Origin of the sequence: Brevibacillus sp. 1238, from assembly GCF_029892995.1 — a bacterium.
Classification (GTDB): Bacteria; Bacillota; Bacilli; order Brevibacillales; family Brevibacillaceae; genus Brevibacillus; species Brevibacillus parabrevis.
This window is the reverse complement of sequence record NZ_JARXWC010000014.1, coordinates 1-115,343: the sequence shown is the minus strand read 5'-3', so window position 1 is coordinate 115,343 and position 115,343 is coordinate 1. Positions and strand designations below refer to the sequence as shown.

The following is a 115,343-nucleotide window of genomic DNA, read 5'->3' as shown; positions in this document are numbered from 1 at the left end:
TCTTGTAATGTTTGAACCGGATCGTGCAGACCTCCCTTGGGTACCTGCTAATCAACGTGAGCCTAGAGATCCTGATGTGAGAGATAATTTTGTTGATTGGTATGAGAATGAGTATGGCAGACCAAGTTTTAGTTGGAGTAACGTAGATATCCATCATATTATCCCTCTTGCATATGGAGGAGACAATGGTTATGATAATTTAATACCATTGCCTAAGAACTTTCACCGCAAAGAGGTTACTCCTTGGTGGGCTAGTTACGGCAAATATGTACCTTCTGGTGATGACTATTAATTTTAAGGGTGATTTTCCTTGGCAACCAATTTAGCTCAATTGGTATTGGATGGATTAAAAAAGAGACTAGATAACAATAATCAAATAACCGTTCAAAAAAAGGGCGGGAAAATTTATACTGCTCAATTTACATTTAATCCACCTGCCACAGAGGAACTTGTTATAAAATTCTCAAGAGAAACTCACTGGCACTTACCACCCGACTTTAAAAATTTTCTGCTTCTCCATAATGGTGCTAGATTATTCGAAAATACAAAAACTGGTGGCGGGTATGAGTTACTCAGTCTGTATGAAATTCCAGACAACCATCTAGATTATATGCCGAAAAATTGGTATCCTATTTCAATCAACAATGGTGATTACATTTTTATTGACTCTGATAAAGCTAAAAATGGTCAAACCAACTATTTGGTGTGTTTTAATCATGATGATGTCTCAACTACTGAAGGTCATTATTTAAAAATGACCTTTGAAACGTGGCTAGATAAATTAATTATTACACAAGGTGCAGAGTTTTGGACCTGGTAAAAGATTGTTTCTCTGAATATCGAGAAACCCTGCAAATTGGTCATAACCCTGTCAAGTAGACTGCCTAAAAACATATAGTTACGCGGCGATCGCTTCCCGATACTCAATCGGGGAACGGTCGCCTAGTTTTTTCTGAAAACGATTCTGATTGTAGAAGACAGTGTATTTTTCAAAAGAGTGATTTAATTCCTCAAGTGATTTTGCCGAGCATCGATACATCATTTCTGCCTTCAGATGAGAAAAGAATGACTCGATACAGGCATTATCTGGGTCTGTACAATAAAATGTGTAACCTCTTAAACCAGTGAAAGATGGAAATACTAACATCATAGAATCGATCTGGTTGGAGGACAAATATATGAAGAATAATTTCTGGACCAAACAAGTGCTGCGTCAGTTTGTAAAGGAGCACAATTTTACATCCCCGGAGCAGAGCTCCAAGCGACATTAAAGGAACTCTTTAAAGATGTGTTGCAAGAAGCGTTGGAAGCCGAACTGGATACCCAATTGGGCTATGACCGACACGATGTGAAAAACAAGCAAACAAAGAACAGCCGTAACGGCTACACGAAGAAAACCGTAAGCTCCGAATATGGCGATGTGGGGATTCAGGTGCCGCGCGATCGACTTGGCGAATTCACCCCTGTTGTCGTCAAAAAGCACCAGACGAATGTGACAGGAATCGAGGAGCAGATCATCGCCATGTATGCCAAAGGAGTAAGCACACGGGATATCCAGGATCACCTACGCTAATTTCCAATGTCACGAATAAAATTGTTCCCCTCATTAAGGACTGGCAAAACAGACCCTTGCAAAGTGTCTATGCAGTCGTTTTTCTTGACGCGATTCACTTCAAGGTCAAACAAGAAGGACATATTGTCAACAAGGCTGCCTATATGGTCATGGGTATTGATCTGGATGGGAACAAAGATGTTTTGGGCATATGGATTGGTGAAAATGAGTCGGCCAAATTCTGGCTTACTGTATTCAATGAGCTGAAAAATCGCGGTGTACAGGATATTCTTACAAGGCAGCAACCGAACAAGCTGCACAGCTAGAGCTTGACCGTTTTGAAGAATGATGGGGCGACAAATATCCGCTTATCGTACGTTCATGGCAGCAAAATTGGGAAGAATTAGCGACGTTATTCAAGTACCCGCCCGAACTGCGAAAATTGATTTATACGACGAACATGATCGAAAGCTACCACAGGCAACTACGCAAGGTGACAAAGGGCAAAAGCATCTTTCCGAAAGACGAGTCCCTGCTCAAGATGCTCTATCTTGCTACGATGGATGTACTTCGAAAGTGGACAGGACGTGTACAGAACTGGGGACAAATTTTGTTGCAGTTGACCGTGTATGATCCAGAGCGTGTCCAGATACGCTAAGAGCGGCTTTACTTGGAGGGTGGGCATGGTGGGGGCTGTCTGCCAATGCGAGAAGGAATTCACCAACTCGCCGTATCGCAAGGACAGTCATGCCCACAGAGGCTCCAAGTCAAGCTGCGGTGCGACGAGTTGCTAGTTTTGGTTTTACTAGGTTACATAAATTTCTTGACAGACTCTGAATGATAAAAAGACATCCAAAAAAGCCGTCAGCCAAATGACGGCTTTCTCGCGCCTGCGCAGGACTATCAATCGCGCGGGCGTGACTTTTTATTTGTGCCGCTCGCTACTGCTTGCACTGCTCAGGCAACGACCTCGTACTATCAGGCTTGTCATCAATCTATCCCTGCCCACCGAACGCTTTTTTCTTCAAAAACATGCCCTACCATGCAAATAAAAACACGTAGCCAGCGAGTACGAAAACAGCCCAGAGGGAGCCTTGCAGCAGTTCCATGACAAAATGCTCGAACTCGTCCATTTCTTCTGCCCTGCCGATGCTTTTCCACAGACTGACGACCGGAAGCAACAACGCCAAGAGCATCGCGGCAACGGACATCCGCTTGTTTTTCTTGCGCGCGAGGCAAAAGACGGCTGTCCCTGCTGGTATGAGGAAAAATAGGTAATAGATCGCCCAAAACCATCCGGGCAGGCTCTCCCAGTCATGTTGTCCCTCCTGTCTCCGTGTTTGTACACGCTTATTCTGAAAAAGCTACTCTACACTTTCCAATGATATTATATATTTTCCATTTGTATCCTTGTTGGTATGATATTGCACTCGCCATTTTCCCTTTATAGGCGTTACCTCGAGTTTTTCAGCATAAATCTGGTCTTTGGTCACCTCTCCAGACTGAACCAATCTGTTGTTTGGATCGAACAGTTCAAAAGTAAGGCTTCCACCATCCAAATTAATCTCATGTTTGACAAGCAGTGTATCGTATTTAGTTTTGTTAACGGTAATTTCCCTAATCACCTGTTTATATTTTTCCTCATATTCATTGGACAAAAAGACACCTTCTGCTGACCGCATAAAATGTTCTTGATAAAAAAAGGAATAGTAGCTGATTCCCACCGCCAAAGCGATAAAGACGGCAATTAAAACGATCCTCCATTTCCTTTTCATACCGTTATCTCTCCTTCTTTCGATCTTCTGTAATGACTCCATCTACAATGTTGATGATTCGTTTTGTATATCCGGCGATTTTTTCATCATGGGTAATGACAACAATACTTTTGCCTTCTTCATTCATTTGACAAAGAAGCTCCATTAACTGCGCTCCATTTTTTTGGTCCAACGCACCTGTTGGTTCATCAGCCAGGATCAGCTCTGCTTCAGCAGTCATAGCACGTGCAATGGCAACTCTTTGTTTTTGGCCACCCGACAGCTTGGATACATTTTTATCGCTCAAGTCAGCAATCCCGAGTTTGTGCAAATAATAGTCTACTTTTTCCTTCTTTTCCTTGAGGCTCATTTTTCGTTTAAACAAGGGCAGTGCCACATTTTCATATACGCTAAAATTGTGCATTAAGGCGAAGTTTTGAAAGACAAAGCTGACCGTTTTGTTTCTGATCTGGCTTAATTCTCTATCGTTTAATTTTTGGATCAAAGTGCCATTTAGCCTGTATTCTCCTTCACTCGGTATATCCATGCAACCCATAATGTTCAAAAGGGTCGATTTACCTGAGCCAGATGGACCCATGATAGAGACAAATTCGCCTTTATCCATGCGAATAGTCACTTGTTTTAAGGCTACAGTTGCATACTCTGCTTGCCCGAATACTTTCGAAACATTATCAAGTTCGATGAATGCCATTCAGTCTCTCCCCCCTACTAACTCTCGAAGTTGGAGTTTTTTTATCCGAAGCAACGGGATGAACACGGAAGAAAGAATAACCAGGATGGATACAAGCATGACTTTACCGTATAAAGGGAAAGCAAACATCTCCAGCTTTATATTCGCTACCGATGAATCTTCGAAAGCTTCCATCACGTAATTCAGCATAACCCCGGAAACTGCTGAAACCGTTACTATCCATACAAGTTCCATGAGAATAATCATGGAAATATCCCTTTTGGTTGCACCTGCCACCATCCTGACTCCCAGTTCATGCTTTCGGGCGTGAATCGACGAAAGCGTCACCGAAACGATTCCAATGATGGAGATCACTAAAAAGAACATCCCCATGAACAGGGAGAAATTGCTGACTTGCTTCCTGTTTTCCCTGTAAGCCTGCAACTCGTCACCAACTGTTGCCAGCGTTGGATTTATGCCTAATTCTCTCCCCTTTTCTAAAATGGCCGCCGAGACTTGATTGAACATTTCTACGGAATCCAGTTGGATGAAGGTGTTATGCATTCTCACCGCTACATCCATCGGCTCGCTTTCCCTGACAATCGGAAAAAACGGAGCAAGAAAAAAGTTGTCCAGGTTATCGTCCGGATCAGCAATGTAATCATTTCCAGATAACCATTCACTCCTCTGCTCAAGAACTCCAACAACTTCGTACACGATTTTCTTTTCATGGATGATGGTCTCAAACCGATCACCAAGATTGATGACATCCCGGTAGTTATATCCGATCAAAACCGGGATAACGTCACCGTCCTTTTTGGTGAAATCCGCTTCACCCAGTGGCCTTCCGTTAATGATCTTGAATTTTGCATATGAATAGATGCCTTTATCTAAAAAAACGATCTTGCTATTTTCAATCGCATTCTCCAACCTTGTTCCGGCATACTGTTTTTTGTTTTGTTCAAGAAAAGCACGTTGGTTCGGCAAATTTTCCGGTGTGATGGAGGTCGTATCAAAGGAGCCGTACCTCTGCACTCCAGGCGTTTGTTTGATAAAATTCTCCAAGTGACTAAATCGTTCTGCAAACCATTCTGTGTCATCCACATCCGCAAAAGACAACCGCAACGTTGTATCTTTATCCATCTGCATTACCGCAAATAGCTTTTTCTCTTGATAGTGCACGACGTCCATGGAAATAAACGCATGGTTCATCACCCAAAAGGAAAGCACAAGCTGTGTCATCATCAGAAAAACAGACAGCTTTCTTTTCCACATGGATGAAATAGCAATGGAAAGGTGCTCCATTTCTCTTCTCCTTATCCCCTGATAGCCTCAACTGGCTGTATTTTTACCGCCTTGCCGGAAGGGATGGCAGTAGTGAAAAATGCTGTTGCAAAAACAAACAAAATCGCGGCAAAGATAGTGGTGGAGGTAATCTCAACCGGATAATCGAGCCATTTGGAGAGCAAGCTTCTTATCATCCATTGAATAGAAAAACCTATGACAACCGCTATCAGGTTGATGACGCACATCTCCCAAAAAAGCATGGAGACGATATCCGCATTGCTGTAGCCAAAAGCTTTCCTGATACCAATTTCGTACTTTCTTTCATGAATCCAAAAGGCTGTAAGGTTAATCGCGTTGATGATCGCCAGAGCGTAGACCATTATGGATATGTAGATTTCGCCTCCCCTGTTGGGTGCAATAATCCCCTCTGTTTCTCCGTACGGGGAGGCTGTACATGTCACTTCCGGAAATAGACGCTTGGCATTTTGTTTAATCTGTTTTTCGTCTGCGTATGTATTTGTATAAATATTGTGGATCAAGAAAGGAATCGTTTTCGTGCTTTGCAATTTGCTCAAAAGCGTTGAGGAAAGCGACGTGGCCGGAATAACAATTTTGTAATCAATCGCTTTTGTTGTTTTTCCTTTCACGCCGATTATTCCGATCACTTCGTATTCTTCGTTATCCAGCAAAATGTACGGTTTTCCGTTTTTGCTGCGTACGTCTTTCTCTCTCGCTTTGCCAATCAGGGCTACTTTTTCTCCATGGATGATATCCGTTACATTCAGATATCTTCCTGTTTCTAACGGAAATCTTTGAACAACCTGTTTTGTCCAATATTCAGGCGTTACTGGAGCCATGAGACCATTGTGAAACATTTTTGCTCGGTCCAGAATAACTCCAGTTTGATCTGATATCCCGTCAAAAACCTTGAACAAAGCGTGTACATCTTGTTTGTCCGGAAGCTCCAATTCTATTTTAGTAGCATTCTGGGGTGCGTAATGAACCTGTTGCTGGATGAGTAAATGCGTATTCCTCACACTCGATATACCTATTGAAATGAGTACAATGGATATGGTCAGACCCAAGATAATCAAAGCGGTTGTGACAGGATGGGCTTTAAACTGTTTTTTTATCGAGCTTATCGTCATGTATAACCGTCTCCTGAGTTTTTCAGCATTGAATATGGTTTGCGGCAAGCTACCGTCGTAGCCAAACAGAAAATAAACCGGCTATTCAACCGGTTTATTTTCTGTTTGAATGTTACGGAATCCTAGTCATCGGAGAAAGTATCAACGACAAGTTCTTTTTTCCGATCAGAGCTGTCAATCGAGTGTCTACTTTTGAAATACTCAGCTCCCGCATAAGTATAGCGGCATTCAGCAAGGCTTTTATCTCGATCATATTTGCTGCCAGAAACTCCAGAGTCGTCTTTCCACATTTCAAGTCTGACTGCAACATAGTTACTATTGTTTGGATTAATGAAGTCTGTTTCGGCTTCTGCCTTATCTTCATCTAAAAGATTCCAATCGACATCCAGTTTGATATCAGCCCGCAAATCTTTATATTGAAGAGTGTCGGTTTGTGTCTCCGCATAAGCAGAATTAGCTGCCGTCAACAAAGCGAGTGTTGCAGCAATACCAAGAAATTTTTTTCCCAAGTTCCTTTCCTCCCAAACTTACTTTGTCTATATACCTTGGCCAAGGGTAATAAGGAGAAAACAACAACAAATTTAGTGGTTTTTCCTTATCGACTTTTATTATACTTATCATTTTTGTCATTTTTTGTAGAAATATGTAAAATATATAAATTTATATTTTATTAATTTTTTGTATTTTTTTGTAAATCGCATGCATGAGGCACGCTTCCATCTTCTTGCCTTGTTCCATGAAAAAAACCGACGACAGCCGCATTCAAGCGGTCTATCGTCGGTCTTGTCACGTAAAACCTTTACTTTTTCACCGAAGGCATAACCCCGTCAGGAATCGGGCACACATACTCTTTGCCTCCCAGACGCTCCTTCAGCTCCGCTTTTGCCTTCGCGATCAGCTCAGGGTTTTGCAGCATGTCCACCGCAGTAGCAGCCATGACCTTTCCGGCGTGCAGCATGCCTTTGTGCGCCATCGAAGTAGCTCCCAGCGCCACCCATGTTTACCACCGGCTACATCATCCAGGCAGCGATCAATGCCGGAAACAAGCTTCTGTCCTTCGTCAATCGCGGGAAAGAAGGGCAAGTGCAGCAAGGAATGAGTGAGCGAGCCAGCTAGAGAACGACAAAATGCCATCAAAAAAGCCGCCAGTCAGCTGACGGCTTTCTAGCGCCTGCGCAGGGCTGTTCATGTGCAGGTTTGTTTTGCTTTTTAACGCAACCTACTGTCCCATCATGCGAATAAAAATAAGTAGCCAAAACATTAGTTCCTGTATTGCTTGTAGTTATCTTAATCATTTCAATCAATACTTCTTCGAAAGAAAAGTATGTGAAAAATTTCGAGTCAAACGATCCAGCTGACATTGTCATTTTTTATTGTAACAGGATCAAAGCCATACTTTTGGCCAATGAAACTGAGAAAACAAGCCAGAGAGGTATTGCGACTCGTACTGAGACTGAGTCAGCCATTCCTAGAAGCCCATGTACCAGCCACATTTTCATCTGTTTCCGTCCTGCGTTGTAGCACCAATCAATCCCCCTACCATTCAAACTTGAATACTGGCTATTTTCATTCGGTTTCATATTATATTGGAAATGCTTATTTCATGCCATTTCATAATTTCTTAACTTGAATCGGCATGAAATCGGCACGTTAATTTACGCAGATTTTCCGAAATCCCTCGCAGTGTTTACGAGGAATTTTTCACATCAGTCAGACGTCTTCCTGCTCCCTTATGGCAGACAACCGAGAATTTCGAAATCCAATTTTCATGGAAGAGCAAAGCGCAATGGATCGCTTGGCAACGCACAGGCGTTCGTTGTCGAGCTGTTGAAAGCGTAGATGTCGATTACATGGACAGATAAAAACCCCGCTTTTACTGTGCGAGGCTTATAACTATGTTACTTTTGGTTTCCAACAAATTTCTCGATGTACTTCCTTCTTTCATCTTTGGTGAAAAACTTGTTCACGATTTCATTCCGCCACTTCTCTTTATACGTTCCAATTTCTTCTATATTAATTTTCAAATAGTCCTCAACCGTAGCCCGCAACCGAAATAGAGTTAGGTGTGAGACAAACGCATTACTCAATCAATTTATCTAGCTGCCTTGTAAGTTCTTCATAACAAGATCTCATATTTGTAATAGATATATGGCTATATCCATAATTGCACATAGTAGTGAAATAGTGTAATCCTTCATCCACTAAAGCATGAAGGAAGGAGTATTTTGGTAACTCAATTTCTAATTGAATTTTGTTCATCTTAACTACAGTAAATAATACCTTATCTTGATCGGTGTTTTCTAACGAAATAATTGCTTGGTAGTGCACAGTTTCTTCTGTTGCTTTTGAGTCTGTCGCCAAAAAATCTTCAATTAAAGAAGCAAAAGAGCTCCAAAGTGATAAGTCATAATAGGTAAAATCAAAAATAACTTCGTCATTGAACTTTATCAGGATTGCTTCCCGGAAAAATTTCTTATTTGGTTTAAAGTATTGCTTCACTGCGAGTTCGTTCCGAATATCTATAAAGGAGTGTTCAATATTTTCTAGGATAACACCTTTATGTACATGGTCAAGATTTAACTCTGAAGCTATTACACTGTTTCCTTTTAATAAATATGTATGAACGCTAAACATTATTTCTCCTCCAATATTATATATAGAATGAAATAGCCCTAGGAGGAAAACTAGGGCTATTTTAATTACTCAAATATTATTCTTCGACTTCATTCCAACCATATGGATAAAGAGTGGTGATACTTCCTCCACTTACTACTAACTTATATAAGTTACCATCGTGGTAACCAACATATCCTTTTGGCTTATAGTTGCCCTGATCAAGTCGCTCCTTCATCCATTGAGAGTTCTCTCTGTAATCAATTACACTTTGAATAATCTTTTCAATATCCCTCATGGAAGTACTGGGATTAAACATTGATAGAGGATCACGATCATAACCATTATAGTCACCCGTCCAATATTCTGGATGGTGTCTTGCAAGTATATGTGTCATTCCATAGTCATCTGGATCGCCGAATTCGAGGTGAATACCATCTGGATACCCTTTTAGTTTGAATACCTTTAGAGTTGTGTCACTTTTTACGTCGCCATCCCATTCTCTATCTCTATCTTCGATCTTATTGGAATAAAGTTCCTCGACTTCTTTTTTTACATAGGATTCTCTTACTTTTTCATAAGCTTCTTCCAATTTGTTTTTATACTTAATGTACATAACACCTGCTCTTACTATGATTAAAACAATTGGAATCAAAGGAGCAGCTCGTAATTCTGCTTCTTGTATTTCGTCTTCCTCTGTTACAGTTTCTTCTGTTAACTCGCCTTGTTGACTCTTCTTTGCTACCTTTGAAACTTCGACTCGTTCCTCTGCATAAGCGGCTGCAGTTGGCGACAGAATTGTTACGATAGCTAAGGATAAAGCTAATACTAAACTATTTGTCTTTTTAAAAAAACTCACAATTTCACCCCTAATATAACTAATGAAAGATATAGGTGAACACCATTTGCATGCATGCTTTTGTAATTATATTAAATAAAGGTATAATTGGAAATATAAGGATATAATTACATAATGATTTTATGATACCATCTGACAATCTGGCCAAGTCCCATAGCTTTACAAGCTCATTCCACTATCTGCTATTATTGAAGCCCATAGACAGGGCATACGTAATCGCCATGAACTTGCTATATATCTTGGCGTAACTGAAGATTTTCTCGATTCGGCCATTAATTGATACAAGGAAAAATACGGTGTTGGTGCTTCACTTGCCCCATACACCATTTGCTTTGAGCCTTTATGAGTTCTGGAATTTTTCGAGTAGCGCTTTCCAGCCATAAGACTGTTTATTGTACGCTCAAAAAGAACGTACGTTCTCAATGAGAAGGATTATTATGGCGACGTTTAGAAAACTACCTAGTGGTAGGTGGCAAGCAAGGGTGTCTCGCGACGGTGATGAATTTAGCATTGGTACATTCAAAACAAAAAAGGAAGGGGAGATCGAGGCAGCAAAAGTGGAGGAGAGGATTTATTGAATATCGCAATATGCTGTTTGATGAGGTGGTAGATAGCTGGAAAGCCCATAAAGTAATGAACTCAAAGACTCAACTTTTAGGCAAATTGAAATAATCATTCGCTTGCACATTAAGCCCGAATTTGAGAACAAACGAATCATGAAGATAAGGCGATCCGATATTAAGAAATGGATTCAAGCGTGCGTAGACAAAATTGATGAAAAGGGCAACCCAAAATACTCATTCGGATCATGCCTGAAATACTTATCAGTAATGAAAAGCATATTCCACTATACTGCTCGACTGACTACCTTTTCCTTACTTCGCATGCATCATACAAAACGTTGGTGCAACAACGTTTTGTAACCCCTATCCGATGGAGCCTTCCATCTCAAACTTGATTAGCCACCCCAACAAAAAAGGCACAGCCTCCTCACAATAAAATGAGAAGCTGCACCTTTCTTGCACCTATGAAACTTACCTATTGCCTCCCACAAGCCAACCATGAGGAGCGATAACAATCCTTTACTTTTTCACCGAAGGCATAACCCCGTCAGGAATCGGGCACACATACTCTTTGCCGCCCAGACGCTCCTTCAGCTCCGCTTTTGCCTTCGCGATCAGCTCAGGGTTTTGCAGCATGTCCACCGCCGTAGCAGCCATGACCTTTCCGGCGTGCAGCATGCCTTTGTGTGCCATCGAAGTAGCTCCCAGCGCCACCCATTGCCACGAGTGCAAAGTCGAACCATTGATAAAGCAAGCAGTCGTACACTGGGCGGTCGGAGTGATCCAGCTTACATCGCCAACGTCTGTCGAGCCGTTCAGCGGAATCGTCCCGCCGTTGTACGGGTTCAGCCATGTCACCATGTCCGGGTCAGGCGTACCCGGCGACTGTCTCTCCGCTGTTGCCTTTTCCTGTTCAGACAGCGTGGCACGCATCGCTTTGGCCAGTTGCAACTCCGCCTCGTCATGCACGGGAACACCCAGCTCCTGGTAGTTTTTGTACATGACCTCTTCCAGCGTCCGGTTTTGCACCAGATTGGAGCAAGCCTTGTCAAACACGATCTCGACTTCCGTTTCGGTCATCATCGCCGCGCCTTTGGCGATTTTGCACACGCGCTCGTAAATTTCTTGCACCTGATCGACTTTTGGCGCACGAACGAGGTAGAGCACCTCTGCGTATGGCTGCACGACGTTTGGCGACAACCCGCCAGAATTGGTGATCGCATAGTGCACACGCGCATCCGTGATGATGTGTTCGCGCAAGTAGTTTACGCCGACGTTCATCAGCTCGACTGCGTCCAGCGCGCTGCGGCCCAGATGCGGACTCGCTGCCGCGTGAGCGCTTTTGCCTTTGAACTTGAAATACACCTGGTAGTTCGCCAGCGACTCGACTGCCATGATGCTGTTGTAGCCCATCGGATGCCAGCAAAGGGCGAAGTCCACGTCGTCAAACAGCCCGGCTCTCGCCATGAACGACTTCCCTGAGCCGCCCTCTTCCCCTGGGCACCCGTAGTAACGAACCGTACCTGGCAAATTGTTTTCTTCCATATACTGCTTCACGGCTACTGCGGCCGCAAGCGAAGCGGTTCCCAGCAGATTGTGTCCGCAGCCGTGTCCGTTTGCCCCCGGCACCTCCGGCTCTTCCTTGGCCTGGCCTTTTTTCTGGCTCATTCCCGACAGCGCGTCAAACTCGCCCAGGATCGCCACAACCGGAGTTCCGCTGCCGAAGCTGCCGATGAAGGCCGTCTGAATCCCGCCCACTCCGCGCTCCACCTGGAAGCCTTCTGACTCAAGCGTCTGCGCCAACAGCTCAGCCGATTGGTACTCCTGAAAGCGCGTCTCCGCGAACTCCCAGATGCGGTCGCTCACTTTGATAAAAGAATCCCGTTTACTTTCGATCATTTCTGCAATTCGTTTGGTATCCATCAAGAAACATCCTCTCCAGGTCGTAGTTGATCAAAGCATGAGAGCGATAGAGGGTTTCTTTTACGTAAGAAGCCGTCTTGCAATCCGATTCAGCAGCTCGACGCTGCGCGGCAAAATTTCTTCCTGAATATCGAATTTCGGATGATGGTGTGGAGCCGGAATGTCGGTTCCGATCGCCATGTACGTTCCTTTTCCGCCGCGATCCTGAACGCGCTTGATCATGAAGCTCGCGTCCTCGCTGCCCATCGAGTTGTACTCGCCCATTTTAAAAGAAGTAAAGCCCTCGACTTGCTTGGCTTCCTCCAAAGCCAACACAGCCATTTCCTCGTCGTAGTTGATCGGGATCGCTCCCCCCACTACTTCGATTTTGTGCTCCAGCTCATGCATGGCTGCACTGTGCGCGATAATCGTGCGAACGCGCTGTTCCACCTCGGCGTTGACCTCCTCAGACACCGAACGGGTTTCGACAATCATCTTCGCATAAGCCGGAATGATATTTGCCGCTGTTCCCCCTTCCAGCACGCCCACATTCACGCGAGTCGCCCCTGTGCTAAAACGCGGAATCGCATGAATGTTGAGCAAAGCTGTAGCCGCGCCGAGCAGCGCATTTTTCCCCTGCTCCGGCGATGCGCCCGCATGGGAAGAAACGCCGTAAAAATGAGCGAGCATTTTGGTCGTAGCCAAAAACCCGTAAGAGCCGCCGTGCACTTCGCCAAGCGGGACGTTAACCCCCAGATGGTGGCAGAAAATGTAGTCCACGTCGTCCAGCATCCCTTTTTGCACGATGGAGTACGCGCCACGGACGCCTTCCTCCGCAGGTTGGAAAATCAGCTTCAACGTCCCGGCGAAATCCCCTGCTGCCAGCGCGGATGCTACGCCAAGCCCAATCGTCGTATGCCCGTCATGGGCACATGCGTGCATGTTGCCTTCATAGCGGGAGCGGAAATCGTGCGCTTGCGGAAAATGGTCTGCATCGGTGCTCTCCAAAACTGGCAAAGCATCCATGTCGAAGCGAAAAGCCACCGTCGGCCCGGGCTTGCTGCCCTTTTTGACGCCGATCACCGCCGTGTAGCCGCCGCGCATTTTCGCAACGATCTCCGGGTTGGCGCCGTCCCGCAACGCTCTTTCGTATGCGGCTTCCAGCACTTCCTCGGACGGCAATCCCCTGCGGGAATCGCCATCCATCGCGTCTTGTCCGTAAATGACGTCATAACCCATGGAAGTCAACAACTCTACCACTTTGGAAGCGGTGCGAAACTCTGTGAAGCCCACTTCCGGATGCATATGAAAATCTCTTCGAAGGGAAACCAGATCCAACATATCAATTCCTCCTGTTCATTCTGGAGTCATCTCTACTTCATGATCGGATAAACTCCAGGGCCGATTGGCAGACCCAAGAAATACCAAACAACTAAGAGCAATGTCCACAAAATAAAGATCGCGATCGGATACGGCATGATCAAGGCGTAATAGGTGCCCAGCTTCGCATCCTTTTTATATTCCTGCAAAAAGCCGAGGAACAGCGGGATAAACGGTGAGACGATCGCAAACGGAATGACCGAAGAGTCGGCAACCCGGAACGCCACCTGCGCGAATGCCGGATGGAAGCCAAGCGCCATGAACATCGGTACAAACACCGGGGCAAGCAACGACCAGATGGCGGAACCGCTGGCGATAAACATGCAGAGAAACGCGGACAAAAACATCAAGCCGATAAACACAGGTGCTCCGCTCATGTTCATTTGCTCCAGCAAATCGGTAATCGAGAGCGCCAGGAAGCTGCCCATGTTGCTCCAGTTGAACATCGCCACGAATTGGGACAGCGGGAAAATCATGATGATGAATCCTGCCATGCCTTTGATCGGGTCAGTCAAGAGAGCCGGGATGTCATTTTGCTTTTTGATCACTCCGACTTTGATTCCGTACGTAATCGCTACGGTGAAGAAAAAGAGCAAGATGATCGGAACAATCCCTGAAATGAATGGAGAAGGTACGACTGTTCCCAGCTTCGGATCACGCAAGAGCGCATTTTCCGGCACGACCAGCACAGCCATGACGGCAATGAACGCCAGCGCTGCGATACCAGCGGCACGCAAGCCTTTCTTTTGGATATCGGACAAATCTTCCAGTTTTCTTTCGTTTTTGCCTTCGCTTTTGTAAACACCCAGGCGCGGTTCCACAAATTTGTCCGTGATAAAACCAATCGCAGCGGAAAGCAGCAGGACGGACGCGGACATGAAGAACCAGTTGTCGAGCACACTCACAGTGATGTTCGGATCGACCGACTTGGAAATTTCCGAGCTGATCCCGGACAACAATACGTCTGTCGTCACGATCAGGATATTGGCGGAAAAGCCTGATCCAACACCTGCAATCGCGGCGAGCAACCCTGCCACCGGATGACGTCCGACAGCCAAAAAGATCAACGCGCCAAGCGGCGGCATAATCACGAACGCAGCGTCAGAAGACACGTGGCTGAAAAACGCGATGAAAGCAACGAGATAGCTGGCATAGCGCGCACTGACGCGCAGCGACATTTTGCGAATGACTGCTTCCAGCAGACCGACCTTCTCTGCCAGCCCTACGCCAAGCATCAGCGTCAAGATCGAACCGAGCGGCAAGAACCCGGAGAAGTTTTTAATGATGTTGGGCAAAAGCCACTGCAAGCCTTCCTGGCTGAGCAGATTTTTTACCTGGACTTGCTCATTCTTGATCGGGTCGATTGCTGTGACGTGGAAAATAGACAAAACAGCAGTGATGATCATCAAAGCAGCAATCAAATAAAGGAACAGCATGAACGGGTTCGGCAGCTTGTTTCCCACTCGCTCTACCCATTTCACCAGGCCGATTCCTTGCGAATATTGCTCATTCCGATCGATTTGTACGTTGTTTGCACTCATTGAGCATTCCCCCTAGGCCGTTTCTTTCTGTTGGTAACCATCATTCTCGTTTATTTCGTTGGCGAAACAACGACGTTCTGAATGAGTGATCAGTCTGGATGCTGGCATTAAAGTGAAAGCCCTTTCATTTTAATCTCAACGCAATCCATTCATTCAAAAACGCAGTAAAGCTTGTCGTCGTGCCGATACTCCTTTCCTGGTCTTTGTTTCAGTCACCATTCACAATATGCGAATACAAAAAGACAATTTCGTTTAATTGAATTATATAACCTGAGTAACTTTTTTTCAATAGAGTTGTTTGACTTCTTGAAAAATAGAAAAGCTTCCATGATTTATCCAGGACTCCAGACCTGACCACATCAGCACTTTAGACCTAAGTTGTTTTTCCTTCCAACGGCACTTCCCACTGGTTTTTTGCCATAAGAAAATGATTTCGTCTGCTTTTTTACATACAAAAAAGCAACCACCCGTTGAGTGGTTGCCTCTTTGCCATGCTATATTGTTTAGTTCACGCCTACCGCGCTATACGCTGCATTCACAGCAGCTACTTGCGGAGAATTTGCACCGAACAAGTCAGTGGCCGAATGAACAGCAGCTTGGCGCATCGCAGAGAAGTTGGAGTACGGCGTCAGGTAATGAGTCAGCGCGTGGTAGTAGATTTTCGCTGTGTCTTGGCGACCGATCCCGTTCACGGTTACCCCGTGATGCGTGCCCCCTTCTGCCAGCAAATACGCAGCTTTGTTGTTGATTCCGCTGTTGATATGAACACCGCCGTTATCCTGGGAGCCGGTATAGCGGTTGCTGTAGTGATCCGGGTCGCCATACTCTGTTGGGTCTTCCAGGGAACGCAGCGCATCTCCATTTGTTCCTGGGGTGTAGATGTCTTCTCCCATCAGCCAATCGTCGTCGTCGATCATCGCACCGAAAATATCGGAGAGGGACTCGTTCAAAGCTCCCGATTCGTATTGGTACACCAGCCCCGCTGTCTTTTCGGTTACAGCGTGGGTCAATTCGTGAGCGACTACATCCAGACCTCCGGACAACGATATGAATGTGCTGCCGTCGCCATCTCCATACACCATTTGCGAGCCGTTCCAGAATGCATTGTTGTAATTGTTGCCGTAGTGGACAGTAGAGCGGATCAAGGCGCCTTTGTTGTCATAGCTGTTGCGATTGTGGACGTCTTTGTAGTAGTCGTACACTTGCTGCGCATAGGCGTGCGCATCGACTGCCGCTCCGTCCGTCCAATTGTTGTCGCTGTCTGACATAAGCGTGCCAGGAAGCGTGGAGCGGTTTTTGGCAGTATACGTCTCGATACCTTTTCCGCGCGTCGTGTCTTTCATCACATATTTGCCGCTTTGCAGCGAAGTCTCGAACTGCTTGCTGTCGCCGAGCACGCCTGTTCCGATTCCTGTTGCGTGGTCGATCGTATTGTACTTGTTGATCACGTCTCCGCTATGCGCATCGATGAAATACATCCAACGACCTGGTTCCGGGTCCAGGAAGCTCAGCTCAACCGCATACGCCAGGTAAGCTTCGTTTTCATGTACGTAAATATACAGCTCTGCCTCCGGATCATTTACGAAGTCCGGCTTTTCGCCCACTTCGTCTTCCACATCACTGATCGCTTTCTTCAACGCTTTTTGTGCGTTAAGCTTCGGTTTCTTTGTCAGATCATCATTGTTATCGAGATTGGGAATGAACTGCCCCAGGTAAGACGTGACAGAGCCATCAGCGTCTATGTGAACGGTTTGCTGGAAACCGTAAATCGGAATCCCGTTATAGACCTCCTGCAAACGGTAGTGCTTTGTGTCCGTTTCCTTGTTGCGAACCTCATTCACAATTTGAAAATGATCGGCGACATCTCCTTGAATCTGGAATTGATCTTTGTAATTTTCGAGGTAGGACCAGACGATATCGTCGCCTTTTTCTCCATCCGGTTCCCACTTCTCCCCGATGTACTGCGGTGTTTCCCACTCCTTGCTGTAGTCGATGTCTTTGGATTTGGCCAGCGCCGGAACCGATGCGAAGCCAGACACGCCCACGGCAATACTAAGAGTCAAGCTGGTTGCAACATAAGACTTTTTCATTCTAAAAAACTCCCCCAATCAAAATATTATGAATGTATGAAACATTTTATCTTATTTGCTTTTTCTGGAAAAAATCCCTTTTTTTCTCTTTTCTTTTTTCTCGACAACTTCTTACTTGCTTCTACATGATTTGACGAAACCTCGCAGCCAAAAACGCTGCCCTCCGAACTCTCGCCACGAAATGACACTAAAGTCGCTTCCCATCGACAAAAAAACACCCGAAATGTCGGGTGTTGTCTACTTTTTCAGCGTATATATTTTCTTCGGCCTGCCGCGCATAGCCTGTTGCTCCTCGCCTTTGTATTCCGCGAGATCCACTTCGCACAGACTGCCCATGATTCGCTGGGCATTTCGCACCGTCATGGACAAATACGCCGCGATGTCTGTTGTCGTGAATGATTTCCAGCCCATGCGCTGGACAAGCGCCCTCAGCTTGTAATACGTTTTGACGCTGACGTTGGCCTTGTTCAGTTTTTCCAAAAGCTCGCGGTCGTTCGAACGGTAGGCGTACTCCAGCTCCTCCGCTTCGCCCACCGATTCCATCATCACGCCGTTATCCTGCACGACCACAATCCCAAACTGCGGCCGTTCTTTGGCATGCTGGACCGCTTTTCGCGCATTGTTCTCCGCTGAAAAGGCCGTGTCTCCGAAGCCTACGCCGACTGCCACGGGCACATCCGCTTCCAGCGAAAGCTGCTCTACCGTATGCCGAAGCATCTCAATTTCCCGCTGGATCGCGCCGCGCGAACTGAAAATTTGATAGCGCCCGTTGCCGTTTGCCATCAGGGAGCCATCGAGCCGTTCGCAAAGCAGCAGCAAGATTTCCCTGATTTTCAGCTCCAGATGCTGGAGATGGAACCGCGTCTTCGCCCGCTCGGCAATTTTGTCAAACTGCTCCAGCTCAATGATTTCCACGCCGATTTGGGTATGCTTGAAATACGAACTTTTCGCTTTTTCGATGACGATCTTCATCGCCTGGCGAATTTCCATCTTCGTCATCAACACGCGATAGACCGGGATGCCTGCATCGCGCAAAGCCCGTTCGACGGAAAACAAGGTCGTGAAAGCTCCCTGCGTCTTCCCTTCCCGCCACAGCGAGAGGTGGAACTGCGTAATGGCCTCCGGGTCGTAATGCTCGTCGTAGGTCATGACGTGCATTTCTTCCGCGGGAATATCCAGCTCCGACATGGCCTCGCGCAAATACGTCCCTTCCGAATCGATCATATCGACGGAGACACGCTTCACAACCTCGTCATGGTCGATCGACATCTGAATGAAGCAACGGTACAGATTGGAGCCGGTTGGCGGGCAGTAGACGATATTCGCATCCGGGCTCAGCACATTTTTGGCGATCGTAAAAGGAATCGGGCCAGAGAAAAACCATCCGTTAAACTCCGGATTATGCTCCTGCACAATCTGGCTAACTTCTCTCGCATCTTCATAGGTAAAAGGAACAAACTCGATTTCGTGCTCAAACTCATTGGCAACAGCCAGTATCCGCTCTACTGAAGGGGGCGGACCCACCACACCGATTTTATACATAAGGGCGTTTACTCCTACCTGGTTTGATAGCTGCTAAAATGATTAATTACCTCATTCTTATCATTTGCCGTGTGCTTTGTCTACTGCTGTCATCATTCTGCCCGCTAAATTAGTTAACTGCCTCATTGCTTGCACGAACATGAGTGTCTTCTACTATTAGCAGCAAATACTTTGTTAATCAGCTAAACGAAAAAATTTTTTACCGGGAAATATAAAAATTACCTTTGCTAAAAAAAACGCCAACAAATATTCTGAATATATGTTTCTATCATTTTCAAGGGGGATTTACATGAAAAAGGGCATTGCGCTTGCAACCTGTCTTACCTTGCTTTTCGGGGTAATCACAGGCTGTTCCAACTCTTCGACGCCTTCCCAGCCTGCGGGCCAAACCTCGCAACCCTCCGCCACACCGACTGAGGCTACAAAGACAGAGCCGATGGTGCTGCGGTGGAGCATCAACAGCGAGCCGCCTTCCATGGACCCTGGCATCGCCGTCGACGCCGACTCTTTCGACATGATTTACGCCGCTTTTGAAGGCTTGACCAGCTACGACCTGAACGGACAGCTGACCAATGCTACGGCGGAGAGCTTTACCAATACACCGGACTATATGAACTACACCTTCAAGATTCGCAAGGACGCCAAATGGAGCAACGGCGATCCGGTCACTGCCCACGATTTCGTGTACGCGATCAAACGCAATCTCGATCCCAAGACGGCATCCGAGTACGCCTATCAGCTTTACTACATTAAAGGAGGAGAGGAATACAATACGGGTAAAGGAAAAGCCGACGACGTAGGTGTAAAAGCGATCGACGATTACACCGTTGAGTTCAACCTGAAATCGCCTACTCCATTTTTCCGTGAGTTGACCTTCTTCCCGACGCTCTTCCCGCTCCATCAAAAAACAGTCGAGAGCAGCCCGAACTGGGCGGCAGAAGCGAAGACGATCGTGGGCAACGGCCCATTCATCATGGATACATGGGAACACAAAAGCAAAATCGTCTTCACCAAAAACCCGAACTACTGGGACAAATCAAACGTGAAGCTGGATCGCCTGGAAATCTCCATGATCGAAGACAACAATACAGCTTTCTCCATGTTTGAAAATGGCGATATCGACTGGGGCGGCTATCCTGCTTCCACGCTGCCGACAGACGCGATCCCTTCCCTGAAGGACGCGGGCAAGCTGATGGTCGCTGACAACCCTGGCACACAGTCTGTCGTCTTCAATACGACCAAGCCGCCTTTCAACAACAAAAAAATCAGACAAGCCTTCGCTTACGCCATCAACCGTCAGGAAATCATCGACAACATCCTGCAAACCGGCGTTCCTGCCGCCTACGGATGGGTGCCGACCTCGATGGGCCTGAAACCGGACGGCTACTTCAAAGAAGACAACGAAAAAGCGAAGCAGCTTCTGGCCGAAGGAATGAAAGAGCTTGGCCTGACAGCCTTCCCGACCGTGACTTACACGTACGACACTACCGACACGAACAAGAAAGTGGCAGAAGCTTTGCAAGACCAGTGGAAAAAAGTGCTCGGCGTAAACGTCAAGCTGTACAACGCAGAGTTGAAAGTATACCGGGACATGCGCTCGCAAGCCAACTTCGACCTGATCCGCTTCCAATGGGGCGCCGATTTCAACGATCCGATCAACTTCCTGGAGATGTTCCGCGACAAAACAGGCGGCAACAACCATCCAGACTGGGAAAACGCCAAGTTCAAGGAGCTGATCGACAAGAGCTACAACGAGCCTGACCTCGACAAGCGCAAGCGAATTTTGCTGGACGCCGAAACGATTTTGATGGACGAAATGCCGCTCGCTCCGCTCAACTTCCGGGGAAGCCCGTATGTGAAGAACGACAAGGTGAAAGATTTCATCATCTTCCCGCTCGGCGGGGCGTACTTCAAGTACACATCCGTCACCCGCTAGCCGATTGCTCTTGCGTAAACAAACAGGCTGTACCTGTCTCTTCGACATGGCACAGCCTGTTTGCTTTGGCTTTTAGACGGTCACAGACGATTGTTGCTCTGTGCCGTTGTATACTTTTGTATCCAGCTCTTTGGTCGCCCTGCTCGTCAAAAGACCTGCTGTCATGCTTCCGCTCACGTTGAGCGCTGTGCGTCCCATGTCGATCAAAGGCTCGACAGAAATGAGCAAGCCCACAATCGCTACAGGCAGGTTCAGCGTAGACAGAACAAGCAGTGCGGCAAAAGTAGCTCCGCCCCCTACTCCGGCAACCCCGAAGGAGCTGAGAGCCACGACCACGATCAAGGTCAGGATGAAAGAAGGCGTCAGCGGATCGATACCCGCGATAGGCGCAACCATGATCGCCAGCATGGCTGGGTATGTTCCTGCGCAGCCGTTTTGCCCGATCGACAGACCGAACGAGCCGGCAAAGTTGGCGATTCCTTCAGGTACGCCCAGGTCTTGCGTTTGCGTTTTCACGTTCAGCGGCAATGCCCCTGCACTCGTGCGGGACGTAAAGGCAAAGGTCAGGACAGGGAACGCTTTTTTCACGTAAGTGACCGGATTCAGCCCGGCGAACGCCAGCATCAGCAAGTGCACGATAAACATGAGAATCAGCGCCGCGTACGAAGCGATGACGAATTTTCCAAGCTGCCAGATGGCATTGTAGTCGCTCGTCGCAGTCACCCGCGTCATGATCGCCAGCACACCGTATGGGGTCAGGCGCAAAATCAGCGTCACGACGCGCATGATGATCGCGTGAATCGCATCGACGATTTTGGAGAACAGTTCGGCCTGCTCCGGATTTTTCTTTTTCACACCCAAATAGGCGATGCCGATAATCGCGGCGAAAATAACGACGGCAATCGTCGAAGTCGCTCTGTCACCTGTCAAGTCCAGAAACGGATTGGCCGGGAGCAGCTCCAAAATTTTCGCGGGCAACGTCATGTTCTGGATGTCGCCAAGGCGTTGCTCTACTTGCTCGATGCGGGCGGATTCTGCATCTCCTTGCTGGAACTGCGCTCCGTCCAGATTGAAGGCAAAAGTGGAGGCAATCCCGATCGCTGCGGCAATCGCGGTCGTTCCCACCAGCAGCCCGATGATCAGCGAGCTGATTTTGCCGATGTTGTTGGACAATTTCATTTTCGTAAACGCAGCCAGGATCGAGATGAACACCAGCGGCATGACGATCATTTGCAGCAGCTTCACGTAGCCTTTTCCTACGATATTGAACCAGTCAATCGAGTCTTTCAAAATGTCCGATTTGACTCCGTAAACAAATTGCAGCACAAGACCGAAGACAATCCCGAGTCCCAGACCGACAAATACCCTTTTGGAAAAAGAAATATGTTTCTTTTGCAAAGCGTACAAACCGCCAATGAATAAAAGCATAAGGACAATGTTGACAATCGTAAGTATCGTTGACATGTTTTCCCCTCCTGTTGCATCAAATACTCTCTCTGTCATAAGTATCGGCCTAGATATAGTTATATTACCAACAATTCCTACTGGTCAAGTAAGATTTTTGCGAAAATAGCCCAAATGTACACTTTCGTTCGTGCCGCTGATTTTGATTGTACCCACGAAAAAAAGGAACCGCCACAGGGACGATTCCTTCCTGCTTTTATGCTACTTCGCCTGTTTGCTGAGCAAGTTCCACAGCCAGGTGAGGACGACCGCCCCGATGACCCCGGCAATGACGTTGAAGCCAGCCCACAGCCACAGCCAATCTCCCAACACCAAATCCCCAAGCCAGCTGCCCAGAAGCGCAGCGATGAGCGAAGCCCACCAGCTTGTTCCTGCCGCTTTACCTGTCATGATACTGTTCATTGCCCACCAGACAACGACACCGACGACAGCCCATACGAACCAGAACATTCGCACACACTTCCTTTCGCATGATGGTAACGCTTGCATAAGGGCTCTAAAAATGAAGAATATCTACTATAATCCTATGAAGGAAAAACGAAAATGTGCCTGACCACTTTTCTTTTCCCAAACAAAAAAACAATCAGCCCCCACGTTGCCCTGTGGTGCGACTGACTGTTCTTTTACAGAAATCCCATGTATTTAATTGGTGTACAGCTCTGCGCGGCGGTTTGCTACACTCGGCAGCTTTCCTCGCACGCGTTGAATCCGATCCATATCCAATTCTGTGATCAACAAAGTTTCTTCTTCTCCGGCGCTGGCGATGACCACTCCCATCGGATCGACGAACATGCTGCGTCCCGCGAAGATGTTGCCTACCTGGTCGGCTGCGCATATGAACATCGTGTTTTCGATCGCCCGCGCACGCACCAGCGTCTCCCAATGATCCTCTTTCATCGCACCCGCTACCCAGCCAGCCGGCACAAACAAAATATCGGCTCCCTGCAAGGCAAACTGGCGGGCGATCTCCGGAAAGCGCACCTCGTAGCATACCATCAGCCCGATTTTGCCAAACTCCGTCTCCACCACCTGATACGGATTGTCGCCCGGCGCGATAAAATCGGATTCGATATAGGAAAATGCATCGTACAGATGCGTCTTGCGATACGCGTGAATCAGCTCGCCCTCGCGATTGAGGAAGACTGTCGTGTTGTAAGCGCGATTTTCGTCGCCCTCGATCGATTCGAACACACCGCACACGACGTAAATCCCGTGCTGTCTCGCTGCTGCTGAAAGCCCCGAAACGAACGGTCCGTCCAGCTTCTCCGCCACCTCGGCTGGCGTCACACCCGACTTGGGCGTCGCTGGAGCGCTGTACATCTCAGGCAAAATGACAAAGTCAGCCCCCGCCTTTTTGGCCTTCTCGATATACGCTTGTGCTTTTTGCAGATTGACCGCTTTGTCCATCGTCGCGGTAAGCTGTGCTATGGCTACTTTCATCGGTATCGTATCCCCCTGTCTCATCCCGTTCTTCTACTGCTAGTATAACGGATATTCGCCCAGTTCCAAGCAATAATGCTTTACCGACTGTCTTCCTTGTATATAATGGACTTGTCATCTTTTGTACACCCCAGCCACCAGGAGAGGTGAGTCTTATGTCCATCCGCGTCAAGCTGCTGCTCTCCTACACGGGGATGCTGGTCATCAGTTTGCTCATGTTTTTTCTCGCAGCCAGCCTGTTTACGATTGCAGCGACAGGCGACATTCACAGCTTTCGCGATTTTTATAAAGTGCACTATCAGCTCAACCCGCTCACCGAACAAGAAGAGTCGATTTTTCTCGAACTGAAATACTTCGCCAAAAACGAGCCGGATAAGCTGCTCGACAAGTCGTTGCTGCAAGACTACGACTTCAAGCTCAAAACGGTACGCGCTGGCCTGTATGTGCGCAGGGAGAGCAACCAAGTGTTCGAATCGCTCACGTTCAACCAGCCGGAGCTGGAAAAAAGCCTGCCTCCCTACGACCTGAACAACAGCCAGATTCGCAACACGTTCAACATCGGGGAGCGCTTTTACGCCTACGCCAAGTTCGATTTTCTCTACTCGGACGGGGCAAAAGGCAGCGTGTTCGTCATTCGCGAGCGCAGTCCGTTCAGCGAAGTAACCCGCAGGCTGCTGCCGATTCTCGTCTGTCTGCTGCTCGGAGTGCTCATCGTCGCCAACGTGCTGCTGTACCGCTGGATTACCCGCAGCGTCGTCAAGCCGCTGGACAGACTGCGCCACTCTGCGGAGAACATCAAGGAAGGCAACCTCGACTTCGCCCTCCCGGAGAGCAGCAAGGACGAAATCGGTCAGTTGAACGAAGCGTTCGAGAACATGCGCAGACGGTTGCAAGAGTCCGTACAGCTTCGCTTGCAGGATGAGGAGAGCCGCAAAGAGCTGATCTCCAACATCTCGCACGACCTGCGAACGCCGATTACAAACATCAAAGGCTACATCGAGGGCATTCGGGACGGCGTCGCAGATACACCGGAAAAAATGGATAAGTACGTCAACATCATTTACGCCAAAGCAGTCGATCTCGACAAGCTCGTAGACGAGCTGTTCCTCTACTCCAAGCTCGATCTGAAACAGGTGCCGTTTACGTTTGAGCCTGTTGATATTACCAGCTTCCTGGACGACTGCATCGACGAGCTGCACTACGACCTGGAGGAGAAAGGCATCCGCCTGCAATGGGAACAACGCCCGCAGGAAAGCGTCGCGGTTATCGCCGATCTGGAAAAAATCAAGCGAACCGTGCTCAACATCATCGAAAACGCCCAGAAGTTCATGGACAAACCGGATAAACACATTCTCGTTTCGGTAATGGCTGACCCGAACTGGGCGACCGTTGAAATCAAAGACAACGGAATCGGCATTCCCGAAGAAGCCATTCCTCACCTTTTCGAACGGTTTTACCGAGCCGAGCAATCGCGCAATTCCTCGACGGGCGGCAGCGGCCTCGGTCTTTCCATCGCGCGCCAGATCATCGAAGGACACGGCGGCGAGATTTGGGTGAAAAGCAAGCAAGGCAGCGGCACGAGCCTGTTTTTCAGCTTGCCGCGAATGAATCAGCAAGGAGGAGCCGACACATATGACGACGCGCATCCTCATCATTGAAGATGAGACGACAATCGCCCAGTTGGAACGCGATTATTTTGAACTGAACGGGTTTCAGGTCGACTTGTGCCACACCGGAAACGAAGGCTTGCAGCTCGCCTTGCACGACGACTACAGCCTGATTATCGTCGATTTGCAGTTGCCCGGCATGGACGGCTTCGAACTGTGCAGCCGAATCAGACAGGCGAAAGAAGTGCCGATTTTGATCGTCTCTGCCAAAAAAGAAGAAATCGATAAAATCCGCGCTTTCAACCTTGGAGCCGACGATTACATCACCAAGCCATTCAGTCCAAGCGAGCTGGTGGCCCGCGCCAAAGCTCACCTGACGCGCTACGAACGGCTGACATCCCACAAGGAGCCTGCAGCCAAGTCCGAGATTCACATCCGCGGGCTGGTCATCGACAAAGCATCGCGCCGGGTGTTCGTGCGCAACGAAGAAGTCATTTTTACTACACGAGAGTTTAATTTGCTTGAATTTTTGACTACACATCCGAACCGGGTGTTCAGCAAAAACGAGCTGTTTGAACGCATATGGGGGATGGATTCCAGCGGAGATATCGCAACCGTCACCGTGCATATTCGCAAGCTGCGGGAAAAAATCGAGGTCGATCCGTCCAATCCGCAATATATCGAAACCGTCTGGGGTGCCGGGTACCGTTTTACCGTCTGAGCATTTCAGGCGGTTTTTTTATCTTTTTTTAAGAACCTTTTTAGAAACTGTTAATCTCGCGTTTCTCGGGAGTTTAGACCCCTCGTCTATCATACAGGTAAGCCAAACAGAAACACCTAACCTGATCTTGACCGAGGAGGACTATACATGAAAAAGGTATCCAATAAACTGGCAGCTGTGCTGCTCGCTACTACTCTCGGAGCGACATCCCTTCCCTTCGCCGCTTTGCATGCACAGGCAGCAGCCGCTCCGCTCAGCGCCGGGGAAATCCAGCAAGCCGTCAGCAAAATGACCCAGCTTCGCGTCATGCAAGGCTATCAAGATCGCTCGATGGGCATCCACCAGCAAGTCACCCGCGCCGAGCTGGCGAAAATGATCGCACTCACATTCGGCTTGCAAGGCAAGGCAGAGCAAACCGTCAGCTTTTCCGATGTGAACCCGGGCGCATGGTATTACAACTACGCTGCCGCACTGGTTGGCAAAGAAATCATGCAGGCGAAAGATGGACGTTTTGACCCACAAGGAACGGTGACAAGCGCCGAACTGGTCCAGATCGTCTCCAAGGCGCTCGGACGCGATACGAAATCCGTTCAACATTGGGCAGAACGCCTCTCCTCCGCCAACGGAAGCGTCACCCGCGGCGAAGTTGCCTTCCTTTTGCAAACCGCTCACAAAGCGATCCCTTCCGCCAATGCGAAAGTGACCAGCGCACGCGCGCTGAATGCCATCACCCTGATCGTCACCTTTGACGCGCCACTGACGGCGCAGGATGAAGTATTCGCAAAAGCCAAGGAAGACTTTGCTTTCAACGACGGTCTGACCTTGACCAACATGCCGCGTCTGAAAACTGGCTCTGTCGCAACCTATATCGTGCCGACTTCCGTACAAAAGCCTGGGACAGTTTACACGTTGACCTACAAAGGGAACAAGGCAGGAACTTTTGCTGGCAACGCAACGAAGCTTGACATGACCCAGGCAAGACAGGTGACAAACGACACATTTGAAGTCGAAGCACTGAAAGCAAACGGGGTCGTCGACTACGGATACATCATCTCCGCTTACAGTGCAGGACGTGGCGCAAACGCCTTTGTGCTTGACGACAGCAACAGCGCAGACGGCAAAACGTATCAAGTCATTTCGTCCATGCAGGCAAGACAAGTGACGATTACCCCTGCTGGCGGCGAGCCGATTATCGCGAAATACGTGCCATTCACACAATCGACTGACGGAGTCCAGGAGCCAAAATTCCGTCTGCCGGAAGGTCAAGTATTGAAACCGGGCGTCACGTACACCGTCACATCTGACTGGGCCAATATCGCCAACCCGACTTTTGTCGCCCAGGAAGTCGCTCCGCTTGCGTTGAGCGAAGCAGAAGCGCTCAGTGACACATCGATTTCCGTTACCTTGACTGCCGATCCAAAAGACGAGCTGTTCTCCGGCCGCAGTGTAGAACTGACTTCGGCAGATGGCGAAAAGCTGCTCGCCACCTACAAATATTCCAGCCGCAAAGGGGCAACAGGCGTGTTTGACCTTCAGCAAGATGGTAAACTGAAAGCAGACACAACCTATACGGTAACACCTGTCGGCGATTGGGCTGGCAAATCCCAGGCCAAGCTGACAGTCGAATAAGCCGCTGGATATGCTGGCAATGAAAACGAAAGAAAGGGGCGGGTTCGCCATGCTGCAAGCAAGCTTTTTGACTATCGCCCTGTTCCTGTCAGGCTGTGCGGCCAACATGGACACCCTGCTTGCGAGCGGCGAGCAGCAAGCGACCCAGGTGGTGAAAGAAGAAATGGACAAGCGAAACCAGGCACTGCTTGCAGCAGTCAAGCAAGGAGACAAGGAAACGATCCAAAAGCTGCTTGCTGACGGAGCTGACATCAATGCAACAGATGAGCGCGGCCGCACTTCAGCCATGATCGCCGTGCACACGGATCAACTGGAAGTATTCAACCTGCTGGTGGAACATGGCGCCAACATCAACATTCGCGATGACCGCTCCGACAATCCGCTGCTGTATGCCGGGGCAGAAGGCAAGCTGGACTTCGTGCGGGCAAGCATTGCCGCAGGGGCCGATACGACGATCACCAACCGCTTTGGCGGCACCGCCCTCATCCCTGCGGCTGATCGCGGTCATGTAGAAATCGTCCGCGAGCTTTTAACCACCTCTGACGTCAACATCGACCACGTCAACAACCTCGGGTGGACGGCCTTGCTGGAAGCAGTCATCCTCGGAGATGGCGGCAAAAAGCATCAGGAAATCGTCCAGCTTTTGATCGAGCACGGCGCGAACGTGAATCTGGCGGATTCCGACGGGGTCACCCCTCTGTCGCACGCGAAAAAACGCGGCTTCCGCGAGATGGTCGACATGCTCGCAAAAGCGGGCGGAAAGTAAGCGACCTCCTCTGCGCTTCATCCAGCCAAAAAGGACAGGAACGTCAGTCACGCTGGCGCTCCCGTCCTTTTTTTCTTGCTGCTTCCCTAGTCCAAAAGACTTGCTTTCTCCCAAAACTTTTTCCCCACTCGCGCGTCTTATACTAATAATATCCAATATTCAAGTGCCCCTGGCCTTGCATTCCCTACATATGATTGAATCTTTCGAATAGGAGTCGGCGTAACATGAATACTCTCGCAAACGTATCCATGCTGGAAACAGACAAGCCCATTCGCAAAGCGTCACCAGACATCGATCCTCACATCGAAATGTACAAGCTTTTCCTCACTTCCAAAGAGGCCATCGAAATCCATATCAGCAATGTGACGCACCCGTCCTCCGGTATTGAAGTGTACGATATGCACGGAACGAAACTGTGCGAAGTCCGCTACACGCCGGGAGGCAGCCTCATCCTGCCTTTTTTTCCTCCGGAAGACGGCTTTTATTACATTAAGCTGACCATTGGGCCAGACCCTGACCCGCAGCATTCCTGCCAGCTTCACGTGGACAAGTACGTCCGCCTGTGCGGAACTATGGAAGATGATCGCGAATTTACTGCCGCTGGCGGGCCGTACATGATTGGTCCGACAGACGTTACGATTCCCGCAGGCGTCTGCGTCAGCTTCGAAGCTGGCGCCTCCATCAATGTCCGCTGCCAGCACAAAATCATCGTCGAGGATTACGGCTCCATCGCGTTCAACGGACAAAAAGATACGCCTGTCGTCATCATCGGAGCCATCGACAACGGCACGGCTCATCACTGGGGCCAGCTCGTCTTGTCTTCCCAAGCCAAGAGCAGCTTCACGCATATTCTTGTGCAGTACGACAACGATGAAGACGGCGTCGATTTTCTCGCCTCCTCTTCGCCGTTTGTCGCCCGTTCCACCTCGATCGAGCAGTTTCAGGCAGACATCGCCAAAACCAGCTACCTGGAAAGAGCCATCGTCGTTCCCCCGTCCTCCCGGCTCGCTTTCATCAAAACCTGGTTTCAGCAGTCCAGCCCTTACCGCTTCCATTTGCTTGGCGATCTGCTGCCTTTCGAGCTGTACTTCGGGATTGACGTCACGACTTTTGCCCACTGGGAAACGGAGACGAAGCGGGTCAACGAGCACCGCTCCCAGGCCGGAGACGTGAATTACTGGGACTTCGTCAATGGCAACTTTACGGCTGACCTGCTGGAAGCGACACATCTTTTTTCCAACAACCAGCAAAGCTCGGAGCCGCGCATCCAGCGGCTGATCGACTTCTTGCTGCTTGCCCAAAGCTGGCGACAAAAGCACGGCTATTTCAAATGGTACGACTTGATCGACCCGTTCAGCGAGCACGATCAGGATTTTTTCAAGACGTTCGAGGAAATGTCGTCCTCGTTCTGGTTGGCGCACAACACGTCGATCATTTACTGGGATACGATTGCCCGCGACTTGGGAATCTGGCAAAAAGAAGACTTTTTTGAACAGCAGTTCATCAATTCCGTCATCGTGCGCCTGCATTTCGCAGCCGATTTGCCGTTCTCGCTCACCGGGTACGGGAACAACATTCCGCCTGTCGGCTTTCTCGGCATCTCCATTCATTACGGGCCGTTCCGTTACCCAGAGCAATATCCGGCTCCCGGGCCGGAATTTGATGTGAACTACGGCCAGCTTTCGACAGCGGAGTATTTGAAGTTCATGCTGGAATCGTTGCTCAAAGGCCAGACCAATCCTGTCTATACGTGGTGGATTCCTACTCAGGCAGACAGAGACTTGTTCCACATCCTCAACGAAAAAGGCATATCGCTCGAATCCCCTCCCGAAGACTGGGATCGGGAATTTATCCAGCCCGCCCAGAAGACGCTGGACGAGATCCGGGCGCATTATCTCGGTCATTTCCAACTGGAGCATGTGCGAAGCTCCACGGCATACGTGCAAGCCCAGCAAGTGTTGGCTACCTCCTGAAACGGAGTGGGCAGCAAAACAAAAAAGATGAGCAGACATACAGGCGGTGCAGCACCTGTTGTCACGCTCATCTTTTCTTATTGCCCATGCTTGTTACACGCTTTGCAAAAACCAGCGCACAGCACGACTGATCAGTACAGGCAAAACAGAGATATGGTTTTCCCGGGCAAACTGTTCAAAAGACACGTTCAGCCCGCAATCGCCAAACACTCCCAGTCGCTCGGCCACACCTCGCGCATGCTCGTTGATTCGCGTCGGGTGAGTCTCTTCCTCTTCGCCAACTCCGATGAACAATTGTTTTGGCTGGCCGCCGCGCTGCAAGCGGGAGACAAACTCCTGCTCCTCCGCCAAAATCAGCCGCTTGTACCAATCAATCGATGGACTTCCGGCTATGTAGGCGAAAAATGCATCCGGGCGCGTGTACAAAGTATGCAGGGCGAACAATCCTCCCAGCGAATGACCGAATATGGCCTGGCGCTCGCGATTGATTGCGACCATGCTCTCCACCACGGGCCGAACCTCTTCCAATACGAAGCGCAAAAAGTCGTCCGCTCCGCCCTGCCGCGGCCACTCTCCCCCTCGGGAAAAAGGCGGAAGCTCGTCAATCGGCATAGGCAAGGAGTAATCGGTAAACCGTGCAGTGGCAAAAGGAATCTCCTCGTCGTAACCGAGCCCTACGACGACGGCTGGACTGCCTTGGCCATTCCGGCTTCTGCCTTGCAGACGAACCGCCTCCACTACCGTTCCGATCACCGAATTGGCATCCAGCACATACATGACCGGAAACCCTGCTTCTGGCGCCTCTCCTGGCGGCACTGCCAAATAGATGCGATATGCCTGCCCGCTGCCAGTCGCTGTCATCGTCAACTGCTTCGTCCAGGGAATGCCCGCTGTTTTCCACTCCAGCTCACTCATTGGTTCAACGTCTGCTCAAGCGTATCGAGCAGAAGCTCCTTGCCGATCGGCATGTAAGCCTGGTTGTAGTACGGATTTGCTGGCAGGTAGTAAATTTTCCCGTTTTTGTATGCTTTCAGCCCTTGCCATACAGCGGAATCTTTGTAAGCTTGCTCGCCGCCTTCCGGGTGCAGGAGCACGATGCGGTCCGGGTTGATCGTCGTGATGCCTTCCAGCGTCAGGAGCACCATCGTCTTTTCCTTCGTGTCAGGCGACGTCGCTGGCTTCGGCAGTCCCAGATCATCGTAAAGCACCGAGCCTGCCCCTTCGCTCCCCAACAAATACGGCCCTTTTTTGTGCGCCAGGAAGATGGAGAACGACTCATTACCTGATTTCGCCTTGATTTGCTCGCCGATTTTTTTCGCTTTGGCATCGTAGTCAGCCAGCCATTTTTGGACGTCCTGTTCTTGTCCGAGAATCGTGCCGACCTCTGTAAACCGCTCCCGCCACTGCTCCAGGCTGTTTTTCAGCACGACGACAGGCGCGATTTTTTTCAACTGCTCGTAAATTTTTTCCTGTCTGGCATTCATGATGATCAAATCAGGCTCAGCCGACATCACTGCCTCGATATTGATCGTGTCCATCATGTAAAAACCGACGATCTTGGAATCTTTCAGCTTGTCCCGCACATAGAGCGACGGCTTCTCATGGTCGTATGAATCCGTGTTGGCAGTAGCGACAGGCGTATGCCCCAAAATCAGCAATTCCTCGGAAGCGCCGGAAATATCCGCAATCCGTTTGGGATGAGCCGGAATCTCCACTTCCCCTTTTGCATCCTGGACTTTTCTGGTCTGGCTCGCTTCCGCTTGCGCAGGCTCCTCTTTTGGCGCTGCTGCCTGGCCGCATCCGACAACTGTCGTGGCGAGCAAGATGAGCATAAATGTATGCATAAGTGCCCGTTTCATTTGTATCCTCCCTGCAATTCATCGTTGATAATGATTTTCACTAGGAGGATTATAAACGGTTTGCTCCACGCCCGACCATAGACAATCCTGCCATCTAATTTGGATGATACTGCGCGAACAGCCGCAAGCTCTCCTCCATGATCCGTTCATGGCCGATCGCGGAATATTCCAGCCACGGATCAGGCGTCACCTCGTATACGTGCCTGTTTTGCACGGCTTTCAAGGAAAACCATTGCTCTGTTTTTTGCAGCTCGCTCCAAAAATCCCGCGATGGCTGATCCTTTTTCACGATCACGATCAAGCGGTCGGCATGATAGTGACATAATTCATCCAAGGTGATTTGCTCGTAGGCAAAAAGCGACTCCACTTGGGCAACAGGCCGAAGCTGCAAATCGCTGTACAGTACCGACCCGGTGCGCTGGCTGCCGCATGCATACAGCGTAGACTGGTTCACGTAGAGCATAAGCAGGGAGTCGTCGCCAATCGCCCGCCGGAGCGTCTCCCGTGCGGCTGCCGATTTTTTGTCGTAAGCCAAAAGCCACTGCTCGGCCTCCTTGTCCCTGCCGAGATACTCGCCGATCATTTGCAAGTGCACGCGCCAGTCTTTTTCCTTCCACGGAATAAACAGGGCATTCGCCATATGTCCCAGCTCTTGCTTCACAGTCTGATCGAGATAGTCGCTCGTAATGATCAGGTCAGGGCTGAAATGGCGAATCGCCTCGCGATTAACCGCCCAGTTTTCTGCCACAAACGGATCGCGCAAATGAACGGGGATATCGATGGCGTACTTTTGCCGATAGTACGCGGACCACTTGGGATCAAGCGGCGCGGCGCCGGGAATCGTCTGCAAAGCCAAAAGCTGTCCGGTAATCGCCGTATGGTACGTCGCGACTCTGTGCCGCCTGCTTTTCATGTAGACAGTGGGCGCCACTCCTTGCTGCTGCTTGAATTTCCGGCTGAAATAATACTCGTCGCTGAAGCCGACCTGTTTGGCGATTTCCCGTACCCGCTCCCTGCCTTCGCCCATCAACTGCTTTGCCTTGTTGATCCGCAACTGGTTCACGTAATCCATCGCGCTTTTTCCGTAAGTCTTTTTAAAAAGATGCATGTAATAGTAAGGGCTTAAACCAGCCATGGCGGCCAATTTCCCAATCGTCCAGCTTTCCTGGTAGTGGTTGTCCAAATACAGCCGCGTCTGCTCCAATGTCTCCAGCGAATCCTCTACGGGTGCGCTGTCTGCACGGACTGCCAGCTCGTACATAAGCTCCTGAAACCACGCCTGCGCCCGAAAGCGACTCCGCTCGTCCGCCTGCTGCCACGCATCCTCCATCGCACGACAGCGGGTGAACATGGATGACGGAGCTGTGCATGCCATGCGACCAGCCAACGGCCAGATCGCACGCCGCAGCGTGATCGTCTCATCGTCTTCGCCCTCCTGCTCGCGATACGCATCAAAAGCGAACACATGCAGGCTTAACTGCCGGAAAGATTCTATATAGAAAGAACACCGCTGCCCCGGGAGAAGCACCCACACGTCTCCTTCCTTGACGGGCTGACATTCGTCGTCTGTCTCCATCGAGCCTTTGCCTTCCAGGACGACGATCAGTCGGTGCTTGTTGTCCAGTTCTTGACCCGCGTGAGGGACATCCTGTTTGATTCTGATCTCTTCACAATGCCGCAGCTTCATCCACAAGCCTTGAAATGACTCGCCCCTGCTGTTCCCGTTGCTTCGCTTGCTCTGCATAGCTGGCTGCCACCGTCCTTTAGCTCTTATGCTCCCATTATGTTTGATAATGATTATCACCGTCAATGCAAGAAAAAAGCCCTCACTGCTCAGCGAGGGCTTCCTGCAAAAGACTTGCTAAAAAATACAGCCTTAGTGGCGAATAATATTTTTTCCGTAGTAAATCTCGTCCATCTCCAATTGCAGCCGCTCGGTTATTTCCAGCTGTTCTGCTGGCGTCAGCTTGTCTTTCGTATAGCCGAACAAGTAGTTGTTGAGATCGAACTGCCTGCGTTTGCATTTTGTATGGAAAATATTGTCCTGATAAACGTTGACATCGATCATGTGGAACAGTTCTTTGATTTCCTCGGGAATATAATTTTGAATCGAGCTGATGTCGTGATCGATGAACAGCTTGTAGCCGTGAATGTCCCGAGTAAAGCCGCGCACCCGATAATCGATCGTCATCAAATCCGTATCAAAAGAACGAATCAAGTAATTGAGCGCCTTCAATGGTGAAATCTCGCCACAGGTGGAGACGTCGATGTCTGCGCGAAATGTGCTGATTTCTTCATCTGGATGGTATTCCGGATAAGTATGGACGGTGATATGGCTTTTATCCAGCTGCAACACAACGTTCTCAGGCAACGGGCCTGGCGATTCCTCGTACGATTCCGTCGGCACCTCCACCACAGGGCCTTCGGAAACCAAAAACGTCACGCTCGCCCCTTGCGGCACATAATCTTGCTGCGCCACATTCAAGACGTGCGCGCCAATGATTTCCGAAACATTTTTCAAGATGCTGGTCAGTCGCTCGGCATTGTACTGTTCATCTATGTACTCGATATACGCTTCCCGCTCGGCCTTCGTTTTCGTATAGCAGATGTCGTACATGTTGAAGCTGAGCGATTTCGTCAAATTGTTGAAGCCGTGCAGCGTAATATGCTGATCGTTCGTTTGTTCCAAGTGTCGTGTCCTCCCCTGCGATGAGCGAATTTCCGCCATGATTTCCTTTTTTCAGCTTGCCCATTCCTTCCCATAAAAATCATCGGATGCAGCACGATATGCTGTTCATAAATAAGGAACGTTACTTTCTGCCTAACCTCACCTGATACCATCGAACCAATTGGAAAAATTTTGACTAACTCCCTATCTTTCGCCTGGAAAATGATGCTAAAATAATGATGTGTGTAAAAATTTTCAAAGAAATGGAGAAAAAGGCCATGGATTGGTATCTTAAAGTTTTAAAGAATTATGTAGGCTTCAGTGGGCGCGCAAGACGCACAGAGTATTGGATGTTTACCTTGTTCAGTGTAATCATTTCTTTGGTACTCATGCTCATCGAATACCTCGTCGGCTTGCCGCAATCTTTGTCTTCGCTGTACTCACTGGCTGTTTTGCTCCCTAGTTTGGGAGTAAGCGTTCGTCGCCTGCACGATGTTGGCAAAAGTGGCTGGTGGCTCCTTCTCGGGTTGATTCCGCTTATCGGAGCCATTATTTTGCTCGTATTCTTCTGCCAAGACAGTGAATCCGACAACAATTACGGTCCAAACCCGAAAGCAGAAGGAAGAGCATTGGTTTAATGCAAAAAGCCTCTCCTCAACTTGCGGGAGAGGCCCTTCTTTTTCCTCTGCTGATCACGCTTCTTCCCAGAACCGCCGCAGATTGTCCATGCCAATCCGCGAGCCTTCGCGACAATCCTCCATGCCCTCGAACTCCACTGTGATGTAACCGTCGTAGCCAGACTGCTTCACCAGCTTGACCACCTCGCGAATATTGATATCCCCTTGACCGACGATGGCACCGCGCAAGAAATTGCCGTTGACCGTCTTGAACCACTTGCCTGCCCCCGGGTCCTGGTAGTACGGACGGAAGTAAAAGTCTTTGAAATGCACCAGTGACGCATACGGAAGATTTTTCTTCACGCCCACCAATGAAGCTTCGTCGACGCACATGAAGTTGCCGACATCAAGTGTCGTCTTGAAATTCGGACGGTTGACCGCCTGCACGACGCGTTGTACGCGATCGCTTGCCTGTACGAGCCACCCGTGATTTTCAATCGTCGTCGTAATTCCGAATTGCGCCGCATAATCAGCGATTTGCCGGCTGCCTTCAACCATCGCGTCCAGATGGCTTTCAAAATAGGCAATCGTCGTCTGCTCAACAGGTACGGTAAACGTGGAGACATCGTGGCGCATGTGGCGAATCCCCATGCGATCCAGCAAATCTACGTGCGTTTTCAAACGCGCGACCTCTGCTTCAAACGCTTCCTGGCTGTCGTGAATGAAGTTGGCTGGCATCGAATAGTTGGACAGCTCGATCCCCAGTGCTTTCGCCTTGTCTCGTACGGCATCCGCCAGCTCGTAATTGTCCACCAGCGTAAATCCGTACGGCACGATCTCCATATGCTCGCCTCCGTTGTCGGCAATCCATTGCACAACATCCAGCACATCCATTTCCCCAGCGCGAATCGCAGTCAACAAACTGTACGTGCTCAATCCGATTTTCATTTGTTCTCCACCTCATCATTTTTGGTATGTGCTCTCATTTTTGAAAAGTAAGCTAGGCAAGCAATGCTCGGTCGATGAAAACGGTTTGCTGCAATCGGTTGGATTCGTAAGCGGCTTTGACCACTTCCAAAGTCCGCAGCCCATCCAGCCCTGAAATGGATGGCGTCCGTTTTTCCTTGACCGCTTGTACAAAATCGGCAATCAGCCGCGCGTCCATATCCACAGCCCACGGAAGCTGATTCAGCTTTCCTGCCTGGTCGTTGTAGTGGAGCAAGTGCTGACGGAAGACGTCTACTTCGACCGTTCCTTGCGTGCCCACGATCCGCATCGTCACATCGCCCCACGTGGGGAATGTTTTGGGACGCGACCAGCTTGGATCGATCCCGACGATCACGCCGGATTCCAATACCAGTGAAACCATGCCGCAGTCTTCTACCGCCAACTGATGGAACCGCGTATCCAGCTCGGCGTAGACGCTTTTCACCTCATCCGCAAGCATCCAGCGTACGAGATCCATCAGGTGGACGATATGGTCGGTTGCCGCCCCGCCGCCTGACTGCTCTTCTTCCACAAACCAGCCGCCCGGCATCTGCCCGTGATTCGTGCTGTTGATAGCGAGAATTTCCCCGAGCGCTCCCGATTGCACCAGCTCTTTTACACGCTCGATCGCGGGCGCAAAGCGAACCGGATACGCCACTTGCAGGATCACCGCTTCCGCTGCGCACACCCGAATCATTTCCTCGGCATCCGGGACGGTCGTTGCGATTGGCTTCTCGCATAACACATGCTTTTTAGCTTTGGCGCAGGCGAGCACGTGCGCTTTGTGTCTCGCGTTTTCCGAGCAGACTACGACTGCTTCGATCGGAGACTGCAAAAACGCGGCCAGATCGCGGTAATATTTTGCTCCATAAGCAGCGGCCATCGCTTCACCGCGAACGGGATCGTCGTCCCAAATCGCATGCAGCTCCGCATCTGGATGATTTCGCAGGTGTGCGGCATAGCTTTGCGCGTGCATATGAGCAAAGCTCAATATTCCTACCTTCATTGGGCAACCTCTCCTTTTGCCAGACTGACAGGCTTTCCGGCCTTCGCTGACTCGCTGGCTGCCTGAGCGATTTCTTTTGCCAGCAACCAATCGCGTACGGTCATGCCAGCAGCCGCTTCGCCTAAAAGGTGTCGGACGAGCTGCTCCCGCTGCTTCTGTAAAGGATCAATCCCGGCGTGACTTCCTTGTTCCGTCTGACCTGCAACCGCCTGTCCGTCCGCGCCACCCCTGCTCCAGCGGATCGGCAAACTGTCGCGGCTGTCGTGCAGCAGCATCCCTGCGTCACCCGTCAGCTCGAAAAACGTGTGCTCGGACGACTCAGCCTGAGACAGCTCCACCTGTGCGATCGCACCATCACGCATCCTCAGGATGATTAGCGCATACTGGAGCAGCTGCCCTGTTGCCACCTCGCGCGCCACCTTGTTTGCCTGCACGCGCTCCACCTCGCCGAACGTCCAGCGCAGCCAGTCAAACTCGCGCATGCCCAGACTGGAAAAGATGCAACCATCCGCGCTTGCATGGGTTCCTCGCCGCAGCCGCAATACGCCTGGCTTGCCAATTGCCCCGCTTACAACCTGTTCACGCGCCTGCGCGTACTCCGGCGAAAAACGCAAGGAGTCCGTCAAGTACATCACGCAGCCATTTTGCTCGCACAAGTCTGCTGCCGCCACAAGCTGCTGATCGGACATCCCGGCGTGCTCGTCCAGGAGTATGTTTACGCCTGACTGAGCGGCATGCGTGACCCATGTTCCTTCCACTGTTCCGGCAAATTCCACAAGCTCCACTTTTTCCTCCGCCAATAAACAACGCAGCTCCTGCAAGCTTTGCGCATGGCCAGCCACCTCTACTCCGTAAATTTGCGACCAGCTTGCCTGCCGCTCTTTCGCAGAGTCATCGGCACCGGCCACTGCTACCTTCACCATGACGCCAGACCTCCTTTTCCCCTGATCCGCTAAAGCGAAAATTGGAACACATCCTGCAACAAAATGGCGGCTGCCCCTACGACCTCGACATCCTCTCCAAGCGAATTTGGCCGGATTTCCAACTCTTCCGTCAATATGCCGTGGGCGTACTCACACACGTATTCGCGCACCTTTTCGATCAACAGCCCGTTTTCAAAAGCGATCTCGCCGCCCAAAATAATGACCTCCGGGTTGAACAAATGAATCAGGTTCACCATGCCAGCAGCCAAATAAGATGCCGTTTCCTCCAGGATGCTGACAGCGAGCGCGTCTTTTTCAGCCAATGCTTGCCGGAACATTTTCGCGTTGATTTCGTTGAGATCATCGTGAGCCAGCGCCATGATGCTGCTCGCTTTCCCTTTGGCGAGAGCGGAAAGCAGCTTCGAGTAGATCGCGGGCCAGCTGACGTAATTTTCCAGGCAGCCGATGTTGCCGCAATCGCAGCGCATGCCTGCCCGATCAATCGTCGTATGCCCAAACTCTCCGGCACCGCCCTTGTAGCCGCGATAAATCGCTCCGTCCATCAACAAGCTCGCGCCCAGCCCGTCGCCAATCGTCACGTACAGCATGTTTTGATAATGCCGGAAATGTCCGAGAGTCTTTTCCGCGAGCAAATAAGCATTCGTATCATTGTCCACCCACGTGTCTACCCCGAACCGCTGCTCAACCATTTCCTTCACAGGAGCGTCCCGCAATCGCAGCTTTGGATTGTAGCGAATCACGCCCTTTGCCGAGTCCACGATTCCTTGCGTCACAATCGAGATGCCCATGCAGTTGTCCAGGCTGCCTGCCCGGGACAAAAACCGCTCTATGACGTCCATTAAAAATGCCAGCACGCTGTCGCCTTGATTCAGCTTGATCGGATAAGCTTCCTTTTTCCTGATCCGCGCCTCCAAATTCATCTGGGCAATCGTCAGCCTGGAGCCGGAAATCGAGATTCCGATCAAAAAGCGGCTGTCCGGTGAAAACTGAACCAAAATCGGCTTTCTTCCCCCGTTCGATTCACCGACTCCAACCTCGCTCACCAAAGCGTCGCGGATCAGGTCGCTGACAGCCGAAGTGACCGTTGTCGGGCTTAGCTTGTTCCGCTTCGCGATTTCACTTCGGGAAATGGGGCCGTATTGACGGATGGTGTCCAAAATAATCGATCGATTCAACTCCTGGATCAGCTTCAAGTCGCCCGTCCTTCGCTTGACTCCATCCCTTTTATTCATCGCTATCTCCCCTGCCGCGCATGCCGCTCACAGATGGCACGCGACCAGATGATCGTCTTCGGCCGCCTTTCGCAAATCTGGCGGAGTTGTCCGGCAAATCTCCATCGCGTATGGACAGCGCGTATGAAACAGACAGCCGGACGGCGGATTGACCGGGCTTGGCACATCCCCTTGCAAAATGATGCGCTCCCGCTTGGCACGCGGATCGGGGATCGGCACGGAAGACAGCAACGCTTTCGTGTACGGGTGCTGCGGGTTGGCAAAAAGCGTTTCTTTGGGCGCGGACTCCACGAGGCTGCCCAAATACATCACGCCGATTTTGTCGCTAATATGCTCCACGACACTCAGGTCGTGCGAAATGAACAAATACGTCAGTTGGAACTCTTCCTGCAAATCTTTCAGCAGATTGAGGATTTGCGACTGAATGGACACGTCCAGCGCGGATACAGGCTCATCCGCCACGATCAGCTTCGGTTTCAAGATGAGGGCGCGGGCAATCCCGATGCGCTGGCGCTGTCCCCCGCTGAACTCATGGGCGAACTTTTCCGCGTGGTAGCTGTTCAAACCGACGACTTCCAGCATCTCGGCGACAGTCCGCTCCCGTTCCTTGACAGACAGCTTCGAATGAATGATCAGCGGCTCCGCCACGACATCGCGGATTTTCATCCGTGGGTTCAGTGACGCGTACGGGTCTTGAAACACCATTTGCACTTGCTTGCGCACCTCGCGCAGCTTCGTCTCGTTCATCTGCGAAATCTCTTCGCCGTTGATCCAAATTTTGCCCTCATCCGGGGTCAACAGTCGCGTAACCAGCCGCCCTGTCGTCGACTTGCCGCAGCCGCTTTCGCCGACGAGACTGAACGTCTCGCCCTCCTTGATTTCAAAAGAAACGCGGTTGACCGCCTTCACGCTTTTCTTGCTGGAGAACAGGCCGCTGTCAATCGGAAACGTCTTTTTGATCCCGTCTACCACAACCAGTGGCTTACGCATTCGCCCCCCTCCCTTCCTCGTCGTAGAGCCAGCAACGGCAAAAGCGGTTCTCGCCCACGCCGGCAATCGCAGGCTCCTGCTCCCAGCAGATCGACATGGCCTCCTTGCAGCGCGGGGCAAATTTGCAGCCTTTGGGCATGTTGTTCGGCGTCGGTACGTTGCCTGGAACGGAATCCAGCCTGTCGCGCTTTTGCCCGATTTTCGGCACAGAGCCAATCAACCCTTTTGTGTATGGATGCTTTGGCTCGTCAAAAAGGTCGTAAACGGACGCTTCCTCCACCACCCGCCCGGCGTACATGACGACGACGCGATTGCACATCTCCGCCACCACGCCCAGATCGTGTGTGATCAGCAGCATCGACATATGCTCATCTGCCTGGAGCTGCTTCATGACGTCCAAAATTTGCGCCTGGATCGTCACGTCGAGCGCCGTCGTCGGCTCGTCGGCAATCAGCAGGTTGGGGCGGCAGGACATCGCCATCGCGATCATGATGCGCTGCCGCATCCCCCCTGACAACTGGTGCGGATACTCTGCCAAAATTTCTTGGGGGCGGGGAATCCCTACTTTGGTCAACATGCTGACCGCGTGCTCCCGCGCCAGCTTATCCGAATAGCCGAGGTGCAGCCGGATCGCTTCTGCCAGCTGCTCGCCGATTTTCATCACCGGATTGAGCGAAGTCATCGGCTCCTGAAAAATCATCGAGATTTCTTTTCCGCGAATTTGCCGCATGTCGTTCTCTGACATGGACAACAGGTTGGTGCCGTTATAAACAATCTCGCCTTGGGTGATTTCGCCCGTCGTATCCTTGAACAAACGCATGATCGAAAGCGAAGTCACACTTTTGCCGCAGCCCGATTCTCCGACCAGACCGAGCACTTCGCCCTTTTTTATATGAAAGCTGACGTTGTCGAGTACGACCGTCTTGCGGTCATCCCTCGTGAACTGTGTTTGCAGATGCTTAACCTCGATGATGTTTTCACTCATCTGCCCCAACTCCCTCGTTTAGTTCTTCGTTTTCGGGTCCAGAATGTCGCGCAGGCCATCCCCTACCAGGTTGAACGCCAGTACAGACAGGAAAATCGCCAGACCGGGAATCATCACCACGTGGGGAGAAGTCGCGAGGTAATCGCGGCCCATGCTGAGCATCGCTCCCCAGTCGGGACTTTCCGGCTTTGCGCCCAGACCGAGAAAACTGAGACTGGAAGCAGCCAGGATAGACGTGCCGATCCTGAGCGAAAAGAAGACGATCATGCTGGATACCGTCTCCGGAAAAATGTGGCGGAAAATGATCCGGCTGCTTTTGGCCCCCATGGAGCGCGCCGCTTCCACAAAGACGGCTTCTTTGGCTGCCAGCGTATTGCCGCGGATCAGCCGGGCAAAAGACGGTATGCTGAACACAGCCACGGCCACCACGACGTTTGTCAAACCGGGGCCGAGAATCGCGACGATGGCAATAGCCAGGAGCAAGTCAGGAAAAGCGAACATGACATCGCTGCCGCGCATGATCAGCCGATCGATCCAGCCGCCATAGTAGCCGCTGCACAAGCCCAAAATCGTCCCGATGACAGCCCCGACAAACACAGAGGTAAAGCTGACGCCGAGCGAAAGGCCCGCCCCGACAATAATCCGGCTCAAAATATCGCGCCCGTACTCATCCGTTCCCGCCCAGTGCGCCAGGGAAGGCGTCTGGAGCGTTGCATCGTAGTTTGGCTCGTACGGATCGTAAGGAGCGATCACTGGTCCGAAAATCGCGACCAGCACTAAAAACAGGATAAAAAATCCGGCCCAGAACGCCGTCTTTTGCTTTTTCCACTTTTTCCAAAACTCGCGCGCCCTGGAGCTTTGCTTGTCCAGCGTGACAACAGTCGTCTGGCCGACTTCATTTACTACCTCCATTTCCTTCGCTCCCTTCGCTTAGCTTTCATAACGGATTTTCGGATTGAGCGCCTTGTACAGGATGTCTACCAGCAAGTTCACGAGGATAAACTCCAGCGAGAACAGCAAGATGACAGCCTGCACAACCGGATAGTCGCGAAAAGCGATGGAATCGACCAGTAGCCGCCCCATGCCCGGAATGCTGAACACCGTCTCGACCACGACCGAACCGCCCAACAAAAATCCGAATTGCAAGCCAGCAATCGTCACGACGGGAATCATCGAGTTTTTCAGCGCATGCTTGCGAACGACGACCGACTCCTTCAAGCCTTTCGCCCGACCTGTACGGATAAAATCTTCTTTCAATGTTTCAAGGAGAGACGAGCGGGTAAACCGGGCCAGCATCGACATGATTCCCGCCCCCAGCGTCAGCGAAGGGAGAACGTAGCTTTTCCAGCCATCCACTCCCCCTGTCGGAAACCAGCCGAGCGTGACGGAAAAAATTTGTATGAGAATGAGCCCCAGCCAGAAGCCGGGCAAGGAAATGCCGGAAATCGCGGTCAGCATTCCGACGTAGTCCGGCCATTTGTTGCGAAAGACTGCGGAGACGGTTCCGATGAGCAGCCCCAGAACGAGCGCCCAGCCTAGGCTCATAAATGTCAAATTCATCGTGATGGAAAAACGGTTGGCGAACATGTCGCTGATCGGCAGACCTGTTTTCAAGGAGTGGCCCAGATTGCCCGTGAGCAAGTTCTGCATATAGGTGGCGTACTGGGAAAGGAGCGGCTTGTCCAGCCCAAGCTCCTGACGGACGCGGGTGATCTCCTCCAGCGTAGCGTCTTTTCCAGCCGCCAGACGCACAGGGTCGCCCGGAACGAGATGGATGAAGAAGAAAATCAAGAGAGACACGACGAAAATGATCGGGATGATCTCGATGAGCCTTTTTACGATGTAACGGAACATTGAGCGGTTCCTCCTAATGGATGGGAAAGCCACGCGACATGCAGCGTCATGGCATTCCTTCTCCCCAAGACTTTTCTTGCAACCAGGACGTAATAGGAAAGCAGCGTTGGGCTGTGAGCAGCGACCCAACGCTGCCAGAAAAACCTTATTGGAATGCCGCTTCCCTCACATAGATGCCGCCGCTTGGCGTAATGTAGACGCCGTTTACGTTGGCGCGTTTGCCGTACAAAATCTCGTCGACAGCCAGGAAGATCCATGGCGCATCTTTGAATACATTTTCCTGAACGGCTCCGTACAGCTCTTTTTGCTTGTTCTGGTCAGACGATTGGGTCGCTTCCTTGATGCTCTTGTCTACGATGTCACTCTTGTAAAAAGCGGTGTTCGCTCCTGCTGGCGGGAAGTTTTCGCTGCTGAACAGAGAGCGCATCGCGTTGTCCGGATCAGCGGAAGACCAGCTTACGTACCACATATTCATCTTCGCTTCTTCCGGAGACTTGATGCCGTAGATTTCATCCGAGAGCGTCGCTTCCTCCATCGACTTCACCTCGACGGTTACGCCGATTTTTTGCAGCTGTTGCTGAATGAATTGCATGCCTTTCATCGTATCGGAGTTCGTGTTGCCCCAGATTTCCGTGGTGAAGCCATTTTCGTAGCCTGCTTCCTTGAGCAGTTGCTTCGCCTTTTCGATGTTGTACTCATAAACACCCTGCTTGGCGTAATGTGCAATCGTCGGCGACATGATCGATTCGAGCTGCGTGCCGTATCCGGCTTTGACGACTTTGATGAACGCGTCCTTGTCGACGGCGTAGTTGATGGCTTGACGCACACGCAAATCATCGAACGGCTTTTTCAGCATGTTGATCGAAACGTAACGGGTGATCGTGGAAGGCGTGCGCTCTACCTTGACGCCCTCTGCTCCGCCCAGCGTCTCCGCTTGCTGTTCAGGCAACGGATAGATGACGTCTGCTTCGCCCGTTTTCAGCATCGCTACGCGCGAGCCGTTTTCCGGTACGGGCTTGTAGACGATTTTTCCTACTTTGGCTGCCCCTTTGTTCCAGTGATCCTGGTTCAGCTCGACTGTCAGATGGTCGCCCTGCACCCATTCCACGAATTTGTAAGGGCCGGTCCCGACCGGATTTTTGGAAATTTCCTTGCCGTACTTCTCCAACGCTGCCGGGCTGATGATCCCTGTCGTGAACTTGTTGATCATCGCGGAAAATGGCTGGTTCAGCGTCACTTTTACCGTGTAGTCGTCCACCACTTCTGTGCTCTTGATGTATTTGTAGTTGCGGTAAGCCCGCAGGTTGTTGTCTTGGTTGCTCATGCGGTCAAAGTTGATTTTGACAGCTTGCGCATTGAACGGCGTGCCGTCATGGAACTTGACGTTTTGACGAAGCTTGAACGTATACTCGGTGGAATCTTCGTTCACGGAATATTCAGTCGACAAACCCGGTATAAGCTTCAAGTCTTTGTCGTAAATCAGGAGTCCTTCAAACATGGCCGACTGCACACCGCTGGACAAAGCGTCTCCGGTGTTTTGCGGGTCCATCGTGATGAAGTTTTCGTTTACGGCGATCACCATCTGATCTTTCTGCGGTGCTCCCGTACTCGCCCCTGAGTCGGGCGACGATGCTGCCGGAGTCCCTCCCCCTCCTGAACTGGAACATCCAAAAAGTAATGCCACTGAAAAAAGTAAGACAGATGCTGCTCGCAAATACGCTGCTTTTTTCATTTCCCTTTTCCCCCTTACAAGGTTCTCCTTATGGTAGCAATCTGGATGTCCGTCATTGGGTACAGCATGGATGCGGTTTCACGATTTACGGCGTGAAAACGACTTCGCGGCCGGTCTGTGCCGACTCGTAAATGCCGCAGAGAATTTTCATCATCTCTACGCCGTCTGCGACTGGGCTGAGCGTCTCTTTTTCGCCCAAAATGTATGCGATAAAATGATCGATTTCATTTTGAAAGCCTTGCTTGAAGTCAAAAGACAGCTTATCCATTTGCGGAGTGACATTGAGGATGGTGTTGTGTTTTTCCGCAATGATGGACAGCTCCGGCTCTACCTCTGCTCCGCCCTTGTCGCCGTACAGCTTGACGGACAGCTCTTCTTTTTTGGCGTGCAGCGTGTAGCTCACATCGACGAACAGGGACGCGCCGTTTTCAAAGCGGATCAAGGCGTTCGCCATGTCTTCCACCGTGTTTTTGCCGGGATCGTAGTCGGCCGCCTTGTAAAAAGACAAATGCTTGACGTTGGCCCGGTTGCCGAGCTTGTTGTATGTATTGCCGCTCACGGTCGCAACTTTTGGGCAGCCCATCATGTACCAGCACAGATCAATTACGTGGACACCGAGGTCAATCAGCGGCCCGCCGCCCGATCTTTCCTTGTCCGCGAACCAGCCGCCGGGATTGCCCAATCGGCGCAGGCAAGACGCTTTGGCGTAATAAATCTCGCCCAAATCTCCTGCATCGATGAACTGTTTGAGCAGTTGAGCGTTCGTATCGTATCTTCTGACGAAGCCCACCTGGAGCAGCTTGCCGCTTCGTTTGACCGCTTCTTCAATTCGCAAAGCAGATTCAACCGAGGTGCTGAGCGGCTTTTCCAGCAGTACGTGCTTGCCAGCGTCCAGCGCAGAGATGGCGAGGTCTGCGTGTGTGTTGTTCCAGGTGCAGATGCTTACTGCGTCGATTTGCGGATCGGCGAGCGCTGCCTCGATGTTGCTGTAGTAAGTCGCTGCCTGGTACTTTTCCGCTTTTTCCTTGGCGCGCGCTTCGTTGAAGTCGACAACCGCGTGAAGCTGCACGCGTTCATTTTGCTGATACGATTGCAAATGCATGTCCGAAATGGAGCCTGCCCCGATCACCGCAACCTTTACTTTTTCCATGCGGATGTATGCCTCCTTGCGTTAGCAAATTGCTAATTTATTTTTTCAGTGGAGTTATTAATTGAATGATACGAAATAATCTTAATTTTGGCAATACATATTCTGCTAGTAAGCAGGAAGTTTTCCCGCGGACTGTTTCTCTGCAAACAACAGACCTGCTGCCCCGATTGCTCCAGCCTGAATCCCGACTTGCTGCCGCTCGATTCGCACCTGCCGCGCCATGGACTGGATGCTCCGCTCCCTGACGCTGCGCTTGACCTCCCGGAGCAAAATATCCGAAGCGTTCATCACGCCGCCGCCAAAAACAACCACTTCCGGATTGAACAAATGAATCAGACTGGTCGTGCCGATCCCCAGACAATACCCGGCACGCTCGATAATCTCCACGCTGTAGCGATCTCCCGCCAGCGCCGCTTCCCCGATTTCTTTTGCCGTCGGAAAAGCGCCCGCCGCAAGTGAACCGCCTGTCCACTCGCGTTGCTCCTGCTCCAGCTGGTGTTTGACCAGATGTTCGAGCGCCGTACCGGAGGCATACAGTTCGAGACAGCCCCGATTGCCGCAGCTGCACAACGGACCGTTCCAATCGATCGAGATGTGTCCGAACTCCCCGGCGCTGCCGTCTTTCCCCTGCACCAGTTGGCCGTCACTGATGATCCCTGCACCAACGCCTGTGCTGACTGTGACGTAAATCATGTTTTGCGCGCCCCGGCCCGCTCCCCACATCCACTCCGCTACTGCCGCGGCGTTGGCGTCATTGATCAGTTGCGCCGGAAGAGCGAATTTGTCTTCGATCAGCTTGCCGATCGGAACGTGCTCCCAACCGAGATTGCCGGCGAAAATGACCTCCGCAGCCTTGCTGTCGATGACTCCGGCGGAAGCTATGCCGACTCCGCGCACCTTTTGCCGATCGGCATTCGCTGTCCCAAGCACGCCGTCGATCGCCGCCAACACTCTGTCGATCACGGCCCGCTCGCCGTCTTGCGAGGAAGTGGGCAGCACTGTGCTGTTGATCATTTGCCCGCTCTTGTGCACCAAGCCCGCCAATATTTTCGTCCCGCCCAAATCAAGCCCAACCGCATACTCGTCCTGTTCCACGCGAGTCCACTCCTTTTTGTTGCTGCGTCTGTTGCAAGATGATTGCTGGCACTTTATTATTTTCTCCATTGGCTTTATAAAGTTACTCACCTCTAGTTGTATCACAAGCGAAAAAGAAAATAAAGGATTCGCACTTTTTAAAATATTTTTTTGTGCGCAAAAAAACCCTTCCTGCCAGACCGCAGAAAGGGCTTCCTTCGTTGCTGTTTACTTGAACCAGCCTTTTTCCTTGAAGTGCATGATCGCTTCAATCCGGTTGCTCACGCCGAGCTTGTCGAGAATCACGGAAATGTAGTTGCGCACCGTTCCCGTCGTAATGAACAGCTGGCTGGCGATTTCCTTCGTGTTTTTGCCGTCCGCAATCAGCAAAAGCACTTCCTTTTCCCGCTCTGTCAGCGGGTTTTCCTGCCCATACGCTTCATCGACCAATTCCGGGGCATAAATTCGTCTGCCCGCCATGACGCTGCGGATCGAGCTTGCCAGCTCTTCGCTGGGGCTGTCCTTGAGCAAATAGCCGTTCGCTCCCGCCTTCAAGGCACGCTCGAAGTATCCCGGACGGGCAAAGGTCGTCAAAATCATCACTTTGCAGCCGCTGCCCTTCAGCTCCTCAGCAGCGTCCAAACCGCTTTTCACAGGCATTTCGATATCCATGATGCAAATATCCGGCTTATGCAGGTGGACGAGCTTGACGGCATCCTCACCGTTGCTCGCCCTGCCGACGACCTGCATATCCTCTTCCAGATCGAGCAGAGAAGCCAGAGCACCAAGCAGCATGCGCTGATCCTCTGCAATGACGATGCGAATCATGCTCACGCCTCCTTTTCCGGTTGTTTGAAGCTGTTGGGCACCCGCAGTACGACTTGTGTCCCGGCTTCCGATGATAAAATGTCCATGCTGCCGTTCACAAATTCCAGCCGCTCACGCATCCCGCGCAGTCCGTTTCCGCGGCAAGCCGCTTGCTCCACCATCCCGCTGCCGTTGTCCGCCACACGCACAATCAGATCCGTACGAGACGGCTCGATGGTGATGGAACACCGGCTGGCGTTGCTGTGCTTGATAACATTTGTCACAGCTTCCTTCAAACACATGCTGAGCACCGTTTCCGTCATCAAGGACGTATTGTTCAAATCCGGGTCGCCTTCCAGCGCAAACTCGATTTCAGCCGCCTTGAGAATTTGCCTGATCCGAAACATTTCCTCGGTCAGCCGCGTCCCGCGCATTTGCGTAACCATTTCCCGCACTTCTTTCAACGCAATTCGCGCCGTCTGCCTGATTTCCTCCAGCTCAGTCTGTGCCCGAGCCGGATTTTTGTAGATCAGCTTGCTGGCGAGATCGCTTTTCAGCCCGATCAAAGACAGCTTTTGTCCCAGCGTATCGTGCAAGTCGCGGGCAATCCGCTGGCGTTCCTCCAGCTTGACCAGTTCGGAAATCCGCTTGTTGGCGTGATTCAGCTCGCCTTGCAGCTTCTCCCGCTTGTTCCAGTTGTACGTGGTCACTGGCAGCAAAATGACAGCGATCAGGCTGACGAGCACAAACGGAAGCTGGTTGAAAAGCTGCGCATTTTTCGAAAGGAAGCCCATGTTGATCGTCGCAAAGGTGCTGATCAGATGGATCGTATACAGCGTGATGAACCCGATCTTGTTCTGGATGTTCCCGATGAAAAAGGCCAGGAACAGCGCGAAGTAGACGTAGCCGAACATGACGGTCATCGCGATCGAGATCACGATCTGCAAACTGGTCCAAAAGTAGATCAGCCACCCTTTGGAGAGAAACGACAGGACGTAGCAGACGAAAAACAAAAGAATCATCACGATTCCGCTTGCGACCTCGTACGTAGACGACGAGCGGAAAATGAAGTAAAACGGCAGGATGTAGAAGACAACCCACACATAAGGGCTAAGGCCCGTGTTTTTTTGCAGAATGTGATACCACTTTTGCATGTATGCCCACCTTTTTCTTCGCCACTACTTATCAGTGTATCGGAATGAAGGAGTTTCGGGCAGGCTTATTTTCCTTCCAGACTCGTTTTTTGGCTGTGCAACGCGTCCATAATCGCCCCGGTCGAAGCTTGAATCTGCTTGATTTCCTTGAAGCTCACAAACTGCTTTCTCTCTTCGTCCCACAGGCGGAAGCTCAACGATTTCAGGCTGGAAGACAATGTAATCGTCGTCGCCATTTGCAGCGGCGGCGTCCCGTTATGTGCCTTTTCCAAATTGTAGTTTGGCACCTTTGGACTCAAGTGATGCACATGGTGAAAGCCGATGTTCCCCGTAATCCACTGCAAGACGCGCGGCAGTTTGTAGTACGAGCTGCCTTCCACAGCAGCTTTGACGTAGCTCCACTCTTCTTCGTTTTCAAAATACGAATCCTCGAACTGGTGCTGCACATAGAACAGCCAGATTCCGAGCAACCCCGAGATAAAAAAGACAGGAACCTGTATGAGCAAAAACGCTTGCCAACCGATCGCCCAAGCGAGAAGCGCATACAAGCCGACCAAGAGCACGTTGGTCAAGTACGTGTTCAGCCGCTCTTTGCGGCGTGCCCCTTTGCGATTGAAGCGATATTGCAGCGCGAAGACAAAGAACGGGCCGATCCCGAACATGACGAGCGGATTGCGGTAGATGCGGTAAGCGATTTTGCGCCAGAGCGGAGCCGCGAGGTATTCGTCCACGGTCAAAATCCAGATGTCGCCGACACCGCGCTTGTCGAGGTTGCTGCTCGTGGCGTGGTGAATCGAATGGCTTTGCTTCCACTGTTCGTACGGCACGCAAGTAATCACGCCCGTAATCGTGCCGAGAATGTCATTGGCCCGCCGGCTTTTGAAAAAAGACTGATGGCAGCAATCGTGAAAAATGATGAAGGTGCGAATGACAAAACCAGCTGTGATGATGACCAGCGGCAACGTCAGCCAGTACGAGACTGACAGGCTGAGATAGGCACCGTACCAAAGAAAAAGCAAGGGAACAATCGTGTTGATCATTTGGCGAATACTCGATTTCGTATCCGTTTTTTCAAAGGGAGCCACATTCTTTTTCAACTGGGCGATGTTCGATTGATGCATCAATTGGTTCCTCCTCGATATGAAGCGCGTATGACTGGATGACCAGACGCAATTTTCTATCTTTATTGTAGAAAATGCGCTCGGTTCGCTGTAGTCATAAACGTCAAGTCGAGGGTATGACAAATGTCATGGTTGAACAAATCAACTGGAAATTTTAGGATATGTGAACACTCACGAAAAATACTCCAACAAATAAACCGTCTGCTCTTCCGGCTTGAGCAAAGCAAACACCGTTCCGCCGCCGATGACCGACATGAAGCGGAAGCGCTCTGTCGCGCCGCATACCATGCTCTCCTCGATCCCGTAATCGTGGGTGACATTCCACTGCAAGTTCATGAAAAACTCTCCGCTCATCTCCCGGGCTGTCTCCTGATCGATCAGGACGTCGGAATCGTCGTGCCCCCAGTCCTCCGTCAGCTCCGTGATGTGCCGAAACTCGCCAGTCAGCTCGTAATGGTACTTCGTAAACTCATAGCTGTAGAAGCCTTCGACATAATAGTCCACGTCAAAATCAGCCAGCTCGGCCAGCCCGTCCATGATTCGTTCCTTGTACGCCTTGAGCGTTACTTTATCCTTCAAATATTCCTGCTTGTTTTGGGCAAAATCAGCCTGCAAATAGGCGTGGACTTCCTCCACATTTCCCCCGCCGAAGACGTCCAGGTCGCCGAGAAATTCGTACTTGCCCGCCACGTAACGGAAGCCGAAAAAGTTGTTCTCGGCGTGTTTGTACTCTTTCTCGCAGTAAAGACCATCTGTGCCGAGCAGATGAAGCTGGTAGACACTTCCCTCGTGCAGATGAGAAAACGTGAGCAACGGCCGGAAATAGCAAGCGAGCCGCTCATCCACAAAAACCTCGCTCGCTTTCGGATACATGATCACTTTTTGTTCCTGCTGATTTTTCTCCATGTTTCTCTCCTCCACTTCTCTCTTTGGCAATTTTTGTCTCTATCTACATCCACGTACCGAAAAGGTCTTGTACTGCCTGCCTGGAATAGCCATCCTCGCCCCGCCAGTTGACTACCGCGAAAAAGTCGTTTTTTCCGCCGCGGCCCGGCCTGTCTTTGGTCGTCGCCAAAATGCCTGCCGACGCGAGAATTTCCATGAATGCGTCCCGCTCATTTTTGCTGGACGGAAAAAGCCCGGCAAGCCGCTTCTCCAGTTGACGTGCAGCATCTGTAGGCTCGCAGCTTTCAATCGCAGCAAGCACCTGGCGCCAGATCGCCACGTCTGCCACTGTGACTTCCAGCTCCAGCTCCGGCTCCTTGCTCATGAGCTGCAAATCTTGCAACACATACGGAAGGTAATTCAAACGAACGCCGCCCCACTTGTGTCTTTCAAAATTCAGCACGTTCATATCTTCGTCCGTGTACGATTCCAGACCTGCGATATGATAGCTGTCGCATACATAGCAATCTCCGTACATGGCGTAGGCAACCCCGTTTGCTGGAGCGGTGTAGCGGCCTGCATTGCTTTCAAACGAATGCTGCACAAACTGACGGGTCAATACCCAGCTTGCGAGTGCGCTGCGCAAGTGAATTTTTCGGGTGGACAAGCTGTGCAAAAAGGCTTTCGCCACCTTCTCCTTCGTCACTTGTTCGTGCAATTCCACGATTTGCCGCACCGCCTCATCGTGGTGAATCGTGAGCGGATCGAACATCATCCCTTTGCTTTTTGCATAAACAAAATCTTCCCCCTCGTATACATAAGGACGGTCTTTCCAGCCTTGGCTGCTCCAGAATGTCTTCAGCAAAATTTGCTTCGCTTTTTTATCCATAGAAGGTTTCCTCCGATTTCTTTTTCCCTTCCATATTTTAGCGCATAATTTGTTCCTGACTATCAGACTATAAGCCTCATTTTCCAAAATTTATCGTCTGGAACTGCCATCCCCAAATAACAACAAGACCCCATCCAGCTGACGGATGAGGTCTTGTGTTTTTGTTTTGGCTTTAAGCCGCTATTATTTTACGTCGAGGCGCTTCATGATGTCGTCGAGCAACAAGTTGGCTGCTTTGACGCCGCCTGCTGTGTTCCAGATCGTTTCGCTTACTTGGAATACTTGATTGTTTTTCGCCACGTTCAACGATTTGAATACCGGGCTGTCCATCCATTTTTTCGACATTTCGGTGATCGCTGTGTCGCCTTTCGCTTCCGATACCCAGTAGAACAGGACATCCCCATCCATTACAGACATGCCTTCTTCGGAAACAAATTCCGCGAAGTTGTCTACATTTTGCGAGTCTGGACGCGCTACACCCAACTGGTCGAGCAAAACGCCGCTGAACGTATCTTTTTGATAAATTTGCACGCCTTTTTTCGAGTATTTCACTACAGATACTTTCGTTCCGATCTTGGAACCGAGCTTCTCTTTCGCAGCTGCTACGCGATCGTCGAACTCTTTGAGCACTTTCTCGCCTTCTGCTTGCTTGTTCAATGCTTCTGCATACAGCTTGAAGTTGGTTTTCCATCTGCCGGACAGCTCTTCGGAGAACACGGTTGGCGCAATTTTGGACAGTTGATCGTACACTTTCTCGTGACGAACTTTGTTACCGATGATCAGATCAGGGTTCAGTCCGACGATGGCTTCGAGGTTCGGTTCATTTTCAAAGCCCAAAGCCTCTACTCCTGCCATCTCATCCTTGATGTGATCGTACCAAGGCTCGCCATCCCACGATTGCACAGCAGCAACTGGTTTCACTCCCAGCGCCAGCAAAGCTTCTGTACCTTCGTTGGTCAGGATGACAACGCGTTGCGGTGTCCCTTTGATTTTGGTAGTACCCATGGCGTGCTTGACTTCGCGCTCAGCGTTGGCATCTGCTGCCGGAGCGGTTTGAGCTGGCGCTGTGCTTGTTTCTGTCGTCGCCGCTGGCTGGGTTTGCGTTTGTTGCGCCTGGTTGGCTCCGCCTCCGCAACCTGCCAGAACAACCAACATGCAAAACGCGAACAAGCTGGTCATAATATGGCGCATGGAACGTGCGCTAGTCTGTCTTTTCATAACGAGATATGCCCCCACTTCTATCGTTCACTTGATTGATAACAATTATCAATTGATAGTATATAGAGACTGCTCGCGCTTTTCCATGCACGCCATTGTCCGTTTTATATGGACGGGATTGCCTTCAAAAAATACGACATGCAATTGTGGATCATGTACTCCCTGCCGAGCGGTCCCCACGGGTCCCAATCTCTTGTTTCCGGATAGTAGACCTGTTTCTCGCGCACGGCGCGCAAGCTTCTCCACAACGGATTGTGCCAGAGACGCTCCACGTGTTCTTTTTCGCTCCAGAACAGGATGATTCTCTCCGGGTCCAGCTCAAGCAGCGTCAGCAGGGCATCGGGTTTGTACGAAGCGTGCGTCACGCGAGGATCGGGCTGGAAGCCGAGCTTGTAGTAAAACAGGTCAGTCAACGCATGGCCTTCCGTTCCGTACAGCCGCACCTCGTCTTCCAGCACTCTCACGATCGTCCAATGACCTTTTCGCGTAACCGGGAGCAGCGCGTCTTTTGCCTGTTTTTCCACTTTGTCTACATGGTGGATCACCCGTTCGGCCTGGCTCTCCTTGTTGAAGACGGTCGCAAGCTGAAGCTGGTACTCGTACCATTTCAAATAGCCGTTGAAAATGACTGCCTCGCCCAGCTTCGACCACTGCCGCTGCTCCTTCTCCGCGCCCGTGTCAATCTGCACGATCACATCCGGCGACAAGGACAAAATATCTTGCGGCGTAATGTTCTGCTCCGCATTGAGCGCCTTCGTGCCGCGCAGACGCTGCTGCAAATAAATCGGGAATCCGGTTCTCGTCGAAAAATAATTTGGAAAAGAAGGAGCCGCAATCGGCTGGATGCCAATCGCCAGAAAATGATCCTGCAAAAACAGCTTGCTCGCCACAGCAACTCGCTGTCCTGCCTGCTTCATGTAGATTTGCGGCGACAAGCCTTCGCGCTTTTTGAACAGGCGGCTGAAATACAGCTCATCCGAGAAGCCGACGCTGCGCGCTACATCCTTGACCCGATTGGCGGAGGAAGATTCGCAGAGCATCGCTTTCGCCTCGTCCATTCTCAGCTGCGTCAAATACTCTCCCGGCGTCATTCCCACCGCCCGTTTGAACGCGCGGCAGTACGAGCTTGGCGTAAGACCAGCCAGCTTTGGCAAAGCGCCAAGATCCAGTGCTTCGCGAAAATGCTTTTTCATATAGTCAATCGTCGCGGCAACAGAGGTGTCGCCTCCCTGCTGGCGAGCTTTTTGCTCCTCGCAGGCGGTTGCAAGCAAATCGCAGAACAGCGCCTGCGCACGCAAATACGAGACGCAATCTTCTTCCGCTTCCTGTCCCAGCCGGAACAGCTCCTCCAGCTTCGCCGCGAACGACACTGCCGAAGAGACAGGAAATACTTCCGCTCCTGACCACTGTTCGGCTGGATGCGGCTCTGTGTGCATCTCCGCTTCCTCATCCCTGCCAGTGCTCGTGGCAGCTCCCAGCGCTCCCGTCCGTGCGTACTGCAATCGGTACATGTGAACCGGCCCCGCGTGGAAAACCAGCTCGTCTACGTGCATCGCAGGAGTCAGCATGATGAGCTTGCCTGCTTCCAGCACATGCTTTTTCGCGTTGACGGTAATTTCCCCGCTTCCCTCCGCCACGTAGCACAGGACGTAATCACTCACTCGCAGCTGCTCCAGACAAAACCCTTTTTTCAACCGATGCTTGCGAAAAGCTGTCCATACATATGCATGACAATTCCGGCCATTCCTCATCAGACTCACATCCCTGCTTTCGTCCCAACATCGGTCCTATACAAGAAAAAAGTAGACAAGCATGATTGAAAATCTTTTGCCTGTACTACTTTTTCCCGTTGGATCATGTTGGGTTTCTATTAGCGTATCTTTGCTGCACGAAACATCAAGATGAACAAATACGGCGCTCCCAATAGCGCAACGACGATGCCGGAAGGGATGTCTTTGGGGATCATCACGACTCTCCCCAACAGATCAGATGCAGCCAGCAATACCGCACCCAATAATGCGGAAACGACGACGGCTTTGCGATGGTGGGCACCAACCAAAAGCCGCGCCGCATGAGGGGCGAGCAGGCCGATAAAGCCGACGGCCCCCACGCTGGCGACTGCCGCAGAAGCGAGCAATACCGCAATCGTTGCTACGGCCAGCCTCGTCTGACGCACTTTCAGCCCCAAGCCGACTGAACTCTCGTCGTTAAAAGCGAGCAAATCGACACGTCGTCCCAGCCACCACGCGAGCGGCGTCAGGATGACGATTGCGGGGAGCAGCCGACTGATTTCTGTCCAGCCGCGGCCGTATGTACTGCCTGCCATCCAGGCGAGCGCCGGAGCCGCCAAAAGCTGCGCTTTGACAATCAAAATATTAATGAAGGCCGCGCCAGCAGCGGCTACCGCGATACCTACCAATGTAAGAATAACCGGGTTTAACCCTCTGCGCCACGATACTGCGTACACAATCACTGCGGCGGCGATCCCGCCGAGCATGGCTCCAAGCGGCATCCAGGAAGAAAACTGCGGGAACACAAGTAGCAGCAAAATCGCCCCTACACCCGCACCGCTCGTCACCCCGACGATTTGCGGGTCTGCCAGCGGGTTGCGCACAGCGCTCTGCATGAGACTGCCGCTGATCGCCAAGGCTACGCCCGCAAGCATCGCTGTCAATAACCGCGGCATTCTCAACTCAAACAACAGCTGGCTGTACATCTCGTTGCCTTGCCCCATGAACACGGCGATAATCTCGGACCACGGCAAATACAGATTGCCGATCGCCAAACCGGACATCCAGACGATAGCAAGCAGCACACAGAGCAAAATTACAATTAGCGGATATGGAACAGAGCGCTGCCAGCCACCTACGCTCATGGATGTCTGCGCCCCGGAGCCAGTGCTGCCGCTCAGCTTGCGAGATACTCGCATAGCCAGCCAAATCAGCCACGGCCCGCCAATCGCTGCCGTCACAGCGCCAGCTGGCAATTCCCCATAGGCGTTGATAAAAGTACGCGAGATCGTATCGGAAGCAACGAGAAGCGCTGCCCCCCAAATCGCGCTGATCGGCAACAGCCAAATGTGCCGTGTCAGTCCGCTCAGCCGCACCAAATGCGGAGCTACCAGGCCGATAAAGCCGATCGGCCCGACCACGCTGACGCTGACACACGTAATCAAGATCGCGATGAGCATGGCGAAAAGACGCGTTTTGCCTACTTTTTGCCCAAGCGATTGAGCCGTTTCTTCGTTGAAGCTGAGGACGTCGAGTTGTCTTGCCATCAGACAGCTTAACATAATTCCAAGCATAATCAGCGGCCAGCTGAACTGTACCCCTGACCAGTCGTTTTGCTTCAAAGAGCCTGATCCCCAGATGAAGATGCCTTGTGTCGTTTCTTCATTAAATAAAATGATGGCGCTGGTCAACGATGAAAACACGAGAGTCACGATCATCCCGGATAACGCCACGCGTATCGGTGTTCCTTTTCGCCCGCCCGCCATGTAGTACACAGCGGCGGCAGCCAGTATTCCCCCTGCCATGGCAAAAGGCAACGGATACTGGTGCAAAATCGCGGGCCAGAAAACCAGTCCGCAAACGACAAACATGTAGGCACCCGCATTGACGCCCAAAGTCGTTTCCGAAGCAAGCGAGTTTCGCGTCACGGTTTGCATCATCGCTCCGGCGACCGCCAAAGCTGCGCCTGACAAAAGCCCCATCACCGTTCTGGGCAGTCGTACGCCCTGAATCATCTGATGGTCCGCAATATCCTTGGGAGCAGTGATCGCCTCAATGACGGTGCGCACCGAAATATCCGCCAAGCCTTGCGTCAGGCTGACAAACGTGAGCAGCACCAACAGAACGAGGCCGCCAAGCAGCATCCATAACGGCCTCAAGCCTCCTCTTGAAGAAGAAGGGGCTTGATGGACGCCGCTTTGGGCATAGCTTTCACGCTTGGCGAGACTCATTTCGCCAGCAAATCAGCAGCTTTTTTCGCCATGATCTGTGCGGACAACGGACCGCCGTATGGCCACATGTCTCCGCCCAATGCGTAAATGCGGTTTTCTTTTACAAATTTGAGACCGTTCCAGACGGGATTGTTTTTCAGCTGGTTCTCGATGACGTTATCATCATCTTGAATGATGTGCAGGAAGTTCGCATCCTGGAGCGCAGGCAGAGCCTCGACATCCGTCGTGGTCATTCCGTTCATTTCGAATTTCTTAGCCTTGTAAGCGTTGGTCAGACCGACGCGGTTCAAGATTTGAATCGCTGTGGAGTTGTCTGTGGATAGACGAAATTCTACGGCATTCTGGTTGCTGTAGCCCATCGCCAGTACGATTGGCGTTTTGTCCATGCCTGCTTTGACGATGCGCTCTTTTGCTTCGGCATACGTCTTGTCGAGGTCTTGCAATACTTTTTCTGCTTCGGCGTTTTTGCCCAAAATATCCGCGATTTCTTTGAAAGTGTCGATCATGCGGGTATACTGATCGCCCTGGCCTTCAGCCGGATTGGAATCAAACGCGATCGTCGGAGCGATTTTGCTCAATTCGTCGTAGTTGGCTTCCACATTTCGTTTCATCCCGATGATCAGGTCAGGCTTCGCCAGCATGATCGATTCCAGATTTGGTGCGACGCGGCTGCCGACATCGACTACCTCTGGGGCAATTTCTACAGGGAGTTTCACCCATTTTTTCATATTCGGAATGTCTGCAATCCCTACAGGTTGTACGCCGAGAGCCAGCACGTGCTCAGCGCTGCTCCATTCCAGTGCGACAACGCGTTTAGGAACACCTTTGATTGCTGTTTCTCCCATCAAGTGCTTTACCGTACGTACTTGCTCGGCAGATTTGTCTGCTTCCGGCTGCGGCGTTGCCGCGTTTGGCTGTGCCTGTCCGGAACCGGATTGCGTATTTTGGTTAGCGGCTCCTCCGTTCCCGCACGCTGCCAGCAAAAGCATAGCCGACAAAAAGACGAGCAGGATCGGCAATTTCATGAAACGCATGTAATGACTCCCCCTTTTTCTTTGCAAGCATTCTAAAGATGATTACTGGTGATGGTCATGTCTTCCACTATGCATGATAATGATTATCATTTTCCTTGTCAATATTAGAATATGCAAATAAATCAATAGCCTGAGTCATTTACTACATGAAAAAAAGACACCTGCTCAGTCAAGAGACAAATGCCCTTTTTCTTAGAATTGAAGACACTTTTTTAATGCCTGCATGAAGGTAAGTTGATCCTGATTACTTTGTAAGACCTTTTATTCTTCGACAACTTTTCTAATAAGTACCTTCCATTCGCCATTAATTTTTTTGACTTTCATGGTTTTCTTTTGCTCAACATTTTTATAGTTCATAACGAATTGAATTTCTGCTAGATCCTTATTTTTATAATTTACTTCCTTTATGTGATAGTCAATTAAGCCCCCGCTTTTTACTGAATCGATAAACTTCTCCCTGTCAGGATATTGTCCAGGATTGCTTTGATCAATTAAATCATACGCACTTTCTGCTTGTCCTGTTCGAACCATTTCCAGGTACTTATCAAGTGTTCCTTCTGCTGTAGCATGCCATCCAAAGTATTGAAAATAAATAAATGCTGCGAAAATGATTGCAACAATGAGTGTTACATATTTAAGAATTTTTTGTTTCAACACAAAAACCACCTTCCATTTTTATCCTTAAATGTGTTATAAATAGATTGTAGCATAATTTCATAAAATTAGGAGGATTTTGATATTATGCAGTTTAGTCATAAACTAAAAACTTTACTTTTAACATCTTTAGCTATACTTACACTTGCAACTCCTATGGCTTTAGCCAAGCCTGGGGATGTTATCAAAACACCCGAGTCAGGAAATGCTAAAGTCCATGAGTCAACGATTACCCCACTGATGGAGGAAAAACTATTATTTAGTGCTGATTTCGATGTGACCACGCACTATCAAATTAAAAAAAGTTTCAGTATTCCCACAGGTAAGTATGGACTTAAGATCGCATCTACCGCAAAAACCAGAGGTCTAGGCTCTAGCTATGACATTGTTCTTGAAGAAGAACAGGCGTGGGCAGATGGTTGGGCCGAAGTTGAAACAAATACGTTCAAATCAGGTACTTCAACTAAAACCTATTATGACGCTGGGCAAGGTCATACTTATCGATTGAGGGTTGTGGGAAATGTCTCAGGTACGTTGTTTACATACGCGTTTTAATAATCCTACCTTGTCAGGGAGAGGTAGACTATGATAAAGCGCTTCGTTAAACTTGAGACCACTAAAAAAGTCATTTAACCAAAGAAGGTACTGACACCCAAAATGAGATGGGGAGCAGTACCTTCTTTGGTGTATCACGAAAGTATCTAGGCAATAAAAGTAACGTCCATTGTTACTGTCTCCAAACAAGGAGGGAGGATTTTTCCGGATTTTACGCTTCTTTCGGCAACACAATTCCCCGGTAAAGGCGAACCGTAATCAAATAGTACAACGCGTAGATCACAACGAAGATAGATGTCGGAATCCAGATGTTTTTATACGGCTCAAGCAAAATGATCGAAAACATCTCCATCCCGATCAGCACATGCAGCAAACCGATGACAGCCGGGAAGATGAACACGATGAACAGCTCTTTGTAAATGGAGCCGACGAGCATTTCCTTGCGAACGCCGATCTTCCGCAGCATGCTGTAGCGGTCTTTGTCACGAGTCGCCCCGGACAAAATCTTGAACATCAGGCAGCTTGCCATCATCGACAAGAAGGCTACGCCGAGGAAGAAGCCCATGAACAGCGTTCCGCTTGTGAATGCATACGCTTGCTCATAGACGCTGTATTTAGTCTCAAGCGAAAATTCCTCGTCCTTGTCTGCATCCTTGTCCATATACTCAGGCTTGAGCAGTTCCTTTTGCCGGGCATCCATGGCCTTCAGTTGCTCTTTGTACTTGACAAATTCGTCCAGCTTCACCAAAACAACTTTGTGCTCGCTGCCCTTGACTTGGTTATAAATCGAAGGGTCTACAACTTGCACATCGTGCGACCTTTCCATTTTATAGCTGCTCATAAATTCTCGCGAGATTGCCTGGCTCCACTCTTCTGGAAGCTCTTTAGGCTGTTGCTTGTCGTCCTCATCGCGGTACATGATATATGCTTTTTCCGTCAAAGGCTGACTTGCCCGTTTCAAGCTATTTTCCGGCGAGTAGCTCTCCATCGTGTTGGCAGAAATCAGCGGAGGGTGCTCCAGCAAATCATCCTTGAGGTAATAGATGGTTTTTCCGTCTTTTTTGTAGCGGTACTCGTTTTGCTCCAGGACTTGCATGGTAGCAAGCGCCTGAAAATCTTCATGGCCCGGGTCTTGCAGTGTAACGTCGTAGCCGCGTCCGATGCTGGCAACCAGCTCTACGTTTTGCTGGAAAGCCATACCGCCCGCCATCGCTCCGACCCCGAGTGCGATCAGCATGGCGACCGTACCCAAAATTTTCGTCAAATTGTTCACGCGAAAACGCAGTTGGGCAAACGTGAAAGCATTCAACTGACGGTCGTTCAGCTTTTTGTTGTTTTTCAAAATTTGCACGAATACCGGAAGCAACGAGATGAAGACGAGATAAGTTCCAATCGTCGTCACGACCGCCCCGACAATGAAGCCTGGAGCGACATAATCTCTGAGATGCGTCAGCAAATAGTAGCCGAAAGTGACCAGCAAAATGCCGAGGATCGCAACTACAATCGTCCCGATGCCTTTTGCCTTGACCTGGTCGTTTTGCTGATCGGCGCGAATCAAGTCCAGCTCGGTCGCCCGCGCCAGCCGAATGGCGTTGATCGTCGAGGTGAGCAGAAACAGCACGAGGAAAAAGCCCCATGTCATCAGCAAAGACGGTACGTAAAATGGAAAGTACCCTTCTGTGGAAATATCGAGCAAGCTCATCAGCAATTGCCCGATTCCGCTGGACAGCGCGATGCCGACGAGGCTGCCGATCACCAGGGAGACTATGCCCATCAGCAATGTTTCTCCAAACAACATCTGGCTGATCTTGGCTTTTTTCGCCCCGAGCACCATGTACATCCCCAGTTCTTTACGCCTTAGCGCAAGCAAAAACGAGTTCGCGTAAAAGATGTAGAAGATCGTAATGAACGCCAACAGAAAGGCCCCTACATTGAAAACGATGCCGATAGAGCGGATCATCGAGTTCGCTTTCACATAATCGGAGTTCATGGCTAGCGTCTGAAACATGTAAAAAATCGAGATGGAAACGACCAGACCTACCAGGAGCACCAGGTAGTCTTTCATCATTTTCCGCATACTGGATAACGATAACTTCAACAACATGGATGTTCCCTCCTAGCGCACATCATGAGATGCACCCAGCTCGGCCAGTACATCCAAAATTTGTTTAAAAAATTGCTGACGGTCCCCTGTGCGATGAATCTCGGTGTACAAGCTGCCATCCTGGATGAAGAGGATGCGTTTGCAGTAACTGGCACTGAAAGCATCGTGTGTGACCATCATGATCGATACTTGGTGTTTTTCATTCAGATCGGTCATCGTCTCCAGCAGGCTTTTGGCGTTTTTGGAGTCAAGGGCACCTGTCGGCTCGTCGGCAAGCAAAATCGCAGGCTCATGCACGAGCGCGCGGGCAGCGGCAGCACGCTGTTTTTGGCCTCCAGAGATTTGCACCGGGTACTTTTGCAAAATTTCGCTGATACCCAGCGTTTGAGCCACTTTGTCTACTTTTGCGCGGATTTCTTTAGATGCCACTCCTTGCAGCGATAGCGGCAATGCAATATTTTCGTATACACTCAAATTTTCCAGCAGGTTGAAATCCTGAAAAATGAACCCGAGCTTCTGCGAGCGAAAATCGGCAAGCTGGTTTTGTTTCATTTGTGTAATGTTGGTTCCGGCGATCTGGATAAAACCTGACGATGGCCGATCAAGCGTGGAGATCACGTTCAGGAGCGTCGTTTTTCCCGATCCGGACGGCCCCATGATTCCTACAAATTCTCCCTTTTCTATCGTCAGCGATACTCCTTTTAGCGCATGCGATTGACTCTCGCCTTTTGATCCGTATACTTTTTCAACGTCTTTGACTTCCAATACAGCTGCACTCACGCGTTGTTCCTCCATTCGTTTTTCCGCGCCAAGCGGTCTTCCGTGTTGCTCTTCCCTATTAACTGTAACCAGTTTCCAGTTTGAGAGCTATTGAACTACCTTACAGTTTGCTTTCGTTTTTGTAAGGTGGGGGGAAATCGCCAAGGCACACGGTATAATCTGAATGCCTTTTTCTGTGAAAGACGTCTCGCCGTTTTTCATGAAATGGGATGTGACTGCTTGCGGTCAGCAAAGCTGTCATGACCATTTTGTGAAACAATGAAAGTGAATGCCATATAGATGTTAGAAAAACATTTACCAATAATTGACATACACAACGATCGAATGTTATTTTTTTACAAAAGGGGAGGGGAGACTCGATGAAAAGAAGGAACATACTAAAATTTTCGACATGCATTGTTCTACTCCTGACTTTAGTTGCAGGGAGCTTTGGTATCGAAGCTCAAGAAGTAGATATTACTACCTCGAAGATAAGGCAAGGCCCTTTTAAAATTGGTGTAATCGGCTATAAAGAAAAAAGTGCTGTAGGCAGAACAATCGAAGAAGCTATCAATGAACAGAAGGGGCTTGTTACAGAAGAGGAATCCATACAAATATTAGAAGAGGATATTCAAGAAATTCCAGATGATATCGATGCACTTTGGATATCTGAATCGAATATAGCGGACACGAAGGTAAAAAACCTGTATATACAGGCTAAAAAAGAAAGCAAACCTTTTTATGTTTTTGGCGAAAAACTAGATGCGGAGGACATCACCAATCATTTTGAACCGGATTTTGGTTTTACCCCTGAGTACCCTAAAAACTCAACATACTCACTTGATATGTTTGGCTATAAATTTGAAAATAACCAAGTCAAACTGTCAGCAGTTATCTCGCTTAATAGAGGAAATCAAGATTATCATTTGGAAGATCTCGTAGATATTACGAAGAGATACAATATCAAAATCAACAAGAGCACTAAATCTCAGTTCGGTTTTCTAAGTCCAAATATAGCCAAGGCTGCTGGAATAGATGTGAGTCTGCCAGATTCATTTTCAAATATATACACTTGGGAAACTGAAATTAATAACTTTATTGATATTAATTCAACCCAACAGAGACTAGCAAAGTCATATCATGTGTGGGAAGTTTATAAAGATGAAACTCCTGATAACCCGGATACAAAAAGCTATGTCTATTTTCGTGCTGACCAACCGCTTAGTGAGATTGAAGTTTTTGAATCAAGGGAATTTGTGGACAGACTTGACGCAGACAAATCAAGTAATATCATTACAAAAGGATGGCTGCCCGATGATTCCAGTATTTCCGGTAGTGTAGATTTTGATCTTACATGGCCGCCTGGAGCGAGTGTATCCTGGGATACATCTGGAGACATAGAAATTTTCGATTCAAATGGAAGCCTTTCCGGTGATTGGCACGAATTTAAGGTAGAAGATAATGAATACTTTGATGATGTTCTACGAGAATCTGACGTTTGGGTCTCTTCACAATCGTACACGATTAGCCAGAATGCAAAGGGACACAAAATAGGTCATGACTTCGAGGCAACAATTGATGGTCATTCTGGTCGGGCGGAGCCGACTGAGGTTGATAACTGGGACACTTCCGGCAACTTGTACTTTTATTGGGTTGTAAGAAGGTAAAATCTTTTACACTCTCCGGCAGAGTGAAAAACAAAAAGCCAAAAGCACCTATAGCTACAGATGACTTTTTGGCTTCTTGATTCACTTGTCTCTTATTTCTTGCTTTTGTTCTCCTGCTCCCTTTTCACGATCATGTCGACGAACAGGTCGATTTGCGCCTTGATCGCGATTGGGTCGTAGCGATAGAAAGTATCGAAATCGTTGTAGAAAATCCGGTTGTTTTTCGCTGCCGGAACGGCTTTCCAGACAGCCGAGTTTTGCAAGTTTTTCAGCGCCTCGCTATTTTTCTCCGGGTCGTAGAAAGTCAGGAACATGTAATCAGCCGCGTACTCTGGCAGTGTCTCCATGGACAACTGGAGAGTCTGGTTTTTAGTGGTGTCCGGGTGCGGCATTTTCAGCTTCAATGCGTTATAGACCGCTTGTCCGCCACGTCCGGCGTTGTCGCCAAATACCCACAAGTCGCCTTTGTTGGTCAGCTCGTACAGACCGACAGTGGCGTTCTCATCCACGATGCCCTTGATCTTCTCACGGCCTTCGGCAGCCTTTTTGTCAAAGTCGGCAATGAACGCCTCTGCCTTTTCCTTTTCACCCACGAGGTCGCCAAACAGCTTCACTGTGTCGTAAATGTTCGTCGTCGTGCCGTAAGGGAGAAAAACGGTCGGCGCGATTTTGGACAGGGCTTCGTAGTTGTCGTCATACATGACGACGATCAGGTCAGGTTGCAGTTCCAAAGCTTTTTCCGGGTTGACCCGCTCGCCTACATCCTGGGCACTTTTCAACTGCTCGATGATGAACGGGTTCTTGAACGCCATCGTTTCCGCTCCGATGACGTTTCCGCCTACTGCCAGCAGTTCGCCTGCATAGTAGTCCGTTACGATTCGTTGCGGCTTTTCAGGAATCTGGATAGCTCCTTTGGATGTACCAAAGCTGCGCGTTTTTTTCTCTGCCGCTTTGTCCGCAGCTTGCTCTCCTGCGGGTTGATTGGCAGCCCCGCTGTTGTTCGAGCTGCCAGTTCCTCCGCATGCTGTCAGCAGCAGCGAGAGCATGAAAACCATGGAGAGGACGGCAATGACCATGTTGTTTTTTCTCACGATGAAACCTCCATTATGTAAGAATAAGCTCGATATTCTGGTATTGATTCTCATTATCACCAAAAATCATAGCAAGTGTAACTTTGACTGTCAATCGTTGCGTACGCCCAACACAAAACAACAACGCACAGGTTCGCCCCATGCGTTGTTTGTTAAGCTTTGCTCAGCAGCTTTCCAATAGAATCAGAATCAGAACCGACAAACAACTCCTTCAAAAACCAGCCGTCACAAGCAGGGACGGGGCCTGCCAGTTCCATTCATGCCGAAGTCGTTTCGGCCAGCTCGGCAAGCCTTCCTTTTATATCTTTCGTACAGACGCCGCCATGATAGGCAATTACGCTCCCGATATCCAGCTTGGCAAGCTTCGCGATTGATTGCACCGCGGCTGCCCGGTCCGGGGTAAAATCCGGATTGAATGACAGGAGGACGCCATCCTCTGCTGTCAAAGCATCGCCTGAAATCAGCGTTTTGCTCGGGATGTGGTACAAAGAAATGTGGTCCGGGGAGTGGCCAGGTGTGTAAATCACTTGAATCCCGCCTGCATACGGAAGAATATCTCCATCATGAAGAGCTTGATCCACTTTTACCGGAGTAGCAAAAGCACCGCTTTTCAACAGAGCAGTTTCCCCTGCCAGATAAGGAATCGCCACTTCATGGGCAAGCACCTGGATTCTTCCCTCGCCGTATGAGACAAGCTCGGACAGACTGCCGATATGGTCGCGATCCTGGTGGGTAATGATGATCTTCGTCAGCTTTTCCAGAGGGATATCTGCCTTGGCGAGCGTGTCCCGAATGAGCGGCAGCTGACCTGCAAGCCCTGTATCTATGAGCACCACTTCTTGCTCATCCCACAACACAGCCGTGTGGACGACGAATGGGCTTCCTCCTGCATCCATCTCCAGTTTGATTGTTTGTATTCCTTCGCGTGCAGCCACATCAAACACCTCCCGCATCTAGTCAAATGGAAAAATCTCCTCTTTTATGTTCCCTGACCGCCAGCAAGAATCCTTTTGGCCGCGAGAGTCGGGACGGACATGCTACTTGCATCGGGCGTCAACTGACTAAAAGAAAAATGACCGTCGCTTCATGGACGGCCATTTCTTTTCCTTATTATTTCCCTGCCTTTTGGCTGTACACTTCTTTTCCTTCTACTAACGTCAAAATGACCTTCGCATTCTTGATTTCAGTGGCCGGAATTTCGAACAAGTTTTTGTCCAGAACGATGAGGTCGGCTTTTTTGCCCACTTCGAGCGAGCCTGTAATGTCGTCTACGTGGTTGGCGTAAGCCCCGTCAATCGTAAAGCTGGCGATCATGTCAGGCAAAGTGGCGCGTTCATTCGGGTTGGCGATTTTCGCCGGGTCTGTCACGCCGTCTTCGATCCGGGTGATGCCTTGCTGGATGCCGTGAAGCGGGTTGAACTCCGGCGTCACGATATAGTCGGAAGAAGAAGCGATATGCACGCCTTGATTCAGGAAGCTTTTCATCGGGTATTCTTGCTCTGCGCGCTCATGACCGAGGTATGGCACTTCGATCTCATCGTAGTAGCCTTCCTCTTGCATGAACCAGAACGGTTGAACGATGCCGACAGCACCGAGCTTTTTAAAGCGGGCGATATCATCGCTGTTGACGAGCTGCAAATGAACGAGAGAGTGGCGAGCATCGTGCTTGCCGTTTTGTTTTTCGGCATATTCCATGCCATCGAGCGCGACCCGTGTGGAAGCATCACCAATCGAGTGCACATGCAATTGGAAGCCTGCCTTGTCGACAGCCGCTGCCGTTTTGTTGTAGACGTCCGGCTTCCAGATCAGTTCGCCGTTTGTATGTTTATGCTCATACGGCTTTTCCAGATAGGCCGTAGCACCTTCGACAACGCCGTCCATAAAGATTTTGACCGCGTTCACCTGGAACAACGAGTTTTGATTGCGTTCACGGATTTTGACAAACTCGGCAATCTGCTCCGGCCCTTTGTCCGGGTTAGCCGTGATCGCATTGCGGAAACGGATGGTCAGCTTGTTTTCGCGGGACAGTTCCTCGTATGCTTCCAGCACGTTTGGATAGCGCAGCATGTCCGGGTCGCGAACCGTTGTAACTCCGCGTTCAACCGCTTTGTGCTGATATTCCTCGATCCCTGCTTTGTACTGCTGCACGGTGTAGCCGCCGATTTTGGACAGGACCAAATCCATTGCTTTTTCGCGCAGTGTCCCGGATGGCTCGCCCGTTTTCGGGTCGCGCTCGATGATGCCGCCTTCCGGATTTTTCGTTTCTTTTGTAATGCCAGCAAGCTTCAGCGCAGCCGTATTGACCCACAACGAGTGTCCGTCATCGGAAGTCAAGGCAATCGGAATCGCAGGGACGATCGCATCCAGCACTTCTTTGCGCGGCCCGATGCCAGGTGCTACCGGATTGCTCCAGCCACGGCCCTGGAAAGCGACTTCTTTCGGATGCGCTTTGGCAAACTCGGAAATCACTTGGGTGTATTCCTCCATCGTGCCTGCGTCAAACAGGTCGATGGAATAGATCAGTCCTGTTGTCTTGCTCGCATGGGTATGGCTATCGATGAAGCCTGGCAGCACCATTTGCCCTTTCAAATCGGTCACTTTCGTCGTTTTTCCGATGTACGCCTTGGCGCCTTCGTTCGTGCCGACATAGACGATCTCGTTTCCACGAATGGCGACAGCCTCTGCCCAGTTTCTGTTTCTGTCTACCGTATATACGGCACCGCCCGACAGGACGACATCCGCTGGCTGTACCGCCGCTTTTTGCACAGGAGCACCCGCTTGTCCGGCTCCCTGGCTTGTCCCTTGGGCAGCAAAAGCAGGCAGTGGCAACATCAATGCCGTTGCCAGCAATGCGCTGGTCCATTTTTTTGCAAACAACACAATCCCCACCTATCTCTTTATCTTTGGTAAAAAACACGACAAACCTGATTGTAGCATCGCAACTCAGAAAATTCCATGAAATCCCTTGTGAAAACTCGTATTTTTCCCCGATTTTTGCCGAAATTGCTCGACTTTCATCGAAATCGCTCGCCAATTGGAAAAAGGTTGCTTTGACATCGCACGAAGGAACATTTACACTAATTAATGTTTCATGTGATTAATTATTAACTAACGATACTATTAACCATGGAAAGCAGGAGCGATAAACATGTCCAGTCAGTCTTCCCTTACCGATTTCGAACAGCTCTACATCCAGGTGCAGCGAAGTGTATCCGCCAATTGGCACAAGCGCCTGGACCCGCTCGTATCCGCTTCCCAAGCCATGATTTTGCGCATGCTCGACAAAAACGGCCCGCAAAAAGCTTCCATTCTGGCAGAGCAGCTGCGCATTACTCCCGGAGCCGTCACCAGTCTTTCCGATAAATTGATCGCCTGTGGCTATGCCAGCCGAAGTCGCGTCAGTCACGACCGTCGGGTGGTCTATCTGGAAATAACCGAGCGAGGCAGCGAGGTTTTGCAGCAGTACAAAATCGAGCTGAAGCGGACAGTGGCAGATTTGTTTGCCGGATTGTCAGACGAAGATCTGGCACAGCTGAACCGTATCTACCGCCAAGTTTTGCATAACATCGAAAGCGCAAGAGAGGAGAATCAAGCATGAGTGAGTTAACGGACAAGAAGAAAATTACGATCATGATTGCGATCATTACCGCCATGTTTTTTTCAGCTATCAACCAAACGATTATCGGTGTCGCCATGCCGCGCATCATCGCCAAGCTGGGCGGGATGGATTACTACTCGTGGGCGATCACGATTTACTTGCTGACGTCAACAGTCGCCTCCGTACTGGTCGGAAAGCTGTCGGACATTTATGGACGAAAGCCGTTTTTATTGGCCGGGATTGGACTGTTTAGCATCGGGGCCTTGCTGTCTGGCTTCTCGGGAACGATTTTTCAATTGATCACCTATCGGGCGATTCAAGGCGCTGGTGCCGGGATTATTATGTCGACCGCTTTTACCGCCATGGGCGATTTGTACGAACCACGGGAAAGAGCCAAATGGACAGGGGTCATGAGCGCTGTGTTCGGCGTCTCCAGTGTGGCTGGCCCGCTCTTGGGCGGGTATATCGTCGATCATCTGGACTGGCATTGGGTGTTCTGGATTTTCTTGCCGATTGGCGTGATCGCTTTTACTTTGATCCTGCTTCACTTCCCGCGCGTGGAAAAACGTCAGGGTGAATCGGTGGACTACTTCGGCTCCCTGTTTTTGACGACGACCATCGTGCCGATGCTGCTTGCTTTTTCCTGGGCAGGAGACGGCCCGAACAAATACGCCTGGGGCTCCTGGCAAATCATCAGTCTGCTCGCTGTCACCGTCGTCTCTTTGGGCATCTTCCTGTGGACAGAGACAAAAGTAAAAACGCCCGTCCTGCCGCTTGGCTTGTTTAAAAACAGCGTGTTTACCGTCTCCAACCTGGTCGGCTTCTTCCTGAACGCCGGGATGATGGGTGCGATCATTTACGTGCCGTTCTTCGTCCAGGGGGTAAAAGGCATCTCGCCAACCATGGCCGGCTACGTCGCCATGCCGATGTCGATTGCCATGCTCGTGACCTCGGCACTCGCCGGTCAATTGATGACGAAGACAGGCAAGTACAAAAAAATGGCGATCAGCGGACTGCTCGTCATGACAGCCGGGATGGTGCTGATGTACTTCATGGTGCCAAGCACCCCGATTTATTTGCTCGTCCTGTACATGATCATTCTCGGACTGGGCATGGGGATCGCCATGCCAGTATTCTCCCTGACGGTGCAAAATGCCGTCGCTCCGAAAGAGCTTGGGGTCGCGACCGCCACTTCCCAGCTGTTCCGCAACCTCGGCGGTACGATCGGGATTGCAGTCATGGGCAGCGTCATGAGCGCCAGCATGACCACGAAAATGACCCAGCTCTCCGCTGGAATGGGGCAGGCAGGCGCGATGCCGAACGATCCGGCCTTGGCCGAGAAGCTGGCGCTGTTTAGCAATCCGCAAAATCTGCTCGATCAGCCGAAGATCGAAGCAGCTCTGCACAGCTTATCGCCGGAATCGCAAGCCGCCTTTGTTCACGTGCTGGATATGATCCGCGATGCCATGAGCTACGGCATTACCACGACCTTTTTGACAGGAGCAATCGTGGCTGGCTTCGCTGTCGTGATCGCTCTGTTCCTGAAAGAAATCCCGCTGCGCGGCCAAAGCCAGAAGCAACCGGAAAAACGCGCAGCTGACAACAGCAGCGAGTGGGACGGCGTTCAGCCTGGAAAAGCTTGATCATTGATCATAAACATGCATCATTCGCCGCGTTTTTCGGAAACGGAGACGCCAAAAAGACGCCAGTATCGTGCTGGCGTCTTTTTGCGTTGCATCGCGCTCCTCAACCACAAGCGCCAGCCTCTCGTCGCACCGCTTGCTCCCTTACAACTCGGCTCGCCCGGTCCGAATGGCATGAGCGTAATCCATCCGGCCCGCCGCTTCCGCTTTTTGGGCCGCCTGTTCACAGTCGTACGGAAGCAACACCTGCTCCAACTTCCACCCCTCATCCTGCTGCTGCAAAATGGCGTATTTGGCATGCGGCGTCATCGATTCCATCGAGTGGGGATAGGGCGTCTCCTCAAAATAAGCTGGCAGCCCCACGCTTCCCGGATTGACGATCCACTTTCCATCCGGCAGCCACATGGACCGCTGCACATGCGTATGCCCGCAAACGATGATCTTTTGCGGCACAGCAGCAAGCTCAATCATCAACTCAGTCACGCTTTTGTCGTCAGTCCCGTACGGCGCCACCCTTTCCATCAAGTAGGCATCGTCGGCAAAAGGCGTTCCGTGGCAAAACAGTGCATCCTCGTACACATATGACTTTTGAAATGTCCGCAGCCAATCCAGCACCTCCTGACCAAGCAGCGGCTTCACATACTCATAGGTGGGAGACTCGCAATGATCCTGCAACAAATACCGATCGCAATTGCCCATGATGGAAACGATTGAAGGGCGGTTCATCAAAAGCTGTGCCGTTTCGACCGGAGCAATCGGGCCGAACAGCGTGTCCCCCAGATTGACGATAGCTTGAATCCCCCGTGAATCGATGTCCTGGAGTACAGCTTCGAGCGCATAAACGTTGCTATGTATGTCAGAGATAACGGCTATGGAATGATTGTGCTTCAAGACAGATCGCTCCTTCTCACATAGTGCTTATCATCCATCATACCGCTCCACACCTGGATGCTCCAGCAAAATGAAGAGAACAGCCGGGTATTCAAACTTTTTGTAAATAGTATGTCACTTTCGTTAAATAGATTGATTAAATTCCGAAATTAGCTAATATTAGTATAACACATTTAAAAAACCTGGCTCGGACGAACCTTTTGCAACAGGAGGCTGCTGTCATGAACTATGTCAAATCGGTGCTCAGGCAATTCTCGATTCCGTCTTTGCTTCAGTTGATTTTGAACATCTCTCTGATTGTTTTGGCCGTCATCCTCTGCGTCCTGCTCGTCAAGGAATTGATCCACTTTGGCAAAATGATGCTTTCTGCCGATTCGACCTTGAACGAATTTCTGGAAGCCATCATCGCCTTTTTTCTCTACTTCGAATTTATCGCCATGATCGTGAAGTATTTTCGCGAAAACTATCATTTTCCCCTGCGCTACTTTTTGTACATCGGCATCACGGCGATGGTTCGCCTGATCATCGTCGATCACCACAATCCGCTCAACACACTGATTTACTCCGGCGTGATTCTGATTTTGATCGTCAGCTATTACATCATCAACAAAACTCCGGTCGAGCGGCCAGGAAAATAAATAACGCATCATGCCTGCAAATCGGGGATGTCTTTTTCACGGAAAAGGCATCCTCTTTTTTCTTTTTCAAAAAAAGTTTGAGAGGGGGCACTGCTGCTGATCGTCTATAGTAATGTAAGCAAGCAAAACGGTCATGAACGTTTTGCCGAGTGCTGCGCAGCACCTTTTTTGCAAGGAGGATTGCATCATGCAGGACGATCGGGAGGTCATTGCGGAGGTTCTTGCAGGCAATAAAGAAGCTTATGCTCTGATCGTCAACAAATACAAAGGAAAAATCGCATCGATACTCCGGCGAAACTTGAGCCCTTCCCTTGAGGTTGAAGATATTGTCCAGGAAGTATTTATCAAGGCGTACTACAGCTTGCCCGACTATCGCCCGGGCCACTCGTTCCCGGCCTGGTTGTACCGGATTGCCATCAACCGGGGAATTGACGAGTTGCGCAAACGAAAGCGCACGCCTGCCGTAACGGAAATGAACATGGAGCTACAGGACGAATGCCCTGTCCCGCTGGAAGAGTATTTGGCAAAAGAAGAACGCCACACTTTATGGCAGCAACTGAAGAGACTGGATCAGTCATACAGGACGATCCTTGATTTGCACTATCTCCAGCACCTCAGCTACAAGGAAATTGGCAGCAAGCTGTCGTTATCGCCAGATGCCGTACGAATGCGCTTGTCCTACGCCCGCAAAAAGCTGCGGGAACAGCTTGAAAAGCAGGAGAAAAAAGGGGGTGCCCCGCTGTGAATTGCCTTTCGCCGCAAGAACTGGAAGCTTATCTGGACGACCGTTTAGCGCAAACCGACAGACAAAAGTGGGAGCAGCATCTCGATCATTGCCCCCGCTGCCAGCAACAGCTTGAAGCGTACATCGACTGTCTCGCCCAAGCGAATGAACCATGGGCTGAAACAATCAGTGCGGACCTGGAGCAAAAAGTTATCCAGTCACTTTCGCCGCATCCTGTGAGCATTTTAAGCCGCACTGCCGATGCCCGTGCAGCTACACCCGCTCGCCAGAAAAAAAGGAGTATGACCGTCATGAAAAATGTATCCATTGCCGCTGCGGCATTAGCGCTTGTCGTTTCAGGAGGAATGCTCGTTTCTCCTACTTTTTCCAGCTATGTCAATGCTGCCTTTGCAAGCAAGCCGCTAAACAATCAAGCTCCCGCGCTTGCTGTCTCCAAAACCATCCTGGGTCAATTTGGCGACGACGGAATACGCCAGGCAGTCCAAAACGGATTCACGCAATTCCCGCAGGCAAAAGTGACTGATCAAGGAATCACTTTTGCCGTTCAAGAGGTAATCGCAGACCCGCTTCGCATTCAACTGGCAGCCTCCATCACCGATCAAGCGGGAAAACCGCTGGAAGTATTCTGGCAGGATATGTATCAGCAAGGAGCAAAAAAACCCGTCGTGACGTTGAAAGACAAACAAGGAAACATTTTGCAGCCTGCTGATCTCGCTGAGGCAGGACGCTGGGAAAACCCGAACGACGAGTGGAAAAGCCAGCGAAACATGGCTGGACAACTTTTCCTGGAACGCGAGCTGAAAACGTATTTCCCGGATGCAAGCAAGATTCCTGACGAACTTGTTGTCGAGTTCTCCATCCAGCAAATGGACGAGACAAAAGGAAACTGGAAGCTGTCCATTCCTGTGAATATGCAAAAAGCAAAAGCAGCGACGCGCTCACAGGCGATTCACAAAAGCTACACGACGCCGCAAGGAATTACTTTTACGTTGCAAGAGATGACGTTTGCCCCAACAGGGGTCGAGCTGGTCATTGACCGGAGCGCAAACACCGACAAATCGGCCAGCTACAGCTACGAGCTTGTGGATGATCGCGGCACTGTTATTGCCGCTCGCGATCCCCAGATGTTTACCGCGAGAGTGAACAAGTCACAAAACGACATTCGTTCCATGTCAGACGTCCCGTTCCAGTCGATTGAGGGGGGCTACCGAAACTTCCACTACTTCCAGCCGATCGATCCCAAAACGAAGCTGTCTTTCAAGCTAGGCTCCGTCTACACGGAGGAACCGACTGATTTTCGCGTCAAAATCGACCTGGGACAACTCGAACAACAGCCTGTGCTCGCCGCGGATCACGAAGACCGCTTCACCTTCAAAAAATTTGTGAAGGCCCCTGATCGAGCCGTTGATGTGAAAGGATACGACGATGGCGCATACAAGGTAAACCCGGATGGCACTACAACGAAAATAGAAGGGCACCATATCGCCTATGACATCACGCTAGGCAAAAATACCGCGCCGCTCTTAACAGCTCCTGCGTATTGGACAATCACAGATGAAACCGGAAAAGAGCATGACACAGACTTCTACACGGACAAATCCGAACTCGTAAACGGCCTGGCGCATTTTGCTGGAGCGATGCTGGTGAAGGACAGCGAACCACTTCCGAAAGAGCTGATCATTACTTCGACGAAGCGCATGGTCAAACATGACGATGCTGAGTGGCAAGTGCGGATTTTGAATGGTAAGTAAGTAAACATTCATACGAAAAAGGCTGGCAGTTCAGTGGACTGTCAGCCTTTTTCTATGGAAGTGTCCCGGCGTTGTTCATGAAAGTGGCTGCGGGCACTTACGGTCTTTTGATTGAAAGAAATTTGCGATGAAAAGCGATGCAGAATGCCTTCTTTTTATGCCTATTTGACTTGATCGCGGATCACAAACGACACCGTCGTCCCTTCCCCCGGCTTGCTCTGGATGGACAAGCCTTTGCCGTACATTTGCGTCAGTCTGCGGTGCGTATTGGACACGCCGATTCCGCCTTTTTCCTTCGTGGCGAGGTCCAGGATTCGCTCCACGATTTCCTTGTTCATTCCGACACCGTCGTCCTGCACTTCAAACCGGGTAGCGTCTTCCTGCCGCACAATTCGTATCCGCAAGGTTCCGCCCTCGATCTGGCTCAAAAGGCCGTGGTTGACGGCGTTTTCGACCAATGGCTGGATGGTGAGCGGCGGGATGAGCACGGTTTCGCAGCCAGGGTCGACCTCCCACTCGATGGACAAGCGCTCGCCGAAGCGTTCCTTTTCGATGTACAAGTACGACTCGACCAGTTCCAGCTCGTGGGAGAGCGGCACCCGTTCGCCTGTGTTCAGGAAGTCGAAGCTGATCCGCAAAAACGAAGTAAACGCGTCTCCGAGATTGCGCATCTTTTCTGTATCGATGTCACTCAAAGCCAAGATGGAGCTGAGTGTGTTAAACAAAAAATGAGGGTGAATTTGCGCCTGCAAATACGCTGCCTCCATGCGCAAGCGCTCATCGACGGTTTGTTTCAGCGTCGTCAGCGACCAGACCCGGTATTTCAGCTCCATGCCGTCGACAGGTTTGCAAATATAATCGTTGGCCCCGGCCAAATACCCGGTGTATATGTCTTCCGGCTGGCTTCGCGCGGTCAAAAGCAAGATCGGCAGTTCAGACAGTGTGAAGTGCTCCCGGATTTTCTGCGTCAGCTCATAGCCCGACATGTGCGGCATCATGACATCCATAATGATCAAGTCCCACTGCTTGGCGAAAAGCAGATCAAGCGCGTCTCTCGCTGACGTGCACGTCGTAATCTGATACGGCGACAAAATTCGCTCCAGCACTTTGAGATTGACCGGATCGTCATCCACAGCCAAAATGTTGGCACCTCGTTCGGCAAATGAACGGGCCGCCGTGTGCAGGGAAGACCAGGAAGGGTAAAACTCGTTGCGCGCGGACTTGGTTAATACAGGCACCTGGTACACCTTTTCGCCCGAACGCTCCCGCTCCCGGTTGTTCTCCACGCTTGCCATGCTTTCCGGCTCTGCCACCACCGGAAGTAGAAAGCTGAAATGCGAGCCTTTGCCTGGCTCGGAATGCACATGCAGCTTGCTGTCGTGCAATTCTACCAGCTGTGCGCAGATGGCAAGCCCCAGGCCAATTCCTCCGCCGTTGTTCACTCTTTGGCCGCCTTGCTCATACGGCTTGAATATTCGCGCCTGCGTCTCCTCATCCATTCCGATTCCCGTGTCAGACACGCGAATTTCCACCTGATTGCCTACTGCCTCGGCAAAAACGGTGATCGCTCCTTGTTCCGTAAACTTCAAGGCGTTGTGAATCAGGTTGAACAAGATTTGCACGAGACGCTTTTCATCTGCGAGAATCGGCGGCGTCGAATCGGGAACTTCCATCTGCAACTGGATTGGCCTGCCCTCGGCCATATAGGCAAGCATGCTGATCACACCGGAAGTGACCGCCTGAATGCGCAGCGGCTTTTTGTCCAGCACAATATGCTTGTCCTGCAAGCGGACAACATCCAGCAAATCGTCCAGCAGGTGGGACATTCTGCGGCTGATCGTGATGAGCAGCTCCATGTCTTGTGTGCTGCGGCTGCCCATGACGTGTCTTTCGCTCATGACGACCGTCTCCGCAATATTCATGATGCCGTGCAAAGGCGTTCGCAGCTCGTGAGATGTATGCGCGAGAAACTGGTCTTTTTGCTTGTCGGCTTTCTTCAATTGCTCGGTCAGCATCGCCCGCTCTTCGGCATGGCGGAAATACCCTCTGAACCAGTACGCCGAGAAGCTGACGAGAGCGGCGATCAGGTCAACAGGATAATAGACGTTTTTCATGTCGATCAGCTGATACTGCTGCAACACGCCCCAAATCACGTTGGAATACACACTGACAGCGGCGATGAGCAAAAACATCGCATCCTGCTGACTGCGCATCAGCATGCGGACAATGATAAAAGCAAAAAGCAGCAACGGCCCTAAATAATACAAGGAAAGCAGCTTGGAAGAAAGGTACACCCACTCGGACGATGCCAGCAAAAGAAACAGCGAGTACAGGCTGAGCAAGAACAGGTAAACCCGGAACAGCCTGGAGGTTGTCTCTCCTCCCGCATTGGACAGTCTTCTCACCAGCAAGATCATGAGCAAAGGCTGCCAGATGTAAGACAGCAGTTCGATTTTGAGCGCCCACGCGTACGGAATCGGGAACCAGAGCAGCATCAGGTTGTCGTAGTCAATCACTGTCTTGATCGCGACGCAAAACAACAACAGTAAGAAGAATAAAAATTCCTTTTGGCGCGGCTTGAAAACAAACAGGATACCCGCATACAACCCGTGCAGCAGCAAAATCAGAAAGGTCGCCATTTGCAGGCCAATCGAATACCACCGTTCCGTATCAACCGCCGCCTGCGAGCCGAAGTAAATGTCTTTGATGATTCCTCCGTTATGCGGCCGCTGAAAATTGGCGCTCTGGATCAGCAGTTCAATGACCTTGGCGTCTCCTGCCGTATACGTGGCTGTGTAGGAAGCCTTCCACGGCTTGGTCGTCTCTGCTGTTGTAGCAGGCACGCCAAGTCCACCGATATGCTCTCCGTTAATCTCAATACGGGAAGCTGCCTCGATTTCCTGAATCCAGAACGTATACGGTTGCTCCAACTGCTGATCGACCAAAATTCGCAGCCGATACGTTCCATAGCCGTACGAATCAGCAGCATTCGGAAAAGCGCTGCTCCAGTCACCGGGTACTTGAACGTATTGCCGCTCCCTTTCCGGCACTTGCTTCAAATCTTTTTGGCTCAGAAAAGCATTCGGGTAAAACTCCCACTGCCCTTTTAACGAAATGGAAGGAGAACGCTCAAAGTCCCATCCACGCATGTCCAGGACACCGTGCTCTACATCAGGATGCTTTGGGTCTGCATTGAGCGAGTACCACATCCAGCGCAGTCCCAAAAGCAGCGCAAGAAAAAAAGTCAGGATGATTGCATACTTCCAGAGAGGCGCTGCTGCGTAATGAGGTATGGTTCGGCTATGTCGTTTCATCATAGTTGCATATTTTCGACATCAACATGTTTATCCCTTTATCCGCCTACGCAAACCGCTCCCCCGAAAAATAGGCGACAAGCGTCCCAAAAGCGAGCCACGGTGCAAAAGGCAGCTTTGACTGACAGCTCGCCCGCCCGGCTATGAGCAGCGCCAAACCGTACAATCCCCCCGAAACAGACGAGTAGATCATCGCCCACACAAGCAAATCCGGCGGAAGAAACAGGCCGATCACCCCGTACAGCTTGACGTCTCCTCCTCCGATTGCGCCATCCGTCACGACTGCGATCAGCAACAACAGCAGAAACACGCCTGCCGCTCCGATCAGCTGAGCGCTAAAATCGCTGCCCTGATAAGGAAACAAGCCGCGCAGCAAAAGAACGGACAGGCAAAAAGGAAGCAGCACGCCATTGGGAATGCGGCGGTCAGCCAAGTCTGCCACCGTGACGAGCACGAGGAAAGAAACAAGCGATAGGCCGAGCAGCAATTCCGCTGTCCAGCCGTATTTCCAGTACGTAAGGGGAAAACACAGCCCTGTCACTGCTTTCATAAACCAAGCGCCTCTCTTGAATCGCTCGCGATCTTTTTGGTCACGCATGCCAACCGCCCGCATCCCGAGCGCTATGCAAGCAGAACCAATCAGCAGACCGCTCCAGCCCAAGCCAAGCGCAAGCAAGATTGCAAACATCTCATCTCATCACCTCACTCCACAGAATCCGGAATCATTTCCCTCATTTTAGCTTTGCAAGTTGAGACAAAAAAAGCCGCTCGCTCCCCTCTCTTCCATGCGCAAGCTGATAGCGGTGATACCTTTTCTTTCTCCCGTGGTTTATAGTAAGAATGGAAATGCACTGTACACCCTTCATGAAAAAGGATGCGAACCATGCGAAAAATCATTGTTGTAGGTGCCGGAATTGTTGGCGCTTCGACGGCGTATCAGTTGGCAAAAAGAGGCGCAGAAGTAATGATTGTCGATCGAAAAGATAAAGGACAGGCAACCGATGCCGCAGCCGGGATCATTTGCCCGTGGCTGTCGCAAAGACGCAATCAAGCCTGGTACAGGTTGGCCAAGGAGGGGGCGCGTTTCTATCCCTCGCTGATTGCCGAGCTGGAACAAAGCGGAGAAACGCACACCGGGTATGCCCGGGTGGGAGCGCTCAGCATCCATACAGACAAAGACAAGCTGCTGACTTTGGAAAAACGGGCACTCACGCGCAAAGATGATGCACCGGAGCTGGGGGATGTCTCCACGCTTTCAGCTGACGAAACAAAAGCGCTGTTCCCGCCCCTGGACGAAAGCTATGCTTCTGTCCATGTCACAGGAGCCGCTCGCGTGGATGGCCGCGCCTTGCGGGATGCTTTGCTGCGCGCCGCGCAAAAACACGGAGCGTCCCTTTTATACGAAAGCGCTGAACTCGTTTACGACGGGAACCGGATCGCAGGGGTAAAGGCTGGAACGGAGAGCATCACAGCCGACTCTGTCGTGATCTGCGCCGGAGCGTGGGCCAATCACATTTTGCAGCCGCTGGGCGTAAACTTCCAGGTCACCTTCCAAAAAGGGCAAATTGTTCATCTGGAATACGCGGACAGGCAGACAGACAACTGGCCTGTTGTCATCCCTCCAAACGACCAATATTTGCTGGCATTCGATGAACATAAAATGGTGATCGGCGCCACACACGAGAACGATGTGCCAAGCTTCGATACACGCCTTACGCCAGGCGGCTTGCACGAAGTTTTTGCCAAAGCACTGGACATCGCTCCCGAGCTTGCCAACAGTACATTCGTCGAAGCGAGAGTGGGATTCCGTCCGTTCACGCCAGGGTTTCTGCCTGTCATCGGCCCGCTGCCCGGCTGGGAAGGCATTTTTGTTGCCAACGGCCTCGGCGCATCCGGCCTGACGATGGGTCCTTATATCGGCTATCAGATGGCGAAGCTCGCTCTCGGTCTGGAAGTGGACATACCGTTAGAGCATTACGACGTGTCAGGTGCCATTGCGGCACAATCCTAGCTAACAGCAACGAGGTCTTATCCTGTAAAGGGATAAGACCTCGCTTCATTTCATACCGCTCAGCTTTATACAAACTGCCTGCTGTCATTGTTTTTCCCGAACCGATAAACCGCGATCAGGGCAAACACAAGGGCAAATCCTCCGAGAATGAGCAAATTCACATACAAGCTTCCCAAGCTCTGGCCTTGCTGTAGCTGATCGATGCTGTCCAAAAGCCAATGCTGCGGCAAAAAGCTCGATATTTTGCGCACGGTCTCAGGCATGATGTTCACCGGGAAATAACAACCTGCGAGCAGGCAGCTCGGGGTAATGATCATATTGCGCATGGCTCCTGCTGCCGATGTGCTTTTGGCAAATGCGACAATCGTCAGCGCAAGCCCGATTGCCGTGAGAGCAAACAGCAGCAGGACAACAATCAACGGGAAGGTCGGCATCCCCGCATCGATATGAAAAATCAGCTTCATCGCCACCAGCGTGACAACAATCTGCAAAAAGATCAGCAGCAAACTGACGACGACATTGGACAGCACGTACGCTCTCGCTGACATCGGCGAGGAAAGCAAGCGCAAGAACGTCCGGTTCTCTTTTTCCTTGAGGATGATCTCGGACAAGTTGGCCGCAGAAAACATCATGAACGTGATCAAGTAGCCAATCGTTTGGTACGACATCATTTTCTCATTCGAGGTGTCAGGCTGCGCCGTCGCTTTAAGCTTGAAAGGATGTTGGCTGTAGCTGTCGTAAATGCGGGCAAAAGCCGCTTCATCGCCTTTTGTCTCCTTGCCGATCGCAGCCACGTTGCCAATATAGCTTTGCAGCATCGCTTTGATGTATGCCGTGACCGACTCGCCTTTGACGGAAACGATGCGGATGTGCCCTGGCTCGCCTGCCTTCACACGATCCGCAAAGCCTTGCTCGAAAATGATGCCGCAGTCCAGATCGCCCGAAGCGATGCGTGCACGCAGCGTCTCCTCATCCAATGGAGTTACCTGAACTTGACCAAGCCCCTCCAAGTAACGGATGACTCCGCTCGTGACCACCTGACTGCCATCTTGATTGACTACCCCGGCCCGGATCGTTCCTGTACTTGCATTGCTGTAAAAAAACAGCGAGATCAAAATCCCGACAATCGGCAGACCAAAGTACAAGAACCAGTTCTTTTTCTTGCGGAACGTATCTTTCAGCGTTTTGCGAATGAGCCACACCATTTCATCCATGTTAAAATGCCTCCCGTCTGCGAATGGAGATGACCGTCAAGACCAGAAACACAGCTGCGATTCCAAGATTCAGTCCGATCACTTTCCAGACGGCGACGATATTGTCCATGTAGATCAGCTCCAACAAAGCCGTATTGATCCAACGCAAAGGAGACAAGTTGGTCAGAAGCGTCAAGATGCCCTCCGTGTTCTCAATCGGAAAATACGCGCCGCCAAAAAACGAAGCGCACTGCAAGAAAATCATCACTACCATGTACGAGCCTTCCTGTTTGGTCAGCAGAAACCCGATGCCAAGTCCCAGGCTCACCGCCAAGAGTACCTCTGTCAACAAAGCAAGCAGAACCAGCCAAAAATGATTGCCCCAGTAAGCATGATAGACAAATTTGCTAAACAGCACGACGACCAGCACACAGAGTGTATTGATGAACACATTGCCGATCATTTTGCCAACCAGAATTTCTCCCTTGCTGATCGGCGCTGCCATCAGGCGGATTGCCGTCTTCCGCGCCCGTTCCGCACCGAACAAATAGTTGGCGGAAATGATCGAGAACAGGGCGATCATCGTTGTCATCGACACGGCGTAGTAATCGATGGAGCCTGGTTTTCTGTCTGCTACAAGCGTTGTTTCCTGAATAAAATCTTTGCTTTCCGCTGCATGTTTCAAGATGTTTGTGCCGACACCCGGACTCGCCTGAAAGGCGGCCGTGCCGAGTGCATAACGATCGGCAAAGGCGACCAGCATCCCTTGCAAAATGCCGCTTTCCACTGTATTTTTGCTGCTGCCGAAAAACGCAATGCCGTCCTTGTCAATCGTCGCATAAGCCGTATAGCGCCCGGAGCTGACTTCCTGGCGCCAATCCATCCCCGGCCTGATCGGGACGACTTCCACCCCTTCTTTTCCGATCGCTTTCGTAAAGCTGTCCCAGTACGCAGACATGTCGTTTTCCGAAAATGTCGCTTTGTACAGCAGGCGAACCTCCCCGACCGAATGCTTTGACGAAAAAGCATTGGACAAGCCCGCACCCAAAATCAGCATCAGGATGATCGGCAGGGCGAGCATGAAGAGAAACGTTTGCCGATTTCTCACGCTGGAAAGAATCTCTTTTAACGCAATTCTCCAAATAGCCATCTGGCATCTCCCTTTCTCTAGTCCCGCAAGTTTCTGCCTGTCAATGTCAGAAACACCGATTCCAGATTAGGGGCTTGCTCTTCGACAGAGCGAATCTCTACCTGGTCTTTAATCAACTGCTGGATAATCCGGTTCAAATTGTTGACTTCCGACTTCGACACGATCTTGAGCGTGTTTTCTTCCTGGCGCACGGCAGTGACCCCAGCGATTCCTTGCAGCGATTCGATGGAGATCGCTCCATCCGCGCGAAAGCCAATCCAGATTTCTTTCGTGTCTGTAATGATCGATGTCAGTTGCTCTTTTGTGCCTTCCGCAATGATTTTGCCGTGATCCACGATGGCAATGCGGGTACAAATCTCTTCGACTTCTTCCATGTAGTGACTCGTGTAAATGATCGTGCAGCCCATCTCGTTGAGCTTGCGAACCGACTGTAAAATGTAGTTGCGCGACTGCGGATCGATCCCGACTGTCGGCTCATCCATAATGATCAGCTTGGGAAGGTGAGCGATGGCACAAGCGATGTTGAGCCGCCGCTTCATCCCGCCGGAAAAATTTTTCGGGAAGCTCTGGTGCTTGTCGCCCAATCCGACGAACGCGAGCGCTTCTTCCGTCCGCTCCCGCAGCATCGCTCCCCGCAGACCGTACAAGCCGGCAAAAAAGCTGACGTTTTCATACGCGGTCATGTCTTCGTAAATCGCCAACTCCTGGGGGACGATGCCCGTATTCATTTTGGCGAACTTGCTGTCCTTCACGATGTTTTTGCCGAGCAGAACGATTTCTCCTTTTGTCGGCCGCAACAAGGACGCAATCATGTTAATCGTCGTGCTTTTGCCCGCTCCATTCGCCCCCAAAAAGCCAAAAATCTCTCCTTCGCCGATGTTCAACGTCATATTGTCCACAGCGATAAAATCGCCGAATTTTTTGGTCAAGTTGCGGATTTCGAGTACATGGCTCATCCGACTCAGTCCCTTCGTGGTTATGCCAGTATTGTAATCAAAGAGGATGCCCCTATGTCAGTGCATAAGTTCATCCCCTCGCCGTGAGATTTTTCACTTGTTTTCATGAGAAACATCATTCGTTTCTGTGCGGCAAAAGGGTCGTGACGCGAAAGCCTTTCGTCCCGTCAACGATGACCGTGCCTCCCGCAGAAGCGGCCCGCTCCTCCATCCCCAAGATGCCCAGTCCCTTGACGACCTTTGCCGTGCCGACTCCGTTGTCCTCGACAACAGCCTTGATGAACTTGTTCAGCACCCGCACCTCGATGGAGATGGCTGTCGCCTTGGCGTATTTGAGCGAGTTGGTTACAGCCTCGGTCGCGTTTTGCTGGATGATTTTCCACTGAATCGGAGTGACAGCGTCAATATCTCCTTCAAACGTGAGCGTAGCTGCCACCGTTCCTTTTGCCGACAGTTCGTCCACGAACAGTCTGAGCCGATTGATCCCAAGCTCCTCCGGCCTCGGCTTCACTTCCTTGAGCGTCAGCCTGATGCGCTCCAGCCCTTCTTTGGAAATCGCAATCGCATTGCCCAACAGCTCATTGGCCTTTTCCTGGTCGGTAGCAAGCATCATGCGCGCCGCCCCCATCTGGATCAAAGCGCCAGCCACCGCATGTCCGACATCGTCGTGAATTTGCTGGGAAAGACGATTGCGCTCCTCCAGCTTGATCGTATATTCGGATTGCCTGATGTATTCGTTGTTTTCGCTCAATGAACGCGACAGCCGCTGCAAATCCGCCCGCAGCCGCTCCCGCTCGCCCTCCAGGGAACGAATTTTTTCCGACAGCATGCTGCTGCATGTGAACAACAAATAGCTGAGCAAGCCGCTTAAAAGGTATACAGGAACCAGTTCCAGCGGGAGCAAAAATCCGCCTGCTCCGATCAGGACAATGCCTAATCCCTTGCCAACGGTTGACGAAGGAAGCAGTTCACATATGTTCATCGGCAAAAGCAGCCAGAGTAAAGGCTCCCAAAAAACCGCACCTGCCGCCACGAGAACCAGGGACAAAGCGGACAGCAAGCGCTTGAACTGCGGCTTTTTGAAAATCAGCAAGGAAATGTTGAGCGCAACGTACAGCAAATAGATCAGGATGAGCCACGGGTTCACTTCGGAAGCAAGATGGGCGAGAAACGAAGCGATCATGATATAGCCAAGCACCGTTGCCTTATTTCCAATCGTCCAACGATCCATCGATGAATCTTCTCCTATTCTCCAGACATTCTCGTCTCGCCTGTCAGATAGTAAATGGCGATCTGTGTCCTGTGCTCCAGGCCTGTTTTATTCAGGATGGAAGTAATGTAATTCGCGACTGTTCCTTCCGAAATGAACAGCTTTTTGGCGATTGCCTTGTTCGACAGTCCCTTGGCAATCTGCTCGATGACTCCCAGCTCCCGTTCCCACCACTTCAAAATCGGAAAAGCTCGTCAAAATGATTTTCATGCCTTCTCGTATAAAAGAGTTGTCGTCCGCGATCAACACCTTGATCTTCATCGTGGGCTGCCCCCTGTCCTTCAAGCCCCTCACCGCACTGGCTGCCGATTCCGGCGTCTGTATGATTGGATGAAGCCGCATTTTTAGCAAAACTATTATAACAAAAAAAGTAAATGCAGATGCCATGCATTGGAAATGTATGACGGTTCGAACGAAAAAAACAATTGCTTATAGACTGACGGTCAGTCATATGGTAATTTACAACCAACTACCGTCCGTTTTCCAAAAGGAGGCACTCATGAGACGCATCGTCAAAGACCCCGTTACTCGTCGCACCGAGATACTCGAAGCAGCCGGAGAGCTTTTTCGGCAGCAAGGCTATGTCCATACAACCGTGAACGCCATCATCCTGAAAGCTGGCGTAGCGAAAGGAACGTTCTACTACTACTTCAAGTCGAAAGAAGAGATTTTGGAAGCTTTCGTCCAAGGAATGGTCGATCGGCTCGCTGCCGCATATCAGACACTGGCAGACGATCCAAAGCAGACTGCCCTGGAAAAGCTGCGGCAGATGCTGCGGGGGCACAGCCGGATCGCGCAGCACGAACAGGAATGGATGGACAGCTTGCATCGTCCGGAAAACAGAGAACTGCACGAGCGGCTGAATGTGGCGATCGTGCAAAAGATCGCCCCTGTCTTCGCGCAGGTCATTGAACAGGGCAACAAGGAGTCCGTGTTTGATGTAGCAGCCCCTCTGGAAACGATCCAGTTTTTGCTCGCAGGCTCGCAGTTTCTCCTGGAATCGAATATTTTCGGCTGGGATCGGGAAGAACAGCTCGCGCGCAGCCGGGCCATGCAGACGATCATTGAGCGAGCATTGGGTGCCGAGCCGGGCGCGTTTGCTTTTTTGGGAGGTGCCATTTGAGCGCCCAAACCAAAGCATTTCGGCAATTTCTCGTCGTCTGGTCCGGGCAGTTTTTGTCGGCGGTCGGAAGCGGGCTGACCGCTTTTGCCCTGGGTGTCTACGTCTTTCAGACGACCCATTCCAGCACGAGCTTCTCGCTGGTCATCCTCTTTTCCTTTTTGCCGAGCTTTCTGCTCCTGCCCTTTGGCGGGGTGCTGGCAGACCGATTCGATCGCACCCGGATGATGATCATCGGTGACATCGGCTCGATTATCGGCATTATGTTCATCTGGTTTGTCATCTGGACCGGACAAATGGAGCTGTGGCATATATACACAGGCGTCGGCATCAGCTCAATCTCGACTGCGCTCCAGACGCCCGCCTATAAAGCGGCGGTGACGGACATGGTTTCGGAAGAGCAATACTCGCAGGCGAGCGGCCTGATTCAACTGGCAGGTTCTGCCCAATATCTCCTGTCGCCGATCCTCGCAGGCTTTTTGCTTGGCTTCTTTGACATCCAGATGGTGCTGCTGATCGATATGCTTACGTTTTTGCTGGCGGTTGTGGCGGTGCTGCTGGTCATGAACAAGGGCAGCAAACCACAGCCCGCGGATGAAAGCCGCGATTTTTTCGGCGAGCTGTCCGAGTCGTTCCGATATCTGCTCTCGCAAAAAGGCGTGTTTTTGCTCGTCCTGCTCATGTCTGTCGTTTGCTTTTACATCGGGCTTCTGCAATCGCTGTTCAGTCCGATGATGCTGACGCTGACCGACTCCAAAGTGCTGGGAATCTCGCTTTCCCTGGCGGCGTCCGGGATGCTCGCCAGCAGTCTGTTCATCGGGGTGAAAGGACTTGGCAACAACAAGCCGAAGATTCTTTCCTTTTCACTGGCGCTTGCCGGGCTGTTTTATGCACTGATGGGTACGTTTCCGGCAGTCGTTCCGATCGTCGTGTTCGGCTTCCTCTTTTTCGCCACGCTGCCTTTCGTCAACACCAGTCTGGAAGTGTTGATCCGAACGAATATCGACAATGAGAAGCAAGGGCGCGTCTGGTCGATGGTGTCAGCCATTTCCCAAGTAGGCTTGCTGCTCGCTTTCGGTTCGGCAGGCTTTCTCGCCGACCATTTTTTCTCTCCCCTTCTCGCGCAAAATGGCGCACTTGCTGACACGATTGGACAGCTCATCGGAACAGGAGCAGGCAGAGGGATCGGCTTTTTGTTCATGCTTTCCGGTGTGATGGTTTTTGTACTCGCTATCGTGATCGGGCGGGTGCAAAAAATCCGGGAGCTGAAGCTGGGAACGGTAGAAGAAAAAGCATAGCAGACAATGGAACGCAAAAAGCCGGACCCCCACTTGAGGCGGTTTCCGGCTCGTTTCTTTTTACGGCTGACTACCAAAAATACAATTCCTCTGGCAAAACTTCGTCGAATTGTGGACTATCGCTCTCGTCTATCTCCACCTGGATGCCTTTTTTGGCCAAAGTGGCCAGCTCCTGCTTCGTTTTGGCACTGGCTTTTTCCAGCAGTGGATTCATCGACAAGCATATATAACCTTTGGGGGCAAAGCCGCCTTTCTGTACATTGAGCAGCAGTCCATCCAGGTTTTGGACCCGGTTCTGTTTCAGATTCAGCCAGATCAGCTTATGGATTGCAGCGGTGCCGTCTCCGCAATGTTATTCTCGCCCACGTCGAGATAGCGCAATTGGGTTAATTCTTTTAATGGCTCCAGGTCGCTGATGTTTTGCTGACGGACGATGAGGTACTCCAGTTTTTCTGCTGCCGCAAAAATTCCAGACTGGTGAGCGACTTTTCACGAGCGGATAGCATGAGCGCCTTCAAATTGCGCAGCCCTGCCAGCGGCTTTACTGTTTGATCATGTATCGGATTGTCTATGACGAGTTGCAGCACCTCCAGATTTTTCATCTGACCAAGCGGCTGCAGGTTCGTCACTTCGTTGTCAATTACGTGGATTTCCTTCATTCGTGTGCTGTTTTGCAGGCGTTCCAGCAGTTGGCTGACATCGGTCGCTCCGCTATATCTGTATATGAACAGCTTTTGCAGTTGCTTCAATTGTTTGAGTGAATCGATATTTTTTACCTCCGCGTAGTGCATGCTCAAATCCTCAATACGCTGGAGTGGACTGACATCGGCAATCGCCACAACACTGAATGATGCCTTTTTCAGCTTCGGCAATTTGGCAAGCGGCTCCAGATCGAGAGCTTGAAATCCTTGCAGATCAATCTCGGTTTGACGTTGCCATCCCCGTTTTCTTCACTCCTTTTTGAGAAAAAAACAGCCGCCGCAACAAACGCTCTGTGCGACGACTGTGGAGCTGGCTTCATCCTATTCGTTTTGGCTAAATCCATATGTTTCGTACACGTTTTCACAGGGCTTGCCCGGCGTCAATTCCATCGTGCCCGCCGTCAAATTCATCACAATCGAAAATAGCGTGCAATCTACCATCTCGTCTGACTCGCTTGTTGTTGCTTCCCCGTGACGGCATATTCCTTCGGGGGTTCCGGCGTGATCTTGAAAAATATGTTTGAAGCAGGCGGCATCTATGCTTCCTTGTCTGGCTGCCAGCAGCTTGGAGGCGCGGCCCAACCGCAAATACGTGTCAGCCGCCCCCATGCGGACGCAATCCTCTGCTTGCATGCGCGCTGCGACAAAATGATTGGTGTGGACGATATGGCCGTCTGGCGGATAAAACACCTCGTAACGAACCGGGGCAGTCTCGACTCCGACCGTCTCGCCCTCCCGATGGGCGATCAAATAGTTGGCTGCTGTCCCTCGCGGCAGCCTTGTCACTTGGCGAATGGCCTGCGGCAGCGTGCGGCTGTTTAAAATGCCCCGCAAAACGATGTGGATCGGCACTCCGAGCGCTTTTTCATTCGTTCGCAAAAAATTCAGGCACACGCCGATCCCGTCTGCGTTCATGCCGATTTTCCCGACTATTCCCGCTTCGGTGATCATCAAAATGGTTGGGCGCGGCGGCTGCTCGATCTCTACCACGACAAGCCCGGCGCCCACGAGATTGATCCAATCCCAGTTTTGTCCGAGCAGCGTCTCCCGGTTCTGCGTAGCTGGCGCAACAGCCGCGATGCACGTACAACCGTCCGCCTTGTGTGAGGTTGAGGTGTCTCCCAGATTCGTTATAATCTCGCTGCGCACGTTCAACGCCAGCACGTCGAGCAAATCAAGCTCGGCCCCTTCGCTGATGCCCCTGATTTCCTCCATAATTTCCTGATCGTACTGCTCGATCCAGGGGATGAACTGCGCCGCATACGCTGTGGCGTCTTTCCATTGGATCGCGGCTCCCTCGCGAAAAGCACGCTCGTACGCCCGAACGTTGCTCCTGATTTGCTCACTCGCCAGTTGGCCGAATTGCCGCCCGCGCTCGCGCGGCGTACCGCTGATCCGAAAGACAGGAAATCTGTTCATGGACAGTGCTCCCCCTTTTACAAGCTCTTTTCCATATAGTAGCGATCGTTTCCGCTGCCATATTCGGCAATGCGTGTCTCCACAATTTGAAAACCCGCCTTTTGATACAGCGCAACCGCGCCTTTGTTGTCCGGGCTGACCGTCAGGCACACTTTGGCAAATCCATCCTTGCGCAGCCGATCCAGTATTTGCTCCAAGAAAGCAAAGCCGTACCCCAAGCCTTTTTTATCCGAGCGAATCAAATATCCGTACATGTAGGCATGATCCGGGTTGCGAAAATCACGCATCAGCTCGCAGACACCGACAGGCTTCGCATCTCCTTCTTCCTGAAACAGGACGAGGCAGCCGTGTCTCGCCAGTGGGACCAGCACCCATTCGTCGATCGCTCCGTGCACGCCAAACGCTTCCTGCTCCAGCTCCTTCAGCATGGTCAGCTGCTGCTCTGTCAATGTCTCTACAATCGCAAGCGTTGTCGCTCTTGTTGTATGCATAGCGCCGATCTCTCCTTTTCCCTGGACATGAGGGGCGATTTTATGAAACCGTTTCTTGGCGGACTGTCAATTGTGTCAATACGGCTTCGTCAAGCTCCACCCCGAATCCTGGCTTGTCGGACAGCAAAATTTGATTTCCCTGGCACGTCAAGTTAGCGACGTCTTTGGCAAAAATGAACGGTCCGGCCAGCTCGTTGGAAACAATATTTTTCTTCGCGATCGACAGGTGCGCCCCCGCCGCGCTCCCGATAGACGATTCCGGCATCGACCCGATCTGGCACTCCATCCCGGCCATCTCCGCCTGATGAACCAGCTTGGCCGCTGGGTAAATCCCGCCGCACTTCATCAGCTTGATGTTCACTTTATCGGCTGCTTTTTTCGCGATCACCTCGCGCATTTCGCTCGCTCCCAGTAATCCTTCGTCGACCATGATCGGGATGGATGTCTGTCTGCGAATGTCGGCCAATGCGTCCAGATCGTGGGCGACGACAGGCTGCTCCATCCAGTCAATCCGGCAATCTTCTACTTGCTTGAGAGCCGTCAATGTATTCGTCCGATTTTCCCATCCCTGATTGGCGTCTACCCGCAGTCTTATATCAGGACCGACGGCTTCACGAACGGCACGAATGCGCTCGATGTCCGTCGCCAAGTCGGAGCCTACTTTTATTTTGATCGAGTCAAAGCCATCCGCCACAGCCTGCTTCGCTTCTGCCGCCATCGTTTCAGGCTGCAAAATGCTGAGCACGTACGGAAGAGTGAGCACGCTGTGGTACTTGCCCCCGAGCAACTGATAAACAGGCTGACCTGTCGCTTTTCCCATCAAGTCATAGCACGCCAGGTCAATCGCTGCTTTCGCTGCTGGCGCTTTGTACACGCATTGATCGAGCAAATGGTGAATGCGTTCCAGAGCAAACGGATTTTCTCCGATGATCGCCGGAGCCAGGCTGTGAACGAGCATGGCGTACGTGCTTTCCCATGTCTCCCCCGTCACGTGCTGATCCGGCACCGATTCGCCATAGCCGACCAAGCCTTGATCAGTCTCTACTTTTACAATAATGGAAGGCATCTCGTTGTAAGAAGCGTACGCCACAATAAACGGGCGCACCAGCGGCAACGTAATGGCATGTATATGGACAGACGTAATTTTCATGTTCTTCTTACACCTCCGGCTTGGTTAAGGAAACTCTCGGGATTTGCCGGTAACCGACGGAGACGGCTTTTGCCTGTCCATCTGCCTGGTTCGCAAATCCAACGGTCAGCTCGCTGCCATCCATCTGTGCCAGGAAATAATTCTCGGCAATCGGCAGCAGCGGGTACTTTAAGCCTTTTTCATTCGGGAAAAGAGCGGTATGATTCGTCAGCACAAGCGCGCCTTCCTCGACGGTCACGCTCACGTTCATCCCTTCGCCGGAAGCATAGTCGCCGACATACGCCTGGAAACGGTCCGGGGATACACAATAATCCTCGTACTTGGTCAAAGGCTCTGCGGCTTCTCTTCCCTCGATCAGGTTCAGCGCAGTCAATGTCAGCTTTTCGACAGGCGTGCCGATTAGATTAGCCAAGACGACTGCTGTCAGCCCTCTTTCCGGGACAATCGCCAGATGCGCCGCCACTCCTTTGATCGCCCCGCCGTGCTTCAACAGCGTGCCCCCGTAATAATTCGGCTCCACCATCAAGCCGTAGCCGTAATGCTTTTTATAGTTGCAGACCACATGCGGAAGCGTCATTTGCCTTACGCTTTCGGCCGACAAAATCCGTTCCTTGCCCACGCATCCTCCCGTGCGGAAAATTTCCGCGTAATTCAACATGTCGCGGACGGTCGAGTTCAAATGTCCCGCAGCCATCACCGCTGGCCCTTCTTCCCAATCAAAGTCGGGGTACACTTCCAGCTTCCCGTGATTGTCCCTTTTGTGATAGATCGTGGTGACCTCCGGGAACCGCGGCAGATCGCCGAGCAAAAAGGTACTGCTTCGCATATCGGCAGGTGCGAGGATGTGCTCCTTGACGTAGACGTCATACGGTTTTCCGCTCACTCGCTCGACAATCGCCCCGAGCAGGGCATAGCACTCGTTCGAGTAGCTGAAATGCTGGCCCGGCTCGCCCAAAAGCTCATATTGCACGTGGGCTAACACCTCCAGCAAATCGGCATGCGTGCGGATCGGCTTTTGCTGCTCCTTTTTAATAAAACGGTGAATCGGGTTGTCTTCCTCCGGGATCGTATCAAACAAAGAGTTTTTGACGGCAAGCATATCGACAGGCAGCGGCGGGATTCCCGCTGAATGCGTCATGAAATGATGAATTGTCATCCGTTCGGTACACGCCTGATCCGGTGTCCGAAACTCGGGCAAATAAGCGACAACCGGGTCGTGAACGGACAGCTTGCCCGCTTCTTGCAGATGCATGATCGCCATGCACGTAAACGATTTGGTGACCGAAGCCAGCCCCATGACCGTGTCTGGCGTTATCGCCCATTTGCGCTCCGCATCCCGATAGCCGTATGCTTTTCGGTACAGACTGTCGCCATGTTGATTGATGCCGATGATCACCCCTGGAGCCTGGCTCTCTTGGACCGTCTGTTCGGCGAGCGCCTCGTATGCGCTTACCCAAGCTGGTTGATGCATGGTTCACACCTCCTTCGGCAAGCGGACGACGCCTACGGACAGACTCGTTACCTGGCCGCTCTGATCGCGGTGGAACCGGATCGCCTGCTCCTCGATATCTTGTTTCATGACGAAATAATCGTCCCCGATTGGGCGCAAGGCAAGCTGCTTGCCACCCAGGCCGAGCGTCAGCACATCGCTGTCAACCGTCACTGGCAGCTTGCGGTCGACTGTGACTCGATACGTCCCGGTGTACGCCTGCAAATCAGCCGCAGCGACTGGTTGCTCCGCGCCAAAAGGAACAGACGGTGCGTCAGCAGGGCGACCTTCCTGCGTGTTGATGGCAAAATTCAGCAGCTCGACAATCGGTGTCTCCGCCAAATTGGCGATCGCAATCGCTGTAATGCCGCGCTCTGGCAAGATGACCATCTGCGATGCGACTCCTTTCAACCCGCCGCTGTGCTCCAGCTTGGTCGTTCCGTAGTAGTCCGGCGTGACGAACAAGCCGTAGCCGTAATACTGACCGTATCCCATGCGAACATGCGGATAAGTCATCTGCTCCACGCTCGCTTTGGACAGAATCCGCTCCTCGCCGACCAATCCACCAGTCCGGTATATGTCCATGTAGCGCAGCATGTCGTTGACCGTCGTATTCAAATGGCCGGATGCGAGCACGACTGGCCCTTCCTCCCACTGCGGATCAGGGTACACTTCCGGCCCTCCCTCTTTTTCCGCCAAACGGTAAATCGTCGTCACTTCTTTGTACTTGGACAGCTCCTGCAAAGCAAAGGAGCTATTCGCCATGCCCGCAGGCAGCAAAATGTGGTCGATGATGTACTGCTCGTACGTTTTCCCGCTGACCCGCTCAATGATCGCGCCCAAAAGGGTATAAGCGTCGTTGGAGTAACTGAATTGCGCTCCGGGCGGCCCCAACAGCTGGTAGTCGATGTGGCTCATGACCTCCATGAAGTCTTCGGGGGTGTTCACCCATTTTTGCTGTTCTTTTTTGATTTGCTTGTGAATCGGATGATTCTCGTCTGCAATGTCGACGTCCGGCAGCCCCTTGATCGCCAAATAATCGGTGGGCAGCAGCGGAAATCCGGCTGTATGGGTCATGAAATGATGAATCGTCATCCGCTCGGTGCACGCCTGATCCGGTGTAACCAACTCCGGCAAGTAGGCCAAAACCGGATCGTGTACCTCCAGTTTTCCAGCCTCTTGCAACTGCATGATCGCCACGCATGTAAACGACTTGGTAATCGAGGCGACACCCATTACCGTGTCAGGCGTAATCTCCCAGTGGCGCTCTTTGTCCCGATAACCGAATCCGCGGCGATACATGCTCTTCCCGTCCTGGTTCAAGCCCACGCATACGCCCGGTACCTGGCACTGGTCGATAATCGGCTGCGCTGCCTGTTCAAATTGCTCTTGCCAATCCATTTTCTCCACCCCGTTCCCTTCTGTTTACGGCTGCACCCAACTGTCTCCCAGCATGATTCCGTATAGCGAATCGAGCTTGACGCCATGTACCCGCTTGTTTACGGCAAGGAATGTCTTTTCTTCCGAGTAAGGAATCCAGTAGGCTTGTTCCACCGCGATTTTTTGGATCTCGGCAAAAATTTGCTTCCGCTTCTCCTGATCGCCGACAGTGCGGCTCTGTTCGAGCAGCGTATCCAGTTGCTCGTTTTTGATCTGGGCGTGATTCAATCCGCCGATCTGGCTGGAATGCATGAACAAATACAAAATGTCGGGATCAAAGTCGGTGTAGCCGAGCACATTCAAGTCAAACTGCCCTTTTGCCGACAAATCCAGTACGCTGCCCAGCTCCGCGTTTTGCACCTTGATCTCGACGCCGATTTCCTTGAACATGCTTTGCATCAGCGGAATGCTTTGCGAGCTCATTGCTGTGAGCAATTGCAGGCTCAAAGGCTGCCCGTCCTTTTCCCGGATGCCTTGTCCGCTTTCCTTCCATCCGGCCTCTTCCAGCAGCTTTTTGGCTTCCTCGATATTGAACGGGTAGCCGTATGTTTCCACAGCGGGATCGTAGCCGAACATTTTCCGCGGCAATGGCCCGAAAGCACTCTCTCCCTCGCCTTGCAGGTCAGCCTGGATGATCGCTTTTTTGTTCAAGGCCATGTTCAGCGCCTGACGCACACGCAGGTCGCCGAGAATCGGGTTTTCCAGGTTCATTTGAATAAAATTCACCCCCAGCTTCGTCGCTTCCAGCACTGCGAATTTGTCGCTTTGCTTGTACCCGGCTGCTTCCCGCGGCGAGATGGAAGCGATGTCGATCGAGCCGCTTTCCAGCGCGGCAATCGTCGTCTGGGCGTCTTTGATGAATTTGAACACGATTTTGTCCGGCATCGGCGGCCCTTGTGTTTGGACAAAAGGCTCTGCCCACTGGTACGCTTCATTGCGCACGAGCGTGATCGACTCTCCGGTCTTCCAGCTCTCGAATTTCCACGGCCCTACCCCGACCGGGTGCCGTCCATATTCGTTGCCGTATTTTTGCACCGCCTCCATGGACAGCGGCTGCGTCACGTTCGCTTGCACGAAGTAGGACAGCAGCGGAGCAGACGGTTCTTTGAGCTGGATGACGAGTGTCAGCTCATCCGGGGTAGTGATGGAGGCAATCACACTGAGCAGTGGTCCCACTCCTGGCGATGCGGTCTCTGGCGCCATCGCCCGCTCGAACGTCTCTTTGAAAGAAGCAGCCGTCAGCGCCGTGCCATCGTGGAATTTCACCCCCGGACGAATTTTGAATGTCCATGTTTTTTGATCGGCGGAGATGTTGTACGACTCCGCCAAATACGGCTTGATTTCATTTGTTTGCGGATCGAGCGACAGCAGGGAGCCGCCAATCAGCCTCGACACGACTCCGCTCACGTCCATGTTTGTTTTGTGCACGTCGAGCGTATCCGGCTCTGCCGAAAGCCCCAGCGTGATCGTTCCCCCTGCCTGCGGCGCGCCTTCCGCCTTTGGCCCGGTTGCTTCCGGCGGCTTCGACGGAGTCGCTGACTGGCTGCAACCGATGACAAAGCTGATTAGCATGCAAAAGGTGAACAGGCACCCGATGCACCTGGCAACTGCTTTTCTTTTCCCCACAATGATCCCTCCCTCATGAACAATGGCTATTCGTTTACCCACATATCCTGGATCGTCAACGTTCCCAGCGGATTGGCTTCCACGCCTTGAATGCGGTTGCTTACGACCTGGAACGTTTTTGCCGAATACAGCGGAATCCAGTACGCCTGATCAACGACCAGTTTTTGAATGGCGGCGTACGCTTTCTTTCGCTCACCCGCGTCCGTTGCCGTGGAGCCTTTTTCCAGGAAATAGTCCAGCTCCTTGTTTTTGATGCGGAAAAAGTTCAATCCGCCGATCTGGTTCGAGTTCATGAACAAGTCCAAAATGTTCGGATCGATGCTGCCATGATCAGTTGCCATCAAGTCAAAAGAGCCTTTCACCGCTTGGGCATGCGCTGTCGCGGATTCGTAATTTTGAATATTCAGTTCTATTCCGATCTCTTTGAACATGCTCTGGATGAGCTGATGACCAGGCTTGGGATCATCGACGATCATCGTGAGGCTGAGTGTTTTGCCGTTCTTTTCGCGGATACCTTGTCCGTTCGGCTTCCAGCCCGCTTCCTCCAAAAGCCGGATCGCCTCTTCCTTGTTGTACTTGTAGCCATACTGCTCCACTGCCTGATCGTAGCCAAACATCGTGGGCGGGATCGGTCCGTAAACAGGCACGCCTTCTCCCTGCAAATCGGCAATGACGAGCGCTTCCTTGTTGATCGCCAGATTGAGTGCTTTGCGCACCTCCAATTCCCGTAAAATCTCATTCTCCATGTTCATGCCGATGAAGCTCTCCACTGGCTGCATTCCTTCCAGCACGGTGAAGTCTTTGTCGTCCTTGTACTTCTTCACGTCTTTGGCAGGAACGCCGGCAATATCAATCGTGCCGCTGTCCAGTGCAGCGATCAGCGTCTGGTTGTCCTTGATAAATTTGATGACGAGCTTGTCAGGACGGACTGGCCCCTGGTTTTTGACGAACGGGGCTGCCCATTGGTAGTCATCGTTGCGGACAAGCGTGATCGATTCTCCTGTCTTCCAGCTCTCAAACTTCCACGGCCCAACCCCTACAGGATTTCGTCCGAAGTCGCTGCCGAATTTTTGCAGCGCCGCAGGCAAAATCGGCTGCTGATAGCCTGCGTACGACAAGGAACCAAGCAGTGGCGCGGTCGGCTGATCCAATTGCAGAACCAAAGTTGACTCGTCGGGAGCAGAAATCGAGCGAATCGTGGTCAGCTCCTGTCCGGTTACCGGAGACGCTGTTTTCGGGTCGATGGCCCGTTCCATGCTTTCTTTGAAAATGGCAGCGGTCAGCGGCGTCCCGTCGTGAAACTTCACGCCTTTTCGCAGCTTGAACGTCCACGTTTTCCCGTCATCCGAGATCGCATACGACTCGGCCAAATGCGGCTTCAGTTCAAACGTGTACGGATCGAGCACCATCAAGGCTCCGCCGAGCAAACCGCCGACAAAATTGCCTGCGGAGAGCGCGGTCTTTTGCGGGTCGAGCGTGTCTGGCTCCACCTGATAACCGATCGTGATGGTGCCGCCCGTTTTCGGAGTTAGGCTGGCTGGCGGTTTTGGCTGTTCCGCACTGCCTTGTTCAACTGGAGCTGTGGCAGAACTGCATCCGACTGCCGACAAAGCGAGTAAACAGACAAGCAACAAATACGACATGCGGCGATCCAAAAGCTTCTGTAGCATGGGTGCCCCCTTTTATGGCCTTGGCCAAATTTTCATTGTCGCTATATAGTCGCTAATTGCCGCTGAGATTTCCCTGTTGAGCTGGCGGACAGGAAACTAGCAGCCTGACAATCGCTCCGGCTTTCGCACATTTCGCATAGGAAAACCGGAGCCTGTCGGGTGTACGCTTACTGGTAATTCAACCGATAGACAGCGCGAGGACGTCCTTGTTGATACGGCTGTTCTTCGCCGATGACTTCCACTACCTGGTGGTCGATCAGCTTTTTCAAGGTGCGCTCCGAGCTGCGGCGGCTGATCTGCAAATAATCCGCCAGGTCGGTAGCTGTAAAGCGATTGTCGCGGCGCAGCCTGACATACTGGACGAGCTTGTTGATCGTCGCCACGCTCGACCCTGTTTTCTCGGCGATTTCCAAAATGGTCTTGTTCTCGCTTTTGAGCTGGAACGTCTTCGCCTGGGCGTTGACCGGGCCGATCACTTCTTTTTCATCCGTGACCAAGTAGGCGCTGTTCTCATTCTGCTTCCGGGCGTGGTAAATCGCAATTCGCGCATTCGCCTCCGCTTCCTTCGCCGTCAGGCCAAACCCGAAGCCCATCGTCACTGTTACTTTGCTCAGTTGTTCGACGTTTTCCAACACTTGCACGATCTTGCCGTACTCGATCATTTGCTCGATGCTGCCGCGCGTGCCGTATATGATGAACTGATCCATCCCCAGCTTTTGGATCGAAGCATCTGTCTCCTTGACCAGTTCGAGCAGCTCTTGCAGCAAAATGATCGCTGCGTCCTGCATCTGGCTTTCCGTCTCGTAGCTTGCCCGTTCCTGCTGATGAAAAGTCGCGATCCCGACGGCAATTTGCGAGTTTTTGCTGATTTTCAGCTGACCGAATGCGACGGCCTGATTGATCGCGTCCCGGATGTTCTTGTCCGGAACGATCAGCGGCGCACACGGTATGCCCAGCTCGCGCAGCCGAACGTGCACATAGTCAACGCCAGTCAACGCGAACTTGCTCTCTTGTTTCTCCCAATGCTCCCGATGAAACCGGATCACTTCCTCGACGTCGAACCTCGTGCCTCCGTCTTCCACAATCTCGCTGTAATCCGTCACATGCCAGGAAGTCGGCTGCAAGTCCAGTTCTTCTGCCACTTTTGCGATATACGCAGCTTTTGGCATGTCGATGGAAATATGCTCCAATCCCCCCTCGACATTGAGCATGGTATGAAACAACGACAGTGAGATCGTGTATTCATCAAAAGGAATGTACACCGCTGGCCATTTTTTTTGCTCGATCTTGTCTCTGGCGAAAAAATACGGCAGCGGCCCGGCAAACAGCAGCACATCGCAATCGTCAACAAGATCGAGTATAGCTGCACTCTCTTTTGGATTCTGGTACGTATACGATTTCATCTGGATATTCGCGTCTGCGTTGACGTTTTTCAAGATTCTTGGCAGAAATTCTTCCGAAGAGATTGCCGCTATTTTAATGAGCATAAGTCCATTCCCTTTTCTGTCTTATTTCCAGACTTCCCGATAGACTCTGAGGAAGTTTTTCGCCATGATCAGCTCGATTGCCTCGTCCGTATACCCTCTGCTGGCAAGACCGCGCAAGATTTCCGGCACCTGGATATGTCCTTTCACGACGTCAAAATCTTTGCGCGTCAGCGAAGTGAGTGCATCCGGCGACTCGTATTTCATAAAAGGCTCGATAATATCGAGGCCGATTCCGACGTGCTCGACCCCGACAAGCTTGGTAATGTGGTCCACGTGGTTCAGCAAATGTTCGAGATCAGACTGTTCATCCCGATCCGCGACAAAAATGTTGACCCCATTCATCCCGATGACTCCGTTCGTGGCAGCAATCGCCTTAATTTGCTCATCGGTCAGATTGCGCATGGAGCTGGCGAGTGCCCGACAGTTGGAATGGGAAGCGATGATCGGCTTTTTCGCGATTTCCACGACATCCCAAAAGCCTTCGTCGTTCAGATGGCTCACATCTATAATCATCCCCATCGCTTCCGCTGCTTCAATCAGCCGCACGCCGAACTCGGTAATCCCGCCTTTTCGCCCTTCCCGCACAGGTGTAAAATGACTGCCGTCGCCCACGAAATTGCGCCTGCTCCAGACGAGTCCCAGAAACCGGACCCCCAGCTCGTAAAAGACGCGCAGCATACTCAAATCATTGTACAGCGGCTCCGCCCCTTCCAGCGAGAGGACGAAGCCGACTTTCCCCGCTTTTTTTGCCGTCTCGATATCCGCCACGCTTTTGCATACCATCACTTTGTCCGCAGACTCGTCCGCTTCTGCATGCAGGGCGCTGATTTGCTGAAGCGCTTTGCGCAAGCCCAGCTCAGGCAAAAACTTGCTGTCGATATAAATCGCGGAAACAACCGTCTGTACCCCGCCTGCGATAAAATCCGGCCAATAATCCGCTGCAATGACTTGTTTTCTGCCTAGCTCACGCTGGATCGCCACATCCATCAGCAGATCAAAATGAGCATCGATCACATGTGTCATACGCCGTGTCTCTCTCCTTTTCCCAAAGGCTCTCTCGTGTCTCTACTATTTCAATGCCTCAGGATTGAGCGCTTCCAGCTCAGCCAAGACAAACCGTCCATCTTTGCGAATCAGCCGATCGTCGAACCAAATCTCGCCGCCACCGTACTCGGGACGCTGAATCGAGACCATATCCCAATGAATTGTCGAGTTGTTCCCGTTGGAGGCAGCGTCGTAGCATTGGCCCGGGGTAAAGTGAAAGCTTCCGTCTATTTTTTCATCAAACAAGATGTCGCGCATCGGCTCCCGGATGTAAGGATTGACCCCTAGCGCAAATTCTCCGATGTATCTCGCGCCTTCATCCGTATTCAAAATGTCTGTCAGCCGCTTCGTCTCATTGGCTGTCGCCTGCACGATCTTGCCTTGCGCAAACTCCAGGCGAACATGCTCAAACGTAAAGCCTTGATAAGGAGAAGGCGCATTGAAAGTAATGACGCCGTTCACCGAATCTCGAACCGGGGCTGTGAACACTTCCCCGTCCGGAACGTTTTTGTCGCCAGCGCACAGGACAGCAGGTATGCCTTTGATAGAAAAGGCAAGCTCCGTGCCTGGTCCTATTATTTTGACACGGTCTGTTTGTTCCATCAATTCCTTTAGCGGCTGCATCGCCTTCGCCATCCGGGCGTAGTCCATCGTGCAAACGTCGAAGTAAAACTGTTCAAAAGCTTCCGTGCTCGTATTCGCCAACTGCGCCATGGCAGGATGCGGATAGCGGAGATACACCCATTTTTTATGGAGCCGCACTTGCCGTACTTGGCTGGCAAAAGTCGCCGCCAGCTTCATCTGTTCCTCAGGCACATCCGCCAGCTCATTGATGTTGTGACCGCCTTCGATGATGATCACCGCGTCTATCTTTTCCATCTGATACCGATCAATTTCCGCCTCGTCCCTGAACTGCTCGGCAGTCCCGCCTAGCAAAAGTTGGCGTTGCACCGTGCGATCCCGCAAGTTTACAAAAGGATGCCCGCCCGCTTGCTGTACCGCTTTCACCAGTTCTTTGACCATGGACATATCCACTTCAATCGCTTCAATCAGTACGCGGTCTTCCGGCTGTACGCGGGTAGAGTAGTTGACCAGCACATTCGCCAGTCTGGTCAGTCGTGAGTCCAGCATCGTTTCCTGACACCTCCGTCATCTGTAAAATTTTTTTCTTTTGCCTGCCTCATCACCCGTTCCTTTCATAAAGATGACAAGCAACCAGTCGCCCCTCTACCTCTTGTAAAGCAGGGGCGGTCGTCTTGCATATATCCATGCACGCCCAGCAACGCGGATGAAACTTGCAGCCGCTCGGCGGGTTGGACGGCGAAGGCAAATCTCCCTTTAGGAGAATCCGTTCCCTTTTTTCATCGGGATCAGATACCGGAACGGCCGACAGCAGCGATTGCGCATACGGATGCAACGGTTTGGCAAACAGGTCTTCCTTGTTCGCCAGTTCGATCACCTCGCCCAAATACATGACGGCCACTCTGTCCGCGATATGCTCGACCACGCTCAAATCGTGCGAGATGAACAAATAAGTGAGTGAAAGCTGCTCCTGCAAGTCTTGCAGCAAATTGAGAATCTGGGATTGAATCGACACATCGAGGGCGGAAACCGGCTCGTCGGCGATGATCAGCTTCGGTCTGAGCATCAGTGCGCGGGCAATTCCGATCCGCTGGCGCTGTCCGCCGGAAAATTCATGCGCATACCGCGCCAGCTGCTTTTTGCTCAAACCGACGAGTTCCATCGTGTCTTCGATCAATGCTTGGCGTAGTTCTTTCGGAATGCCGTGGGCGATCAGCGGCTCGGTCAGGATGCTCTTGATCGTCAGCTTGGGATTGAGCGTATCAAACGGATTTTGAAACACCATCTGCATATTGCGTCTGACCTGGTGCATGTCCGCTTTTTTGAAGGGGCGAATGTCTCTGCCTTGAAACACGATTTCGCCTTCGGTTGGTTCAATCAAGCGCAAAATGCATCTGCCCAGCGTCGATTTGCCGCAGCCCGATTCCCCGACGATTCCCAGCGTCTCCCCTTCCGTCACCGTCAAGTTCACACCGTTTACGGCGTGTACGCAGGTCGGCTGTTGCAGCCACCCTTTTCCGGTGAGAAACCGCTTTTGCAAATTTCTCACTTCCAACAGCGGTGTTTTCATGCATTCACCGCCGTTCCCTTGGTGTGCTCCTGATACAGCCAGCAGCGACAATCGGATGCTTGGTCGACAGCCAAAAGTTGCGGATTTTGCTCCAGACAAACTGGCATGGCTTTGTCGCACCTGGGAGCGAAGCGGCAGCCTTGCGGGTACTCCTCCGGGGTCGGCACGCTGCCCGCGATGCTGTACAGGCGCTTTTGCCCTTTGGACCGATGCGGGGTCGACTGGATCAGCCCGATCGTGTACGGATGCTTCGGGTTGCGCAGCAACGTACGGACGTCAGCTGATTCGATGACTTGTCCCGCGTACATGACCATCACCCGGTCACACGTCTCTGCCACCACTCCCAAGTCGTGCGTGATCATAATCAAGGACGTGCCCCGCTCCGTACGGACGTTTTGGATCAGCTGCAAAATTTGCGCCTGAATCGTCACATCCAACGCTGTCGTCGGCTCATCCGCGATCAGCAGCTTGGGGTTACAGGCAATCGCCATCGCGATCATGACGCGCTGCCGCATTCCGCCGGACAAGCGATGCGGGTATTCGTGGTAAATTTCATTGGCGCGCGCAATGCCTACCTGTGTCAGCAGCTCGATCACTTTTTCCTTGGACTGGGCACGCTTCATCCCCTCGTGCTTTTCCAGCCCCTCGCTCATTTGTCTGCCGATGGTCAGGACAGGGTTCAGCGATGTCATCGGCTCCTGAAAAATCATCGCCATTTCTTTGCCGCGAATGTTTTGCATCTCGTGTTCGCTGCACGACAATATTTTTTGCCCGTTCAGCAAAATGCTTCCTTCCGTCTTGCCGTTCTTGCCCAAAAGGCGCATCAGGGACAGGGACGCTACGCTTTTGCCGCACCCCGATTCTCCGACGATGCCCAAAGCCTCGCCTTTTCTGACGTACAGCGAAAGATCGTCTACGACCTTGAAAGCCTTTTCATTTTTCGCAAAAGTAGTTGTCAGGCCGGATACCTCCAGCACATGGGTCATTTTGTCTGCACTCCTTTCCAGCTACAGCACTCGCTGCCTTGATTGCTCCGCCTCATGCTTTCGGGTCAAAAATGTCGCGCAAAGCATCTCCGAGCATGTAGACGGTAAAAACAACGACGGTAATCGCGATCCCCGGAAAAGTCGCCAGCCACCAGGCTTCCCGCAAGTAATCTTTGCCTTCGTTCAGCATCGTTCCCCACTCCGGGGTAGGTGGCTGTGCCCCAAGTCCGATAAACCCGAGCGCAGATGTGGACAGAATCGCTCCGCCGATGAACATGGTCGTATACACAATCAGCACGTTGGCGATATTCGGAATCAATTGGTTGATGATGATCCACCAGTTCGAGCTGCCGATGGATCTGCTCGCTTCCACGTACCCGGACTCTTTGATGGACAGCGCTGCTCCGCGGACCAAAATCGAAAACCCGGGAATGGAGGCGATTCCGATCGCAATCATGGCATTTTCCTGGCTTGGCCCCAAGGCTGCGACGATTGCCAGAGCGAGCACAATCCCCGGCAAAGCCAGCAGCACGTCCATGATTCGCATGATCAGATTGTCAAAAAATCCTCCGATGTAGGCGCTGGTCACTCCGATGAGCGTCCCGACCACAAAGGTCATCGCCGACGCCATGACTGCTGCCGTCAGCGTCACCCGCGTGCCGTACAAAAGCCGCGATAAGATGTCTCTGCCGATCGCATCCGTCCCGAGCCAAAACTGTTTCGACGGGCCTTGCATGAAAGCTTCGTAATACGTTTTGGTCGGATCGTGCGGGGCAATCCACGGGCCGATAATCCCGATCACGATAATGCCGAGCATCATCAAAAAGCTGTATTTCGCCTTTTTTCTTTGCATGATTTTGCCGAGCAATTCGAAGCGGGGAAGCTGGCGTTCTTTGCGCCACATGGAGCGAACGGTTACGGCCTTGTTGATCTCGCTCATGTCATGCACCCTCCCTTTTGGCGGAAAAATTGATCCGGGGATCGAGCAGAGCGTACAAGACGTCAATTACAATCACGACAACGACGTAAATCGCTCCGATGAACAATGTCGTTCCCTGGATCATCGGAAAGTCCCGGGAGCTGATCGCCTGGATGGCCAGAGTGCCGATTCCCGGCCAATTGAAAACTTGCTCCACGATGACGGCTCCACCCAACAGGCCCGCAAACTCCAGGCCAATGACGGCGACAATCGGGATCATCACATTGCGAAAAGCGTGGCGGAGCAAAATGATTCGTTCCCCCATGCCTTTTGCCCGGGCGGTTCGGATGTAGTCGTTGGACAAAATTTCTACCATCCCCGCGCGAGTAAGCCTGCTGAGTGCTGTCGCCATCAAGGTGCCGAGCGTGAGGGCAGGCAACACGATATCCAGCAATCCGGTTCCGCCCGCAATCGGAAACCAGCCTAAATGCACCGAGAAGACGAGGATGACGAGCAACCCCAGCCAAAAACCGGGCAACGCCATGCCCAAGGTGGAAAACATCATGATCATCCCGTCGATAAACGTGTCCTTGAATCTCGCGGCAATCACACCCAGCCCCACTCCGACGATCACGGCAACGCCCAGGCTTGCCACTGCCATTTTCGCCGTTGCCGGAAAGCGTTCGGCGATCTCGGTACTGACCGGCCTGCCCGTTTTGAGCGAAGTGCCCAAGTCTCCTTGAATCAAGCCGGATGCGTAGCTGACATACTGGGAGACGAGCGGCTTGTTCAGCCCAAGCTCTTCGCGCAAGGCTTCGATTTGCTCCACTGTCGCCCGCTGTCCAAGCATAATTCGCACCGGATCGCCCGGGATGAAATGGATGAGCATGAAGGTAAACACCGAAAGTCCAAAAAGAACGACGACGCCAGACATCAATCGTTTGAGAATAAATTGCGTCATGAGGCAGGCACCTGGTTGCAAAGATAGATGAGATAACTGCCGTTTTGCTTGCCGGCAAGCAGTGAGCCAAGCCCGACTTTTTTGCCATGCATTCTGGTGATCGACACGTTCCGCCCCTCCCTGTTCGTTTTTCAGCGACATTTGTCGTTATATAGTCGCTAATCATTTGAGTATCAGTCTATTCTAAATTGATAGAAAGTTCAATATGTGATTTTGATTTTTTCTGATAGTGGTGGGAACTAGGCGGGCAGCCTGTGGGCGGACAAGTATTGCCAATCAGCTTTTTCATCTTCAGGCAAAAAAGAGAAAACCCGCTTTCTCCTGCATGGCAGAAAGCGGGTTTTTATGCGTGATTAGTCCCAATTCGGCAAGTTCACGTCTTCGTCTTTTATCAAAATGTCTTGGTATTTCACGATCTTATTGTTCGCGTCGACCTCGAACAAAATGAACCACATGCCGGGCACTCCGCGGAACTCCCCTGACTCGTGCAGTTGTTTCGCATCATCTGGAACGGCATCGCCAGCTTTGTACTTATCAGTTGGCTGTCTGTCCGACATCGTGTTCAAGTAGCGCACGTTGTTAAAATCAATTGCGGAAGGCAGAACAACTTTGGAGAAGTACTCATCTGACGAAGCTTCCAAATGGGCACCAAGCTCTGGCAAAGGGGGTGGTGTGCCTGGGTCGGTCGGCGTGCCTGGATCAGTCGGCGTGCCCGGATCAGTCGGTGTGCCTGGATCAGTCGGCGTGCCTGAATCAGTCGGCGTGCCTGGATCAGTCGGCGTGCCCGGATCAGTCGGCGTGCCCGGATCAGTCGGTGTGCCTGGATCAGTCGGGGTTCCCGGATCGGTTGGCGTGCCCGGATCAGTCGGCGTGCCTGAATCAGTCGGCGTGCCTGAATCAGTCGGCGTGCCTGGGTCAGTCGGCGTGCCTGGATCGGTCGGCGTTCCGGCGTTTTCCACCGTTACGGCCAGATGCTTCTCGCCCGCTTCTTTCGCTTCGAACATCAGCGAATTTGCGGAAATCGCGACATGATAGATGCTGTTCAATTCGAAATCGTCAGCGACTGCCTGTCTGATTTTTTCCGCAACCTGCTCAGCGCTGTCGTTTGCCTGTACGGCAACGGCAAGTTTTTTATCAACTTGGCCGTCCGCAATGTGCAGGATGACCTTCCCTGTAACGGCAGCTCCTGTGGTCACTCTAACCCGGAAGATCGCATTTTCGCCCTTATGCCCGTAGTGCCCTTCTCTTACTGTGGTGAACGAACCCCACGTCAAGCCTTCTACAGCCGAGCCGGAGCCATTTTCCACCACGCTCATCAGCACAGTCGCTTCATCGCCAGCGCCTGGCATTTGCTTGATGATGATTCCCGCCGGATCAGAAGACATGATTACTTGGTAGTTGTTTCCTTCCGGGTGATGTTTAAGCGCTGCTGTCAACACGGATGCCACTTCCGAAAGCATTTGCTCTGTGTCCCATCCGACATACAGCTTCATGTTCAAAGGTAGTTTACGATTCAAGTAATCAATCGTGTTTACATCCGTTCCGTTGATCGACATGTTCAGTACGAGCAGTGCGGTTCCCGGGCCGTTGATCGGCTGTCCGTTTGCTCCTGTAACCGTGCCGGAAAGCGGCAGGAAGTATTCTCCGAGAACTTCCGTTGTCGCCTCTCCTTCCTGTCTGGTCACCACATCTGACAGAACCACCCCTGTGCTGTCCGCAAGTGCAACCTCTGCGTCTACATGAACCGTTGCTTCAACATGCACAGACTGATTTGCCTTAACCCCTGTCGGCAAGTTCAAAAGGCTGCCTGTCACGGTTACATTTTGTGCATTTTTATCTTGTTTTTGGTAATTGACCGATTGCAAATCCCACTTCACGTCAGCCTGAATCGTGCTGTTGTCCGTCAGGTTTACCGTTACATGTGTCGGCAGATTGAAGCCTTTTTCTGTTGCGTTCGTCCCGTTGGCAATGCCGCTGATGGAAACCGAATCGACACTCTCTACATAACGAACTGCTTGAACCGTAACATTTGCCGTCGCAGTCTGATTGTTCTCCGCTACTCCTGGCGGAAGGTTTACCAGCGTACCTGTCACGACTACCGATTGCTCTTGCTCATCGGAATCATTGTAGGTCGATCCCGCTACATCCCATGTTACGTCTACTTTCGCGTTTTTGCCGTCCTGCAAAGTTACATCCACCTGTTTCGGCAAGTAAGCGGCCAAATACGTTTTGCTGATTCCGCCCGGTACATTCGCAACAGTTACAGTCGCTACATTGGTAATCGGCACGGCATCTCCAGTCGAAACGGTAGCCTTCGCTTTCAGTGTGCTGCCTGGAACAATTCCATCCGGGATGTTCGTCAGGTTGCCTTCGACCTCGAATGTCTGCGCTGTTGCTTTGGCAGGATCATAGGTTGTGCTTGCTACGTCCCACTGGACAGGCACTGCTACTTTTTTGCCTCCCGACAACACGACTTCAACGGTTTCCGGCAAGCCCAATGCTTTTGCCGTTTTCGCCGTTCCGCTCAGTACACCTGTGAGTTGGACTGGCGTAATGCTTTCGATTTCCCGTGCGGCATTGACAGAAATTTGGATTTCCGCCTCGACATTTTGGTCGTTTTTGATTCCGCGCGGCAATCCGTAGCGATCTCCCAGACGGCCTTTGATCGTGACAACATGGGCTGCCAGATTTTGTGGATCATAATCGCCTTGCTGCCATGTAACACCCACGTTTTGGGTACTGTTATCACTGAGCGTAACCGTTACTTCATTCGGAAGACCAAGCTGATAGAAGTTAGTTCCGTTTTCAACGTTCGTCTTCATCGGCACGGAAGCTACGCTCGTGACTTGCATCGCACCCTCAACCGTGATTTTCGCCTGTGCTTTGAGGTTTTGCGCGTTTTTCACACCTGTTGGCAGCTCTGCGCTCCAAGAACTTCCTCGCAGAGTACCTACGGCTGTAAAGGTCTGTTTGCTGGACAAATCAGGATCGTACGCGCTAAAGTCCCAACGCACATACAATTCTGCTTTTGTTCCATCGCTCAAGGTCACTTCTACCCAGCTCGGAAGCTCGAAGTTATAGGCAGGGGTGTGGTTTTCGTACGATTTTTCCGCCACCTCTGGTACGCTAACGATCGTTTTATCCGTGTTCGGTACTGGCTGTCCTTTGGAAGCTGCATCAATTTTCGCTGTTTGCGCATCAATGCGAGCTTGCCACTCGGCAATGTTTGGGGCTTGCGCCATTGTTTGCTTCGCTGCATCCAGTGCTGCTTGCGCTGCCTGTCCGCCATCCTGAACCGCCTTCTGAATGTCTTCCGCGGTAGCGAGAGCGAGCGATTCGTATGCTTCGACTGCCGTTTTCACCAGAGCGAGCTTGTCCAAAGCTGTTTTCAGATCGTTCAGGGAGTGCGCTCCCATTTGGATGCTTCCCAGATCGACATTCGGCGTTGCCGTCAGCTTCTCGATGAGTGCCAGCAGTTCATTTGCGTCTTGGTTTGCAAATGTCAGGCTGCTTGTACCCAGACTCAGCTCTCCCAATGCGCCGCGAATGTCCAGCTTGGCATCTGTTACCGTGCTTCCAACTTCCAGCTTGCCGACTTTCGCCCCAGTATCGAGCTGGACAAACGAGTTGCCGTTGACCACAACATCCCCTGCGATCGTTCCTTGCAGCTTGATCGGTTGCTGCGTGGAACCGGACATGATTTCCAGTCGCTGAACGGAAGAGTTCGGGTCCACTTTCACGCTGCCGCCATCCGGGTCCGTAATCGTGATTTGCTGGATCGCGCTTCCGGCTCCTCGTACATCGAGCGTTCCCACCGCAACGTTTTGCACTTGCACGCCGTTTACTTTGACGTTTTGCAAAATGACCGTAGCATTCTTCGCATCAACAACCAGACTGCCGTTGCTTACGCCCGTTCCGCGAATATCGAGATTTTGCAGAGTAATGGTGCCTGCTGCGTTCGTGCTGATGCCAATGTTTCCGTTCACTGTAGTCAAACCGCTGTTAGGCCCATATGAACCGAGGCTGGAAAGCTGGAACGATTTGTTGAATGTGCCTGCGGCTTTGTTTGGCGCAAGCTCGCTGTTCGGATCAACCGGGATGGTTGGCGTAGTCGGAGTCGTTGGCGAAATGACCGCATCCAAAAATTGAACTGCAAACGAATCGGTAGTCAAATCACGGGACGCGCCGCTCACTTTTTCTTTCGCTACGGTTACTTTGAGCTGGGAAACGCTATCGCCAGCTGTGTGTCGCTCTGCTTTTCCCGTGAAGCTGATGCGCAGCTTCTGGTCATCTACGCGGACAACATTCGCTTTCAAGCCAGCAGGGAGCTTCGCTACCGTCACATCTTCGTTTGCAATATCTTGTGCAAACGTTCCAGCTGTCAATGTTACTTCCAACTGTTCAGCAATTTGCCCGTCATTGGACGCGGACTCTGTCACGCGAGATTGGCCCAGCACCAGCTGCGGTCTTTTTCCTGCGCTCACTTCAATCGCGATCGTAGCAGAGACTCCCGCGATCGTCGCCGTGACTTCCGTTGTTCCGGCTGCCTTCGCTGTAACGACACCGTTTTCGCTAATCGTCGCTACCGCGTCGTCCGCGATTTTCCAGTTCACGTCGTTTCCGCTCACAACCCGACCCGAACGATCGGTTGCCACAGCCCACAACGCAAGGGAGCGATCCTCGGCATCACTGTCATGCAAAATCGCGTCGTGGCCAAAGTGCATGATTTCTACTTTTTGCGGCTTCGTGCCTGTTCTTGCCACCGTAAATGGCTTCGCGCTGGCCTCGTAATCTTTATAGGTTACAGCCATACCTACTTCCTGATCTCTTTTGGCAGGTTCAATCGGCTCGAATACTAGCGTAGCGGTCTGTGTTTCCTCGTTCCAGTCTACCCGGGAGACGGACACATTTTTCTGTTTCTTGTTAATGGTGGTCGCAAGCGTAAAATCATCAGCAGATGGCATGCCGTCAGCAGCATCATGCACTTTCATGGAGACAAATCCATTGGCCGCTTCCAGATTCGTCACCAATGCATTCCCCGGTGTTACCTCCAGCTTGAGCGAAGCGGTTTTCTTGCCGGATGTCGCTGTAATATTTACCGTTCCCACACCTACCGCGCGCACATTTCCTTTTCTGTCAACGACAGCGATCTTCTCGTTGCCCGATTTCCAGACAACAGACGGATCTTTCACTTGTCGGCCAGCTTTATCTCTGGCAACAGCCACCAAAGACATGCGGTCATCTTCGGTTCCAAGTGCCAGTTCGGCGTCTGCCCCGATGTACTCGACAGACAAACTCTCCATGCGCTCTTGCCTGCGGGCCAGCTCATAGCTGGTTGTCACGGATTCATTGCCTTTGTAGGAAATAGCGATATCTACTTTTTGTTCCTTCGTGGAAAAAGCAAGCGGACTGAAGGAGATCAGCGCAGTGGATGTCTGCTCATCCCAGGCAAATTTGGTTACCTTCACTGTTTTTTGCCGTTTGCCGTTCACGTCCAGCGCCAGACTGAAATCGCCTTGCACAGGTTTTTTCTCCTGTTTGCCCGTGAATGCAACCTTGATCAGACCGTTTACCGCTGACGCAGAAGCAATCGCGAACGGCTTCTCACTGGAACTGGGCGCAACGTGAGACTCTACAGCACTTGCATACGTCTGGGCACTCTTCGACATGCCAAACGCAGTTACTGGTGACAGTGGCGCAACTGCCGACAGGAGGAAGCCTGTCGAGATCGCCACGTGACAAATCGTTTTCTTTTTCATTTCTATTGCTCCTTTTTCATAAATAATGATCAAGAGTGAACATATAACGATAATCATTATCAATAATGCCGCAAAAAAACAGGGCTCGCAGCGCGTATCCCTGTCATTTACTGAAAATGATAATCCTTCTCAACTACAGGCATGAATCATTATGCTCCTGTCCTCAACATCCGTCAAGAAATATTTTACATGTAAATTTTTTGCTTTCGAAAAATCTTTCTTGACAAATATATTGACCTTGTATAAAAATTTGGATGTCCCGCGTGAATGATAATACTTTTCAACTACGGCAATTTTTTCAAATTCATGCCGGGGTGATTTTTTTGAAGCAGTCAGCAGCGCTGTTCAAGCTGTACGCGTTTCCGTATCTCGTTCTATTGATGCGTATTTTATTCGGAGTAGGCTGGTTTTTGGCCGGGTTGACCAAAATTACGGAAAAGTCCTGGTACTCCAAGCCAGGCATATTTCTTCACGACTATCTGGTTCAGGCCGCACAAAAACCGCAAACGCCCGATTTTTACAAAGTTTTTATCAATGAAATTGCCCTGAATCACGTCATGTTTCTCAACTACGTCATTCCGGTCGTTCAGATTGCCATCGGCATCTTGTTAATGGTCGGTTTGTTTATCAAACAAGATATTCTCTTTTGTCTGTTCATGCATATCAACTTTATTTTGTCAGGAAATATGAATCTGACCAGTCTCGTGCTCTACACCAGCGCCTTCGGTTTGTTGCTGTGCCGAAGCTACACGTATGCGTACAGCCTCGATCGGGCTTTTGGCCGGGCACCATCTGAACGCGAAAAAGACCCCGCGCTTTTCCTGTCTCATCATCCATAATCTCGAAGCTTAAGGCACAAAAAAGCCCCGCTCTGTCCTAGGCATCTGCTCTAGGCAAGAACGGGGCTATTCAGTCATGCTTGATATGCTATCTCGTCGTCGTGAACCAGCCAAAATGCACGTGCTCACTGGCGTAATAATCGGTCTGTCCCTGGAAATAGCGCTGCTGGATCACTGCTGGACTGGCATGCTCGTGGAGGGAAAAACCGAGGCGGGAAAGATCGCGTGCAAGCTCCTCCGGGTCGAAGCTCGTCTGGAACGGCTCGCCGATTTTTCGCAATTCAGCCTGCATAATCAGCTCTGTATTGGTGGGAGTGAAGTAATCAAAAATGACCGAGCTGCCCGCAGGTGTCGTCTCGGCTATAGAGCCCAGTGTCGCAAGCACTTCGTCTCGTGACAGGTACATCGTGACCCCAAGCCAGCTAACAACCGTCTTCTTTTGCGGATCATATGCTGTACGGCGAAGCGCTTCTGCCAGGCTTTCTTTGGCGAAATTCACCGGAACGAAATGCAGCTGAGGAGACATCTCCCACCCCAGTTCAGCCAGCCGTTCCTGTTTGAAAGCTTGCGTCGCCGGATGATCGACTTCGAACAAGTGAAGCTTCTCCAGCAGTTCTGGACGCCGGAAAGCAAACGTGTCCAGACCTGCACCCAGGATCACGTACTGCTCTGCTCCTTGCTCTACAGCCTGCTCCAAAATCTCCTCTGTATACCGTGCCCGGCTGACCACCTGAGGCAAGCCCATCGCTTGCAGCAGGGCAGGCAGCGTAGTCATTTCCCCGGCGCCCGCTCCTGATGTGGGACCGCTCGCAAAGCCTTGCTCGATAAGTGTACGGCGTTCCTCCGGGATCAGAGCCAGAGCCAGAAAATCGTCAAAAATTTTAGGAGTCTCGTTCATGGCGTGGTAACCGCGAATGTAGGCAGAGATGATTGCAGTCAGGCTTATCTGGTTTTCTTTCATCAGACATCCTCCCTTTTGCCAATCAGGTTTGTATGCTTCAAGGAGGAGTATAGCAGGGATGGGGATATAATCAATATTTTAAACATTAAATTATATCATAAATTTATTTTTATGTCAAGATGACTTATTTGTCCGTTTGTTGACATTTTTTCGTTTTGTCGCTGTAAAAAGCAGGTGATCGTGCTGGGCGTTAGGGCTACGTTCATGAAACAGCTTTGCTGAATCATCCGTCCTCTCCCCAAAAATGGGGCTTCCCACTAAGGGCAGCCCCATTTCTCGTTTCTCGTTTCTCGTTACATTGTCCAAACGTCCCGTTTACTTCTCGCTTGTATCTGCGAGTTGCTCCGTGCCGTCTGCGGTCTGGTATGCGGCATGCGGCATGGTGGCCTCCGCAATCTCAGCAAAAGCCCAATGCGTCTGTGGAACGTCTTTCCAGATCATCTTCGTCATGCCTTCAAGCGGTCCCCTGCCCGTTACGCGATTGAACAGAGCCGTTGCTTCCGCACGAGTCAGTCCCTGATCTGGATGGAATAATCCATCGACATATCCTTTCATGATGCCTTGCTCGACAACAGCGGCAACCTGCCATACGGCCCAATGACCTTGTACATCTGCAAAAGGCAGATCCCTTTTGGCCGTATACAAGTTTTTCCACTTGGCGATAATACTTGCCATTTGCGCGCGTGTCACAATTGCCTCGGGATGGAACAAACCATTGGCGTCTCCACTCATCAATCCGGCATCGCGCACCTTTTGAATCGATGCTGCAGCCCAGTGGCCAGCTTTTACATCTGCAAATACGCCGTTCTCTTGTGGAACAGATTGACCTGTCTCTTGCAGGAAAGACGCTAACATCGCAGCCATTTCCGCACGAGTCAAGATTCGGTTTGGCTGGAATGTCCCGTTCGGGTAGCCGACCATATACGCCGGATGTTCTACATACAACTGTTTGCCTTTCAAGGAGAGAATCGTGAACGTGCTGAACTTGCTGATTTCAATCTCGATACCGACAGGCTTTCCGTTTTCGTCGTAACGAATGGTTCCTGTCTTCAACTCCTTCTCATCGTCCGCATGCTCTACAAAAACGGCAAGCGTAGAGAGGAAAGCCTGCAAATCATCCGGATTTTTCGGCAGCTCGACATCCTCCAACGGGAAAGTGACACGCGTTCGGTGGTTGCTGTAGTTGGTTTCAATAGTCATCGGCTTGCCCACGACTTGTACTTGCTGTCCACCCGTTGCTCGTTGCACGATCTCGTCGTCGATCGTTTGCTGTGCTATCTCTTTTTTGTCTTGTGAATTGGTAATCGGTACAATTCGGAAATACAGCTTGTCTGACAACATCGCCAAAGTTTCTCTTGGAATGGTAATGACGACATCTTTTGTGCGAATCTCAAGCGCAACCCGCTGCTGCTTGATCAGCTCAAGGGCATTTGTCGGCACTGTTACCAAGATTTCATCAGCCGGACTGCCCGGGAGATCATCAATCGCAATTCGAATGATGTCTTTTTTGTTTTGCTCTGCTCTTTGCAAAATGGCTTTGGCTGTTTCCTGATGCAGGACGACTTCGTCTGCTTTTTTGTTTTTGGAGGTGGTAGTGCGTACGATTTCAAGCGGCTCGAACACAATTCCTTCGTTACCTGCCTCGACTTTGACAGTTCGCGTCTGGTCCTGTGGAGTTGTTTCCGGTTGCTTGCGCCGCTCCTCTTTATCTTTTTTGTCATCGTCACGCTCTCTGTCCCGCGTCGCTGCCCTGACAGTCACTTTGACGCTGGCCCCCAAACGCTCCGGATTTTCTACATCATCCGGCAGGTTGACCAAAATCCCTTCCACGGTGAAACGCTGCTTTTCCTCGCTGTCAGGATCATAGTCGGCGCTGTCGACATCCCAGCGGACTTCGACTTCAAGTGTGCTATCGTCATCCAACGTTACCCTGACCTCTTCGGGGAGTCCCAAAGCAGAGGCTGTTTTTCTTGTGCCGTTTTTTACATCATCGATCGCTTCCGGGTTTCGGACTTTGACGATTTTGCGGACCTGCTCATTTTCAGCACGGACTCGCACCTGAATGCTGGCTGTGAGATCTTTGCTGTTGGTTACCCCTTTTGGCAGCTTCACCAATTCTCCTGTTACGGTAAAGCTTTGACTTTCCTTGCTTTCGGGATCGTAATCAGCTTCAGAGACAGCCCAATCGACGCTGACAGAAAGCTTGCTGTCGTCATCGAGCGTCACTTCGACCCGCTCAGGCAGTCCCAACGCTTCTGCCGTTTTCGGCGTTCCATTGGAAAGGCCCGTGATTGGCGCCAGTTCAGCCACGCGGACAATGTCGGTTTCTTTTGCCGAGTCTGCTAAAACGGTCACCTGAATACTGGCTGTCAAGTTTTGCGGGTTGGTAATGCCGCCTGGCAGATGAACCAGGTTGCCTTGAACGGTAAACGTCTGCTTTTCTTTGCTGTCAGGATCGTATGAGGCATCCGCTACCAGCCAGTCCACATCTACTTCGATCGTTGCACCGCTATTCAACGTCACTTCTACCTGCGAAGGCAAGCCTAGCGCGGAGGCTGTTTTCGCCGTGCCGTTTGGCAAGCCAGTTATCGCCGGAGCCGGTTTGACATTGGTCACCACGATGCTTGGTACGTAGATGGAGTAAGATTCTGTCATGACCGAGCTGTCTGTCATGCCTGGCTTTGTTGCCATGGCTTTGATCGTGAGTGCGCTGTTTACAGGGATTGGTGTGCTGTAAACGTCGCTGCTTGCTGTCGGTGTGCTTCCGTCTGTTGTGTAGTAGATGGTCGCTCCCGGCGTGGTAGTTTTCAGAGTGACAGGGGTTCCCGGTGTGACCATTCCACTGCCTGGTGCTGCCGTTGGCGTCGCTACTTGCGGTTGCGGCAACGGGGTTATGGTATAGCTTTCGCTCATTACTGTGCTGTCCGTCATGCCTGCTTTCACGGCAATTGCTTTGATGGTCATCGCACTGTTGACCGGAATGGCTGAGTTGTTGTACACATTGCTGCTTGTTGTTGGCGTGTTGCCGTCTGTCGTGTAGTAGATCGTCGCTCCTGGTGTGGTTGTACTCAACGCGACCATCGTTCCTGATGGGACTGCCCCTCCGCTTGGCGCTGCTGTCGGTGTCGCTACTTGCGGTTGCGGCAACGGGGTTATGGTGTAGCTTTCGCTCATTACCGTGCTGTCCGTCATGCCTGCCAAGACGGCAATGGCTTT

Annotated in this window: 94 protein-coding genes and 4 pseudogenes (1 of these 98 running past the window's edge); 22 read left to right on the top strand and 76 right to left on the bottom strand. The window is 51.3% G+C overall.

What is annotated here, in order from left to right; all coding sequences use genetic code 11:
- Positions 1-292: the 3' end of an HNH endonuclease signature motif containing protein gene (locus M2298_RS23900; RefSeq protein ID WP_280649181.1), read on the top strand. The gene continues 794 nt to the left of window position 1, outside the view; 292 of the gene's 1,086 nt are visible here — the last part of the coding sequence; its start codon lies beyond the left edge, outside the window; it ends in the stop codon at positions 290-292.
- A gap of 18 nt (positions 293-310) precedes the next feature.
- Complete coding sequence (locus tag M2298_RS23895) at positions 311-820, top strand: SMI1/KNR4 family protein (RefSeq protein ID WP_280649180.1); 510 nt, start codon at positions 311-313, stop codon at positions 818-820.
- A 78-nt stretch (positions 821-898) separates the two neighbouring features.
- Here M2298_RS23895 and M2298_RS28320 read toward each other — a convergent pair whose 3' ends face one another.
- Entirely contained in the window at positions 899-1,147 is a 249-nt protein-coding gene (locus M2298_RS28320; RefSeq protein WP_481752862.1) for an IS3 family transposase, read from the bottom strand.
- 31 nt (positions 1,148-1,178) lie between these two features.
- On the opposite strand from M2298_RS28320, the pseudogene M2298_RS28315 reads away from it, so the two are divergent.
- A pseudogene (locus tag M2298_RS28315) lies at positions 1,179-2,210 on the top strand (IS256 family transposase).
- A gap of 379 nt (positions 2,211-2,589) precedes the next feature.
- On the opposite strand, the gene M2298_RS23885 reads toward M2298_RS28315, so the two are convergent.
- The 9 genes and pseudogenes from M2298_RS23885 to M2298_RS23845 form a co-directional block, all read right to left on the bottom strand.
- Positions 2,590-2,748: a hypothetical protein gene (locus M2298_RS23885; protein ID WP_280649179.1), complete on the bottom strand. Its 159-nt coding sequence runs from the start codon at positions 2,746-2,748 to the stop codon at positions 2,590-2,592.
- A gap of 168 nt (positions 2,749-2,916) precedes the next feature.
- Entirely contained in the window at positions 2,917-3,327 is a 411-nt protein-coding gene (locus tag M2298_RS23880) for a hypothetical protein (protein WP_173597134.1), read from the bottom strand.
- Positions 3,328-3,331: 4 nt separating this feature from the next.
- On the bottom strand, positions 3,332-4,018 hold the full coding sequence (locus M2298_RS23875) for an ABC transporter ATP-binding protein (RefSeq protein WP_122966286.1): 687 nt from the start codon (positions 4,016-4,018) through the stop codon (positions 3,332-3,334).
- A complete protein-coding gene (locus tag M2298_RS23870; RefSeq protein WP_280649178.1) occupies positions 4,019-5,302 on the bottom strand; it encodes an ABC transporter permease in 1,284 nt (427 codons plus the stop codon). It lies immediately after the preceding gene.
- A gap of 11 nt (positions 5,303-5,313) precedes the next feature.
- Positions 5,314-6,432, bottom strand: a complete 1,119-nt coding sequence (locus M2298_RS23865; RefSeq protein WP_280649177.1) for an ABC transporter permease — start codon at positions 6,430-6,432, stop codon at positions 5,314-5,316.
- Between the two features lie 122 nt (positions 6,433-6,554).
- On the bottom strand, positions 6,555-6,941 hold the full coding sequence (locus M2298_RS23860; RefSeq protein ID WP_026558213.1) for a hypothetical protein: 387 nt from the start codon (positions 6,939-6,941) through the stop codon (positions 6,555-6,557).
- A 290-nt stretch (positions 6,942-7,231) separates the two neighbouring features.
- Positions 7,232-7,429, bottom strand: a pseudogene (locus M2298_RS23855) (amidohydrolase); the annotation flags it as partial.
- Between the two features lie 1,082 nt (positions 7,430-8,511).
- Positions 8,512-9,066: a hypothetical protein gene (locus tag M2298_RS23850; RefSeq protein WP_217022489.1), complete on the bottom strand. Its 555-nt coding sequence runs from the start codon at positions 9,064-9,066 to the stop codon at positions 8,512-8,514.
- 76 nt (positions 9,067-9,142) lie between these two features.
- Positions 9,143-9,904, bottom strand: coding sequence for a hypothetical protein (locus M2298_RS23845; protein WP_217022490.1), 762 nt, complete (start codon positions 9,902-9,904; stop codon positions 9,143-9,145).
- Between the two features lie 644 nt (positions 9,905-10,548).
- Between M2298_RS23845 and M2298_RS23840 the strand changes: the two are divergent.
- Positions 10,549-10,827 (top strand): annotated as a pseudogene (locus M2298_RS23840) (tyrosine-type recombinase/integrase); the annotation flags it as partial.
- A 159-nt stretch (positions 10,828-10,986) separates the two neighbouring features.
- Here the strand turns inward: M2298_RS23840 and M2298_RS23835 are convergent.
- The 5 genes from M2298_RS23835 to M2298_RS23815 all read right to left on the bottom strand — a co-directional run bounded on the left by M2298_RS23835 (position 10,987) and on the right by M2298_RS23815 (position 18,922).
- Positions 10,987-12,390, bottom strand: coding sequence for a M20 family metallopeptidase (locus M2298_RS23835; RefSeq protein WP_122966289.1), 1,404 nt, complete (start codon positions 12,388-12,390; stop codon positions 10,987-10,989).
- Between the two features lie 60 nt (positions 12,391-12,450).
- Complete coding sequence (locus M2298_RS23830; RefSeq protein WP_122966290.1) at positions 12,451-13,710, bottom strand: amidohydrolase; 1,260 nt, start codon at positions 13,708-13,710, stop codon at positions 12,451-12,453.
- A 32-nt stretch (positions 13,711-13,742) separates the two neighbouring features.
- Positions 13,743-15,290, bottom strand: a complete 1,548-nt coding sequence (locus M2298_RS23825) for an AbgT family transporter (RefSeq protein WP_173597139.1) — start codon at positions 15,288-15,290, stop codon at positions 13,743-13,745.
- Between the two features lie 503 nt (positions 15,291-15,793).
- A complete protein-coding gene (locus tag M2298_RS23820) occupies positions 15,794-17,380 on the bottom strand; it encodes a M4 family metallopeptidase (RefSeq protein WP_122966292.1) in 1,587 nt (528 codons plus the stop codon).
- A gap of 237 nt (positions 17,381-17,617) precedes the next feature.
- Positions 17,618-18,922 (bottom strand): hypothetical protein, encoded by a 1,305-nt coding sequence (locus M2298_RS23815; RefSeq protein ID WP_122966293.1) that lies wholly within the window; start codon positions 18,920-18,922, stop codon positions 17,618-17,620.
- Positions 18,923-19,211: 289 nt separating this feature from the next.
- On the opposite strand from M2298_RS23815, the gene M2298_RS23810 reads away from it, so the two are divergent.
- Entirely contained in the window at positions 19,212-20,858 is a 1,647-nt protein-coding gene (locus M2298_RS23810) for a peptide ABC transporter substrate-binding protein (protein WP_173597141.1), read from the top strand.
- 72 nt (positions 20,859-20,930) lie between these two features.
- Here M2298_RS23810 and M2298_RS23805 read toward each other — a convergent pair whose 3' ends face one another.
- From M2298_RS23805 to M2298_RS23795, 3 genes are all read right to left on the bottom strand, one after another.
- Positions 20,931-22,322: an L-cystine transporter gene (locus tag M2298_RS23805; protein ID WP_173597142.1), complete on the bottom strand. Its 1,392-nt coding sequence runs from the start codon at positions 22,320-22,322 to the stop codon at positions 20,931-20,933.
- A gap of 201 nt (positions 22,323-22,523) precedes the next feature.
- Positions 22,524-22,772 carry a hypothetical protein gene (locus M2298_RS23800; protein ID WP_122966297.1) on the bottom strand — a complete coding sequence of 83 codons (249 nt, stop codon included), beginning with the start codon at positions 22,770-22,772 and terminating at the stop codon, positions 22,524-22,526.
- Between the two features lie 192 nt (positions 22,773-22,964).
- Positions 22,965-23,762, bottom strand: coding sequence for a carbon-nitrogen hydrolase family protein (locus M2298_RS23795; RefSeq protein ID WP_173598679.1), 798 nt, complete (start codon positions 23,760-23,762; stop codon positions 22,965-22,967).
- A gap of 155 nt (positions 23,763-23,917) precedes the next feature.
- Here M2298_RS23795 and M2298_RS23790 point away from each other — a divergent pair, with 155 nt between their 5' ends.
- The 5 genes from M2298_RS23790 to M2298_RS23770 all read left to right on the top strand — a co-directional run bounded on the left by M2298_RS23790 (position 23,918) and on the right by M2298_RS23770 (position 30,458).
- Positions 23,918-25,420, top strand: coding sequence for a sensor histidine kinase (locus M2298_RS23790; protein WP_173597143.1), 1,503 nt, complete (start codon positions 23,918-23,920; stop codon positions 25,418-25,420).
- Entirely contained in the window at positions 25,395-26,090 is a 696-nt protein-coding gene (locus M2298_RS23785; RefSeq protein ID WP_122966300.1) for a response regulator transcription factor, read from the top strand. Before M2298_RS23790 ends, M2298_RS23785 begins: the two co-directional genes overlap by 26 nt.
- A 147-nt stretch (positions 26,091-26,237) precedes the next feature.
- Positions 26,238-27,719, top strand: a complete 1,482-nt coding sequence (locus M2298_RS23780) for an S-layer homology domain-containing protein (RefSeq protein WP_173598680.1) — start codon at positions 26,238-26,240, stop codon at positions 27,717-27,719.
- A gap of 49 nt (positions 27,720-27,768) precedes the next feature.
- The gene (locus M2298_RS23775) at positions 27,769-28,485 is read left to right on the top strand and encodes an ankyrin repeat domain-containing protein (protein WP_370641102.1); all 717 of its coding nucleotides are present in this window, start codon (positions 27,769-27,771) and stop codon (positions 28,483-28,485) included.
- A gap of 224 nt (positions 28,486-28,709) precedes the next feature.
- Entirely contained in the window at positions 28,710-30,458 is a 1,749-nt protein-coding gene (locus M2298_RS23770; protein WP_122966302.1) for a hypothetical protein, read from the top strand.
- A 93-nt stretch (positions 30,459-30,551) separates the two neighbouring features.
- Here M2298_RS23770 and M2298_RS23765 read toward each other — a convergent pair whose 3' ends face one another.
- The 4 genes from M2298_RS23765 to speD form a co-directional block, all read right to left on the bottom strand.
- Entirely contained in the window at positions 30,552-31,373 is an 822-nt protein-coding gene (locus M2298_RS23765) for an alpha/beta hydrolase (RefSeq protein WP_122966303.1), read from the bottom strand.
- Positions 31,370-32,317, bottom strand: a complete 948-nt coding sequence (locus M2298_RS23760; RefSeq protein WP_173598681.1) for an ABC transporter substrate-binding protein — start codon at positions 32,315-32,317, stop codon at positions 31,370-31,372. The genes M2298_RS23765 and M2298_RS23760 overlap by 4 nt, the downstream gene beginning before the upstream one ends.
- A 94-nt stretch (positions 32,318-32,411) precedes the next feature.
- The gene (locus M2298_RS23755) at positions 32,412-34,061 is read right to left on the bottom strand and encodes an AraC family transcriptional regulator (RefSeq protein ID WP_173598682.1); all 1,650 of its coding nucleotides are present in this window, start codon (positions 34,059-34,061) and stop codon (positions 32,412-32,414) included.
- Between the two features lie 132 nt (positions 34,062-34,193).
- Positions 34,194-35,045, bottom strand: coding sequence for an adenosylmethionine decarboxylase (gene speD, locus M2298_RS23750; protein WP_370641094.1), 852 nt, complete (start codon positions 35,043-35,045; stop codon positions 34,194-34,196).
- Positions 35,046-35,263: 218 nt separating this feature from the next.
- Here speD and M2298_RS23745 point away from each other — a divergent pair, with 218 nt between their 5' ends.
- A complete protein-coding gene (locus tag M2298_RS23745) occupies positions 35,264-35,623 on the top strand; it encodes a DUF805 domain-containing protein (protein ID WP_122966369.1) in 360 nt (119 codons plus the stop codon).
- Between the two features lie 54 nt (positions 35,624-35,677).
- Here M2298_RS23745 and M2298_RS23740 read toward each other — a convergent pair whose 3' ends face one another.
- From M2298_RS23740 to M2298_RS23640, 21 genes are all read right to left on the bottom strand, one after another.
- Positions 35,678-36,550 (bottom strand): sugar phosphate isomerase/epimerase family protein, encoded by an 873-nt coding sequence (locus M2298_RS23740; RefSeq protein WP_173598683.1) that lies wholly within the window; start codon positions 36,548-36,550, stop codon positions 35,678-35,680.
- Between the two features lie 52 nt (positions 36,551-36,602).
- Positions 36,603-37,595 carry a Gfo/Idh/MocA family protein gene (locus M2298_RS23735; RefSeq protein WP_280649175.1) on the bottom strand — a complete coding sequence of 331 codons (993 nt, stop codon included), beginning with the start codon at positions 37,593-37,595 and terminating at the stop codon, positions 36,603-36,605.
- A complete protein-coding gene (locus M2298_RS23730) occupies positions 37,592-38,518 on the bottom strand; it encodes a Gfo/Idh/MocA family protein (RefSeq protein WP_280649174.1) in 927 nt (308 codons plus the stop codon). The genes M2298_RS23735 and M2298_RS23730 overlap by 4 nt, the downstream gene beginning before the upstream one ends.
- Positions 38,519-38,547: 29 nt before the next feature.
- Positions 38,548-39,771, bottom strand: a complete 1,224-nt coding sequence (locus M2298_RS23725; protein ID WP_280649173.1) for an ROK family transcriptional regulator — start codon at positions 39,769-39,771, stop codon at positions 38,548-38,550.
- 27 nt (positions 39,772-39,798) lie between these two features.
- Entirely contained in the window at positions 39,799-40,761 is a 963-nt protein-coding gene (locus M2298_RS23720; RefSeq protein WP_122966311.1) for an ABC transporter ATP-binding protein, read from the bottom strand.
- Positions 40,754-41,746 carry an ABC transporter ATP-binding protein gene (locus M2298_RS23715; protein WP_173598687.1) on the bottom strand — a complete coding sequence of 331 codons (993 nt, stop codon included), beginning with the start codon at positions 41,744-41,746 and terminating at the stop codon, positions 40,754-40,756. Before M2298_RS23715 ends, M2298_RS23720 begins: the two co-directional genes overlap by 8 nt.
- A gap of 18 nt (positions 41,747-41,764) precedes the next feature.
- The gene (locus M2298_RS23710) at positions 41,765-42,658 is read right to left on the bottom strand and encodes an ABC transporter permease subunit (protein WP_063230612.1); all 894 of its coding nucleotides are present in this window, start codon (positions 42,656-42,658) and stop codon (positions 41,765-41,767) included.
- Between the two features lie 18 nt (positions 42,659-42,676).
- The gene (gene nikB / locus M2298_RS23705) at positions 42,677-43,600 is read right to left on the bottom strand and encodes a nickel ABC transporter permease (RefSeq protein WP_122966313.1); all 924 of its coding nucleotides are present in this window, start codon (positions 43,598-43,600) and stop codon (positions 42,677-42,679) included.
- A gap of 145 nt (positions 43,601-43,745) precedes the next feature.
- Positions 43,746-45,332, bottom strand: a complete 1,587-nt coding sequence (locus tag M2298_RS23700) for a glutathione ABC transporter substrate-binding protein (protein WP_122966314.1) — start codon at positions 45,330-45,332, stop codon at positions 43,746-43,748.
- An 85-nt stretch (positions 45,333-45,417) separates the two neighbouring features.
- Positions 45,418-46,482 (bottom strand): Gfo/Idh/MocA family protein, encoded by a 1,065-nt coding sequence (locus tag M2298_RS23695; RefSeq protein WP_280649172.1) that lies wholly within the window; start codon positions 46,480-46,482, stop codon positions 45,418-45,420.
- A 105-nt stretch (positions 46,483-46,587) separates the two neighbouring features.
- Complete coding sequence (locus tag M2298_RS23690; RefSeq protein WP_280649171.1) at positions 46,588-47,577, bottom strand: ROK family protein; 990 nt, start codon at positions 47,575-47,577, stop codon at positions 46,588-46,590.
- Between the two features lie 207 nt (positions 47,578-47,784).
- A complete protein-coding gene (locus M2298_RS23685) occupies positions 47,785-48,384 on the bottom strand; it encodes a response regulator transcription factor (protein ID WP_063230618.1) in 600 nt (199 codons plus the stop codon).
- Between the two features lie 2 nt (positions 48,385-48,386).
- Entirely contained in the window at positions 48,387-49,517 is a 1,131-nt protein-coding gene (locus M2298_RS23680) for a sensor histidine kinase (protein ID WP_122966317.1), read from the bottom strand.
- A 65-nt stretch (positions 49,518-49,582) separates the two neighbouring features.
- Positions 49,583-50,638 (bottom strand): Delta(5) desaturase DesA, encoded by a 1,056-nt coding sequence (gene desA / locus M2298_RS23675; RefSeq protein ID WP_122966318.1) that lies wholly within the window; start codon positions 50,636-50,638, stop codon positions 49,583-49,585.
- Positions 50,639-50,809: 171 nt separating this feature from the next.
- Positions 50,810-51,544 (bottom strand): hypothetical protein, encoded by a 735-nt coding sequence (locus M2298_RS23670; protein ID WP_173598691.1) that lies wholly within the window; start codon positions 51,542-51,544, stop codon positions 50,810-50,812.
- A 43-nt stretch (positions 51,545-51,587) separates the two neighbouring features.
- The gene (locus M2298_RS23665; RefSeq protein WP_280649170.1) at positions 51,588-52,412 is read right to left on the bottom strand and encodes a hypothetical protein; all 825 of its coding nucleotides are present in this window, start codon (positions 52,410-52,412) and stop codon (positions 51,588-51,590) included.
- A gap of 183 nt (positions 52,413-52,595) precedes the next feature.
- Complete coding sequence (locus M2298_RS23660) at positions 52,596-53,630, bottom strand: ABC transporter substrate-binding protein (protein WP_122966321.1); 1,035 nt, start codon at positions 53,628-53,630, stop codon at positions 52,596-52,598.
- Between the two features lie 104 nt (positions 53,631-53,734).
- On the bottom strand, positions 53,735-55,381 hold the full coding sequence (locus M2298_RS23655) for a helix-turn-helix domain-containing protein (RefSeq protein ID WP_481752860.1): 1,647 nt from the start codon (positions 55,379-55,381) through the stop codon (positions 53,735-53,737).
- A gap of 119 nt (positions 55,382-55,500) precedes the next feature.
- The gene (gene fhuB, locus M2298_RS23650; protein ID WP_280649168.1) at positions 55,501-57,591 is read right to left on the bottom strand and encodes a Fe(3+)-hydroxamate ABC transporter permease FhuB; all 2,091 of its coding nucleotides are present in this window, start codon (positions 57,589-57,591) and stop codon (positions 55,501-55,503) included.
- Positions 57,588-58,625, bottom strand: coding sequence for an ABC transporter substrate-binding protein (locus tag M2298_RS23645; RefSeq protein WP_280649167.1), 1,038 nt, complete (start codon positions 58,623-58,625; stop codon positions 57,588-57,590). The genes fhuB and M2298_RS23645 overlap by 4 nt, the downstream gene beginning before the upstream one ends.
- A gap of 261 nt (positions 58,626-58,886) precedes the next feature.
- Positions 58,887-59,279 (bottom strand): hypothetical protein, encoded by a 393-nt coding sequence (locus M2298_RS23640; RefSeq protein WP_122966325.1) that lies wholly within the window; start codon positions 59,277-59,279, stop codon positions 58,887-58,889.
- Between the two features lie 87 nt (positions 59,280-59,366).
- Between M2298_RS23640 and M2298_RS23635 the strand changes: the two genes are divergently transcribed.
- Complete coding sequence (locus M2298_RS23635) at positions 59,367-59,834, top strand: hypothetical protein (RefSeq protein ID WP_280649166.1); 468 nt, start codon at positions 59,367-59,369, stop codon at positions 59,832-59,834.
- 211 nt (positions 59,835-60,045) lie between these two features.
- On the opposite strand, the gene M2298_RS23630 is transcribed toward M2298_RS23635, so the two are convergent.
- Together M2298_RS23630 and M2298_RS23625 are read right to left on the bottom strand one after the other, a co-directional pair.
- On the bottom strand, positions 60,046-61,938 hold the full coding sequence (locus tag M2298_RS23630) for an FtsX-like permease family protein (RefSeq protein WP_280649165.1): 1,893 nt from the start codon (positions 61,936-61,938) through the stop codon (positions 60,046-60,048).
- Between the two features lie 12 nt (positions 61,939-61,950).
- On the bottom strand, positions 61,951-62,718 hold the full coding sequence (locus tag M2298_RS23625) for an ABC transporter ATP-binding protein (RefSeq protein ID WP_280649164.1): 768 nt from the start codon (positions 62,716-62,718) through the stop codon (positions 61,951-61,953).
- A 359-nt stretch (positions 62,719-63,077) separates the two neighbouring features.
- On the opposite strand from M2298_RS23625, the gene M2298_RS23620 reads away from it, so the two are divergent.
- Positions 63,078-64,364: a hypothetical protein gene (locus tag M2298_RS23620; protein ID WP_280649163.1), complete on the top strand. Its 1,287-nt coding sequence runs from the start codon at positions 63,078-63,080 to the stop codon at positions 64,362-64,364.
- A gap of 92 nt (positions 64,365-64,456) precedes the next feature.
- Here M2298_RS23620 and M2298_RS23615 read toward each other — a convergent pair whose 3' ends face one another.
- The 3 genes from M2298_RS23615 to M2298_RS23605 all read right to left on the bottom strand — a co-directional run bounded on the left by M2298_RS23615 (position 64,457) and on the right by M2298_RS23605 (position 68,332).
- A complete protein-coding gene (locus tag M2298_RS23615) occupies positions 64,457-65,455 on the bottom strand; it encodes an ABC transporter substrate-binding protein (protein ID WP_371736948.1) in 999 nt (332 codons plus the stop codon).
- Between the two features lie 257 nt (positions 65,456-65,712).
- Positions 65,713-66,390 (bottom strand): MBL fold metallo-hydrolase, encoded by a 678-nt coding sequence (locus M2298_RS23610; protein ID WP_122966371.1) that lies wholly within the window; start codon positions 66,388-66,390, stop codon positions 65,713-65,715.
- A 175-nt stretch (positions 66,391-66,565) separates the two neighbouring features.
- Positions 66,566-68,332: an amidohydrolase gene (locus M2298_RS23605; protein ID WP_122966372.1), complete on the bottom strand. Its 1,767-nt coding sequence runs from the start codon at positions 68,330-68,332 to the stop codon at positions 66,566-66,568.
- A gap of 271 nt (positions 68,333-68,603) precedes the next feature.
- On the opposite strand from M2298_RS23605, the gene M2298_RS23600 reads away from it, so the two are divergent.
- On the top strand, positions 68,604-69,053 hold the full coding sequence (locus M2298_RS23600) for a MarR family winged helix-turn-helix transcriptional regulator (RefSeq protein WP_280649162.1): 450 nt from the start codon (positions 68,604-68,606) through the stop codon (positions 69,051-69,053).
- A complete protein-coding gene (locus M2298_RS23595) occupies positions 69,050-70,696 on the top strand; it encodes an MDR family MFS transporter (RefSeq protein ID WP_173597159.1) in 1,647 nt (548 codons plus the stop codon). The genes M2298_RS23600 and M2298_RS23595 overlap by 4 nt, the downstream gene beginning before the upstream one ends.
- A gap of 144 nt (positions 70,697-70,840) precedes the next feature.
- Here the strand turns inward: M2298_RS23595 and M2298_RS23590 are convergent, their stop codons facing one another.
- Positions 70,841-71,587, bottom strand: coding sequence for a metallophosphoesterase family protein (locus tag M2298_RS23590; protein ID WP_280649161.1), 747 nt, complete (start codon positions 71,585-71,587; stop codon positions 70,841-70,843).
- A gap of 221 nt (positions 71,588-71,808) precedes the next feature.
- Here M2298_RS23590 and psiE point away from each other — a divergent pair, with 221 nt between their 5' ends.
- From psiE to M2298_RS23575, 3 genes are all read left to right on the top strand, one after another.
- Positions 71,809-72,225 carry a phosphate-starvation-inducible protein PsiE gene (gene psiE / locus M2298_RS23585; protein WP_173597161.1) on the top strand — a complete coding sequence of 139 codons (417 nt, stop codon included), beginning with the start codon at positions 71,809-71,811 and terminating at the stop codon, positions 72,223-72,225.
- 187 nt (positions 72,226-72,412) lie between these two features.
- Positions 72,413-72,970, top strand: a complete 558-nt coding sequence (locus tag M2298_RS23580) for an RNA polymerase sigma factor (RefSeq protein ID WP_122966333.1) — start codon at positions 72,413-72,415, stop codon at positions 72,968-72,970.
- Complete coding sequence (locus M2298_RS23575) at positions 72,967-74,721, top strand: DUF4179 domain-containing protein (protein ID WP_280649160.1); 1,755 nt, start codon at positions 72,967-72,969, stop codon at positions 74,719-74,721. The genes M2298_RS23580 and M2298_RS23575 overlap by 4 nt, the downstream gene beginning before the upstream one ends.
- Before the next feature lie 161 nt (positions 74,722-74,882).
- Here the strand turns inward: M2298_RS23575 and M2298_RS23570 are convergent, their stop codons facing one another.
- Both M2298_RS23570 and M2298_RS23565 read right to left on the bottom strand, forming a co-directional pair.
- Complete coding sequence (locus M2298_RS23570) at positions 74,883-78,038, bottom strand: hybrid sensor histidine kinase/response regulator (protein ID WP_280649159.1); 3,156 nt, start codon at positions 78,036-78,038, stop codon at positions 74,883-74,885.
- Positions 78,039-78,081: 43 nt separating this feature from the next.
- The gene (locus M2298_RS23565) at positions 78,082-78,723 is read right to left on the bottom strand and encodes a prepilin peptidase (protein WP_173598700.1); all 642 of its coding nucleotides are present in this window, start codon (positions 78,721-78,723) and stop codon (positions 78,082-78,084) included.
- 195 nt (positions 78,724-78,918) lie between these two features.
- On the opposite strand from M2298_RS23565, the gene M2298_RS23560 reads away from it, so the two are divergent.
- On the top strand, positions 78,919-80,046 hold the full coding sequence (locus tag M2298_RS23560) for an NAD(P)/FAD-dependent oxidoreductase (protein ID WP_173598701.1): 1,128 nt from the start codon (positions 78,919-78,921) through the stop codon (positions 80,044-80,046).
- Between the two features lie 65 nt (positions 80,047-80,111).
- Here the strand turns inward: M2298_RS23560 and M2298_RS23555 are convergent, their stop codons facing one another.
- From M2298_RS23555 to M2298_RS23535, 5 genes and pseudogenes are all read right to left on the bottom strand, one after another.
- On the bottom strand, positions 80,112-81,260 hold the full coding sequence (locus tag M2298_RS23555; RefSeq protein WP_173598702.1) for an ABC transporter permease: 1,149 nt from the start codon (positions 81,258-81,260) through the stop codon (positions 80,112-80,114).
- A 1-nt stretch (position 81,261) separates the two neighbouring features.
- On the bottom strand, positions 81,262-82,389 hold the full coding sequence (locus M2298_RS23550; protein ID WP_173598703.1) for an ABC transporter permease: 1,128 nt from the start codon (positions 82,387-82,389) through the stop codon (positions 81,262-81,264).
- Between the two features lie 17 nt (positions 82,390-82,406).
- Positions 82,407-83,345 (bottom strand): ABC transporter ATP-binding protein, encoded by a 939-nt coding sequence (locus M2298_RS23545; RefSeq protein ID WP_122966340.1) that lies wholly within the window; start codon positions 83,343-83,345, stop codon positions 82,407-82,409.
- A 115-nt stretch (positions 83,346-83,460) separates the two neighbouring features.
- On the bottom strand, positions 83,461-84,576 hold the full coding sequence (locus M2298_RS23540) for a sensor histidine kinase (RefSeq protein WP_173598704.1): 1,116 nt from the start codon (positions 84,574-84,576) through the stop codon (positions 83,461-83,463).
- 14 nt (positions 84,577-84,590) lie between these two features.
- Positions 84,591-84,782, bottom strand: a pseudogene (locus M2298_RS23535) (response regulator transcription factor); the annotation flags it as partial.
- Positions 84,783-85,114: 332 nt separating this feature from the next.
- Here M2298_RS23535 and M2298_RS23530 point away from each other — a divergent pair.
- Entirely contained in the window at positions 85,115-85,738 is a 624-nt protein-coding gene (locus M2298_RS23530) for a TetR/AcrR family transcriptional regulator (RefSeq protein WP_173598705.1), read from the top strand.
- Entirely contained in the window at positions 85,735-87,033 is a 1,299-nt protein-coding gene (locus M2298_RS23525) for an MFS transporter (RefSeq protein ID WP_173598706.1), read from the top strand. Before M2298_RS23530 ends, M2298_RS23525 begins: the two co-directional genes overlap by 4 nt.
- A 70-nt stretch (positions 87,034-87,103) precedes the next feature.
- On the opposite strand, the gene M2298_RS23520 is transcribed toward M2298_RS23525, so the two are convergent.
- The 18 genes from M2298_RS23520 to M2298_RS23440 form a co-directional block, all read right to left on the bottom strand.
- On the bottom strand, positions 87,104-87,253 hold the full coding sequence (locus tag M2298_RS23520; RefSeq protein ID WP_280649158.1) for a hypothetical protein: 150 nt from the start codon (positions 87,251-87,253) through the stop codon (positions 87,104-87,106).
- 95 nt (positions 87,254-87,348) lie between these two features.
- The gene (locus M2298_RS28310; RefSeq protein WP_481752861.1) at positions 87,349-87,441 is read right to left on the bottom strand and encodes a hypothetical protein; all 93 of its coding nucleotides are present in this window, start codon (positions 87,439-87,441) and stop codon (positions 87,349-87,351) included.
- Positions 87,429-87,905 carry a hypothetical protein gene (locus M2298_RS23515; protein WP_217022505.1) on the bottom strand — a complete coding sequence of 159 codons (477 nt, stop codon included), beginning with the start codon at positions 87,903-87,905 and terminating at the stop codon, positions 87,429-87,431. Before M2298_RS23515 ends, M2298_RS28310 begins: the two co-directional genes overlap by 13 nt.
- 150 nt (positions 87,906-88,055) lie before the next feature.
- Complete coding sequence (locus M2298_RS23510) at positions 88,056-89,153, bottom strand: C45 family autoproteolytic acyltransferase/hydrolase (protein WP_173598708.1); 1,098 nt, start codon at positions 89,151-89,153, stop codon at positions 88,056-88,058.
- Between the two features lie 17 nt (positions 89,154-89,170).
- Positions 89,171-89,644: a GNAT family N-acetyltransferase gene (locus M2298_RS23505; RefSeq protein ID WP_173598709.1), complete on the bottom strand. Its 474-nt coding sequence runs from the start codon at positions 89,642-89,644 to the stop codon at positions 89,171-89,173.
- A 40-nt stretch (positions 89,645-89,684) separates the two neighbouring features.
- A complete protein-coding gene (locus M2298_RS23500) occupies positions 89,685-90,794 on the bottom strand; it encodes a mandelate racemase/muconate lactonizing enzyme family protein (protein WP_173598710.1) in 1,110 nt (369 codons plus the stop codon).
- A gap of 7 nt (positions 90,795-90,801) precedes the next feature.
- On the bottom strand, positions 90,802-92,265 hold the full coding sequence (locus M2298_RS23495; RefSeq protein ID WP_280649157.1) for a serine hydrolase domain-containing protein: 1,464 nt from the start codon (positions 92,263-92,265) through the stop codon (positions 90,802-90,804).
- Positions 92,266-92,268: 3 nt separating this feature from the next.
- Positions 92,269-93,684, bottom strand: a complete 1,416-nt coding sequence (locus tag M2298_RS23490; protein WP_280649187.1) for a serine hydrolase — start codon at positions 93,682-93,684, stop codon at positions 92,269-92,271.
- Between the two features lie 24 nt (positions 93,685-93,708).
- Positions 93,709-95,349, bottom strand: a complete 1,641-nt coding sequence (locus M2298_RS23485; RefSeq protein ID WP_229049819.1) for an ABC transporter substrate-binding protein — start codon at positions 95,347-95,349, stop codon at positions 93,709-93,711.
- Between the two features lie 26 nt (positions 95,350-95,375).
- Positions 95,376-97,019 carry an ABC transporter substrate-binding protein gene (locus tag M2298_RS23480; RefSeq protein ID WP_280649156.1) on the bottom strand — a complete coding sequence of 548 codons (1,644 nt, stop codon included), beginning with the start codon at positions 97,017-97,019 and terminating at the stop codon, positions 95,376-95,378.
- A gap of 167 nt (positions 97,020-97,186) precedes the next feature.
- Positions 97,187-98,506 (bottom strand): helix-turn-helix domain-containing protein, encoded by a 1,320-nt coding sequence (locus tag M2298_RS23475; RefSeq protein ID WP_173598713.1) that lies wholly within the window; start codon positions 98,504-98,506, stop codon positions 97,187-97,189.
- Positions 98,507-98,527: 21 nt separating this feature from the next.
- On the bottom strand, positions 98,528-99,529 hold the full coding sequence (locus M2298_RS23470; protein ID WP_173598714.1) for a dipeptidase: 1,002 nt from the start codon (positions 99,527-99,529) through the stop codon (positions 98,528-98,530).
- A 45-nt stretch (positions 99,530-99,574) separates the two neighbouring features.
- The gene (locus tag M2298_RS23465; RefSeq protein WP_280649155.1) at positions 99,575-100,681 is read right to left on the bottom strand and encodes an aminopeptidase; all 1,107 of its coding nucleotides are present in this window, start codon (positions 100,679-100,681) and stop codon (positions 99,575-99,577) included.
- A 52-nt stretch (positions 100,682-100,733) separates the two neighbouring features.
- Entirely contained in the window at positions 100,734-101,702 is a 969-nt protein-coding gene (locus M2298_RS23460) for an ABC transporter ATP-binding protein (protein ID WP_122966353.1), read from the bottom strand.
- Complete coding sequence (locus M2298_RS23455) at positions 101,699-102,688, bottom strand: ABC transporter ATP-binding protein (protein WP_280649154.1); 990 nt, start codon at positions 102,686-102,688, stop codon at positions 101,699-101,701. Before M2298_RS23455 ends, M2298_RS23460 begins: the two co-directional genes overlap by 4 nt.
- A 52-nt stretch (positions 102,689-102,740) precedes the next feature.
- Entirely contained in the window at positions 102,741-103,541 is an 801-nt protein-coding gene (locus M2298_RS23450) for an ABC transporter permease (RefSeq protein ID WP_371736949.1), read from the bottom strand.
- An 88-nt stretch (positions 103,542-103,629) separates the two neighbouring features.
- Complete coding sequence (gene nikB / locus M2298_RS23445; protein WP_122966356.1) at positions 103,630-104,568, bottom strand: nickel ABC transporter permease; 939 nt, start codon at positions 104,566-104,568, stop codon at positions 103,630-103,632.
- A 353-nt stretch (positions 104,569-104,921) separates the two neighbouring features.
- Entirely contained in the window at positions 104,922-110,327 is a 5,406-nt protein-coding gene (locus tag M2298_RS23440) for an Ig-like domain-containing protein (protein ID WP_280649153.1), read from the bottom strand.
- A gap of 323 nt (positions 110,328-110,650) precedes the next feature.
- Here M2298_RS23440 and M2298_RS23435 point away from each other — a divergent pair, with 323 nt between their 5' ends.
- Positions 110,651-111,166, top strand: a complete 516-nt coding sequence (locus M2298_RS23435) for a DoxX family membrane protein (protein WP_229049817.1) — start codon at positions 110,651-110,653, stop codon at positions 111,164-111,166.
- An 88-nt stretch (positions 111,167-111,254) separates the two neighbouring features.
- On the opposite strand, the gene M2298_RS23430 is transcribed toward M2298_RS23435, so the two are convergent.
- The gene (locus M2298_RS23430) at positions 111,255-112,127 is read right to left on the bottom strand and encodes a class I SAM-dependent methyltransferase (protein WP_173600199.1); all 873 of its coding nucleotides are present in this window, start codon (positions 112,125-112,127) and stop codon (positions 111,255-111,257) included.
- Between the two features lie 315 nt (positions 112,128-112,442).
- A partial coding sequence (locus M2298_RS23425; RefSeq protein ID WP_280649152.1) for a chitobiase/beta-hexosaminidase C-terminal domain-containing protein occupies positions 112,443-115,343 on the bottom strand: 2,901 nt, incomplete at its 5' end.

Coding starts and splice junctions, on each gene's coding strand:
- M2298_RS23550 (WP_173598703.1), bottom strand. CDS start 82,389: ATGGCTATTTGGAGAATTGCGTTAAAAGAGATTCTTTCCAGCGTGAGA.
- M2298_RS23770 (WP_122966302.1), top strand. CDS start 28,710: ATGAATACTCTCGCAAACGTATCCATGCTGGAAACAGACAAGCCCATT.
- speD (WP_370641094.1), bottom strand. CDS start 35,045: ATGGCGGAAATTCGCTCATCGCAGGGGAGGACACGACACTTGGAACAA.
- M2298_RS23480 (WP_280649156.1), bottom strand. CDS start 97,019: ATGCTACAGAAGCTTTTGGATCGCCGCATGTCGTATTTGTTGCTTGTC.
- M2298_RS23450 (WP_371736949.1), bottom strand. CDS start 103,541: ATGCAAAGAAAAAAGGCGAAATACAGCTTTTTGATGATGCTCGGCATT.
- M2298_RS23595 (WP_173597159.1), top strand. CDS start 69,050: ATGAGTGAGTTAACGGACAAGAAGAAAATTACGATCATGATTGCGATC.
- M2298_RS23460 (WP_122966353.1), bottom strand. CDS start 101,702: ATGAAAACACCGCTGTTGGAAGTGAGAAATTTGCAAAAGCGGTTTCTC.
- M2298_RS23665 (WP_280649170.1), bottom strand. CDS start 52,412: ATGGATAAAAAAGCGAAGCAAATTTTGCTGAAGACATTCTGGAGCAGC.
- M2298_RS23800 (WP_122966297.1), bottom strand. CDS start 22,772: ATGTTCTGGTTCGTATGGGCTGTCGTCGGTGTCGTTGTCTGGTGGGCA.
- M2298_RS23630 (WP_280649165.1), bottom strand. CDS start 61,938: ATGTTGTTGAAGTTATCGTTATCCAGTATGCGGAAAATGATGAAAGAC.
- M2298_RS23470 (WP_173598714.1), bottom strand. CDS start 99,529: ATGACACATGTGATCGATGCTCATTTTGATCTGCTGATGGATGTGGCG.
- M2298_RS23710 (WP_063230612.1), bottom strand. CDS start 42,658: ATGGAGGTAGTAAATGAAGTCGGCCAGACGACTGTTGTCACGCTGGAC.
- M2298_RS23830 (WP_122966290.1), bottom strand. CDS start 13,710: ATGTTGGATCTGGTTTCCCTTCGAAGAGATTTTCATATGCATCCGGAA.
- M2298_RS23600 (WP_280649162.1), top strand. CDS start 68,604: ATGTCCAGTCAGTCTTCCCTTACCGATTTCGAACAGCTCTACATCCAG.
- M2298_RS23670 (WP_173598691.1), bottom strand. CDS start 51,544: ATGGAGAAAAATCAGCAGGAACAAAAAGTGATCATGTATCCGAAAGCG.
- M2298_RS23440 (WP_280649153.1), bottom strand. CDS start 110,327: ATGAAAAAGAAAACGATTTGTCACGTGGCGATCTCGACAGGCTTCCTC.
- M2298_RS23580 (WP_122966333.1), top strand. CDS start 72,413: ATGCAGGACGATCGGGAGGTCATTGCGGAGGTTCTTGCAGGCAATAAA.
- M2298_RS23805 (WP_173597142.1), bottom strand. CDS start 22,322: ATGTCAACGATACTTACGATTGTCAACATTGTCCTTATGCTTTTATTC.
- M2298_RS23635 (WP_280649166.1), top strand. CDS start 59,367: ATGCAGTTTAGTCATAAACTAAAAACTTTACTTTTAACATCTTTAGCT.
- M2298_RS23865 (WP_280649177.1), bottom strand. CDS start 6,432: ATGACGATAAGCTCGATAAAAAAACAGTTTAAAGCCCATCCTGTCACA.
- M2298_RS23880 (WP_173597134.1), bottom strand. CDS start 3,327: ATGAAAAGGAAATGGAGGATCGTTTTAATTGCCGTCTTTATCGCTTTG.
- M2298_RS23500 (WP_173598710.1), bottom strand. CDS start 90,794: ATGAAAATTACGTCTGTCCATATACATGCCATTACGTTGCCGCTGGTG.
- M2298_RS23700 (WP_122966314.1), bottom strand. CDS start 45,332: ATGAAAAAAGCAGCGTATTTGCGAGCAGCATCTGTCTTACTTTTTTCA.
- M2298_RS23715 (WP_173598687.1), bottom strand. CDS start 41,746: ATGAGTGAAAACATCATCGAGGTTAAGCATCTGCAAACACAGTTCACG.
- M2298_RS23730 (WP_280649174.1), bottom strand. CDS start 38,518: ATGGTGAAGGTAGCAGTGGCCGGTGCCGATGACTCTGCGAAAGAGCGG.
- M2298_RS23795 (WP_173598679.1), bottom strand. CDS start 23,762: ATGAAAGTAGCCATAGCACAGCTTACCGCGACGATGGACAAAGCGGTC.
- nikB (WP_122966356.1), bottom strand. CDS start 104,568: ATGACGCAATTTATTCTCAAACGATTGATGTCTGGCGTCGTCGTTCTT.
- fhuB (WP_280649168.1), bottom strand. CDS start 57,591: ATGAGTCTCGCCAAGCGTGAAAGCTATGCCCAAAGCGGCGTCCATCAA.
- M2298_RS23870 (WP_280649178.1), bottom strand. CDS start 5,302: ATGGAGCACCTTTCCATTGCTATTTCATCCATGTGGAAAAGAAAGCTG.
- M2298_RS23685 (WP_063230618.1), bottom strand. CDS start 48,384: ATGATTCGCATCGTCATTGCAGAGGATCAGCGCATGCTGCTTGGTGCT.
- M2298_RS23790 (WP_173597143.1), top strand. CDS start 23,918: ATGTCCATCCGCGTCAAGCTGCTGCTCTCCTACACGGGGATGCTGGTC.
- M2298_RS23885 (WP_280649179.1), bottom strand. CDS start 2,748: ATGCTCTTGGCGTTGTTGCTTCCGGTCGTCAGTCTGTGGAAAAGCATC.
- M2298_RS23740 (WP_173598683.1), bottom strand. CDS start 36,550: ATGAAAATCGGATTGAGCACGTACAGTTTGTTGACTGCGATTCGCGCT.
- M2298_RS23660 (WP_122966321.1), bottom strand. CDS start 53,630: ATGAAAAGACAGACTAGCGCACGTTCCATGCGCCATATTATGACCAGC.
- psiE (WP_173597161.1), top strand. CDS start 71,809: ATGAACTATGTCAAATCGGTGCTCAGGCAATTCTCGATTCCGTCTTTG.
- M2298_RS23815 (WP_122966293.1), bottom strand. CDS start 18,922: ATGTATAAAATCGGTGTGGTGGGTCCGCCCCCTTCAGTAGAGCGGATA.
- M2298_RS23725 (WP_280649173.1), bottom strand. CDS start 39,771: ATGAATAAAAGGGATGGAGTCAAGCGAAGGACGGGCGACTTGAAGCTG.
- M2298_RS23680 (WP_122966317.1), bottom strand. CDS start 49,517: ATGCAAAAGTGGTATCACATTCTGCAAAAAAACACGGGCCTTAGCCCT.
- M2298_RS23820 (WP_122966292.1), bottom strand. CDS start 17,380: ATGAAAAAGTCTTATGTTGCAACCAGCTTGACTCTTAGTATTGCCGTG.
- M2298_RS23810 (WP_173597141.1), top strand. CDS start 19,212: ATGAAAAAGGGCATTGCGCTTGCAACCTGTCTTACCTTGCTTTTCGGG.
- M2298_RS23695 (WP_280649172.1), bottom strand. CDS start 46,482: ATGGAAAAAGTAAAGGTTGCGGTGATCGGGGCAGGCTCCATTTCGGAC.
- M2298_RS23570 (WP_280649159.1), bottom strand. CDS start 78,038: ATGATGAAACGACATAGCCGAACCATACCTCATTACGCAGCAGCGCCT.
- M2298_RS23555 (WP_173598702.1), bottom strand. CDS start 81,260: ATGGATGAAATGGTGTGGCTCATTCGCAAAACGCTGAAAGATACGTTC.
- M2298_RS28320 (WP_481752862.1), bottom strand. CDS start 1,147: ATGTTAGTATTTCCATCTTTCACTGGTTTAAGAGGTTACACATTTTAT.
- M2298_RS23505 (WP_173598709.1), bottom strand. CDS start 89,644: ATGCATACAACAAGAGCGACAACGCTTGCGATTGTAGAGACATTGACA.
- M2298_RS23775 (WP_370641102.1), top strand. CDS start 27,769: ATGCTGCAAGCAAGCTTTTTGACTATCGCCCTGTTCCTGTCAGGCTGT.
- M2298_RS23545 (WP_122966340.1), bottom strand. CDS start 83,345: ATGAGCCATGTACTCGAAATCCGCAACTTGACCAAAAAATTCGGCGAT.
- M2298_RS23825 (WP_173597139.1), bottom strand. CDS start 15,290: ATGAGTGCAAACAACGTACAAATCGATCGGAATGAGCAATATTCGCAA.
- M2298_RS23475 (WP_173598713.1), bottom strand. CDS start 98,506: ATGCTCATTAAAATAGCGGCAATCTCTTCGGAAGAATTTCTGCCAAGA.
- M2298_RS23720 (WP_122966311.1), bottom strand. CDS start 40,761: ATGCGTAAGCCACTGGTTGTGGTAGACGGGATCAAAAAGACGTTTCCG.
- nikB (WP_122966313.1), bottom strand. CDS start 43,600: ATGTTCCGTTACATCGTAAAAAGGCTCATCGAGATCATCCCGATCATT.
- M2298_RS23510 (WP_173598708.1), bottom strand. CDS start 89,153: ATGAACAGATTTCCTGTCTTTCGGATCAGCGGTACGCCGCGCGAGCGC.
- M2298_RS23755 (WP_173598682.1), bottom strand. CDS start 34,061: ATGCAGAGCAAGCGAAGCAACGGGAACAGCAGGGGCGAGTCATTTCAA.
- M2298_RS23645 (WP_280649167.1), bottom strand. CDS start 58,625: ATGCGTTTCATGAAATTGCCGATCCTGCTCGTCTTTTTGTCGGCTATG.
- M2298_RS23765 (WP_122966303.1), bottom strand. CDS start 31,373: ATGAGTGAGCTGGAGTGGAAAACAGCGGGCATTCCCTGGACGAAGCAG.
- M2298_RS23760 (WP_173598681.1), bottom strand. CDS start 32,317: ATGAAACGGGCACTTATGCATACATTTATGCTCATCTTGCTCGCCACG.
- M2298_RS23785 (WP_122966300.1), top strand. CDS start 25,395: ATGACGACGCGCATCCTCATCATTGAAGATGAGACGACAATCGCCCAG.
- M2298_RS23565 (WP_173598700.1), bottom strand. CDS start 78,723: ATGTTTGCAATCTTGCTTGCGCTTGGCTTGGGCTGGAGCGGTCTGCTG.
- M2298_RS23745 (WP_122966369.1), top strand. CDS start 35,264: ATGGATTGGTATCTTAAAGTTTTAAAGAATTATGTAGGCTTCAGTGGG.
- M2298_RS23430 (WP_173600199.1), bottom strand. CDS start 112,127: ATGAAAGAAAACCAGATAAGCCTGACTGCAATCATCTCTGCCTACATT.
- M2298_RS23850 (WP_217022489.1), bottom strand. CDS start 9,066: ATGTTTAGCGTTCATACATATTTATTAAAAGGAAACAGTGTAATAGCT.
- M2298_RS23560 (WP_173598701.1), top strand. CDS start 78,919: ATGCGAAAAATCATTGTTGTAGGTGCCGGAATTGTTGGCGCTTCGACG.
- M2298_RS23875 (WP_122966286.1), bottom strand. CDS start 4,018: ATGGCATTCATCGAACTTGATAATGTTTCGAAAGTATTCGGGCAAGCA.
- M2298_RS23835 (WP_122966289.1), bottom strand. CDS start 12,390: ATGGATACCAAACGAATTGCAGAAATGATCGAAAGTAAACGGGATTCT.
- M2298_RS23655 (WP_481752860.1), bottom strand. CDS start 55,381: ATGAGGAATGGCCGGAATTGTCATGCATATGTATGGACAGCTTTTCGC.
- M2298_RS23735 (WP_280649175.1), bottom strand. CDS start 37,595: ATGAAGGTAGGAATATTGAGCTTTGCTCATATGCACGCGCAAAGCTAT.
- M2298_RS23490 (WP_280649187.1), bottom strand. CDS start 93,684: ATGGATTGGCAAGAGCAATTTGAACAGGCAGCGCAGCCGATTATCGAC.
- M2298_RS23530 (WP_173598705.1), top strand. CDS start 85,115: ATGAGACGCATCGTCAAAGACCCCGTTACTCGTCGCACCGAGATACTC.
- M2298_RS23455 (WP_280649154.1), bottom strand. CDS start 102,688: ATGACCCATGTGCTGGAGGTATCCGGCCTGACAACTACTTTTGCGAAA.
- M2298_RS23495 (WP_280649157.1), bottom strand. CDS start 92,265: ATGCATCAACCAGCTTGGGTAAGCGCATACGAGGCGCTCGCCGAACAG.
- M2298_RS23465 (WP_280649155.1), bottom strand. CDS start 100,681: ATGCTGGACTCACGACTGACCAGACTGGCGAATGTGCTGGTCAACTAC.
- M2298_RS23540 (WP_173598704.1), bottom strand. CDS start 84,576: ATGGATCGTTGGACGATTGGAAATAAGGCAACGGTGCTTGGCTATATC.
- desA (WP_122966318.1), bottom strand. CDS start 50,638: ATGCATCAATCGAACATCGCCCAGTTGAAAAAGAATGTGGCTCCCTTT.
- M2298_RS23620 (WP_280649163.1), top strand. CDS start 63,078: ATGAAAAGAAGGAACATACTAAAATTTTCGACATGCATTGTTCTACTC.
- M2298_RS23780 (WP_173598680.1), top strand. CDS start 26,238: ATGAAAAAGGTATCCAATAAACTGGCAGCTGTGCTGCTCGCTACTACT.